Consider the following 112319-nt stretch of genomic DNA (forward strand, 5'->3'; position numbering starts at 1 on the left):
CAGCGGCCTGGACGCCGGAGGCGACCGATCCGCCGAAGGACGAGATGGTGGTGACGCCGTCCTTGGCGGCCCCTCCGTCTGCGGCCGAGCGGAGCGACAGCGACAAGGTGCCGACGGTGCGGGCAAGCGCCACTTTCTGCGCGCCTTCGGTCGTCACCTCGATGGTGACGGAATTGGCGATCTGCGGTGTGGTCTGGCGCTCGTCGGCGCCCTGCCCCACGGTCAGCACCTTGGCGTCGGAGACGACGATCTCGGAGGTAACGGTCGATCCGGCAGCGCCCTGCGCGTTCTTGGCCACTTCCTGGATTTCGCCCGCATCGCGTGTCAGCACCACGTCGACCCGGTCGCCCGGCATGACGAAGCCGCCGACACCGGCGATCTCGTCGGTGCGGATTGTCACCGCCCGCATGCCGGGCGTCATCATGTTGGATAGCGTCGCGCGGCCGTTCGGCCCCGACAATTTGCTGATCAGCACCGGCTCGTTGATCTCGATCGGCGACAATACCACGCGGCTGCCTTCGGCGAGCAATGCATTGACTGTGGTGAATGCGCCCTGCGGCACCGAATCCTCGGACCATGGGATTTCGCTGAGCTGCGCCCGGTCAAGCTCCATGCCGTAACGCAGCGGCGCGTTGGCCACCACGATGGTCTTGAAGACGACCTTGGGGACGGCGGGCGCCGGGATCGACGCCGTTTTCTCTTCGGCATCGGCCTTGGCCTGGCTTTTCACCCAGAAATCCGCGGCAAAGATTGAAATCGCGCCGAAGACGGCAGCGATGCCAATCATCGTTATGGCCTTGCCCCTCACAACCAACCCCTGACATTCGTGGTCTTTTGTTTTGTTGAGGCGACGCTAGGCCGCTTTGTTAAAGATTCAGGAATCGCGCCCGCTCCGCACGGACCTATTTCCGCCAGCTTGGTTATCGAAAGGTTTTAGGATAAGAAGGGTTTAATCCCCGAACGTAACAGGAACTTCCGTCGCTTGGCGCCGAAAAGCGTGGCAGTATGGACGGGTGATTCGCGGCACCGGATTCTATGGTAGGCATGGACGACAACAACGATCTTTTCGGCAATCTGGAAAAGCAGCCCCAACCGGCTCGGACACCTTCGCGCCCGGCCGACCCGCTGGTGCAGGCCACGAAGCGTCCTGCCGCGACCAAGGACGGCAGCGAGGGCTATAGCGCCGCCGACATCGAGGTGCTGGAGGGGCTGGAGCCGGTGCGGCGCCGTCCCGGCATGTATATTGGCGGCACCGACGACAAGGCGATGCACCATCTGTTTGCCGAGGTCATCGATAATTCGATGGACGAGGCGGTCGCCGGCCATGCTACCTTCATCGATGTCGAGCTGTCGGCCGACGGGTTTCTGACCGTTACCGACAATGGCCGCGGCATTCCGGTCGATCCGCATCCGAAATTCAAGAAGCCGGCGCTCGAAGTCATCATGACGACGCTGCATTCGGGCGGCAAGTTCGATAGCAAGGTCTATGAGACCTCCGGCGGTCTGCACGGTGTTGGCGTCTCGGTCGTAAATGCGCTGTCGGACCATCTCGAAGTCGAAGTCGCGCGCGGTCGCCAGCTTTACCGCCAAAGGTTCTCGCGCGGCGTTCCGGTGAGCGGGCTGGAGCAGCTCGGCGAAGTGCACAACCGGCGCGGCACCAAAATCCGCTTCCATCCCGACGAGCAGATTTTCGGCAAGGGCGCCGCCTTCGAGCCGGCGCGGCTCTATCGCATGACCCGCTCGAAAGCCTATCTGTTCGGCGGCGTCGAGATCCGCTGGAGCTGCGACCCATCGCTGATCAAGGAAAAGGACCAGACGCCCGCCAAGGCGGAGTTCCATTTCCCCGGCGGCTTGAAGGACTATCTCAAGGCATCGCTTGGCGACGACTTCCAGGTGACCCGCGAGATCTTCGCCGGCAAGAGCGAAAAACAGGGCGGCCACGGCTCGCTGGAATGGGCGGTGACCTGGTTCGGCGGTGACGGCTTCGTCAACTCCTACTGCAACACAATCCCGACCGGCGAAGGCGGCACGCATGAGGCCGGCTTTCGCAATGTGCTGACGCGCGGGCTTCGGGCCTATGCCGACCTGGTCGGCAACAAGCGCGCCTCGATCGTCACCTCCGAAGACGTGATGATCTCGGCGGCAGGCATGCTATCGGTGTTTATTCGCGAGCCGGAATTCGTCGGCCAGACCAAGGACAGGCTGGCAACGATCGAAGCCATTCGCATTGTCGAGACCGCCATCCGCGATCCCTTCGACCACTGGCTGGCCGACAATCCGCAGGAAGCCTCCAAGCTGCTGGAATGGGTGATTGCGCGCGCCGACGAGCGGGTGCGCCGGCGCCAGGAAAAGGAAGTGTCGCGCAAGAGCGCGGTGCGCAAGCTGCGCCTTCCCGGCAAGCTCGCCGACTGCACGCAGAATGCCGCCGCGGGCGCCGAACTGTTCATCGTCGAAGGCGACTCGGCCGGCGGCTCGGCCAAGCAGGCGCGCGACCGCGCCAGCCAGGCGGTGCTGCCGCTGCGCGGAAAAATCCTCAACGTCGCCAGCGCCGGCAACGACAAGCTAGCCGCCAACCAGCAGATTTCGGACCTGATTCAGGCGCTCGGCTGCGGCACGCGCTCGAAATACCGCGACGAGGATTTGCGCTACGACCGCGTGATCATCATGACCGACGCCGACGTCGACGGCGCTCACATAGCCTCGCTGCTGATCACCTTCTTCTACCAGGAAATGCCGAACCTGGTGAATGGCGGCCATCTGTATCTGGCGGTGCCGCCGCTCTATTCGATCCGGCAAGGCGGCAAGGTTGCCTATGCCAGGGACGATGCGCACAAGGACGAGCTGTTGCGCACCGAATTCACCGGCCGCGCCAAGGTCGAGATCGGCCGTTTCAAGGGCCTGGGCGAAATGATGGCCGCGCAGTTGAAGGAAACCACCATGGACCCGAGGAAGCGCACGCTGCTCAGGGTCGATGTCATCGACGCCGTGGCGGCAACCAAGGATGCTGTCGACGCGCTGATGGGCACCAAGCCGGAAGCCCGCTTCCGCTTCATCCAGGAACGCGCCGAATTCGCCGCAACGGAAGTGCTGGATATCTGAGCGCCGGCCGACTCTTCGTTTTGACGCAGTTCCGGGCGGAAAACCGTTTCACACTTTTCCTCGAATTGCTCTAGCCTGCGCTTCCGATACGGAGACCAGCTTGTGATCTGGGCGCGGCTGAAGAGCTACTTCGAAACCAGTTTGGCGGGCCTGACGCAGCCGACGCGCTCGGATTGGATTTTCGCCCTGCGCACGGTTTCGGCCGGTCTGATCGCGCTTCTCGCTGCTTACGCGCTAAAACTCGACCGCCCGCAATGGGCGATGATGACGGTCTTCATCGTCGCCCAGCCGGTCGCCGGCATGGTGCTGGCGAAAGGTTTTTACCGGCTGCTCGGCACGCTGGCCGGTGGACTTGCGGCGATCGGCATCACCTCGGTTTTCGGCACCAATCCCTGGCTGCTGGTCACGGCGCTGTCCGTCTGGATTGGGCTGTGCACGCTGGTTTCGTCGCTGCTGCGCAATCCGGAAGCCTATGGCGCCGCACTTGCCGGCTATACCGCGATGATCATTGGGCTGCCGGCTTTCGGCCAGCCGCACGTGGTCGTCGATCTCGCTGTCGCGCGCTGCGCCGAGATCGTGCTCGGCATCGTCTGCGCCGGCCTGACCAGCCGGCTGATCCTGCCCAAGCTGGCCGCTGACGCCATCATCTCCAGGCTGAAGCGCAGCATCCTCGACCTTGCAACCTATGCAGGCGGCGCTTTTTCCGGTGGCGACCCGGCGACGCTGGCCGGCCTGCACCGCAAGCTGATCACCGACGCCCAGATGCTGGCCGAGATGCGCGCCTATGCCCGGCTCGAAGCACCGAGCTTCGCCACCCGCGCCCATCCGGTCCGCCTAACCATCGGTCAGCTGCTCTCGGCGCTGTCGGCGGCGCGCGCGCTGCATTCGCATGCCGCGCCGAAAAACGCAGCGCTCATTCCGGTACGCTCCGAACTGCAGTCGTTGGTCAGCGAGCTGGCAGCGACGCCCGAGGCGCTGGACGACACGTCGCCCTGGGTGACGCGGCTCGACGCGATTGCCGGCAAGGCCCGGCAAATGCCCGACGCCTCGACCGATCAGGGCGACGACAGGGTCGGCACCATAACCCGCCTCACCATCGCCGCCGATTTCGCCGAAGCCTTCAAGCAGGTGCTGCGCGGCCTCGACGCCCTGCGCGCACCGGTGACGGGCCCCAGCCGGAGCAACAGGCAGCCGCCTGCGCTGGTGGTGCACCGCGATTATCCCGGGGCTTCGCGCAATGCCATACGCGCCGGCCTTGCCACGTTGGCGGTCGCCGCCTTCTGGCTGACGACGAAATGGTCCGACGCGGCCGGCACTGTCATCCTCGTTGCCGTCGTCTCCAGTCTTTTCGCCTCGCGGCCTGACCCGGTGCGGGTGTCCTGGGGCTTCTTCAAGGGAACGCTGCTGGCTTTGCCCTTTGCCTTCCTTGTCGGCCAGGTCGCGCTGCCTGCTTTGCCCGGCTTCGGCTGGTTCACGCTGTTTGTCGTGCCGATCCTGGTACCGACGGCGCTGGGCATGGCCAATCCGCGCACCGTCGGCGTGGCGACGGCCTTTGCCATCAATTTCCTCGCCTTCCTCAGCCCGCATCAAGCGATGACCTATGCCCCAGGCCCGTTTTTCGCCGGCTCGGCGTCGGTGCTGGTCGGCATCCTGCTGGCGATCGGCGTCTTCATCGTGGTGCTGCCGGTGGATCCATGGCGCGCGGCCAACCGCATCGTGCGGGCCATGCGCGAGGATCTGGCGCGGCTGTGTCTGCACGAGCGGGTACCGCGGCGTTCGGCCTTCGAGAGTCTGGCCTATGACCGCATCAACCAGCTGATGCCGCTCTTGCAGAATGCCGGCAGGAAAGGCGATGCGATCCTGGGCGGCGGGGTCGCCGCCGTTACCGTCGGCCTCGAAATCCTGCGCCTGCGCGCCGCGCAGCAGAGCCCGTCCACTCCTACCGACACCGCGCTCTCGATCGCCAATTTCCTGCGCGGCCTCGCGCGTGAACTGCTCTTTCGCGCAACCGGCGATCCACAGACAGCAACTGTCACTGTGGCCCGGCAATATGCAGCCAGCCTTTCAGAGCGCAGCGGCGGTGCGGATATGCTGCAGATCGCAGCCTCGCTGCGCATCATCGCCGCCGCGATCGAGGATTTCCCGGATTTCTTCACCAGGGACCGTGGCTAGGGCGTCAGGCCGCGGCTATCGCCAGCGCATGCCCGCGCGCGTTTTCCCGCAGCGCGTCGAGATGGATCGACTTGACCAGGCCGGCGAGATCGCCCTCAGTGGATTGACCTCCGAGTTCCTTCAGCATCAGCCAGCTGACTTCCTGCACGCCGGCGAGGCGCTTGCCGTTGGCGACTTCGCGCCAGATCTTGAGCGCGCGCAGGATGATGCCATGGGTGGAAGCGGCAAGGCCGGCGCTGCGGAACAGCGCCTGCAACGCAACGTCCTGGCCGCCGGCGAGCAAGGCCCGCACCCGCTGCTCCGACTGCTGGCTGAGCGTGACCAGGGCCGAGCCGAAAAAGTCGACCTTGCCGTGGGCAATGGTGCGGATGATGAAACTTGCGGTCAGGTCGCCGCGCAGGCGCAGATGTTCGATGAGTGCCGCATGTTCCTCCGCGCGCGTGCCTTCGACCAGCCGCACCGAAGCCTTGACGCAAGCATCGCGCGTGACGCGCTCGGCTCTGGCCGCCCCCATCAGCGCCATCACCAGCGGCGAAGCCTTCAGCGTTTCGCCGAGCTTGACCAGTAGCATGTGCCGGCAGTCGGCCGGCAGCCGCACATCCGTGACCATTGCCTCGCGCAAATGAGCGATATGGCCATGCCGCTCGGCGATGCGGCGGAAGGAGAGCGAGGCTATGTCGGCGCCGTCATTGGCGAGCAGCGCCGCACACGCTTCCGGTTCGCCGATCTCGGCGATCGCCGCGGCAACCGCCATCGAAACGACCGGCCGGTCGGCGATCAGTTTTTGCGTCGCCTTGTGCCCGGCCGCGACGCGGTCGATCAGGTCGGCGTCCGTCAGCAGCGGGGAGCGCGCCAGCACCAGGGCTGCCACTTCCGGCTGATCGGAGGCAAGCGCGCTGATGATCTGCAGCGGCGCGTGATGGCTCATCGACAGCGCTTCGGCCATAGCCAGCCGCACCTTCGACGAGGCGTCGTCGAGCAGCAGCGTCAGCGCCGCTTCGGCCGCGCAACGGTCTTCGAAAGGCAGGTCGGAATTGACGTAGGCGCGGGCCAGCGCGCTCGCCGCCGCGGCGCGCTCCGAAACTCTCGCGGTGTAGATCCATTTGAGAAAATGCGAGACAACCATACTGCCTGCTACGCCCCTTGCCGGAAAGCTTCCGGCCCCAGGAATGACCCTAGGCAGAAATGGTTTACGAACGGTTCACCATGTTTATTAACTGGCTTGCGGGCGGCATGGGCAGCGCCTATCAACCGTCAGGCAGCGGAGGAGAAAAACGATGCCCGGGCTTTATCTCGAAGAGTTCGTCGTCGGACATGTCTTTCGGCACACGCTGCGCAAGACCGTCACCGAAAGCGATAACATGCTGTTCTCGGTGATGACGCTGAACCCGCAGCCGCTGCACATCGACTTCGACTTCGCCGCCAAGAGCGAATGGGGCAGACCGCTGGTCAATTCGCTGTTCACGCTCGGCCTGATGATTGGCATTTCCGTCAATGACATCACCGTCGGCACCACAATTGCCAATCTCGGCATGAAGGAGACGGTGTTTCCGCACCCGGTCTTCCACGGCGACACCATCCGTGTCGAAACGACGGTGCTCTCAGTCAGGGACTCGAATTCGAAGCCGGACCGCGGCATCGTCGAGTTCGAGCATCACGCCTACAATCAGAACGATGTGCTCGTTGCCAAATGCACGCGCCAGGCGATGATGATGAAAAAGGCGGCGTGATGCGCTCGCTGCTGTTTGTGCCCGGGGATTCCAAAAAGAAACTGGAGAAGGGTTTTGGCGCCGGCGCCGACGTGGTCATCGTCGATCTCGAGGATTCGGTGGCGCCACAAAACAAGGCGACGGCACGCGACATCGCGGCACGCTTTATCGCCGGCAACCGGCAGCAGACAAGCTCCGCCATCTATATCAGAGTCAACGACCTATCGACCGGGTTGACCGACGATGATCTGGCCGCCCTGGTTCCGGTCAAACCCGACGGCATCATGCTGCCGAAGTCGAACAGCGGCCAGGATGTCCAGCAGCTATCCGTAAAGCTCCGCGTACATGAGGCCGAAAACGGATTGCCGGATGGCGCGATCAAGATCCTGCCGATCATTACCGAGACCGCTGCTGGGTTGCTGGCCGCCGCGACCTATGCCGGGGCAAGCGCCAGGCTTGCCGGCCTCACCTGGGGTGCCGAAGATCTGTCGGCGGCGATCGGCGCGCAGGCTGCGCGCGACGACAACGGCCGCTACACCGATGTCTTCCGCCTTGCCCGCACCATGACCATCCTTGCCGCCGGCGCAGCTGAAGTCGCGGCGATCGACACGGTTTTCCCCGCCTTTCGCGACATGGCCGCCTTCGAAGCCGAATGCACGGAGGCCGAGCGTGACGGCTTTACCGGCAAGATGGCGATCCATCCGGCGCAAGTGCCGGTCATCAACGCCGCCTTCACACCGTTGGCGGAGGCAGTGCAACGCTCGCAGGCCATCGTCGCGGCCTTCGAGGCGGCCGGAAATCCTGGCGTGGTCGGCATTGACGGCAAGATGTATGACCGGCCGCATCTCAGGCTCGCCGAGCGGCTTCTGGCTCGCGCCAAGGCAGCCGGGGTTTAGTCCCGCGCCAGCACGATGACCCGGTCCTCCGGCAGGTAGGCCAGCGCTTGCGACTTCAACGGGTTGACGGTGACGCCGCCCAGAGCCCGCTCATCATTCTGCGCAGCGCGAACGCGCCTATGCCCGATGGCGATCTCGCCGCGCAGACGCGCCGATTCCGCGATCGTCCAGAACGTCACCGGATGGTCGATGGCGACATAGTCGCCGACCGGACGCATGTAGATTTCGGAGCCCTCCTCGTCGAGCAGATCATCGAAGATCGCGGCGAGATGCTGGTTCTCCGATGCCTGCGCCAGCATCAGGCTGACCAGCCGGTTGCTGACGACGAAATCATCGGCCTTAGTCACCGCCGCCAGCTCGCGGTTGCGCACGTCGATCATCTCGCTGACGATCGAGATGTGCGTGCCGGCATCGTCTGCGATTTTGCGCAGATGCAGCAGCGTCACCAGCGTGCGCGTATCGGCGGGCTGCGCTGCCATGGTCTCGCTGTAGCCAAGGACGAGCACGTGGTCGTAGGAAGGCACGTCCAGGCTTGCCAGTGCTGTGCTGCTCGACGTGTCGGTGATGCGGCAGGAAACCGACAGATTGTCGCCGACGACCGGCAGGCCGGCAACTTCCTGCTCGAGGCCAGGCGTATCGGCGGCGATGGTCAGGATTGACCCAGGTGCGACGTAGCGCGACAGTTCATAGGTTATGATCGGACCGCGCCGGTTCCAGCCAAGGATCAGCGTGCGCTCCGGCTTCGCCTCGATGGGCTGATGGCGAAGAATCGCCGCGGCATCGATCTTGGCTCCGGCGCTTCCCAGCTTGATGGCGGCATCGTCCTCGGCAATGATGATGGCGCGCATGTCCTTGCCGATTACCAGCTCCGACGGCGGGTTGAGATTGACGCGCCCCTGCTGGTCGCAGAGCCCGATCAGCGTGCAATGCTCATACGCCATCACTGCCTCGCCGAAGGTCTTGCCGGTGAGATCAGGCTGCTCGGTCGTGTAGATTTCGCAGCCGTCGAAATCGAGCAGCTCCGAATAGACGCCGCTGAGACCCGACTGCCGGCTCGAATGCACGACGATGCGCGAGATCAGCTGGTCGGCCAGGACAAGCTGTACCTCGGCCCCGCCGACGACGCGGGCGACCTCGGCGTTCTTTCCGTCGCGGATCTCGGCGGCGATGTTATAGGGCGCCGTGCGCCGGTTCGGGTCGTTGGCCAGCGCCAGCACCGTCTTGATCACCTGCGAATCCGGGTCGTCGCCGTCCGGCGACAGCACGATGATCGAGCGCGAGGTCTGCGGGTTGACGATGGCCAGATCGTAGAGGTCGGTCGGGTCGCCGCTGCGGCAGATGATGCGTGTATTGCCCAGTCTGCCGACTTTGGCGGCGATCTCGTCCTCCATCGCCACCTTGTCCATATTTGCCATGACGACAATGCGCGGATGGCGGCGGCTGGCATTGGCAATGACGAGTTCGGAGATGACGTCGAAGATCGACGGCGACCAGTTGAGGATGATGGTGTGGTCGCTCTCCAGCACCCGCGAACGGCCTTTGCGCAATTCATCGAGCTTGCTGTCGACGCCGGCGCTGAGCACGCCGATGAGGGCCGACACGACGAAGATGCCGGCGAGCGTGACAAAGAGCATGACGAGACGAAAGGCCCAGCCGGTGTCGCCGCCCATCGTGCCGGAATCGAGCGTGCGCATCAGCGATTCCCAGAACGCTTCGAAGAAGTTCAGCGGTTCGCCGCCCTCCGGCGCGATGCGGGTCACCGCAAGGAAGGCCGCGGCGGCGATGATGATCAGCAGGGAAAGGACGGCGAGCCAGCCGATCAGCGCGATCGGCCCGGCCGCCATGCTCTTGTCGAACCCATAGCGCAGCCGGGTTCCCAGCGAGTCTCGTTTCTTCATGTCGCCGGCGACCCCCAATATTCCCCATGGTCGATGCGCCGACCCCAACGCATCGCCGAAGCCGCTGTCTTAGCCTGTGTTTAAATAAAGGGGAATCGCTTTCGGGTGTCAGTCGTTCCACGGCCCCGCATAATCGGCATAGAGCTTTGCCGGATCGGGCCGCGGCCGTTCCGGCGCCGGTCCCTGATAGGAGCCAATATGGATAAACCCGACAACACGTTCCTGTGGCGCCAGTCCCAGCAGCGCCCGGCCCTCCGCCACGTCGGAATACCAGTTGCTGATCATGTTGGTGCCGTAGCCCAGCGCATTGGCTGCGATCATCAGGTTCATCGCCGCCATGCCGCCGGACAGGAACATTTCCCATTGCGGGATTTTTGGATTGTCCTTCGGAACCGACACCACGCCGATCACCAGCGGCGCGCGGGAAAACCGCGCCAGCTCCTGGTTGCGGCGGTTTTCAGGCAGCGGCCCTTCGCGCTGTTCGGCGAGCGCCGCCAGCTTCCTGCCGATCTCGAATCGCGCCTCGCCGCGATAAAGGATGAAGCGCCACGGCTCCAGTCGGCCGTGATCGGGCACACGGCTTGCAGCCGCGATCATGGTCGCGATATCGGCATCGCTGGGCGCCGGTTCCTTCAATTCAGGAATCGGTGCGGAGTTTCGGGTCAGCAGGAAGTCGATGATCGGCGACGCCATGGGGGCCAGGTCTCCTAAAGCACTCGATTTTGAGCTGAAGCGCGCCATTGCGGATCGGGGCGGCTCGGGCATTGGCGCGGGCGCGCCGGACGAAAGAACCTGTTGCCAAGGCGGATCGGACTCTTAAGCCTTGAAATTGCCACCGCCTTGGGCTTCAACGCAAGGCATGTTTGAGGGGACATCGCGCCTTTTCCTGATTTGGCTCGCCGTAGCGCTGTTTGCGCCGGCCTCGATGGCCATGGCGCAGAATGCCGACGGCATCGGCAATCTGAAACTCCCCGATATTTCGAGCTATGCACCGCCCAAGGGCGAGACGCCGCTGGCACTCGGTGGCGGCGGTGCCATAACGCTGTCGGCGCAGTTGACCGACAAGGGCGCCGACATCACGCGCGGCATCGTCTGGCGCGTCTTCAAGCCCGAGGCCGCCGGCGACGGCAAGCTGCCGATGGTGGCTTCCGCGCATGGCGGCAGCGCCGTGTTCCAGCTCGAACCCGGCAGCTATCTGGTCCACGCCGCATACGGACGCGCCGGCGCCACCAAGCGCATCACCGTCGGCAAGGACGCCAGGCGCGAAAGCCTGGTGCTCGATGCCGGCGGCCTCAAGCTCGACGCGGTGCTGTCGGGCGGCGTGCGTATTCCGCCGAAAAAACTGCGCTTCTCCATTTATGAGGGCACCGCCGAGGCCAATGGCGACCGCGCTTTGATCATTCCCGATGTCGAGCCGAACAGCGTCGTGCGGCTCAACGCCGGCGTTTATCATGTCGTCTCCACCTATGGCGCGGTCAATGCCGTTATTCGCTCCGACATCCGTGTCGAAGCCGGCAAGCTGACCGAAGCCACCGTCGAGCATCGCGCGGCGGAGGAGACCATGAAGCTGGTGCGCGAGACCGGCGGCGAGGCCATCGCCGATACATCCTGGTCGCTGCTCAACGAATCCGGCGATCCGATCAAGGAGGCCGTCGGCGCCTTCGCCTCGATGGTGCTGGCCGAAGGCCAATACACCATCATCGCCAAGAACCGCGACCGCATCTACCAGAAGGATTTCACCGTCGTTGCCGGACAGAACCAGGAGATCGAGGTGCTGGCCACTGATGCCTCTGCGATCGATCCGGAGGAAGGCGCCGACTGACCGGCGCGCCCATTGGCATCGGTTTGGCTGCTCAGTTGAAGTGGTAGTTCAGGGCTACGTCAGGCGGCCTTGCGCAGGCGGCGCGGCAGGAAGTGGACCCGGCCGCGCGGCGCGTCGGGCGCCAGATCGAAGACGCCGCGATGAAGGCGATCAAGCAAGGTCTTGCGGTCGCGCAGCGGCTCCAGCTCATCCCAGCGCAGTACGTTGCCGACGCGAACGTCGATCGCCTTGCCGGACAGCCGCGCGAATTCGCGGATGAGCATTGAAAGGCGCAACGTCAGCGACGCCTTGCCGACGAATTTCGCCAGCCTTCCTTCGCGCTCCCCCATGTTCATCGGGCCGCTGACCAGATGGAACAGCCGGCCGTTCTGCCCGGAAAATGCATCGGCACCACCGACGCCTTGGCGTCCTGCACGAGGCGCGCCGGAAACATCTTCCACGGCAGGTCGCGCGCCCGGCCAAAGCCTCTCGGCGCGGTGGCGACGCCGCCGGCCGGAAATACCACTATGGTGACGCCCTCTTTCAACAGCCGCACTGCCTCGTGGCGCACCGCCATGTTGTTCTTCACCGCGTCCTTGGTCTCGGAAAAGTCGATCGGCAGCGAGTACGGTTCCATTTCGCGGACCTTCAGCAGATCCTTGTGGATCATGACGCGGAACGGACGCCCGAGCTGCTCGACCAGCGACAGCACTGCAATGCCGTCGCCAATGCCGAACGGGTGGTTGGCTACGATCACCAGCGGTGTGTCCGGCAGCTTTGCCGGCGGCCACTGATCGGTGCTGCGGACCTCGACGTCGATCAGCTGCAGCATGCGGCTGAACACCCGCTCGCCGGTCGGCGCCACCTGGCGGCGCCAGAAATCATAGAGCGCGGCATACCGGTCGCGCCCCGACAGACCTTCAATGGAATGGATGAACCAGCGCGTCAGCGCCGGCTGGCTCGCATTGGCGTAGGAGAGTTCGGGAAACGGCCTTTCCCGTATCTTCAGCTTGAGCATGGGGGCTCGTTACAAGGTTGGCGTGACAGGCATGTGAAAATGGCGGTGGATCGCTCCACCGCCATTTCTCCGAAATATTGATTGCTCAGGCCGCGCTGCGCCTGCGGTCGGGCGAAACAGCCTCGTCGGAAAGCAGCTTCAGCGCGTCGGCCAGCTTGAGCGATTCCTGATCGCGCGAGCCGAGCCGGCGGATGTTGACCGTCTCCTCTTCCGCCTCGCGCTTGCCGCATACGAGGATCACAGGAACCTTGGCCAGCGAATGCTCACGCACCTTGTAGTTGATCTTCTCGTTGCGCAGATCCGGTTCGGCCAAAAGTCCTGCCGCCTTCAACTGTGCGACGACCTTTCGCGCATAGTCGTCAGCATCCGAGGTGATCGTCGCCACAACCACCTGCAGCGGCGCGAACCACAGCGGGAAATGACCGGAATAATGCTCGATCAGGATGCCGAGAAAGCGTTCCATCGAACCGCAGATGGCGCGATGCACCATCACCGGCTGCTTCTTTTCCGAATCCGAACCGATGTAGAAGGCGCCAAAGCGTTCCGGCAGATTGAAGTCGACCTGCGTGGTGCCGCACTGCCATTCGCGGCCGATGGCGTCCTTCAGCACATATTCGAATTTCGGCCCGTAGAAAGCGCCCTCGCCCGGATTGATCGAGGTCTTGATGCGGTTTCCCGAGCGCGTCCTGATTGTATCCAGCACGTTGCCCATGATCGCCTCGGCATGATCCCAGGCCTCGTCGGTGCCGACGCGCTTATCCGGCCGCGTCGACAGCTTCACGCTGACATCGTCGAAGCCGAAATCGGCGTACGTCGACAGGATTAGATCGTTGATGCGCAGGCATTCCGCGGCCAGCTGCTCCTCGGTGCAGAAGATGTGCGCATCGTCCTGCGTGAAGCCGCGCACGCGCATCAGCCCGTGCAAGGCGCCGGACGGTTCGTAACGATGCACATTGCCGAATTCCGCAAGCTTTACGGGAAGATCGCGATAGGATTTCAACCCATGCTTGAATATCTGCACGTGGCCCGGACAATTCATCGGCTTTAGCGCGAACACGCGGTCGTCGTCGGTGTCGTCGCCGGCCACCGTCACCTTGAACATGGCATCGCGATACCAGCCCCAGTGGCCCGACGTCTCCCACAGGCTCTTGTCGAGAACCTGCGGTGCGTTGACCTCCTGGTAGCCTTGCTCGTCGAGGCGGCGGCGCATGTAGTTGACCAGATTCTGGAACATCTTCCAGCCCTTGGCGTGCCAGAAGACGACGCCCGGCCCCTCTTCCTGGAAATGGAACAGGTCCATCTCGCGGCCGAGCTTGCGGTGGTCGCGCTTCTCGGCCTCTTCCAGCATCGTCTGGTAGGCATCGAGTTCAGCCTGCTCGGCCCATGCCGTGCCGTAGATGCGGGTCAGCATCGGGTTGTTCGAATCGCCGCGCCAATAGGCGCCGGCCACCTTCATCAGCTTGAAGGCGTTGCCGATCTGGCCGGTCGAGGCCATGTGCGGGCCGCGGCAGAGGTCGAACCATTCGCCCTGGGAATAGATCTTGAGATCCTGGTCTTCGGGAATGGTGTCGATCAGCTCGAGCTTGTAGCGCTCGCCCTTCTCGGCAAAGACCTTTTTCGCCTTGTCGCGCGACCAGACTTCCTTGGTGAACGGCTTGTTGCGCGCAATGATCTCGCGCATCTTCTTTTCGATCACCGGGAAATCGTCAGGCGTGAACGGCTCGTTGCGGGCGAAGTCGTAATAGAATCCGTTCTCGATTACCGGCCCGATGGTCACTTGCGTTCCCGGCCACAGTTCCTGCACGGCCTCCGCCAGCACGTGTGCTGCATCATGACGGATGAGCTCCAGCGCGCGCGGATCGGTGCGGGTGATGATCTCGACCTTGCCGGACTTGCCAAGCGGGTCGGAAAGATCGCGAACGGTGCCGTCGATGGCATAGGCGACGGCTTTCTTGGCCAGCGACTTCGAGATCGATTCGGCGAGGCCTGCACCGGTCATCGCCGCGTCATAGTCGCGAACGGAGCCATCGGGAAATGTCAGGGAAACGGAATTCAGCATTTGTATCTCCTATCCAGTCCCGCAAACGAGCGCGGGTGGTCGTGGTGTGAAGCCGGAGGCATCCGGCAGCGGGCGGGTTTTAGAGGCCACGCGGCATCAGGTAAAGAGCCGTCGTTGGCGCAGCTGTCAGGAAATGGCGCGACAGATGTCGCAGGCCAGTCGCACAGGCTTGCGAATCTCCCCGACACGAGGTTGGAATCCCCGGCATGGAAGACGCAAAACCCAGCCGAACCGCCTTGGGCGTCGCGCGCATGCGGGCCCTCCACCAGTTCTCGCAGCAGGCGGCGCTGTTTCGCGACCCATATGCGAGTGCGATACTGGGCGATGCCGCACCGACGGTGCAGGAGCTCGAGCAGGAAGGTGAGCGCAGCCGGCGCATGCGCCTGTTCGTGGCAGCGCGCGCCCGCCTCGCCGAGGACTGGCTGGCTGCGGCGGTGCGCCGGGGCGTCCAGCAAGTGGTGGTGCTCGGCGCCGGCCTCGACACTTTCTCGCTGCGCAATCCGTACCCTGATGTCGCGGTGTTCGAAGTCGATCACCCGGCGACACAGGCCTGGAAACGGAAATGCATTGCCGATGCTGGTCTTGCCGAACCGCGGGCCACCATGTTCGTGCCGGTCAACTTCGAGCGCCAGCGCCCCGCGGATGAACTGGCATCGGCCGGTTTGCGGCAGACCGAGCCCAGTTTCTTCATCTGGCTGGGTGTCGTTCCGTATCTGAGCCAGGACGCAATCTTCAGCACCCTGTCCTGGATTGCCGGCATGCCCGGTTCGGAGGTCGTCTTCGACTACAGCGAGCCGGCCGAGAACCGCGATGCGGCTGGACAGGCTGCCCTCTCTTTCCATGCGGCGCGCGTCGCCGCTGCCGGAGAGCCCTGGATCAGCTTCTTCGTGCCCGCGGCACTGGCGCAATCGCTGCGCGAGCTCGGCTTCGATGAGATCGAAGATCTGGAAAGCAGCGACATCGCCGCCCGCTTCTCCAGGACGCCAAAGGCGGAGACAAGGAATTCCGGCGGCCACATCCTTCGTGCCCGCCGGAGCACTTGAAGCTAAAGCAAGTTCACTTCACCAGTTGCGGCAACTCCCTCAGTAACGCCGCGCGTGTCGCCGGGCCTTTCGGCATGTCGATCGGCTTGGTGTCGACGACCAGCCGGGCGAAGACGATCGGGCGGCCGCCCTTTTCGGCCCAGCCGACGAACCAGCCCAGCGCGCGCTTGTCCTTGCTGTTTCCCAGCCTGGTGCTGCCGGTCTTGCCCCGCACCGTCCAGCCGCCGGCCTGGAAAGTCGGCAGGATGGCTCGGGTCATCTCATGCGCCTTGGCAGAAACCGGCATCTTGCCGGCGAGCAGCCGGCGCAGGAAGGCTGTCTGTTCGACCGGCGATATCTCAAGCGAGGAATTTATCCAGGACTGCGTGAGCCCGTTGTCCTTGTCGGCATCGCCCGAGACATCCATGTTGCCGTAGCCGAATTTCGAGACGTAGAGGGCAAAGCTTTTTGCGCCGAGCCGGCGCACGATCTCGCGCGAATACCAAACGATCGAGTCGCGCTCCCAGATCGTCGGGTCAACGGCCTTGTGGTCGCGCTTCACGGCGTTGAACTCAGGCTTGTAATCCCAGCTCGGTGTATGCGCGTCGCTGAGGACACCGCTGTCGTAGCCGATCAGCGCCAGCGGCACCTTGAAGGTCGACGCCGGGCTGACGCGTTGGTCGCAGACGCCGCTTTGATAGAGCGTCTCGCCGCTCGCCGCGTCCTGGATAAGCGTGCAGGCGAAATCGCCAAGCGGCGCCGATTGCGCCCGCATCGGAAATCCCAGAAACCAGGCCAGCAGGAAGAGGACCGCGGCAATGATGAAGGGATGGGTTTCGATCCGACGCATGTGGGCTCTCCTGGGAATGAACAGGAGGCGCTTAGCGAACTGTCTTGGCTCGATTTTGACTCAAATGCGCAGTCTTTGTGCAGGCCGTTGTTAACCCTACCGGATCGTAAAGAAATGCCGCCCTGGCGATCTATATCAGGGACCCAGCGCGTCCGCCGTCAGGCCTCGCCGCGCTTCCTGCCGATCTGCCAATAACGCCATGGCGTGAACCAGACGTAGCTCGGAGCGAGCACCTCCGGCACGCGGTCGACACCATGCGTTCCGAACGGCCCGCAGCGCAGCACGCGAAAAAGCCCCATCCAGCCGCCGGCCCACAGGCCATGGCGGGCGATTGCCTCATGCGCGTATTCGGAACAGGTCGGCAGATGCCGGCAGGAATTGCCGACAAAGCCGGACAGCGTCAGCTGGTACAACCGCACCAGCGACGTGCCGAAAATGCGGCCGGGTGTTTTGCGCCAGGGACCGGGCCAGTTGCGCCCGCGCCGGGTCTGTCCGGCGGCATGCACATGCCGATGCTGGTCGCCCACCGCAGTCTCTTTCCGAACGCGACCCCGAAACCGGCTTCCGGGTCAGCTTGCGTTTCCAAACCGATAGATGTGAGCTTCGGCCGGCAAACGCAATCCTCTTCACTCACTCGCCTCTTTGTCGGCTTCAGGGTCGCGAGCGGCGAAAGGGATGCCGCTCCGCTGGAGCCGCCCAGCGGGTGGCCGGCCTTTGCTCGGTGCGCTGCACATGATGCTGCCTGTCGCCACGCCATTGAAACGTCGCGATCCGCATCACATCGCCAAAGATTTCCAGAAACTGGATCATGTCCGTGTCTCCTCTAAGAGCGGATTAGACGCCCGCTGGCCTTCGCCTTCAAACGAGTATAATTTCCGGTTCGGATAACTTCGGGTTATGCGAAATGAAGCGCGGACGGTTGCCCCTGACGGCGTTGCGAAGTTTCGAGGCAGCCGGCCGGCAATTGAGCTTTAGCCGGGCCGCCGAGGAGCTGTTCGTCTCACAGGCCGCCATCAGTCGGCAGATCCGGGAACTCGAGCAGTTCCTGCACCAGCCCTTGTTCCACCGTCATCACCGCCGCGTCGAGTTGACCGAGGCCGGCCAGCGCCTGCTCGATCAGCTGGTCAGGAGTTTCGATGACATCGACAGGCTGCTTTCGGACCTGGTGGCTGTTCCGGCGCAGTCGGTGGTCCGCGTCAGTGTCGAGCCGTCGCTGGCCTCGGTATGGCTGTTGCCGCGGCTCAACCGCTTCAGCCAGTTGCGGCCCGATATCGACGTTTCCCTCGAAGTTGACCCAAGGCCGATCGAGTTCCGCAGCGATCAGCCCGAACTCGCCTTGCGCTTCAGCGCGCGCGCCACCTCATGGCCGCGCAGCGAGGCCGAATGGCTCGCCTCGACCGTCGATTCACCGGTCTTGTCGCCGGCCTTGCTGGCATCGGGCCCTGCCCTCGAAAAGCCGCTCGACCTTGCCCGCTACACGCTGTTGCACGAGGAGAATCGTCAAGGCTGGGCGCGCTGGTTCGAGGCAGCCGGCGTGGCAGCCGACACCATTCCGGCGCGCGGCCCTATGCTGGCGGATGTGTCGCTGTCGAAGCAGGCGGCCCTGCTCGGCCACGGCGTGGCGCTGGGCGACCTCTTGCAGATCGGCGAGGAGATTGCATCCGGCGCGCTGATCAAGCCGTTCGACATTGATGTCGCATCGGGCGCCTACTGGCTGGTCGGCAGGAGTTTGAAGGACCTGGCGGAGCCGGCCAAGGCCTTCGCCGACTGGGTGAGAAGCGAATTTGCCGAAAGCAGACGGGCGCAGCAAACCAAGAGCCGCCTGACCGGCCTCAGCTAATTTGGCTTCTTGCGGAATTTTTCGAGGGCTTGGTCGAGCTCCTTCGCATCGATGCCCAGAGCCCTGTCCGAAGTATCCTGTCCCGGGTCGAATGTCAGCACGACATCACGCCACAGATCATAATGGGCCGTATAGGATGTCAGCCTGGAAAATGGTGCGCAGCGCGAGATGGCCCGGACAGCGGCCTCGGCAACCTTGTCCGGCGTCGGTGGCGCAGGGCTGAGGATTTTTGGCGGACCGGCGAGCGAACCGTCCTTGTTCAGGCTGAACTGGACGCGGACTATGCTGTGGGCGTCTACAGGTATGCTCCAGCAGAGCTGGATGGCCTTCTTGAGATACTCGCCGATATCGCGCTGGACCGCCACGTCCGCCCGGCTCGCGCCGCTGCTCAACGCAACTGCGCCAGCAAGGCTCGCGGCGAACACCAGGCTTTGGCGATCAAATGGCAAGGGTCACGCCGCTTGTTCGGCGCGTTTCTTCTCGATCTGACCGATGGCATCGACGACCGCATCGAAGGTCAGCATGGTCGAGGCATGGCGCGCCTTGTAGTCGCGCACCGGCTCCAGATATCTCAGATCGGCAAAGCGGCCTTGCGGCGGCGCGCCATTTTCCTTGAGCATCTTCAGCATGGTGTCGCGCACCGCCCGCAATTCGTCGGCGCTGGCGCCGATGACATGTTGAGCCATGATCGAGGACGAGGCTTGGCCGAGGGCGCAGGCCTTCACGTCATGAGCGAAATCGGTGACGACGCCATTGTCCATCTTGAGGTCGACGGTTACCGTCGAGCCGCACAATTTGGAATGAGCCTTGGCACTCGCATCCGGATGATCGAGCCGGCCTATGCGGGCGATGTTTCCGGCAAAACCCAGAATTTTCGCATTGTAGACGTCGTCAATCATATTTTTCCAATCCGTCGCCGCCAAGCGAACAGCGATTGCCGCTGTGGCGTCTTTCATTCGCTGCGCACGACCATATATAATGCTGGCAGTCGGGTATCGACAAGGCAACGCAAAGCCATCGTCCTTGCCCATTTCGTTCACGCCGCTTGCGGGCTGGAAACCGGGCGAGTTTTCAGCACCCGAAAGGTCGTGGTCCGTTCAACTCGTTCCTCCTGAGAGAGGAACTACGGGAGACGCCTTTATGGATGCCGTCATCAAGAAAATCATGCCCCCTTCCGACTATCTGGACAAGCCGGTCACCGACAGGCCGAGCGAAGCCGAGGTCGAGGCCGCCGTGCGCACGCTGTTGCGCTGGACCGGCGACAATCCGGACCGCGAGGGCCTGATCGACACGCCCAAGCGCGTCACCAAGGCCTTTCTCGAAATGTTCAACGGCTATGACATGTGCCCGGCCGAAGAACTCGGCCGCACCTTCGAGGAAGTCGCCGGCTATGACGATCTCGTCATCGTCAGGGACATCCAGTTCCACTCGCATTGCGAGCACCACATGGTGCCGATCATCGGCAAGGCGCATGTCGGCTACCTCCCGGACGGCAAGGTCGTCGGCCTGTCCAAGATCGCGCGCGTCGTCGATATCTTCGCCCATCGCCTGCAGACTCAGGAGGCCATGACCGCACAGATCGCCGGCGTCATCCAGGACGTGCTCAATCCGCGCGGTGTCGCCGTCATGATCGAGGCCGAGCATATGTGCATGGCCATGCGCGGCATCCGCAAGCAGGGCTCCACCACGCTGACCTCGACCTTCACCGGCGTGTTCAAGGACACGCCCGAGGAACAGGTCCGTTTCGTCACCATGGTGCGCGGCCTCGGGGCGTAAGCCCCTCGCCGGCATCGCTAGATCAAGGACCGGCGATGTCGGCACTAACATTTCCCACGGCTCCATCAGACAAGAAGGCTCTCGAAGAAGGCGCGGTGTTTTCCCCGCGCTTCGATGCTGCCGGGCTGGTCACCGTCGTCGTCACCGACGCCGCTGACGGTATGCTGCTGATGGTCGCGCATATGAATGCCGAGGCGCTGGCGCTGACGCTCGAAACCGGCATCGCGCACTACTGGTCGCGCTCGCGCAGCACGCTGTGGAAGAAGGGCGAAACATCAGGCAATTTTCAGACGGTCGTCGAGATGCTCACGGATTGTGACCAGGACGCCATATGGTTGCGCGTCAAAGTGTTGGGCCACGACGCAACTTGTCACACCGGCCGGCGTTCATGTTTTTATCGGACGGTGGGGCTAATCGGCGGCAAGGCAACGCTTGCCGGCGATGGCAGCACGCCGCTGTTCGATGCGGAAAAAACGTATCGGAAGCCCGCGTGAACCATTCAACAGTCGCAAACCACTCATATTCACTATTCTCAAACGTCCTTCCTGTAGAACGGACGCGGGACAAGGGAGATCATGATGCTCGAGTGGGCGTCATTGCGTAGCAGACCAGACGTGCGGGAGGCCAATGGCCCCTCATCGTCCGGCGGCGTGCCTGACCCGCAACCCGCGGGCAAGACAGGCATTTCGCTCGCGCTGGGCGGCGGCTGCGCACGCGGCTGGGCGCACATTGGCGTGCTGCGCGCGCTCGACGAAGCCGGCATCGAAGTCTCGATGATCGCCGGCACCTCGATCGGCGCGCTGGTTGGCGGCTGCTATCTCGCCGGCAAGCTGGACGAACTCGAGGAGTTCGCCCGCAGCCTGACCAAGCGGCGCATCTTCGGCCTGCTCGATCTCAATCTGCGCGGCAGCGGCCTGTTCGGCGGCATGAAACTGGACGTCAGGCTGCGCGAGCACATGGCAGGCATCCGCTTCGAGGATCTGACGAAACCCTTCGTGGCCGTTGGCGCCGAAATTCGCACCGGCCATGAGATCTGGCTGTCCAGCGGTTCGCTGATCACCGCGATGCGGGCTTCCTATGCGCTGCCCGGCGTGTTCGAACCGGTGAATTGCAACGGCCGCATTCTGGTCGACGGCGCGCTGGTCAACCCGGTTCCGGTTTCGGTCTGCCGCGCCTACGAGCAGCCGCTGGTCGTCGCGGTCAACCTTCACTACGATCTGTTCGGCCGCGCCGCCGTCATCAAGCACAGCGCCGGCGAACTGCTCATCGAGAAGGACGCGCCCCGGCCAGGCCAGGCCAGCCCCGACCACCAGCCGCACCAGAGCCGTCTCGGCATCACCGGCGTCATGGTCGAAGCCTTCAACATCATCCAGGACCGGATTTCACGCGCGAGGCTGGCGGGCGATCCGCCCGACATGTCGCTGCAACCGAAACTCAGCCATATCGGCTTGACCGAATTCCACCGCGCGGATGAGGCGATCAGCGTCGGTTACCAGGCGACGATGGCGCAGATCAGCGAGTTGAAGCGGCTGCAGACGGTCCTCGCTTAAACCAATTAGGCAATGTCAGGCTTTGGCCGCATCGGTGATGCGGAACTGCACCGTGCGGTTGCCGTTCCAATAATTCCCCGACAGCGAGCCGGCTACATGGATCGTGTTGCCCCTGTTCTTGAACAGGAATTCGCCCAGCGCGGTATCGACGGATCGAAAGGCGATGCCCTGGATGCGGCCGCCGCTTTCCGACTGCAGATCAGCCCGGATGTGGTTGGTGCCGACAGCCCGCGCGTCGGCCAGCCGATGGCGCGGCAGCGCGAACACCGGCGCGACATGGCCGGCGCCGAAAGGCCCGGCCTTTTCCAGCGCATCGAGCAAAGCAATCGTCGCGCCCTCGGCGGCGAGCGCGCCGTCGACGGCCAGACTTTCTTCGTCCTGCAGCCGGAACACTTCGGCCGCCGCGCGCTCCTCGAAGAAAGCACGGAGTTCGCCGAGCTTGGCGCGTTCCACCGTGATGCCGGCGGCCATGCCGTGGCCGCCGCCCTTGACGATCAGCCCGGCATCGGCGGCTGCGCGCACCAGCCGTCCGAGATCGAAGCCCGACACCGAACGGCCAGAGCCGGTGCCGATGCCATTGGCGTTGAAGGCGATGGCGAAGGCCGGCCGCCGCGCATGGTCCTTCAGCCGCGAGGCGATCAAGCCGACAATGCCGGGATGCCAATTGGTGCTGGCGGTGACGATGATGGCCGGCCCGTTGCCGCCGGCAAGTTCGGCGTCAGCCTCGGCGCGCGCCGCTGCCAGCATCTCCAGCTCCATCTGCTGGCGTTCCTGGTTGAGCCGGTCGAGTGTCTCGGCAATGGTCCCGGCCTCAACCGGATCGTCGGTGGCGAGCAGCCGGCTGCCAAGTGCTGCATCGCCGATGCGGCCGCCGGCATTGATGCGCGGCCCAATCAGATAGGCGAGATGAAAGGTGCTTATCGGCTCACCGATGCGGGACACCCGCGCCAGTGCGGCGAGCCCCTCATTCTTCTGCTGCCGCGCCATCTGCAGTCCCTTGACGACGAAAGCGCGGTTCACGCCGATGAGCGGCACCACATCGCAAACCGTGGCCAGCGCCGCCAAGTCGAGCAACGACAACAGGTCCGGTGGCGCTGCGTCGGGCAATCGGCTGCGCAGGACCCTCGCCGTCTGCACCAGAGTGAGGAAGACGACACCGGCGGCGCACAGATGGCCTTGCCCGGAAAGGTCGTCCTCGCGATTGGGATTGACGACCGCGGTCGCCTCCGGCAGCGGGCCGCCGACCTGATGGTGGTCGAGCACCACCACATCGGCGCCTGCGGCCTTGACGGCATCGATGGAGACAGCGCTGTTGGTGCCGCAATCGACGGTGACGATCAGCGTCGCGCCGCGCGAGACCAGTTCGCGCATAGCCTCCGGATTGGGGCCGTAGCCCTCGAAGATGCGGTCGGGAATGTAGATCTCCGAAGGCACCGAGAAATGCGTCAGGAAGCGCTTGAGCAACGCCGAAGAGGCGGCGCCGTCGACATCGTAGTCGCCGAAGATTGCCACCTTCTCCTTGGCCATGACCGCTTCGGCGATGCGGGTCGCAGCCTTGCCCATGTCGGTCAGCGAAGCCGGATCCGGCAACAGATTGCGGATCGTCGGATCGAGGAAGCGCTCGGCCTGGTCCGCGGTGACGCCGCGCCCGGCGAGCACGCGAGCCACAATGTCGGGCACGCCGTGGCCCTGCGCTATGGCCAGCGCAGTCATGTCCTGCCGCTCGCTCAACCGGTGTTCCCAGGAAACACCGGTCGCCGACTGCCTGACATCGAGGAAGAGGCGTTTGTCGCCCGTCATAGGGAGCGTAGTCTACAGATTGTCATTTCCGGCAATATGCGACGGCTAAACAGGAAAGTCTCAAAACTTTTCCACATCCTGGTGACGCGCCTTGATCTCGCGGCTCACGCCTCCGCCAGAGCCCGATGATGATTGGTGGGTTCGACCTGAAATCTCAATCCGGCTCCAAATCAAAGAGATAGAGCATTATGGCGTCTAAACCACTTTTCAGCAGCAGCATCAATCGGTTAAAGGAGAAAAATGACTTGGCCTAGCCCGCACGCTCGATGCGGATAACCTGCGGCTTGTCTGTGAGGTGGCCGTCCTTGGTGATGCCGTCGACAGCCTTGCGCACCGCTGCTTCCGTCGTCTCGTGGGTGACCAGGATCACCGTCTTTTGCGCGTCCGTCTCGCCGCTGACGGCATGCTGGACGATCGATTCTAGCGAAATGTCGTTGTCCGCCATGCGCTTGGCGATCGCGGCGAAGACGCCGATGCGGTCGTGCACGGTCAGCCGGATGAAATAGCCGCCGGCATGGCTGCGCATCTGCGCCTTCTTGTAGGGGCGCAGTTCCTTGGCCGGCAGGCCGAACACCGGACCGTGCTGGAAGCCCGGCCGGCTCTTTGCGATGTCGGCGATATCGCCGACCACGGCGGACGCGGTGGCGTTGCCGCCGGCGCCCGGGCCGGAGAGCAGCAGTTCGCCCAGAATGTCGGTTTCGATGGCCACCGCATTGATGACGCCATGCACCTGTGCGATCACCGACGCGGTCGGCACCATGGTCGGGTGCACACGCTGCTCGATGCCGCTGTCGGTGCGCTGCGCGACGCCGAGCAATTTTATCCGGTAGCCAAGGTCGCCCGCGGCGCGGATATCGGCCTGGCTGATATTGGAAATGCCTTCCATGTAGATGTCGTTGGCGGCGATCCTGGTGCCGAAGGCCAGGCTGGTCAGGATCGACAATTTATGCGCCGTGTCATGGCCCTCGATATCGAAGGTCGGGTCGGCTTCGGCATAGCCCAGCCGTTGCGCGTCCTTCAGGCACTCGTCGAAGGAGATGCCCTCGGCCTCCATGCGGGTCAGGATGTAGTTGCAGGTGCCGTTGAGGATGCCGAAGACGCGGGTGACCGAATTGCCGGCCATCGCCTCGCGCATCGTCTTGATGACCGGAATGCCGCCGGCAACTGCCGCCTCGTAGTTGAGCAGCACGCCCTTCTTCTCGGCGATTTCGGCAAGCGCCACGCCGTGTTTGGCCAGCAGCGCCTTGTTGGCGGTGACGACATGACGTCCGGCTTCAAGTGCTGCCTTGACCGACGCGCGCGCTGCCCCTTCATCGCCGCCGATCAGTTCGACGAAGACGTCGATATCGGCGGACTGCGCCATCTTGATCGGATCGTCGAACCATTTGGCGGCGCTGAGGTCGACGCCACGGTCGCGCTTGGGATCACGCGCGGAAACGGCCGCGACGATGACATCGCGTCCGCACTGGCGCGTCAGTTCCGCTGCCTTGTCGCGCAGCACGCGCGCCACCGAGGCACCGACAGTACCCAGACCGGCAATTCCAACACGCAACGCTTCAGCCATGCCCGGCGACGCCCCTCAAAAAATCTACTCGAATAAGATGTGCGGCGACTTTAGCGATGCGCTGCGAGCGGCACCACATTGTTCGGCTGCTTGGCGCTGGACGCCAGGAAGCGCTTGATGTTGCGCGCCGCCTGCCGGATCCGGTGCTCGTTCTCGACCAGCGCGATGCGAACATGATCGTCGCCATGCTCGCCAAAGCCGATGCCCGGCGCCACCGCTACGTCGGCGTGCTCGATCAGGAGCTTGGAAAACTCAAGCGAGCCGAGATGCTTAAACGGCTCCGGGATCGGCGCCCAGGCGAACATCGAGGCAGCCGGTGCCGGAATGGTCCAGCCGGCGCGGCTGAAGGCGTCGACCATGACGTCGCGGCGCTTCAAATAGACCTCGCGCACTTCGGCGATGTCGGCGCCGTCACCATTCAGCGCATGCGCCGCCGCCACCTGGATCGGCGTGAAGGCGCCGTAGTCGAGATAGGACTTCACCCGCGTCAACGCCGAGATCAGCCGCTCATTGCCGACGGCAAAGCCCATGCGCCAGCCGGGCATGGAGAAGGTCTTCGACATCGAGGTGAACTCGACGCAGACATCGATGGCGCCCGGCACTTGCAGCACCGAAGGCGGCGGATTGCCGTCGAAATAGATCTCCGAATAGGCAAGGTCCGACAGGATGATGATGTCGTTCTTCTTGGCGAAGGCGACCACGTCCTTGTAGAAATCGAGCGAGGCGACCAGCGCCGTCGGGTTCGACGGATAGTTGAGGATCAATGCCAGTGGCTTCGGGATCGAATGACGGACACCGCGCTCGAGCGCCGGGATGAAGCCGTCATCCGGCTCGACCTGCAGCGAACGGATGACGCCGCCCGACATGATGAAGCCGAAAGCATGGATCGGATAGGTCGGGTTGGGGCACAGGATCACGTCGCCCGGCGCGGTGATCGCCTGCGCCATGTTGGCGAAGCCTTCCTTCGAACCGAGCGTCGCCACCACCTGCGTGTCGGGATTGAGCTTCACGCCGAAACGGCGCTGATAATAGGCGGCCTGGGCGCGGCGCAGACCTGGGATGCCGCGCGAGGAGGAATAGCGATGCGTGCGCGGATCGCGCACCACTTCGCACAATTTGTCGACGATCGCCTTCGGAGTCGGCAGGTCGGGATTGCCCATGCCAAGGTCGATAATGTCAGCGCCGCGCGAACGGGCGCTGGCCTTCAGCCGGTTGACCTGCTCGAACACGTAGGGCGGAAGCCGGCGGACCTTGTGAAATTCTTCCATGTCAGTTCCAGACGATTTAAGATTGGCTTCAGCACAGTTGGCTTGGCTAGGCGCCCTTGGCAAAGACCGCTTTCGGCGCGCGATATAGCCTTATTTGCAGGTAGGGTCGAGGGCGGGATCGCATTTGGCTTCGATCTGCTTCAGCGTGTCCTTGCCATGGTTCTTCGCCAGCGAATTCAGCGCCGCCGGGCTGGTGGACGGGGCACCGCCGCCGCCCTTGGCCACTTGCCCCTGCTGTTCGCCCTTCAACTGGGCAAGCTTGGCCTGCGTCTCCTCAGGGGTGAGTTGCTTTGCCGCCACCTGCGGTGGGATGTTGAGATTGGGATAAGAGCCGGTGTCCTGCGCGCCCTGGGTCAGGCCGACATTCATCCCGTTGCCGGTGTTGGCGCTCGTGCAGCCACTTGCCGCCAGCAGCCCTGGCGCCAGACAGGCGATTGCAACCGCGATGCGGCAAAAGCGGCCTGCCCCCGAAAAAATGGTCTCGCCGGTGTTAATCGTCATATTGTTTTCCTGGCAGCCGGGGTACAGCGCATTGGACCCGGTCAGATGTCCCATGATAATATGTCAAGAAAACGCCTCGGGAGGAACCCCGCGAGCCATGTCCAAAACACCTGATTCGAGCAAAGCGGAAGATGATCAATCTTCGACCGTCGAGCAATATCTGGTGAAAGACCCGGAACGCTTCGCGTTGAACATGGCGCGTATGGTCGAACAGGCCGGCAAAGCCGCCTCCGCCTGGGCCGAGCCGCGCGAAAAGAGCGAGGTGCGCGATCATGTCGCCGAACCCGTGGTCGACATGGTAAAAACCTTTTCCAAGCTCAGCGAATATTGGCTGGCCGACCCGCAACGCGCGCTGGAAGCGCAGACGCGACTGTTCGCCGGCTACATGACGGTCTGGGGCAACGCCATCCAGAAGGTTAGCCCGAATGCCGAGGCGCCCGAAGATGCGGTCAAGCCCGAGCGCGGCGACAAGCGTTTTCAAGACCCCGAATGGGGTCGCAACGCTTTCTTCGATTTCCTCAAACAGGCCTATCTCGTCACCTCGCGCTGGGCGGCCGACCTGGTCGAGCACGCCGAAGGCCTCGACGATCACACCCGCCATAAGGCCAGCTTCTACGTCAAGCAGGTGTCCAATGCCATCTCGCCGTCGAACTTCATCCTGACCAATCCGGAGCTGTTTCGAGAAACCGTCGCCTCGAATGGAGAAAACCTGGTGCGCGGCATGAAGATGCTGGCCGAAGACATCGCCGCCGGCAAGGGCGACCTGAAGCTGAGACAAGCTGACTATTCGCCCTTCGAGATCGGCAAGAACGTCGCGACATCTCCCGGCAAGGTGGTCGGCCGCAGCGATGTCGCCGAAATCATCCAGTACGATCCGACGACGGAGACGGTGCTCAAGCGCCCGCTGCTGATCTGCCCGCCCTGGATCAACAAGTTCTACATCCTCGATCTCAACCCGCAAAAGTCCTTCATCCGCTGGGCGATCGAGCAAGGCCATACCGTGTTCGTCATCTCCTGGATCAATCCCGACGAGCGGCACGGCGCCAAGGGCTGGGAAGCTTACATACGGGAGGGCCTGCAATACGGCCTCGACACGATCGAGAAGGCGACCGGCGAGAAAGAGGTCAACGCCATCGGCTATTGCGTCGGCGGCACGCTGCTGGCGGCCGCACTCGCACTGCTGGCACAGGAAGGCGACAACCGCATCAAATCGGCGACCTTCTTCACCACGCAGGTCGACTTCACCCATGCCGGCGACCTGAAAGTCTTCGTCGACGAGGACCAGGTGGCAGCGGTCGAGAAATCGATGAACGAAAAGGGCTACCTCGACGGCACCAAGATGGCGACCGCCTTCAACATGCTGCGCTCGGGCGACCTGATCTGGCCTTATTTCATCAACAATTACATGCGCGGCAAGGATCCCCTTCCCTTCGACCTGCTCTACTGGAACGCCGATTCCACCCGCATGGCGGCCGCCAACCACTCCTTCTACCTGCGCAACTGTTATCTCGAGAACAATCTGACGCGTGGCGTGATGGAACTCGCCGGCCGCACTTTGTCGCTGGCCGACGTCACCATCCCGGTTTACAACCTGGCGTCGAAGGAAGATCACATCGCGCCGGCCCTTTCCGTGTTTCTCGGCTCGCAATATTTCGGCGGCGACGTCGAGTTTGTGATGGCTGGTTCCGGCCACATTGCCGGTGTCGTCAACCCGCCGGCAGCCAAGAAATACCAGTACTGGACCGGCGGCAAACCGACAGGCGATTTTGACCAGTGGCTCGCCTCCGCGGTGGAGCATCCCGGCTCCTGGTGGACGCACTGGCAGCACTGGATCGAAACCCAGGACGACACCCTCGTTCCGGCCCGCAAACCGGGCAAGCATATGAAAACCCTGGGTGATGCCCCCGGCACCTATGTGAAGGTCCGCGTGTAACGGCCGGCACCTTTTGCAGGTGCCTGTGTGTAACGGAATGTAATGTCTGGTGAGTTGACGGGCCGGCAAAACGGGGCGAAATGGTGTCGTCAACCTTCAAGAAGCCTCAATTGGCCTCCAACGAGCAAATAATTCAGAGGCTTGCAGAATTGACACAAGTCTCGTTTCCGGTTTGGGAACACAAGGTTATTGGATGTGAACGTTTCGACGCCGCACCAATAGCAGGCCGACCGGACACCGAGGGGGAATTTAGTTTTGAAATCAGTAGGATCGCGTCTCGCGGGGAGAGAAGGTCGCACTATAGCGGCAGCGCTTTTCTCCGTGCTTCTGGCGTCCTGCACCTCCGCCAGCGACCCCACAATGTCCGTCGGCATGCCTGGCTACAACGCGACCGCTTCTGACATCGCCGCGGCTTCCGGCGCCAGCCCTGCGGCGCCGGGCGATTCGACCGTGCAGGTCACATCCACCGGGCCGCAGATGATGATGACGGCAGCGGGCGATGCGACACTGCCCGAGCAGGTCGCCTATGTGCCGGTGGCCAAGCCCGGCACCGGCTTCCCGGTCAATGTTCCCGCCGGCTCCGAAACCATTGTCGGCCAGACGCCGCAGTCGCTGCAGCAGTCAGCACAGACCGCGGCCGCAACGGACGCCGTGGCGCAGAAGATCGCCGCCGCCGATGCCGGCGTGACCGCGCCGAAACCGACTGCCGCGGCACCCGCGCCCGGCGAGGTCTACGTGACCGCCGCGCCCCAGCAGATCGACACGCCGAAGAAGGGCTTCCTGGCCTCACTGTTCAGCACCACGCCAACCTCGGCGGCACCTGCTCCGCTGGTCAACTCGCGCTCGGGCGAACAGCCTGCGGTTGCTGCCCAGAAGGCCGCCCCGGCAAAGCCGATCATCACGTTGGCCTCAGCCAGTTCGGCCGACAAGCCCTTGCAGCTTGCCTCGCTTGGCAACGAGAGCAACCACATCACCGGCAGCGATGCCTTGCCCGGCGTGCGCCAGACGGCGCTGTTCGAGATCAAGCGCAAATCCGGCCTCGACGACGAAAGCGACGTCGACCTGAACGAGGACGAGGGTTCGGGCGGCGCCTATCAGGTGGCTTCCGCCGCCGGCCTCGCCCGGCTGGCGCCCAACGGCCTGTTGAAGCAAAACGAGAGCGTCGACGTCGCCTGCCTGAAGCCGTCGCTGGTGCGTGTGCTGAAGACCATCGAAGGCCATTACGGCCGCAAGATGATGGTCACATCAGGCTACCGCGACCCGGCCCGCAACCGGCGCGCCAACGGCGCCAAGAATTCGCTGCACATGTATTGCGCCGCCGCCGACATCCAGGTTCCCGGCGTCTCCAAATGGGAACTGGCGAGCTACATCCGAACCATGCCCGGCCGCGGTGGCGTCGGCACCTACTGCCATACCGAATCCGTTCACGTCGACGTCGGCCCCGAGCGCGACTGGAATTGGCGCTGCCGCCGGCGGGGGTAGCATCCCCATTCGGCAAACGGGCCGAGGGGCTGTTAGCAGCCCGCCGTTTTTTCCGATTACCTATCAGCGACGTTCGAGATTAGCCGAGGCACCCGCGACTTCGTCATCCTATGGCGAAGCAAGGAGCGCAGCGACGCAGCGCAGACGCGAGGATGACGACTGCGCGGCGCATTCGTCCAAAGATGTGCAACGACGCGAGGCCAGAAAACCTGCGCTTGCTCACCAAACTGGCCGTTTTCGCCCCTGTTGAAAAAAGTTTCCGCATCTGGCGGCTGATGGGTTGCCGGTTGGCAACAACGCAATTATAAGCCGCTTCGTCTGAGCGCGCCCATCGTCTAGCGGTTAGGACACCGCCCTTTCACGGCGGTAACAGGGGTTCGATTCCCCTTGGGCGTACCAGATCTTTCAGGAAAACAATAAGCCTCGCGGCAGCCGCCGAACTAGCAGCGGCTGGAACGGTGGCGCGGCGAATCGGTTGAAACGGCGAACAGCGGCTGCCGTGCCGAGGTTTCCCTCGGCGCCTGCTCGCCGCAATCTCCGGCCACTCACCCTTGGTCGTGCGCTACCTGCGGCCAGCGCTGTAACGCCGCGTGGCCACCCTCGGTCAGCGCGTAGACGCCGCGCTCGGCCCTGGCGAACCAGCCATAGACATTGTCCAAGAGGATGCTGGCCGCGCGCGGCGAAATCGCTTTCAGATCGCGGGGGCGTTTCGGCCCGTCGGTCATGGCTGCGGCGCAGGCCAGCGCATCCTGCCGGTAGGCGGTCATGATCGGCGCGCGCGAACCGCCGCCAACCACCGGATCGCCGCGCCGGCGCCGGTGTTCCTCCATCAGCCGCGAGCGCCGCTTTGGATCGCGACGCGGCGGCAAAGCGGCCGGGCTGAGCAGCAATTCGACCTCCCCCTTGCCGCTGACAGCCAGAAGCCCGAAGCCGAGCCGCCGGCACAGCGCGCGAAAACGGCGGTCGTGCTCGCGGCCTTTGCCACGCGCCGACATGCGCGCGGCCAGCCACACTTCGTCGCATGCCGCGGCGCGATCGACACCTTGCAGCACCAGTTCGAGGTTGAACTGCAATTTCAGTTCGCAGATGACCAGCACAGGCGGCTCGCCGTCGCGCACCGCCACGATATCGCAGTGCCCGACTTCGCCCTTGACCGTGAATTCCAGGCTCTCGAGAAACCGCTTCACCGGGATGTAGAGAGACGTTTCCTGCATCGCGCAGGCATAGCCGATTCGGATCGGGTCGGCACAGGGATCGCCGAGAGGCCGACGCCTTGCGGTAAGCCGCGTCGATCCCACCATCTGCAAAAGCCATCCGTCAGGCAGGTTCTCCGACGTGATGGTCCCGCCATAGCGCTCGACGATTTCCTTGGCGATGACCGACGTCGCCAGGGCCGAGCGCGACCAGTATTTCATCGCCTGTCTCGCGTTCAACAAGGCGCTCGCCGTGGCTGGGACGGCACGATCGACAGCGCAAGGCCCGAGATCGTCGACGCCAAGACCGGTCCACGGTTAGCCACAGTGAGCGCGTGTCGGTGCTCTGTTCGAAGCTAGAGGCGGGTGCGCGTCCGGCGCTGCCCCGGTGCGGCATCGTCCGCCTTGAAATGCATCTCGTCCTGGACCGCGGCAAAAAACCGGCGGACATCGTTGGCCGCCGAAGCCGCATCGCTGCCGGCTGCGACCGCCTTGTCGAGGAGTTCGCGCGCCGTGGCCTTCCAGAACGACGTGGCCGTGTCGCCGTGCAGTCTGCCCAGCCTTGCGGCGACCTCGCGCACCAGCACGGTCTGCCGGTCTAGCGGGAAGGCACGCACATTGGCTGAGGACATATTCTGCACCATGAGACCGACGCAACGAATCAGACGCTGCTCCATGGCCTCATGCCTAGCTGTGAAGTGGGAAACGGAACCTTAACGCCGCGGAGTCCCGCGCCGATTGGAGCGAGTCGGTTGGCCTGCCTCGAGGCCAAGCAGAACTCTAGACCCTCAGGCCCCTCGCCTCGCCGGCGCGCTTGGCCGTAACCATCATATCCCTGGCCAGCAGGCCACTGACCCGGCAAAACGCCATGAAGGCGCGCCAGGCGTCTTCTGTCCTGACTACATCCACCGTGGCCCCGAAGCAGGCATTGAACGCCGCTTCATAGACCTTGCCCTGTCGCTTCTTTGGCCAGTCATGCAGGATATCCAGCGCCTGTTCGACGCTGTATATTTCCTCTACCGGCAGCCCGGGCGCGGGCGCGATGCGCACCGGCACCTCGAATTGCAATCTGTCCATTCTATATCTCCCGAACTGGCGTCGACCACAGCAACGCCGTTCGTCGTCAAAAGTTGCTTTGGCTGCTTTTGCGCGAAAATGTGTCGTCAGTGCGATCTCGGCATTCGGAGGAGATGGCGCACCTGGATGTCATCTGAGCGGCCGCGCAAGCCAGGAATATCGCCAGTATCAGTCCATTGCCGGCAGTTCTTCCTTGAACCTTGCGGCTTGCAGTGCCAAATCTGGGGAAATTTTCTAACGGGCTGATATGCGCCGCCCGCTTACAGGCAAACGGACACTATGGTCACCTATCTCGACGCCGCCACGGCACCCCTCAGGAACACCGGCCAGATCCGCCTCTACGGCGAAGAAGGATTTGCCGGCATGCGCAAGGCCTGCGATCTCACCGCGCGCTGCCTTGATGAACTGGTGCCGATGGTCCAGCCGGGTGTCACCACCGAGACCATCGACCGTTTCGTCTTCGAATTCGGCATGGACCAAGGCGCGCTACCGGCGACGCTCAACTACCGCGGCTACACCAAATCGTCCTGCACCTCGATCAACCACGTCGTCTGCCACGGCATTCCAGACAACAAGCCGTTGAAGGATGGCGACATCGTCAACATCGACGTCACCTACATCCTCGACGGCTGGCACGGCGATTCCTCGCGCATGTATCCCGTCGGCACCATCAAGCGCGCCGCCGAACGCCTGCTTGAAGTCACTCATGAGTGCCTGATGCGCGGAATCGCGGCGGTCCGGCCCGGCGCCCGCACCGGCGCCATCGGCGCCGCCATCCAGACCTATGCCGAGGCAGAGCGCTGCTCGGTGGTGCGCGATTTCTGCGGCCACGGCGTTGGCCAGCTGTTCCACGACGCACCCAACATCCTGCACTATGGCACCGCCTCGGAAGGCGTCGAGATGCGGCCGGGCATGATCTTCACCATCGAGCCCATGATCAATCTTGGCCGGCCGCATGTGAAAGTGCTGTCGGACGGCTGGACGGCGGTGACGCGCGACCGCTCGCTGTCGGCGCAGTACGAACACACGATCGGCGTCACCGAAACTGGCTGCGAGATTTTCACCCTGTCGCCAAACAAGCTCGACCGCCCCGGCCTGCCGCCGGTCAGCTGAAAACAAGATCGCCTCAAGCCGCGGCTTTGAGGCGCCGTCGCCGAAAAAACTCGACCGCGCGCTGCTTACCGCTCTAATCTGCCGTCGAAGCCTTCGGGGAGTGTGGGGGGTCGATGGGGAACAGCGGTGACGACGAACGGGGGTTCTTCTCCGAGCGGTGGCTTGAACCACCGGCGAAGGACAAGGCACCAAGAGACAAATCGACGGACAAGCCACACTATCACGGCCATCGCGACCGCTTGCGCGAGCGCTTCGTTGCCGGCGGCGCGGACGCCCTGCCCGACTACGAACTTCTCGAACTGCTGCTGTTTCGCCTGATCCCGCGCGTCGACACCAAGCCGATCGCCAAGGCGCTTTTGGCGCGCTTCGGCACTTTTGGCGAAGTGCTTGGCGCACCGGTGGCGCTGCTGCAGGAGGTGAAGGGCATCGGCCCCGCCGTGGCGGTCGACCTGAAGGTGATTGCCGCTGCCGCGCAGCGCATGGCGCGGACCGAGGTTCGCGACCGCGAGGTGCTGTCCAACTGGACGCAGCTTCTTGCGTACTGCCGCTCGGCGATGGCGTTCGAGAACCGCGAACATTTCCGCATCCTGTTCCTCGACAAGAAGAACGTGCTGATCGCCGACGAGGTACAGCAGGTCGGCACCGTGGACCACACGCCGGTCTATCCGCGCGAAGTGATCAAGCGCGCGCTGGAACTGTCGGCCAGCGCCGTCATCCTGGTGCATAACCACCCTTCCGGCGATCCGACACCATCGCGTGCGGACATCGAAATGACCAAGCAGATCATCGACAGCGCCAAGCCGCTCGGCATCGCCGTCCACGACCACATCATCATCGGCAAGAAAGGCAATGCCTCGATGAAGGGCCTGCTGCTGATCTGAGCCCGACGCTCGCCGGCGCCGTCAACCCAAACGCCACCGCTCGCGAGCCAATCAGCAACATTCCGGCTTGGCTCAAACGCCCACGCTTGCGGTGTAGAAGTGATATTGCGACGGAAGCGCCCGCTTCGGCGACAATGTCGTAGACTCGCGAATACGAAGCAGCCAGTTCCCGTCAGCCATTGCAGGAGATCTATTCAATGACGCTCGAATGCATAAATCCAAATGATCTGCCGATTCCGGAAATGTACTCCCAGGTCGTCGTTGCGACAGGAAGCAAGCTGGTGTTCGTCTCGGGCCAGCAGCCAGAAGACATACACGGCAAGCTCGTTGGCCATGGTGATTTCGCAGTCCAGGCGCCTGGCGTTCGGGAATCTTGGCCGTGCGCTTGCTGCCGCCGGCGCTCGGCCCGAGCAAGTCTGCAAGATCACGATCTACATCGTCGATTACAAACGCGACGAACACGTGCCGATCATCGAAGCGGCCCAGATCGAGCTGTTCGGCGATCACAAGCCGGCAAACGTAGTGGTCGGGATAGCGGTGATGTCTCCCGGCTACCTGATAGAGATCGATGCGATCGCGGTCATCGACCCGTAGGCCAAGCGAGGACGCGTCAAGTCGCCCAAACCAAATCCCGGAACTCGCTGCGAGATTGCCACGACCTTGATCTCTCCATCCATCCACGATCACATCGTCATCGGCAGGAATTGCGATGTCTCGATGAAGAGCCTGCTGCTCACCTGATCAACGTCGGAAACAGGAAACACGCAATGCCCCAGCCCGGCGACGAACCATGGCCGTTCGACAAGCCACGCGCAGCCCTCCTGGTCATCGACATGCAAAGCGACTTCGTCGATGAGGGCGCCGTCATGGAAGTGGCCATGGCCCGCCATCGCATTCCGGCGATGCGGCAGGTGGTCGAGCTTTGCCGCGCGCAAGGCGTCCCGGTGATCTACACCCAGCATGTGCTCAGCGACCATTTCGATATCTCGCCGCTGGAACCAGCTATCAGCCGAAGCTGAAAACCAAAGGCATGCGGGAAGGCAGCGCCGGCGCCGAAATCGTCGCCGCGCTTGCGCCCTTGCCTGGGGATGTCGTCATCAAAAAGCACCGCTACGATGCCTTCCACAACACGCAGCTCGAGACCGTGTTGCGCAACATCCGTGGCGCAGGCCGGGTCGACACGGTGATCATCATCGGCACCGTGACCAGCGTCTGCTGCGAATCCACCGCGCGGAGCGCCTTCATGCGCGACTACAAGGTGGCTTTCATCAGCGACGCCAATGGCGGACTGGACGAGGCATCGCACAATGCAACCCTCGACATCATAGGCAAGGTGTTCGGGCGCGTGATGACGGTTGCCGAGCTTGGGAACCTCTTGCGGAGCTGAGCCCGCGCGTCAGCTGGCGTGCGTCTCAAGCTCCGGCGCCGAGTCTGCCCTCAAGAAGGTCGCGCCGCTGCTGCAATTCGCCGGAGACGAATTTGGTGAAGGCGTGGACGCGCGCCGTGCGGCGCAAATCGTCGTGCACCAGCACCCATAGCGCCGAGCCGATCTCCTCGATCAGCCCTCCGACCCTTACAAGCCCGGGCAGGCTGTCGCCGAGATAACAGGGCAGCGCCGCAACCCCGATTCCGGCGCCCGCCGCATGCGACATCGTCACCAGGGAATCGGCGCGCATGGCGATCTCGACATCGGGCAGCGACGACCGCATCCAGCGGGCGACGCCGGTGTTGGCCAGGCTGTCGTCGGGCGCGATCCAGCGCAGCGCACCCAGTCTCGGCTCCGGGGGTAGCTTTTCGGCGTAGGAACGTGTCGCGTAGGCGGCGAAGGCGACGCCCGAAATGCGCCGGCCCACCAGGATTTCCTGCGGTTGCGACACCGGCCTGATCGCCACGTCTGCATCCCTTTGCGTCAGGTTGGCGATGGAATTCTGCGTCATCGCCTCGACCCGTATGCCGGGATGGAGCTTATGAAACGCCGCCAGGATCGGCGGCAGCACCGACGCCATCAGCGTGTCGGTGGTGGTGACCCGCAACCTGCCTTCGAACCTGAGATCCTGCCCCGACAGTTTGCGCGCCAGTTCATTGACCGTCTCGGCCATTGTGCGTGCCGCGCCCAGCAGTTCCTCGCCGCCCGGGGTGAGGGCATAACCAGTCGGCAACCGATCGAAAAGGCGGATACCCAGCCGCGCCTCGAAGGCGTTGACGCGCCGCAGCACAGTCGTGTGGTTCACGCCCAGGATCCGAGCCGCCGCCGCCAGCGAAGCGCCATCGGCGACGGCCAGCACCATGCGCAGATCTTCCCAGTCGATATCGCGTGAGCTGTGCATTCTTGCAGAAAGATAAGAGAAAACGTTGCGCTCTGCGAGTCAAAATCACGCTTCACTGTGCAAAAACGCAGAGCAAGCGGGCGAATCGGCATGTCGATCTGCGCATGCGCGCACGCCATATGGAGTCCGACGACGAAAGAACGGTCGCGGAGAAGAGCCATGACGCCGATAGAACTCTACACCTGCCAGACACCCAACGGGCACAAGGCCTCGATCATGCTGGAAGAGGTCGGCCTGCCCTACTCGGTCCGCTTGGTCGACATCGAAAAGGGCGACCAGACCAAGCCTGATTTCCTGGCGCTCAATCCCAACAACAAGATCCCGGTGATCGTCGACCGGGACGCCCGCCGCACGGTCTTCGAATCCGGCGCCATCCTGCACTACCTGGCGCGACGGTCGGGCAAGCTTCAGCCGGTGGGCGCGCAGGAAGCGGACGATACGCTGACCTGGACCTTGTTCCAGGCGGCCCATGTCGGCCCGACGCTTGGCCAATTGTGGAATTACAAAGTCTTCGCGCCGGAAAAAATCCCTTACGTGATCGAGCGTTTTGAGCGCGAAACCGGACGTGTCTTCCGCGTTCTCGATAGCCGGCTAAAGCACCATGAGCACATTGTCGGCAAAAGCTACGGCATCGCCGATGTGATGACATGGCCATGGATCAACGCGGCCGTCACCAGGCTCGGCCTCAGCCTCGATGACGCGCCAGACCTGGCGCGTTGGTATGCCGCCATAGGCCGACGCTCCGCAGTTGTCAGAGGCATTGCCGTTCCCGCCCTGCCCGAAGCATCGGCTGCCGCTTAGATCATGATGAGATTTGGTTGAAATCTCATCATGACCTAACCCTTTGTTGGAGCATGATCTTTTCCAAAACCCGGCACCCACTTTTTGGGATCATGCCCTAGCCGCCGCACCCCGCATTCAAGGAAAACGATCGTGGAAATCCTCTTCATCCCTCTGGCGCTTGTCGCCGGTGGCCTGCTCGCAGTGCAGGCTGGCGCCAACGCCCAACTTTCAAAGGCGGTCGGCTCTCCCTTTGCCGCGACCACGCTTCAGCTCGCGGTCGGCGCCATCGTGCTGTTGTCGATCACGGCCCTCACCGGAACGACACCGGCTCTGCTTGCCGTTCGGCAAGCCGAATGGTGGCATGCGATCGGCGGCATTGCTTCGGCCTTCTACGTTGTTTCGACCATTCTTCTGTTCCCTCGCCTTGGCGCCGTCGTGTCCGTCGGGCTCTTCATCGCTGGGCAGATGCTTGCATCCTTCGCCCTCGACACGTTCGGCTGGCTCGGGATCCCCGACGCCGGACTGCGAGCCGGGCCTGCCTTCGGCATGCTCGTCTTGCTTGCCGGGGCTGCCCTCATCGTTCTGGGACAGAAGGGCGCGGCCGACAATACCGCATCCTCAAGACCAGGGTGGATCGGACTGGCGCTGCTGGCAGGCGCCGTGCTTCCGGTGCAAGGCGCTGTAAACGCCTTGCTTCGGCACGACCTTGGCGGCGCGCCGTTTGCGGTCGGCACCATCTCGTTCCTGGTGGCGATGCTGGCCATGGCCGCGGTGCTTCTGATCGCGCTTGCCCTGACGAAGACGCCCCGCCCTCGCCTCGCCGGCCTGTCGTCGATGCCCTGGTGGGGCTGGCTCGGAGGTTTTGCCGGCGCCACCTATGTCACGACCGTGTTCACCGCCATCCCCGTCATCGGAGCGGCAGCTGCCGTCAGCCTGACGGTGGCCGGCCAGCAGGTCGCCGGCATCTTCGTCGACACCTTCGGCTGGTTCCGCCTGCCGCAGCGGCTTGTCTCCGGCATGCGGCTCGCCGGCGTCGTGCTGCTTTTGGCCGGCTGCATCATCATCAAGGCGCTTTGATCCCGCTGGAACAAGGCAAGCCGAATCAAACCAGTCCCTGCCCTCCCTGATTTGGGGGTCAGGTGTCGCTCCGGCGTCACCAACGAAGCAAGGTCCGGGCGCCGCAGAAGCAATTTTTCGCTCCTTCCACAACCGGCTCTAGAATTTCGATCGCAAATCACGCATGATGCACTTGGTATTTTCCCGGGACGGCTTCGCGCCCCCTGAAATACCGGGAGGAACGGGACATGCCCATAGTGGTTGTACTCGTTTTGATCGTCGTGGGCTCGGTGTTGTTCCACTTCCTGAGCCCATGGTGGTGGACTCCGATTGCCTCGAATTGGGACTATATCGACAACACCATCATCATCACCTTTTGGATTACCGGCGTCGTCTTCGCCGCAGTCGTCCTATTCATGGCCTATTGCGTTTTCCGCTTCCGTCACCGCGAAGGCAACCAGGCGGCCTACGAACCGGAGAACAAGCGGCTCGAATGGTGGCTGACGATCGTCACCGGAGTGGGTGTTACCGCCATGCTGGTTCCCGGCCTGTTTGTCTGGAGCCGGTTCGTCAACGTTCCAAGCGACGCAACCGTGGTCGAAGTCGTCGGCCAGCAATGGCAGTGGAGCTTCCGCTTGCCCGGCAAGGACGGCAAACTCGGCACATCCGACACCCGCGACGTCACCGCTGAAAATCCGCTGGGCGTGATCGCCAAGGATCCCAGCGGCCAGGACGACGTCGTGGTCGAAGCGGCCGACCTGCATCTGCCGGTCGGCAAGCCGGTCAAGATGCTGCTGCGCTCGATCGATGTGTTGCACGATTTCTACGTTCCGGAATTCCGCGCCAAGATGGACATGATACCGGGCTCGGTCACCTATTTCTGGTTCACCCCCACCAAGACCGGGACCTTCCAGGTTCTGTGCGCCGAACTGTGCGGCCAGGGGCACCCGATGATGCATGGCATCGTCATGGTCGATACCGAGCAGGACTATGTGGCCTGGCTCGACCAGCAGCAGACGTTCGCGCAGTTGTCGGCGCCGCAGCAGACGGGCTCGGTGGAACAGGCGCCGGGCAACGCGACGGCGTCAGCTCTAGAAGTTGCGGCAAAACTCGAAACTGTCGGGTCCCGCTGAAGGGCACGGAGGTGCTCCGCCTATGGTCGATATCACGCCTGCAGATGCCGTCCCGCCCGCCGAAGTCGCGGAAATGGAGCTTTACCATCCGCACAGCTGGTGGACGAAGTATGTCTTCTCGCAGGACGCCAAGGTCATCGCCATCCAGTATTCGGCGACCGCAACGGCCATCGGCCTGGTCGCGCTGGTGCTGTCCTGGCTGATGCGGCTGCAGCTCGGCTTCCCCGGCACGTTCGATTTCATCACCCCCGAGGCCTACTACCAGTTCATCACCATGCACGGCATGATCATGGTGATCTACCTGCTCACGGCACTCTTCCTCGGCGGCTTCGGCAACTACCTGATCCCGCTGATGGTCGGCGCCCGCGACATGGTCTTTCCCTATGTCAACATGCTGAGCTACTGGATCTACCTCCTTGCCGTGCTGGTGCTGGTGTCGAGCTTCTTTGCGCCCGGCGGACCGACCGGCGCCGGCTGGACGCTCTATCCGCCGCAAGCCATCATGACCGGCACACCTGGCGGCCAGGAATGGGGCATCATCCTGATGCTCGTCTCGCTGATCCTGTTCATCATCGGCTTCACCATGGGCGGTCTGAACTATGTCGTGACGGTGCTGCAGGCCCGCACGCGCGGCATGACGATGATGCGCCTGCCGCTGACCGTCTGGGGCATCTTCACCGCCACCGTCATGGCGCTGCTCGCCTTTCCGGCGCTGTTCGTCGCCTGCGTGATGATGCTGCTTGACCGCGCGCTTGGAACCTCCTTTTTCATGCCCGCGGTCGTCGAGATGGGGGAACAGCTACAGCACAATGGCGGCAGCCCGATCCTGTTCCAGCATCTGTTCTGGTTCTTCGGCCACCCGGAAGTCTACATCGTGGCGCTGCCGGCCTTCGGCATCGTCTCCGATCTGATCAGCACGCATGCGCGCAAGAACATTTTTGGCTACCGGATGATGGTCTGGGCCATCGTTGGCATCGGCGCGCTGAGCTTCGTGGTCTGGGCGCACCACATGTATGTCAGCGGCATGCACCCCTATTTCGGCTTCTTCTTCGCCACCACGACATTGATCATTGCCATCCCGACAGCGATCAAGGTCTACAATTGGGTGCTGACGCTGTGGCGGGGCGACATCCACCTCACCATACCGATGCTGTTTGCCATGGCTTTCATCGTCACCTTCGTCAATGGCGGGTTGACCGGGCTGTTTCTCGGCAACGTCGTCGTCGACGTCCCGCTGTCGGACACGATGTTCGTCGTCGCTCACTTCCATATGGTCATGGGTGTTGCTCCGATCGTCGTCATCTTCGGCGCGATCTACCACTGGTACCCGAAGGTCACCGGCCGGATGCTGAACGAGACGCTCGGCCGGTTCCATTTCTGGGTCACTTTCCTCGGCGCCTACCTGATCTTCTTTCCCATGCATTACATCGGCCTGATGGGCGTGCCGCGGCGCTATGCCGAACTGACCGACGTGACGGTCATGACGGAGTCGGCGCATCACCTCAACTCGTTCATCAGCATCATGGCGTTCATCGTCGGCTTCGCCCAGATCGTGTTCCTGTTCAATCTTATCTGGAGCATCCGCCATGGGCGCGAGGCCGGTGGCAATCCATGGGGAGCCACGACACTCGAATGGCAAACACCGCAGACGCCACCGGCGCATGGCAATTTCGGCAAGGATCTGCCGATCGTCTATCGATGGGCCTATGACTACAGCGTGCCGGGCGCGAAGGAGGACTTCATTCCGCAAAACATGCCGGGCACGTTCGGCCCCTCCAGGGAGCCGGCATGAGCGTCATCCTGGTCTTCCTGCTCGTGATCGCCGGTTTTGCCGGCTGGTGGCTCTCGCATCAGCGGCTGATGGCGAAACCATGGCTCGAGCAAGGTGTGGCAGGAGATTTTGTCGCCTTCGACCGATCGAGCCTGCCCACCGCCAAGATCGGCCTCGGTGTCTTCCTCGCCGTCGTCGGCTGCCTGTTTGCGCTGTTCACCAGCGCCTACTTCATGCGTATGGCGCTGTCGGACTGGCAGCCGCTGCCCATCCCACGCCTGCTCTGGCTCAACACCGGCATGCTGGTGCTGAGCAGCGTTGCGCTGCAATGCGCCTCGATCGCGGCGCGCAAGCGCCGGATGGACACGGTCAGGCTCGGCCTTGCCGCGGCTGGGCTCACCGCGATCGCCTTCCTCATCGGGCAGCTCATGGCATGGCGGGACCTGACCGCCGATGGCTATTTTCTGGCCTCCAATCCGGCCAACAGTTTTTTCTACCTGATAACCGGGATGCACGGCCTGCATATAGTGGGAGGGCTGGTGGGCCTGGGCAGGACAACCGCCGGCGCCTGGAACGGGGCACGGCCGGAACGGCTTCGCCTCAGCGTCGAATTATGCGCCATGTACTGGCATTTCCTGCTTTTCGTCTGGCTCGCCATCTTCGCTCTTTTAGCCGGCTGGGCCGCGACGTTCATCGATATTTGCCGGCAGTTGCTGACCTAGGAGGTCGAGGAGCATGGCAGAAACGACACTGACGCATACCGGCCAAACGGAGACGCGGCCCGCAGGCTGGCAAGGCATCGCCGCCGATTGGTCCTCGGATCAGCGCGCGTTCAAGAACGTGTCTTGGGGCAAGGCCATGATGTGGATCTTCCTGCTCAGCGACACCTTCATCTTCGGCTGCTTCCTGCTCTCCTACATGACCGCGCGCGTCTCCACACGTGTGCCGTGGCCCAATCCGAGCGAGGTCTTTGCGCTTCGCATCGGCGGTTCGGACATTCCACTGATCCTGATTGCCATCATGACCTTCGTGCTGATATCGAGCAGCGGAACGATGGCCATGGCGGTCAATTTCGGCTATCGCCGCGACCGCCGCAAAACCGCAATCCTCATGCTTCTGACGGCAGCGCTAGGAGCCACCTTCGTCGGCATGCAAGCCTTCGAATGGACCAAGCTGATTACCGAAGGGGTACGGCCGTGGGGCAATCCCTGGGGCGCGGCACAATTCGGCTCGACTTTCTTCATGATCACCGGCTTCCACGGCACGCATGTGACGATCGGGGTGATCTTCCTCATCATCGTGGCGCGAAAGGTCTGGCGTGGAGACTACGACGTCGGTCGTCCCGGCTTCTTCACCAGCCGCAGGGGTCGCTACGAGAACGTCGAAATCATGGGGCTCTACTGGCATTTCGTCGACCTGGTCTGGGTGTTCATTTTCGCATTCTTCTATCTTTGGTGAGAGGCTGACATGGCTGAAGCAACCGCAAACGGCCTCGGGCAACACGCGCTGCACTCTGATCATGCGCATGAAGGGCCATCGACCGGCGTCGCGGAGGTTCATCAGGAACATCCGATCAAGCTCTATCTGGTGGTCTGGGCATGGCTGTTCATCCTCAGCGCCTGCTCCTACATGGTCGATTATCTCGGCATCCACGGCTATCTCAGATGGTCTCTGATCCTGATCTTCATGATCCTCAAGGCCGGGCTGATCGTCGCCGTGTTCATGCACATGGCCTGGGAGCGGCTGGCCCTGACCTATGCGATCATCCTGCCGCCGCTTCTGATATTTGTGTTCGTGGCGATGATGCTCTTCGAAGCGGACTACACGCTTCTCACCCGGTTGTCCTTCTTCGGACCGGGGCCCTGACGCACAGCTTCATCTCCGGTCAAAGACCGGAGATGAAGCTTCCCATCAGCTGATCTGCAGGGTCAGAGGCCGACCCGCGTCGGGGACGATGGCGGCTCCACAACCTTGCGGTAGACATGCCAGGTGGCGTGACCCAGGATCGGCAGCACGACCGCCAGCCCGGCAAACACCGGCAGCGAGCCTATGATCAGGGCGACGGCGACAATCAGTCCCCAGACAGCCATGGGGATCGGGTTCGCCAGCACCGCTCGCACCGATGTGTGGATGGCTTCGTAGGCGCCGACGTCGCGGTCGAGCAGCAATGGGAAGGCGACAACCGTCGTGCACAACACCACCGCGGCGAAGACGAAGCCGATGGCGTGCCCCAGGACAATCAGAGACCAGCCGCGTCCGGTGGCAAATATTTCATTGATGAAGCCCGAAATCGATACAGGCGGAGCCGGGCCGAAGAGATATTCGTAGAACACCTGCGCCGCCAAAAGCCAGGCGATGAAGATTGCAACCAGCATGATCCCGACTGCGGCGATGGCTGGCAGGGCCGGAGAATTCCTGACCTCGAAAGCGTGCGTCCAGGAGGTGTCGAGCCCGGCTTCTCGTCTGCGGCTGATCTCATAGAGGCCGATCGCCGCGAATGGACCTATCAGCGCAAAGCCGGACACCAGCGGAAACAACATCGGCAACGCATTGGCGCCCGAAGTCCAGGCAGCGAGCACCACGCCGACAAGCGGATAGATCAGGCAGAGAAAGACGATGTGCGACGGTTTGACCATAAAATCGTCAACACCGCGCTTGAGCGCATCGAATAGATCGGAAACGCTGATTTTTCGGATTTTGGTGTGTTCCAGCGTTTCGCTGGCGCCTGCAATCACGTGAAAACTTGTCATGCCCGTTCCTCCAGACCAGGTCCGGCAAGGTCGCGGTTTCACGGTGCTGCCGTTCTGCATGACTGGCCACGCGAACCGCGACCTGCACCGCAATCAATATACTCCATTGACTGGAGCTTGTCGCCCGTTCTTACAAAAGGCTCCCGGAAGGCGAGGTTTCCGAACACAGCGTCATGCCGTCACCCTCCGGCTGACATGAACGCGCGTATCGCGATGGTATCGGCAAGCAGCACGGCAAAGATCGCGAAAAGATAGAAGATCGAATAGGCAAACAGCGCCTTGGCCGGCTTCATCTCCTTGTCGAGGACGACCAGGGCGTTCCAGGCATGCCAGATGAAACCCGAGCCCAATGCAGCCGAAACAATCCCATAGACCCCGCTCGTGAATCCGAACGCCCAGGGCAGCACGCCGATCGGTGCCAGGAGCAGTGAATAGGCGAAGATCTGCCTTCTGGTCGAGGCCTGGCCGGCCACGTTCGGCATCATCGGGATGCCGGCAGCGGCATAGTCGCCGGCCTTGAACAGTGCGAGCGCCCAGAAATGCGGCGGCGTCCACAGGAAAATGATCAGGAACAGGATCAGGCTTTCAATGCCGATGGCGCCGGTGGCCGCTGCCCAGCCGATCATCGGAGGAAGCGCACCCGCCGCGCCGCCGATGACGATGTTCTGCGGCGTCGAGCGCTTCAGCCACATCGTATAGATGACGACGTAGAAAAAGATGGTGAAGGCCAGCAGTGACGCGGCAAGCCAGCCCACCAGCACGCCGAGCGTCATGACCGAAAGTGCGGAAAGCACCAGGCCGAAGCCGAGGGCTTCGCCCGCCGTGACGCGGCCCGACGGAACCGGCCGCTTTGACGTGCGCGACATCAGCGCGTCGATGTCGGCGTCGTACCACATGTTGAGCGCGCCGGCCGCTCCCGCTCCAACCGCAATCGCACCTATGGCGATCACGGCGATGACCGGGTTCATCGCGCCGGGCGCCACCATCAGACCGACGAAGGCGGTAAAGACGGCAAGGGCCATGACCCGAGGCTTCAAGAGCGCAAAGAAATCACTGGCCGTCGCTTCCGAGAGGCGGACGCCGGTATCCTTAAGGCTTTCCTTGACCGACATTTGAGACGACCATCGATGGAAACCGGGCAGCCTAGAGCAATTCCAGAAAGAGCGTATGCGGTTTTCCGTCCGGAATTGCGTAAGAACAAAGAGATCGAGCGGATCGCCGTTTCCGTGAGACGGTGAAACGCTCTGGCCGGCCGACGAGCCAGGTTACGGGGAAAATTGCTTCAGATAGGCGATGACGTTGGCGACGTCCTCGTCCTTCTTGAGACCGGGAAACGCCATCTTCGTCCCTTTGACCATTGCCTTGGGGTCGTGAAGATACGTCGTCAGTGTCGGTTCATCCCATTTGACGCCGGATGTGCCGGCCGCGATCATGGCTTCGGAATATTTGAAATCCGGATGCGTGCCGGCCGTCCGGCCGATAACGCCATGCAACGAAGGGCCTATCTTGTTGGTATCTTGGTCTGCGACGTGGCAGACCTTGCATTTGGTGAAGACCTTCTCGCCCGCCGCGGCGTCCTGTGCCCGCGATGGATTGGCGATGAAAGTTGCAACGGAAACGACGGCGAAAAACGCAACCAAGCGCATGGCATTCCTCCCTGATCGTCAAATTTGCCTGAGACGGTCTGCACATGCCGGTAGCACCAGCATGCGCCCTGCACGGCAGAATAGATTCTCCGCTCCTCCCCAGATGGAATTGCGGCACTTGTGTACCACAGAATCTGGCCGGTAGGTAGAACAGGTCGACCGTACAAAGGTTCAGGTGGGCTGCGGTGGCTCAAGGCACATCCGCCACAACGAAAAAGGCCGCCTCGAGGGCGGCCTTTTCTGATCTTGTCGTCAGGCGCTTATTCGGCGTCCTTGGCGGCCTTCTTCTTCGGGGCTGCCTTCTTCTTCGGCTCTTCCGCGTCGTCGGCCTTTTCAGCCTTGTCGGCCTTCTTGGCAGCGGCCTTTTTCGCCGGCTTGGCCTTGGCTGTATCCTCTTCGTCGTCAGCCATCAGCTCTTCCTTGCTGACCTTGACGTCGGTGACCGAGATCTGGCTGAGCAGATGGTCGACGACCTTCTCCTCGAACATCGGCGCGCGCAGCGTGTTCAGAGCTTCCGGATTGCTGCGATAGAACTCGAAGGCTTCCTGCTGCTGGTTGGCCGGGTAGCGGCGCACCTGCTCGAACAGGCCGCGCTGCAGTTCCTCGTCGGAAACGGTGACGCCGGCCTTCTCGCCGATCTCGGCCAAAACCAGGCCGAGACGCACGCGGCGCTCGGCAAGCCGCAGATATTCGGCGCGTGCCTCTTCTTCCGTCGTCTCCTCGTCGGCGAAGGTACGGCCGGCGGCTTCGAGATCGCGGTTGACCTGGGTCCAGATGTTGTTGAACTCGGCATCGACGAGCTTCGACGGCGCCTCGAACGAATAGGCCGCGTCAAGCTGGTCGAGCAGCTGGCGCTTGACCTTCTGGCGGGTCATCGAACCGAACTGGTTCTCGATCTGGCCGCGCACCACGTCGCGCAGGCGCTCCAGCGATTCCAGGCCGAGATTCTTGGCCATCTCGTCGTTGATTTCCAGCGCGCCGGGCTTGGACACTTCCTTGACGGTGACGTCGAAGGTGGCTTCCTTGCCGGCCAGATGCGCTGCCTGGTAGTTTTCCGGGAAAGTGACGGTGACCTGCTTCTCGTCGCCGGCCTTGGCGCCGATCAGTTGGTCCTCGAAGCCCGGAATGAATTCCTTGGACCCCAGAACCAGCGGCTGGTCGGTGCCGGCGCCGCCGGAAAAGGCCTCGCCGTCGATCTTGCCGACATAGTCGATCGAAACGCGGTCGCCTTCGGCGGCCTTGCCGGTCTTCGGCTCGAAGCTTCGCGCCGATTCGGCAACGCGCTGGACCTGTTCGTCGATCTCGCTGTCCGGCACTTCGAATACCTGGCGCGTCACCTTGATGTCGGAGAAATCCTTGATCTCGATCGCCGGGATGACCTCGTAGTTGAGGCGGAATTCGAAGTCGGCGCCGCCGGCCAGGATCTTCTCGGCCTCCTTCTCGTCTTCCGTCATGATCACTTCAGGCTGCATGGCGGCCTTTTCGCCGCGCCCCGTGATGATCGAACGGGTCGAATCGTTGAGGATCTCGTTGACCACTTCGGCCATGAACGACTTGCCGTAGACCTTGCGCAAATGCTGCACAGGCACCTTGCCGGGACGGAAGCCGTTGATGCGGACCTTGTTCCTGGCGTCGGACAGCCGCGCCATCAGCTTGGCTTCCATATCACCGGCCGGCACGGTGATCTTGATCTCGCGCTTGAGACCGGAGTTGAGCGTTTCGGTGACCTGCATCGTAAAACCTTTATCTTCACCAAAGAGGCTGCCACGGCGTCTTGCCGTTCACAGCCTGCCGGTACAATCTTGCCGGGAATGGCTTTTGGCACGGAACCTGGCGATTTGACCGAAATTACGGCTCAAATTCTTCCAAACTGCGTTCCAAGATGTGAATAAGTTCTTGTTTTTCCTACTTCTTATCACATTCTGCAGAAGCGGATCGGCGCGTCCCGTCACATTTGACACGCCTTTTGTCACAGGCGAGGCCAATTTTCAACCATCTTCGCGTTGCAGCGAATGACCGCCCCAACGGCAGACATTTTCGCCCCGACATTGACAGAATGATGGCTACATGGGATTGCCGACAAATGCGGATGTGGCGGAACTGGTAGACGCCCTGGATTTAGGTTCTGTGGGCATATTGTCCCGTAACCGGGCCAAACGGAAAACCCCTTAAAACTCAACACCATAGGGCTCGCCGCGAGGCGGGCCTGAACTTGTCCCGTAAACGCACTGGATACTGTCCCGTAACCGGGCCGTTCCAGTCCCATTAGGCCGTCTGTGCCCGAACCTGTGCCCAACCAAGGAGAAACCGTGCAAAACATGATGGAAGTTCAAGCCGATCTGGAGGCCCGCATGGCGTCTCTCGGCGTCGACCGTTTCAGGCGCAATGCGCTTGAGGCACGAGACGAAGGACAGGCCACCCGGTCCCGGTCCATGCAGCAAGTGCTGGACGTGGTGATCGATCCTACTGCCGCCGCCATCCTGAAGTTCCGTGAGGACGCGGGCTCGGGGAAGGCAGGCCGCCGGCACAGCGCCGTCCGGTTCTTCTCCGGCATGGACGCCAGCGCCCTCGCCTTCATAACCGCCAAGCTGGTCCTCGACAGCTACGCACAGGAGCAGAACCTCACCCGTATCGCGGTGCGTATCGGCTCCACGGTTGAGCTGGAAAAGCGCCTCTCCAAATTCATGGAGGAGAACAAGGGGTACATGAGGACCGTGCAGACCGACCTCGACAAACGCTCGGACCACTTCGAGCATAAGCGCCGGGTCTACATGCACCTCCTCCGGGAGAAGGGCGACGAGTGGGACGGCTGGAGCGACCGGGACCGGCTGCTGGTCGGTCTCAAGCTGATCGAGCTGCTGGCGGCCTCTACGGGACTGTTCGCGGTTGAGACGACGACGACGGCCCGCCGCCGCAGCACCGCCCTCGTACCAACGCGGCGCTTCCTTGATTGGGTCGCCACCTTGGACATGCAGTTCGAGATTATGTCGCCGGAGTTCCTGCCCTGCGTCGTTCCGCCCAAGGACTGGACCGGACTGACCGGCGGCGGATACCACACCACGGCCTTCGCCTACCCGCTGGCCCTCGTGAAGACCCGCGCCAAGGCCCACAAGAAGGCTCTCCAAGGGGCCGACCTGTCGAGGGTCATGGCCTCGGTCAACTCCATCCAGCGCACCGCATGGGCCATCGAGCCTCGCACCCTTGCCGTCCTGAACGAGCTACTCGCGGCGGGGAATGAGATAGCCGGCCTGCCTCCTCTGAATGAGGACCCGCTGCCCACCAAGCCCCTCGACATCGACACCAACGAGGAGGCACGGAAGGTCTGGAAGCGGGAGGCTGTTCAGGTCTACGCCCGCAACCGCTCGATGTTCTCGAAGAAGATGCTGGCGCTCAAGACGCAGGCCATCGCGAAGGAGTTCGCCCAGTACCCGGCGATCTACTTCCCCCATCAGCTCGACTTTCGGGGCCGCGTCTACTCCGTACCCCAGGTCCTCAACCCGCAGGGGTCGGACGTGGCGAAGGGGCTGCTGGTGTTCGCCAAGGGCGAGCCGATCCACACCAACGAGGCGCGGGACTGGTTCCTCGTCCACGGTGCCAACTCCTACGGGGTCGACAAGGTGGACTTTGACGAGCGCATCGCGTGGACCAAGGAGAACCTCCAGAACATCCTTCAGGCCGCCAAGGACCCGCTCGACTACCTCTGGTGGACCGAAGCGGACAGCCCCTTCGTGTTCCTGACGTGGTGCTTCGAGTTCGCCCAGTTCTACGCGGACCCGGTGAACTTCAAGTCGCGGGTCCCCATCGCGATGGACGGCTCCTGCAACGGGCTCCAGCACTACTCGGCCATGCTCCGCGATCCTGTCGGGGGCAAGGCTGTCAATCTGGTGCCCAGCGACAAGCCGCAGGACATTTACGCCGAGGTGGCGAAGGTGGTGAACGACGGTCTCTACCACTCAGCCATGATGGAGCACCACCCGCAGTGGGATTGGGTCTCCATGACGGACGAGGACCGGAAGGAAATCAACCTCGCCAACACTTGGGGAGCCTTCGGGATCGACCGGAGCATCACCAAGCGCCCCGTCATGGTCCTGCCCTACGGCGGCACCCTGTCGTCCTGCCAGAAGTACGTCTTGGAGGCCACCTCTAAGAAGCTCGCGGCTGGCGTTCGGGACCCCTTCGGGGACACCCTGTTCGCCTCCTGCAACTGGCTGGGGTCTCGCGTATGGTCCGCCATCGGCGAGGTCGTGGTGGCCGCAAGGTTGGCCATGGGCTGGCTACAGGACGTGACACGGCGCATCTCGGCAGAAGGTCCGATCCAGTGGACCACCCCGAGCGGCTTCGTGGTTGTGCAAGCGTACCCGGAACTGAAGTCGCATCAGATACGGACAACCCTGCTCGGCAATACCTTCAAGCCACAGATCACCGACGAGGTGCCAGACACCATCGATCGGCGACGGCAGGCCAACGGCATCGCGCCGAACTTCGTCCACGCCCTTGACGCCTCCGCACTGACCCTCACGGTCAATCTGGCGGCTGAACGGGGCTTGACCAAGTTCGCGATGATCCACGACAGCTACGGGACCACGGCGGCCAAGACACCAGCCCTCGCAAAGGCTCTCCGGGAAAGCTTCGTCAATATGTACTCTGGCGAGAACGTCCTTGAGGTCTTCGCCCGAGAAGTCGTGCCCGAACACCTGAAGCAGGACACCCCTGCTGTGCCTATGGTTGGTGGACTTGATTTGTCCGAGACCCTCAACAGCCGCTACTTCTTCGCCTAATTTGTCCCGGTAACGGGCCATTTAGGGCCTAACCTAGGATCATGTTTCCGAACGCATTGGAGTTATCATGCAGAAACCCAACATCGTCATCCGCTACGGCGCTTCCAACGACGACATCACAGTCGACGGCCACACCTTTGTCCGGCACCAACTGACCGGCAAGGAGAAGCACTTCCTCCGCAACGTCGTCATCGACAGCCTCGTCAAGTGCGGCTTCGTCCGGAGGGCCAAATAATGATCGACATGGACCGCATCAACAACGTCGACGCAGCCTCGGTCGCGGCCACCACGCTCCAGATCATTGATCGGGTGCAGGACGACCGCAAGGAGATGCAAGTCGTGGCTCTCGCCGCCGCCTTCTCCGTCTTCTGTCGCCGGCACCGCGTCGATCCCTCGGAGGTCTTCCGCGCCGCTTCCAACGTCCTCGCCTCGAAGTTCCGGGAGAACCCGGCGTTCGTCGCCCTCGACCTGTACGTGGAGAATGAACTGTGAGCCACACCGCACCGAAGCCCCCGATCTTCGAGATGGTCGCGCTGGGAGCCCTCACGCTCCTGGCCGCCCTCACGCTCTGCAGGCCCTGTCACGCCTCGGAACTGCCGCCCAAGATCGGCGACACCAGCCTCGTCTGGGTCGAAGACAACGGCGGCGGGATCGTGGACGACTTCGTGGCCCTGCGGAACCTCTGGGAGCGGGATCACACCAAGGTGGTCATTGCCGGCGAATGCTCGTCGGCCTGCACCCTCTACACCGCGCTGCCCACCATGTGCGTGAAGGAAGACGCTACGCTGAACTTCCACGCGCCGTTCATCCTGCTCGCCGATCACACCCAAGCCTACGATGACAACTACACGGCTTGGTTCACCCGGCAGTACCCCAAGGCCATTCAGGAATGGATCGCGGATCGCGGCGGGCTGACCCACGAGTGGCTGACACTCAAGGGTTCCCAGCTCAAGCGCCTTCTCCGCATCTGCGACTAATTCGTCCCGTAAACGGGCCAATCGAGGAAACATGACAGTCACTCTCTTTCAGATTTACGGCCAGACCACCGCGGCCAACCCCAACGCTCGCAGCCGCTACCGCACACCGATCATCTCCAAGAGGTTCGGCAACCGGAGCACCCGCCGCAAGCTCATGGCGCTCGCTCGCAAGGAAGGGTTCAAGGCATGAACCTCTACCTCCAGACCGCCATCATGCACTGGAAGCGCGGCATGACGCTTCCGGTCGACCTCGCCTTCAAGCTCGCGGACCTCGGCTACGACGTGCCCGCCCTTGAAGCCCGCTACTCCCGCTAACACCTCTCATTAGGAGCCACGAATGGCAAACCAGAAGAACCCAGATCGGGTTCGCATCTCGACCCCCCGCGTCACCCTGAAGTACCCGAAGCTCGACAAGATCGACTACGGCACCGAGAAGTATCCGGACAAGGACGGCAGCTACAACACCCGCTTCATCGCCGACCGCGCTGACCCGAAGGTGAGCGCCATGCTCGCCAAGGTCGACGCCGCGATGGTCCGCGCCAAGGAGCTGGCCGAAGAAAAGTTCGCCAAGATGGACATCAAGGCCCGCAAGAAGATCGAGGCCAAGACCGGCGGCATCGTCGCCGATGAGCCCTACTCGATTGTCTACGACGAGGACACCGAGGAAGACACCGGCAAGATCGACATGAAGGTGAAGATGAAGGCCGGCGGCATCCGCAAGGACAAGACCAAGTGGTCGGCCAAGCCGGACATTTTCGACGGCAAGGGCAAGCCCATGAAGAAGGGCATCCAGATTTGGGGCGGCTCGGTCGCGATCCTGAACTTCGACCTTGAGCCCTACTTCGTTGACGGCTCGGGCTCCTACGGCGTCTCCCGTCGCCTGAACGCTGCCCAGATCATCGAACTGGTCTCCGGCGGTCAGCGAGCGGCTTCGTCCTACGGCTTCGAGGCCGAGGAAGATGGTTTCGACGCGAACGATGTCGAGACCGAAGACGAAGACGACAGCGACGACGACAGCAACTCGTCGGACGATGGCGACGACGACACGGACTTCTGATGTCCGGCGCAGGGCGATCCTGCACGGTTACCGCTCGGGACTGGAAGAACGGATAGCGGAGGAGCTGGCTGCGAAGGGCATCAAGGTGACGTTTGAAGGCATGAAAGTCTTCTACACACCGCCCATCAAGGTCCGCTCCTACACTCCCGACTGGCCCCTCCCGAACGGCATCATAGTCGAAACCAAGGGCCGGTTTGTCACAGAGGACCGGCAGAAGCACAAGAACATCAAGGCCGAACACCCGGACCTCGACATTCGCTTCTTGTTCTCGAACTCCAAAGCAAAGCTCTCGAAGGGGTCGAAGACGACCTACGCCAACTGGTGCGACCAGTACGGCTTCCTCTACGCCGACAAGTCGATCCCGGACGCATGGCTCAACGAGCCCAAGTGTCCGCGCAAGCTGGCGGCAATCGAACGAGCATCCAAGAAACCCAAGGCGTGACGGTGGGGGCTTCGGCCCCTGCCTCCCATACGCATCCTCGAAAGGACAATCATGAGTTTCAAGACCCGCAACGGCCAGCCAATGAAGACGCTGGTCCTCAACCACCTCCGCAAGCACGGCAACCTCTCGCCCATCGAAGCCTCGGCCATGTGGGCCTGCCGCGACCTCCCGAAGCGCATCTCGGAACTCCGCAAGGCCGGCCACCCGATCAAGGTCGAGTACAAGCAGGACGACATGGGCCAGCGCTACGCCCGCTACACCTACGACGCCGAGGCCGTCCGGCAGGCCCAGCAGTTCCAGAACAAGGCGTTCGCATGAGGGTGAACGTCTACGACAGCATCAACCCGAAGCGCCTACTGGGGACGATCTGCACGAGCGTCCTCCCCTTCGGCAGTAACGGACACGAGCACTGCCGCATGGCGGTCTGCTCGCCTGCCCCCTACTGCTACTACCGCGACGTTCCGATCAGCTTCGACGCCACTGTCCACACTGTGACCTTCACCCGCCGCAAGGCAGCGGACGAGGTTCCGGGAACTCACGGTTGGCAGCGTCAGGACGCTGTGTCCACCGACGCACCCCTCAACCACCTCGTGACCCTTCGCTCCTTCCGCCTGCCGGACGAGAGCGATCGCCAAGCCGACATTCGCAACCGCTACCGCTAACCGGAGACAGCAGACATGAACATCATCACCACCATCCGCGCCCTCCTGGGCCTCGTTCCGTCCACCGAGAAGGCCATTGCGGGCTTCAACAAGGCCGCCGCCAAGCTGGAAGCTGTCGTCGCCCATGAGGCCACCGTGATCGACGCCCTCGCCGGCAAGATCGAGAAGCTGGAAGACAGCATCGCCTCCACCGCCGCCGCCCGTCTGGACGCCTTCGCCCGCCGCGACCGCGCCAAGACCATCGCTGATCGCGTTGCGGCGCTGATTGGCTGACGACAGCGAGTTCCTGCATCACGAGCCGTGCCCCGAGTGCGGCTCCTCTGATGCTCTGGGACGATACACGGACGGGCACGGGCATTGCTTCTCGTGCGGACACTACGAGCCCGGTGACGGGCACCCAACAACAGAACGAAAGGAACGCACCCGAGTGGAGGGATTGATCCCCTCCGGCTCCCCGCAGGCGCTCGTCAAGCGCAGCATCAGCGAGGAAACATGCCGGAAGTGGGGCTACACAACGGGCGAGTTCAAGGGCCAGACGGTCCAGATCGCCACCTACCGGGACACTTCGGGGACCGCACTGGCCCAGAAGGTCCGTTTCAAGAACAAGGACTTCAAGTTCCTCGGCGACACCAAATCCGCGGGCCTCTACGGCCAGCACCTTTGGCGCGACGGCGGTAAGCGTATCGTCGTGACCGAGGGAGAGATTGACGCCCTGTCGGTCTCCCAAGTCCAAGGCAACAAGTGGCCGGTCGTCTCTGTCCCCAACGGGGCGCAGGGGGCCAAGAAGTCCCTGCAAAAGAGCATTCAGTACCTCCTCGGCTTCGATGAAGTGGTCCTGATGTTCGATGACGACGAGCCGGGGCAGGACGCGGCGCGAGAGTGCGCCATGATCTTCCCGCCGGGTCGCTGCAAGATCGCTCGGATCGACGGCCACAAGGACGCCAACGAGGCGCTCCAAGCCGGCGACAGCGCGAAGATCGTGGATGCCATCTTTGGCGCCCGCGCTTTCCGCCCTGACGGCGTGGTGTCCATCGCGGACGTGAAGGACAAGGCCCTCATCCCTACCGAGATGGGCCTGCCGTGGTTTGGGAAGGAACTGAACTACCAGCTCTATGGCCGCCGCCTCGGCGAGATTATCGCCATTGGAGCGGGCACTGGTGTTGGCAAGACCGAGTTCCTCGCCAAGCAGATTTACTACGACCTGACCACGCTCAACGAGCCGGTCGGCGTCTTCCTGCTTGAGCAGCAGCCCCACGATACCGTCAAGCGCATCGCCAGCACCCACGCCGGCAAACAGTTCCACGTCCCCAACCGGGAAGGCGAGGAGCCGCGCTGGACCACCGCAGAGCTGACCGAAGCCATCGGCGAAATCGAGGACCGCAAGCTGTTCATGTACGACAGCTTCGGGGCCACCGACTGGGACGTGATCAAGTCCACGATCCGGTTCCTGGCCCACTCCGAAGGGGTCCGGCTGTTCTACCTCGACCACCTCACGGCGCTCGCCGCCGCTGCGGACGAGGAGGAGCGGGTCGCCCTCGAAGGCATCATGGCCGAGATGGGCTCCCTCGTTCAGGAACTCAACGTCACCATCCACATGGTCTCCCACCTCGCGACCCCTGACGGGACACCCCACGAGGAAGGCGGTCGGGTGATGATCCGGCACTTCAAAGGCTCCCGGTCCATCGGCTTTTGGTGCGTCACCATGCTCGGTCTCGAACGCGACCAGCAGCACGAAGACAAAGCGCTTCGCTGCGTCACCACAGTCCGAGTTCTCAAACACCGACCCGTAGGGGCCGCGACGGGGGAGACCATCTTCTACCGTTACGACGGTGTGAGTGGCCGCCTCCTCGAACTCGATCACAACCCATTCGAGGAAGAAAATGACACCGAAGATTTCTCCGGAGAAGACGACCTCCCCTTCTGAACTGATGGAGGCCCAGCGCCTCACCATCGGTGACCTAGTGGTGTTCCAACGCCGCGCCCGAAGGGGCGTGGTCTCCGCCCAGATGGCTCTGGCAAACATGCGCCAGAACCGCGACCGGCGGGCCGTCCAAATCAGATCCTCCTTCAAGCTGATCGAAGGGGGCAAACCATCCGCCTGATCTTCGACATCGAGACAGACGGCTTTCTGGACAAGCTCACTACCGTCCACTCACTGGTTATCAAGGACATAGACACCGGAGAGATTTGGTCCGCATCCGACCACCCTCTCCACAACACCGAGTTCGTTCCCGGCAGGGCCGTGCAGAACGTGCGGCTCCAAAAGGGGCTGGGTCTCCTGATGGAGGCCACCGAGCTGATCGGCCACAACATCATCAAGTTCGATCTGCCGGCGCTCCAGAAGGTCTACCCGTGGCTCAAGCCGACAGGCGTCGTCATCGACACCCTCGTGCTGGCGCGGCTGATCTGGCCGGAGCTGAAGGAGACCGATCCCAAGCTCATCAAGCGCGGCAAGCTGCCTCCGGGTCTCCGGGGCCGCTACAGCCTCGAAGCCTTCGGTTACCGCCTCGGCAACTGGAAGGGCGACTACTCGAAGATGATGGAGGAGAAGGGGCTCGATCCGTGGGCCTCTTGGAACCCGGAAATGCAGGACTACTGCGAGCAGGACGTGGTGGTCAACGCCGACCTCTACGGCAAGCTCTGGACCCTGTGGAAGGACCTGAAGACCGAGGAAGGCAAACGCTCGCCGTTCTCCGACAGGTCGATCCTCCTCGAAATGGACGTGGCCCGCATCGTCGCCCGTCAGGAGCGGTGGGGCTTCGCCTTCGACACCAAGAAGGCCGAGAAGCTCTACGTCAAGCTGGTCGCAGAACGTGACAAGCTCGAACGCAGCCTGAAGGAAACCTTCGGGACCTGGCTGGCCTCCAACGGGCAAGTCACGCCGAAGAAAGATCGATCGGTCCAGCAGAAGGACCTCCCCCCGATTGGCTACAAGACCAAGCGGGACGGGACACAGGTTCCGATCTACCCCAAGGCCCACTACAGCGAGGGCTGTCCCTACACCAACATCAAGACGGTCGAGTTCAACCCCGGCAGTCGGCAGCATATCGCCGAGCGCCTGAAGAAGCTCTACGGCTGGCGGCCTATGGAGTTCACCGACAGTGGTGAGCCCAAGGTGGACGAAACGGTCCTCTCGCAGCTCCCGTGGCCCGAAGCTCGCCTGCTGACGGAGTACCTGACGGTTGCCAAGCGCATCGGTCAGATCGCCGAAGGCAAGCAAGCGTGGCTCAAGCAGGAGGTGAACGGTCGAATCTTCGGCGGTGTCATCACCCTCGGTGCGGTCACGCGCCGGATGACCCACTCGAAGCCGAACATCGCACAGGTCCCGAAGGTCAAGTCCGACGACGACGGCAACGTCTTGTGGGGCTACGTCGGCGGCTACGGCGCTGACTGCCGCGAGCTGTTCACGTCCACCGCCGGCTTCGTGCTGGTCGGGTGTGACGCGGACGCTTTGGAGCTTCGTTGTCTGGCCGGCTACATGGCCCGCTACGACGGCGGGGCGTACATCGAGACCATCCTGAAGGGCAAGAAGTCCGAAGGGACGGACATGCACACCGTCAACGCGAGGGCGCTCGGGCTGGACCCGATGAAAGCCTACACCGTTGAAGGCAAGACGGTCTCGGGCCGCGAGATAGCGAAGGTCTGGTTCTACGCCTTCATCTACGGCGCAGGCGACTACAAGCTGGGCACGATCCTCGGGGTCCTCGGTTCCGAGAAGAAGATCAGGGACGCAGGAACGGCATCGAAAGACGCCTTCATGCGCAACCTCCCGGCACTCGGCGAGCTGGTCAAACAGGTCAAGAAACGCGCAGCCAAGCGCAAGTTCTTGTTCGCCCTCGACGGCGGCAAGCTGAAGGTCCGCAAGGCCCACGCAGCACTCAACACGCTGCTTCAGTCTGCCGGCGCAATCATCATGAAAGTGGCTCTCGTCATCCTCGACGCCGACCTTCAGGCCGCTGGCTTGGTGCCGGGTGTGGACTACGAGTTCTGCGCCAACGTCCACGACGAATGGCAGATCGACACGCTCCCGCAGCATGTCGAGACGGTCAAGCGTCTGGCCGAGGACAGCATCAGAAAGGCAGGAGACGACCTTGAGTTCAAGTGCCCCCTCGCGGGCAACGCCGACGCAGGGAGCAACTGGAAAGAAACGCACTGAAACACGACGGAACAAAGGAGCAGGATATGTCTACGTCATCACTAACCCGGCTTGGTCTGGGTATTGCAAAGTTGGCCGCACGACTGGTCTGGCCGAGCGACTTCGGACCTACCAAACAGCCTCGCCGCTGCGAGACTTCCGGCTTCATTACCATCGCTGGTTCGCCGATGCTTGCCTCGCCGAGCGTACGCTACGGCGGACCTTCAGTGCTGCTTCCGGAGGCGCAAAAGGGGAGTGGTATCGCATCCACCCCGACGACGCCGCCAGCCTCATCGACAAGACCCACAAACGGCTTCGATCACGATGACTGGAGCGAGAACCTGAAGGCGACCTACGGGATCGCCCTCGCCCAAGACTTTGACGACGACAACTAGGAGACAGCACATAACCACCCTACTCGTGGACGGCGACCTGTTCGCCTACCAGATGGCATGTGGAGTGGAGAAGCCCTTCGAATTTGATGGTCACTTCATCCTCTCGGCTGACGCCGACACCGGCAAAGAAAACCTCGACAGCATGTTCGCCGGCTTCATGGAGAAGCTCGATGCAGACCGCATCATCGTCTGCCTGTCGGACACGGAGAACTTCCGCAAGAAGGTGCTGCCGACCTACAAGAGCAACCGGGACGGTATCCGCCGCCCCATGATCCTCGGTGCCCTGAAGGAGCACATAGAGGCGAACTACGAGACGTTCACGCGCCCCACGCTTGAGGCCGATGACGTGCTCGGCATCCTCCTGACGAACCCCAAGGTGATCCCCGGCGAGAAGATCGTCGTCACCGAGGACAAGGACCTTCGCTCCGTACCGGGTCTCCACTGGAACCCCAAGAAGGACACCAAGCCGGTCCGCGTCAGTGTCGCCCAGGCTGACCGTGAGTTCTACGCGCAGACCCTCTCGGGGGACATGGTGGACGGCTACGGCGGTTGCCCCAACATCGGCTACGTCCGCTCGCGAGAAATCGTGGACGAGGGCCGGCTGCTGGTCCGCACCGAGGACGAAATCAAGCGCGGCAAGAACGCCGGCCAGACACGGGTCCAATGGTTGGCGCAGGCCGGCCACGGGGACCTCTGGGAGTGCATCGTCTCACACTACGAGAAGGCCGGTCTCACCGAGGCCGACGCCCTCGCCGCAGCGCGGGTCGCCCGCATTCTCCGCACCGAAGACTACGATTACAAAAAGAAGGAACCGATACTCTGGCAACCATATTCCTAGACATGGACGGGGTGCTCGCCGATTTCGATCAGCGGGCACAGATGCTCTGCGAGACCGACAACATTTACCGCTACGAGTTCAAGAACGGACCCAAGGCTTTCTGGGCCAAGCTCAACAGCGACCCCATGTTCTTCGCCAACCTTCAGCCTACCTCCGATATGGAAGTGCTGGTCGAGGCCGCTCTCGATACCGGCTTGGACATCGCTGTCCTGACGGCGCTGCCGAAGCGCGATGCCCACGACGTTGCCAGCCAGAAGACCCAGTGGGTCAGCGAGTACGTCGGCCCCGGCATCCCGGTGATCTGCTGCCTGACCACGGAGAAGCCGAGCTACTGCAAGCCCGGTGACATTCTGGTCGATGACCGCGCCCTCAACGAGGATGCGTGGGTGGCCGCTGGCGGTGTGTTCATCCATCACGTCTCGGCCCGCCGGTCGGTCGCGAGGCTGTTGGAACTCATCTGATGGACCGCGAGCAGATGATCATCGGCCTCTACTCCCCGGCTCCCCAGTCGGGCAAGAGTGAGGTGGCCCGAGAGCTGGGCAAGTACGGCTTCGTCCGCAAGGGCTTCGCCGACGCTCTCAAGGCAATGATCCGGCCACTCTTGGCGGCCTTCGGGTTCGCCGAGGTGGTGATCGAGAAGCTGGTCGCCACGGGTGACGGCAAGGAGACCCATCTGGACGCCATCGGGGCCACGCCTCGATACCTGATGCAGACTATCGGCTCCGACTGGGGCCGCCAGACGATCAACCCGGACCTCTGGATTAAGGCCGTCCTGAACGACGCCCGACCGGACATGCTGGTCATTGACGACGTGCGGTTCCCGAATGAGTACGACGCGATCCGAGCAGAGGGCGGTCAGGTCTGGAAAGTGTTCCGACCGGGCCGAGCGCCAACCAACCAGCACCCCTCCGAGGGCCTGTTGGAGGACCGCGAGTTTGACGAAGTGATCGTCAACGACGGCTCGCTGTTCACCTTGGCGACTAAGGTCAGAAATGCCCTGACGGGTCCCTTCTGATTAGGGCCTAACCTAGGAACAATTCATGAGCCAAGAACAGCAAGTTCCGCCAATCCCCGGAGACGTGATCGACTGGCTGGACCGCCTGTATCCCGAGAAGTGCGCCGACCCAAAGGACACTGAACGGGAGATTTGGATGAAATCTGGAGAGCGGCGGCTGGTCCGTCGCCTCCGGCTCGAACTCCAACGACAGGAAAACACCGTCTATGTGCGTAACACCTAAAATGGACAAGGTGGCGAACATCGCCCCGAAGCCGACCGAAGCGCCTGAAAAGGCTCCCGATCCCGTGCCGATCAACACCAACGCCGACGACAAGAAGCGCAAGGGCCGTTCGTCCCTCCGCATCGACCTCGCATCTGGCGGTCCCGCCTCTGGGGTTAACGTCTAACCCCTAATGGCAGGCGCGGCAGCATCGCGCTATGGCATTCTCGAAAGCCAGCGCAAGGCGTATCTGGACCGGGCACGGGTCTGTGCCAAGCTCACCATCCCCACGCTCCTTCCCGATGAGGGAGCCAACGGTTCCACCAGTTTCGTAACGCCAGAACAGAGCCTCGGGGCTCGTGGCATCAACAACGTCGCAGCCAAGATGCTGCTCGCCCTTTTCCCGCCGAACGCCCCCTTCTTCAAGATGGAAGTGGACGACATGACGGCGGCCGAAATCTCGGGCCAAGAAGGTGCCAAGGACGAGGTAGACAAAGCCTTCGGCCAGTTCGTTCGCCGCGTCATGACCGACGTGGAGGGACGTGCCCTTCGCTCCGACCTCTACGAAGCCCTGCGGCTCCTCGTGGTCAGCGGAAATGTCCTCCTCTACGTCACCGAGGAAGGCCGCTGCCGCGTCTACCGTATGGACAAGTACGTGGTCAAAAGGGACCCGGCAGGGAACCTACTGGAAGTCGTGATCAAGGAGAGCATTGCGCTCGCCGCGATCCCTGAAGACGTGAAGAAGCAAATCCCCACCCAAGCGCTCCCTCCGGGGTCACCGCTGGAGAACGGGGTTCAAACCGCACCGTCCGACAAGCCCTTCTTCCTGTTCACCCACGTCGTTCTGAACGATGAGGGCCAGTATCAGGTCTATCAAGAAATCGAAGGCGTTGTGGTCTCCGGATCGGAAGGCACGTATCTCCGTGAGGAGCTGCCCTTCCTGGCCCTGCGATACAACAAGGTCGACGGCGAGGACTACGGTCGTGGTCTGGTTGAGGAGTACGCGGGAGACCTCTCGCACCTCGAAAGCCTCTCCAAGTCCATCCGCGAGTTTGTCGCTATCTCGGCGCGAGTGATTCCGATGGTGAACCCGAACGGGTCGACCTCGGTTCGCGATCTGATGAACGCCGCCAACGGCGAGCCTATCATGGGCAATGCCGAGGACATCACGTTCCTCCAGATCGAGCGCTACAACGACTTCCGCGTAGCCAAGGAAATGATCACCACGCTCGAACAGCGCATGGCGTTCGCCTTCCTGCTCAACACCGCAATCCAGCGACCGGGTGAGCGCGTCACTGCGGAGGAAATCCGCTACATGGCCCGCGAACTCGAAGACACCCTCGGCGGCACCTACTCCGTCCAAGCGGTCGATCTTCAGCTCCCGCTCGCTACCGTCCTGATCAAAGCTCTCGAACGCCGTGGCTCCCTCCCGGAGCTGCCACACGGGATCGTCTTCCCGAAGGTGGTCACCGGCATGGATGCGCTGGGCCGAGGCAATGACCTCTCCAACCTCATCCAGTTCAAGGCAATCGTTCAGGAAACCCCAGCAGTCAACACGATCAAGTGGGACGGCTTTGCTCAACGAGTGGCTAACAGCCTGAACGTCGAGACCGCCGGCCTGATCATGACCGCCGAAGAAAGCCAAGCCGCGCAGCAGCAAGCCATGATGCAACAGCTCGTGGACAAGCTCGGCCCGAACGCCGTCAACCAGATTGGCGGCATGGCCCAGAAGTCAATGGAGACACCGACAGCATGACCAAAATCAATACCGGAAACCGCACCAAGACCGAGGACGAAAAAGCCCTCGCCGACCTGAAGACCAACATCGCCCACGATCAGGAAGTCGTGGTCGAAGGTGACGCCACGTTCATCGTCACGAAGTCCGCTTTTGGCGTGACCATCAAGACGCGGATCGCCTAATGGGTGGTGCCGTCGAACTGAACATCACCTCGGAAGCCACAGGCCCCGAAGCCCCCGTCCAGACCGACCGCCCGGATCACATTCCGGAGAAGTTCTGGGACGCCGAAACCAAGTCCATCCGCACCGAAGCCCTCCTCCAGTCGTATGGCGAATTGGAGAAGAAGGTAGGAGCGCCGAAGGAGGCCGCCCATGCGCAAGAGAGCGCGGCTCCCGAGGCCGAAGCTGAAGCCGAACAGGAAGAAGACGCCGACCAGAAGGCCGCAAAGGCCGCCGCTGATGCCGCTGGCATTGGCATGGACGCCCTTCAGGCCGAGTTCGACGCGGACGGCAAGCTGTCGGACGCCTCGTATGAGAAGCTCGACAAGGCCGGCTTCCCCAAGGAAACGGTTGACGACTTCATCGAGTACCGCAAGTCGAAGGCTGACGGGTATGTTGCTCACGCTCACGCCGCCGCTGGTGGTGCTGACGAGCTGACCAAGATGACCGCTTGGGCTGCGCAGGGCTACGACGCCGCCAAGGTCAAGGTGTTCAACGACGCCGTGAACTCGGGCGACAAGAACCGCGCCGAGCAGGCCATCAAGGCTCTGAAGGCCGACTACGTGAAAGCGAAGGGCTCCCCGGCCAAACTGATCAATCAGGGCAACGCCCCGCAGGCCGGCGGCGATGTCTACACGAGCCTCCAGCAGATGCTCGCCGATCAGGCCAAGCCCCAGTACCGCGCCGACCCGGCGTTCCGTGAAGCGGTCAAGCAGAAGCTCGCTCGCTCCTCGATCTAACTGACACGGCCCCCACCTCTGCACGTCAAGTGGGGGCCATCTCATCAAAGGAAATCATGGCCTACGTGTTAGGCCCGAAGTCGCTCGCGCACTTGCAGGGCGTCCATCCCGACCTCGTGAAGGTTGTGAAACGGGCCATCGAAATCACCCCCCAAGACTTCCAAGTCGGAGAAGGTCTCCGCTCCAAGGCCCAACAGGTCGCGAACGTCAAGAAAGGCGTCTCCACGACCATGCACTCCCGGCACCTCGACGGCCACGCTGTCGACCTCCTGCCGGTCGTGAACGGAGCCCCGACCTACGACTGGAAATACTACTACCCGATGGCGAAAGCCGTGAAGCAGGCCGCGAAGGAAGTTGGCGTTCCCATTGAATGGGGCGGCGACTGGAAAACCTTCAAGGACGGTCCCCACTTCCAGCTCCCTTGGAAGACCCACCCGTGATCGCCAAGACCTCCAAGCGGCGCACCTCGAAGATCGCGCTCGCGGTCAACACGGTGCTCGCATGGGGCCTTGCCTTCTACGGCGTAGGCACCGGCCAGGGCGCTGCTGTCGTCGCCGGCTGTCTCGCCCTCATCGGTTCCCTCTATGGGGCCTACGTCGGGGTCGGACACTTCGACTTCAAGCGAGCGCTGGAAACCTTCACCAACATACAAGGAACCGCCGCCGATGCTGTGGGTACTCAAGAACTGGAAATTAGTGATCCTGATTGTGAGCCTGCTGGCTTTGTCAATCACGGGCGTCGCACTCTACCAGAAGGGCAAGAGTGAGGCTCGCCAAGAGGCGGCCATCATCTCCCTGAAGGAAGACCTTGCGGCCTCCGAACGTGCCCGAGAGCTGGCCGATGCCGCCCTCAAGGCCGACCAGCAGAAAGCTGCACAGGACGCCATCGCCTACACCGAACTCTCGAAACGGAAGGCCGCGCTCAATGACTATGCGGACAGCCTTGCGGACGGTCTGCACCAGTGCCTTAGTGGCGCTGACGTTGACCGGCTGCGTGACCTTTGGAAATAAGCCAAAGCCGATAACGCTTCCCCCGATCCCGGCAGACGTTCGCCTCTGCTTCGACCAGATCGTGGCGGCTCCCAAGAAGGGGGCCATGACCAAGAAACAGGTGCTCGACCTCATCGCATCCTTGAAGCTCTCCGAGGCCCAAAAGGTGGCCTGCGGGAAGCGCCTCATCGCCTTCTACGAGGCATTTTCTCACAAGGATAAATGATGGACATCACCGCCCAAAACACATTCACTCCCGCCGTCTTCATTCAGGCCGGCGACGAGTTCGACATCAGCATCTCCGGCACCTTCGTCGCCACGGTCTTCGTGCAGCGCTCGAAGGACGGCATCACATGGGCCGACGTTGACAGCTACACCGCTCCCGCCGAGAAGACGGGCCGCGCAGGCTCCGGCTGGCACTTCCGCGTAGGCGTCAAGATCGGCGGCTACACGTCAGGCACCGTCACGGTCAACCTGTACGTCTAATGGCGCACATAAAGGGGGTCATGAAGGGCGTCGTCCTCGGCGTCCTGACTGGCGTCATGCTGTCCTCGACGGCAGCAGTGGTGGCACCTCCAGCCACCCCGACGTTCCTCCCTACCGTCTCGGCACCCCCCGCCGTCGTTTACGGCACGACCAAGCTTGTCTCGGCCTACTCCGGCCCCGCCCTCCGCGTCCAACGCGCAAGCGATGACGTTGAGCAAGACATAGCCTTCGGCTCCAAATACTTCGACACTGACGCCGCCTCCGCATTCCGTGGTGCCAGCTCTCTCGGCCTCCGCAAGTGGTACGATCAGAGCGGTAACGGGTTCCATCAGGACCAAGCGACCAAGGTCAACCAGCCAGGCGTCTACGCCGAGGCCAGCTACAACGCCGCTCCGTCCATCTCGTTCGACAGCAGCCCCCTCGCGGTTGGCGTTAGGTCCAAGTTCACGGCCTGCACCACCGGTCCGGTCATCGAGAAATCGGCGTTCACGGAGTTCTATCTCCTCGCTCCGTCCTTCTCGTTCAACGACAACTACTACGGCTCGATGCCTGCCGATCTGACGACTGTTTCGCTGTTCACGCGAACCACGAACGTCGGCCTTCTGGGCAACAACACGTCGCCTTACGTGAGTACGGCAACGCCCAAGCAAATCCCCCCGATCCACCCCTGCGTCATGCGGTGGCGTGGCGGCCCGACCGGCAAGCAGTTCGGCCTCAACAAAGCTACCTTCAACGTCGCCACGGCACCCGCCGCCGGCACCGTCACGGGTAAGGGATTAGGCCGATGGAACGGCACGATCCCAAGCAGCTACGACGGCGAGTTCGACATCATCGCCTACGTCGCCTACAACGCCGCGCTCTCCGACGCCGACTGTCTTCTGGTCGAAACTGCCCTGATGGCGCAGTGCTCGGTTCTGACGCCGGCTCTGGCTTCTGCCAAGATCGTCTTCGACGGCGACAGCCGCACCGAAGGCTCTGGCAACACCAAGAACCAGACATGGCCCAAGAAGGTCCTCTCCTCGATCTCCACGCCGCTGTACGCGACGAACATGGGTGTCGGCGGCCAGACCCTCCAGACTATGGCAGGCGCGGTCGCTGCACGTATAGCGAGCCAGTACGACGCGGCGTTCACCAAGAACATCGTGGTCATGGGCGGCGCGGGCATCAACGATCTGACGGCGAACAGGACGGACGCACAGCTCATCGCTGACTTCCAGACCTACGCCAACGGCATCCACGCCAGTCAGCTCCTCGTGGCCGCTACGATCCCCCTGCGGGACACCTCCACGACTGCGCAGAACAACTACCGCATCGCCTTCAACACTTGGCTCCGTGCCAACTGGGCGACCTACGCGGAAGCTCTCGTGGACCTCGACGCGATCCCAGAGTTCGCGACGTACAGCACCAATTACTGGATCGACATTGTTCACTTCAACGATGCCGGCCAGACGCTTTGGGCGACAGCCTTTAAGCCAGCGATATTGGCCCTTCTGGGCTGATAATAGAACCTCCCCCGCCTCTCGTAGAAGCGCACCGGGGAGGTCGTCTTTGGAGTGTAGCTCAATCGGTAGAGCACCCGGCTGTTAACCGGGCGGTTGAAGGTTCGATCCCTTCCACTCCAGCCAATTCCTGAAATGCGATGGACCATAGTCGTGCTGCCCACTCGGCGGCGACTTCGGGGCTCCGGCCCCTACAGGTTCCCAAGAAACACCAAACAGAACCTTGACCCGCCAACAGCTCCCCGAGGGGGGCCTTGAGCGGACAATCTCGTGTTCCTGCGGGGCGCTTCTGGTCGGACCGATCATCCCTCCAATCGCACACAGGAAAACACTAAAATGGCAGACCTTTCCGTCTCTCGCATCGGCCAAGTTAACCTCGCCGGTGACGTTGACGCCCTCAACCTGAAAATCTTTTCGGGCGAAGTCCTCACGGCCTTCAACATGAACTGCGTGTATCAGGACAAGCACCTGATCCGCGAAATCGCTTCCGGCAAGTCGGCCCAGTTCCCGGCCACCGGTCGCATCACGGCGGCTTACCACACGCCGGGCACCCAGCTCGTCGGTACGCCGATCGCTCACAACGAGCGCGTGATCACCATTGACGATCTGCTCCTGGCTAACGTCATGATCGCGGACATTGACGAGGCCAAGTCGCACTACGACGTGCGCTCCGAGTACACCAAGCAGCTCGGCGAAGCCCTCGCTCTGGCGTTCGACACGAACGTCGCCCGCACTGCGGTCCTCGCGGCCCGCGCTTCGGCCACCATCACGGGTGAGCCGGGTGGTTCGGTCATCGTCGGCGGTGCCAACGTCCGCACGGACGGCAACCTCATCAAGGCGGCCCTGTTCGCAGCGGCCCAGAAGTTCGATGAGAACAACATCGTGGACAGCGACCGCAATGCGTTCGTGAAGCCGGTCACCTTCTACGCGGCTGCGGCCAACACCGATCTGGTCAACAAGGACTGGGGCGGCAAGGGCGGCATCGCCGAAGGCAAGATCGAAAGCCTCGCTGGCATCAACATCGTGAAGTCGAACAACGTCCCGAACTCGAACGTGGCCACCGGCCCCGCCAAGTATCAGGGCAACTTCGCCAACACCGCGATGTCGATCTTCCACCGCTCGGCAGTCGGTACGTGCCGTCTGATGAGCCTCTCCATGCAGTCCGAGTACCTGACCCTCTGGCAGGCTACCGCTCTGGTTGCCCGCTTCGCGGTCGGCCACGGCATTCTGCGTCCGGAGTGCGCCATCGAAGTCGTCACGGCGTAAGCCTGACCAACTCAAATCGCCGGGGTCCCTTCGGGGGCCTCGGCTATTTTTTTGTGAGGTATCATGGAAACTCTCGGACCTGCTTCCGAACTCGACGCCGTGAACGAGCTACTGGCATCCATCGGCGAGGACCCTGTTCTCGATCTGGATGACCTTCCGCCCTCCGGCAACACCGCCCTGTCGGTGATCCACACCCAGTCCCGCGATGTCCAAGAGGAGCCCCGGTGGTTCAACTTCGAGACCGACGTGATGCTCTCCCCAAACGTGGACGGCTTCGTGATCGTTCCGGGCAACGTGCTCGATATCGACAGCACTGACGGCGACATCATCCAAGTCGGCAATCGGCTCTACAACCGCGAGAGCAAGACCTACGTCTTCGCGTCTCCCGTGAGCTGCGAAATTCTCTGGCACCGCCCGTGGGACGAACTCCCCAGTGTGGCCCGCCGGTACATCACCGCCCTCGCCATCGAACGGTTCATTGAAGGCTTCCCCGGAGCCGAGGCTACGACGCCCTCGCGTCAACGCAACCTCGCCCGAGCATCCAACGCCTTCTTCCGTGCCGAGCTAAGGGCCGGCGATTTCAACCTCCTCAACAACGCCTCAATCCAGACCATCGCTAGGAGAAGCTAATGAGAGCTGAAGGCGGCTCACCCAACCTCATCAACGGCGTCAGCCGCCAAGCTCCAGAAGTCCGTCTCCCGTCGCAGCTTGAAGAAAGCGTCAACCAGTTCCCCACGGTGACCCGGAACCTCGTCCCGAGGAACCCGGCGATCCTGAAGGGGCGGACCCTTGGTGCCCCTGCGGCCAACACGAAATTCCATATCATCGACCGTGACGAGACCGAGCGCTACGTGGTTCGCATGAGCCCAAGCGGCATCGTGGTCCACGACTTCGCCGGCTTCGCCAAGACGGTCAACTCCCCGAACGGGATTGGCTATCTGTCGGGCGTCACAGACTTCGCGGACTACGAGGCCATGACGGTCGCCGACTACACGTTCATCGTGAACAAGAAGAAGGTCGTCGCCCAGGCCGCCGCCACCGCTCCAGCCCTTGAGAAATCGGCGCTGCTGCACGTCGCGTCCGGAGAGTACCACACCAAATACAGCATCGTCCTGAACGGCACCGAGGTCGCCACCTACACGACCAACGGTGGACCGCAGGGGTCCGAGGATGAAATCCGCAGGGCCGAACGACAGGTCACCCCGGCGGCCATCGCCCAGTGCCTCGCGACGGGGACGCTGGCGTATCCAAACTTCAGCACTCCGGCTGATGAGTTTCGAGGAGATGCCGTCTTCACGGGCGGCCTTCAAACTCTCAATCCTGCGGTCTGGCAAGTCACGCTGATCGACAACGTGATCTACCTGAAGAACCTCACAGGGGCCGACTTCACAATCACGGTGGCGGCAGAGGGCCGCGAGACGGCGTTCCGGTGCCACAAGGGCTTCGTGAAGGACTTCGCCGATCTGCCCAGAAAGGCTCCTGTTGGTTTCACCCTCAAGGTGGCCGGCAGCGACGACACGAGCTGGGACGACTACTGGGTCCAGTTCCAACAGGGCACCAATGACGGCCTCGGGCGCTGGAAGGAATGCGTGGGTGCCGGCGAGAAGCTCGGCATGGATAAGTCCACGATGCCCCACGTTCTCGTGCGCGAGAGCGACGGGACCTTCACGTTCCGACAGGGCACATGGGACAACCGTGCGGTGGGCGACAGCTTCACCAACGACTGGCCGTCCTTCGTCGGGCAGACCATCAACAACGTGGCCTTCTCAAAGAACCGCCTCGGAATCCTCTCTGGCGAGAACGTCGTGTTCTCCCGCGTCGGGGAGTTCTTCAACTTCTTCCGCGAGACGATCCTAACGTCGCTCGACACCGACCCGATTGATGAGGCCATCTCCTACGAGGACACGTCCTACGCCTACCACTCGGCGTCTCTGGCCGGCGAGCTGATCGTCTTCACGTCGTCCATCCCGTTCCGCATGAAGGGCGGTGAGGTGTTCTCGCAGAAGTCGGCGAGCTTCGTCCCCACGCTCTCGAACAAGTCGAGCCCCAAGGTGCGCCCCATCGCCTGCGGCAACCGAATGTTCTTCGTCAATGACACCGACAGCGGCGCGTTCGTCCACGAGTTCGTCAACATTCAGGACGAGACCCTTCAGGAGGCTCCCTCGATCAACGAGCACTGCTACGGCTATGTGCCGACCGGCGTGTTCATGATGGACGGAGACGAGGACCTCAAGCTCCTAGCGATGGTGTCCAGCGCCGACCCCGCGACGATCTACACCTACAAGTGGCTCTGGATCGGCCAGAACAAGGCCCAGTCTGCGTGGCAGAAATGGGTCCTGCCGGCCAACGTCAAGGCGATGAAGTTCGTCGGCGAGGAGCTGGTGGTCATTGTGTCTGACGGGGCCTCCGTCGAGCACCTCGGCATCAACTGCCACGAGGCATGGTCGGACAACAAACCCGCCGTGCTCCTTCTGGACCGTCGCGTCACCGTGTCCGGCACCTACAACGCCGGCACCGACCGAACCACCTTCGCCCTGCCTTACTCGGCAGCGGGCGCTGTAGCGATGCTGACCACCGGCAACACCTTCGGCACCCAGCTCGACGTGGTTTCCTCCACAGGGACCTCTCTGGTGGTCTCGGGCAACTACAGCGGCCAGTCGGTCTACGTGGGGTTCCCCTACCAAGCCTACGGCATCATGTCGCCGTTCATCGTCCGGGAGAAAACCCGCGACGGTACGGGCGGCAATGCGGTTCCCGGCGTGGAGCTGAAGGTGGCCTCCATGCGCTTCGACACAGGGCCTAGCGTGGGCCTGAACGTCACCCTGACGCGCAGCTACCGCCCCGCCTTCGTGCATCGCCTCTCGGCGGCCATTGTGGGCACCAAGACGAGCACTCTCGGCTCCCTCATCGTGGGGAAGCTGGCGAAGGCTTTGTCCATCATGGCACCGGCTGACGACGTGTCGATCCGCTTCGAGAACTCCGGCCCCTACCCCTACGCGATCCTCTCCTACAAGTGGACCGGCGGGGCTTACCCAAAAGGATACTGATGACGATAACACCTCATGGCCTGGTTACGGCCTCGACTGCCGCCGATGCGCGGGAACTCGACCGTTTGCTTCGGCCAGAGGATCGCCGTGAAGTGGAGGAGCTGGGCGGTCGCCCTGCCCTCCAACACTTCCTTCTAGGGGTCCTGATGTCGGAGCCCGCGCTCACCCTTCGGGACCATGACGGCTCCCTAGTGGGGGTCGCTGGCGTGGTGCCTGACCTACGCGGCAACGGCGTGATCTGGATGAGCGGGACTATCCTCGTGGAGAGCCATAAGACGGCCTTCCTGCGAGGCTCCCGCGATGTCCTCGCAGAGTTCCACCGCCGCTACGACACGCTCTACAACATCTGTGACGCCCGCAACGAGGTCCACGTCAAGTGGCTCCGCTGGCTGGGCTTCACCCTCCTCCACAAATACGAGTGCGGACCCAATGCGGTCCCCGTCTATGAATTTGCAAGGATCGCCTAATGTGCGACTTCATCACAATCGCTTCCATCGGCCTTGGCATCGCCCAAGCCGGTATGGGCTACGCCGCCTCCAGCGCACAGTACGACCAGCGCATGGAGGAGGTGAAGCAGAACGCAATCAATGCGTCCAAGGCCACTGAAAACCAGTACGCCAACCTCAATATCCGCGCCCAGCAAGAAGACGCTGCGGTGGTCCAACAGAAGACCGAAACCAACATCGAGGCGGCCCAAGCGGCTGCGTCAGTGGAGGCTGCGGCTGCTGAAGGGAACGTCGGGGGCCTGTCGGTCTCTGCCGTGCTCGGCGATATGTACGCCCAGAAGGGCCGCAGTGAAGCTGCCCTCGACAGCAACCAACAGATGAACCGTGGGTTCCTCAAAGGCGAGAAGATCGCTGCCGAGGCCGGCGGTCAAAACCAGATCAACTCCATGCCTCTGCCGGAGAAGCCCAGCTTCGCTCCGTACCTCCTCAATGCGTTCAGCTCCGGCTTGAGCGCCTACAGCAATTCCAAGACAAGGGTATAAGATGGCAGACGGACTATTTGGCACTGGCGTGGCGGCACCGAGCATTCGGCCCGTCGCCATCGCCCCCACCGGGCTCCCCGGCAGCACCTACGTGCGTCCCCAGCAGAAGCAAGTCGGGGGCAACCTACAGGCCCTCGCAGACAGCCTCGGCGGCCTCAACAACGCGCTTCAGCAGTTCGGTGCAGTATCGGCGCGGGCCGACAAGGACCCCGACAGTGAGGCCAACAGGGCCTTCGCTGACAGCATTCAGGGCAAGTCGCTGGATGAAGTGATCAAGACAATGCCCGAGGCCAGGAACCGCATCCAGAAGGATGGCGTCCTGTCTCTGGTCGGCTCCAAGGCGGCCTACGAGTTCCGCCAGCATATCACCGAGCAGTACAATAACGGTGGCTTCGATCAGGCTCACGGGGACTTCAACTCGTGGGTCGAGGGCGAGCGCCAGAAGTACGCCAAGGGTCTTCAGGACCCGGCCATGCAGGCGGCCTTCTTCCGAGGCACCAACGACTGGACCCAGCAGTTCGGCGAGCAGGACCTCAAGCGGAAGATGGAAAACACTATGGCCGAGCGGGACACCGCCGTCGTGGATGAGTTCCGGATGATCGCTGACGACGGTATCGCGGCCAACAAGGACCCGAACGAAATCGCCGACGCGATTATCAAGCAGTCGGGCGAGAACCGCACATTCCGCGGCCTTGACGGGAAGTCGCAAAACGACACCCTGTTCCGCCTCGCCGAGGAGTACGCGCTGAAGGGCCGCCCCGAGCTGGTCAAGGCGCTGCTCAACAACAAGCGCGGCGGGATCGGTCCCCTCATGGAAGTCTCCGGCTACACGGACAAGGCCCTCGGGCTCATCCAGCGGGCCGAGACGGAGCAGCAGCAGGCCGCGAACGCCACCAGCTTCAAGACCCGCTCGCAGCTCGATGAGGACGCCATGTATGGCCGCCTGACCGAGGAGGGGATCAAGAAGGCCCAGCAGACACCGGGCAACGAGTGGCTCACCGATCCGATGGCCGCCCAGTACCTCGAAAGCTCCAAGCGGGCCAAGGCACAGCTCCTCGCGGGGCAGGCTAGGGAGGAGGAGAAGCGCCGCACGGCCTTCCAGTCCACCGGACAGCGCACACAGGCTGTAGCCAACGCCTACGCCAAGCTGGAGACCCTCGGCGGTGCCCAAGAGTTGCAGGACGTGGAGTACATGGGGCCTGACGGCAACATGAAGACCCTGACGGCCAAGGACCAGCAGGACGAAGTGGTCAAGCGGAAGCTCTCCCAGTTCCAAGAGCTGGAGGACAACCTCAAGGCCAACAACGTCGACCCGAAGCAGGCTCACGCGGAGGTGCTGAAGAAGCGCATCGCATGGTTCGACGGCAACGGGATCGTTGACGAGGAACTCTCCAAGAAGTTCAACTCCCTTCAGGTGCAGTCGTCCATCTCGCGGACGCTGGAGAAGGGCGAGGTCTCGAAGTTCCTCGGCGGGATCGCGGAGGACTACCGGCAGCTCGAAGACATCAACCCGGCCTACGCCGACAGGATGGTCTCGGACAGCAAGTCGGCAGAGTTCCTCCAGAACTACTCCGTCGCCCGCAACGACCTCATGGGACCCGAAGACGCCCTGATCTACGCCGCGCAGCAGGCCAACAGGACGCCCACACAACGGGCTCTCGGCAAGCTGTCACCGGACGACCTGGCTGACGATACCAAGAAGGTTCTCAACAGCCTCGACTACGACGCCGGCCCCAGCCGAGACAACGAGGCATGGGTGCAGGATCAGCTCAACAACTACACCGCTCGGGGCCTCGACAGGGACACCGCTCGGAAGAAGGTGATGGACAAGCTCCAGAACCACTCGTTCGAGCTGAACGGCAAGATCGTGATCGATGAGGACGGCCTCCCGAAGGACGCCCCCGAGTTGTTCCAGCGGGCACTGAAGGACGCCTTCACGGTGTTCGGCAAGGCCGAGGGCATCCCGGACGAAAGCGACCTCTACATCGACAAGTACGCCTCCGGCCAGTGGATCGTCATGAGCAAGACGAAAGGCGGCCCACTGAACTACGGGTCCCGCATCGGGCTCAACGATCTGGCGAAGAAGCGGTCCGAGATGCAGCGCGAGCTGACGGCCCAGCACGAGGCCACTCGTGTCGCTGACGTGAACGCCCGCAAGGCCGCCCGTGACAAGCTCTGGTCCGCAATGGAAGACCGCCGCCGCACCGTCGAAGCGTGGGAAAAGAAGGACGCCAGACGAGGCAACTTTGTCTCCCGCTACGTCGCGAAGCGCCTGCGCCAGAACTACGAGAAAGAGCTGTCCGATTACAACCAGCCCTTCAAGCCGCTGCCGCCCAAGAAGCCCATCAAGGGTCCAAGGGGCATCGGGCGGTCCACCCAAGACTAACCCCTCAAGGCCCCGGCTAACCACCGGGGTCTTTTCTTTTCAGGAGAACACATGAGCGCCAGCCTCGCCGAGGCCATCAAGAACGAAGCTCTGCGGATCGGCGCTGACCCGCAAGACTTTGCCACCGTCATCTCCTATGAGACCGGCGGTACTTTCGATATCTGGCAGAAAGGCCCAGTCACAAAGCACGGGCAGCATCGCGGCCTCATCCAGATGGGCGAGCCGCAGCGCCAGAAGTACGGCTACTACAAAGGCATGTCTATCGAGGACGCCGTACATTCCTCGGCCAACTACATGGTCGACAATGGCTTCAAGCGCGGTATGCGCCTGCTCGATATGTACTCCATCGTAAACGCCGGAGCCCCCGGCCTCTACAACCGATCCGACGCTGCCGCTGGTGGCGCACCGGGCACCGTTAGGGACAAGGTGGAGCAGCAGATGGAAGGCCACAAGGCCAAGGCTGCATCCCTGCTCGGCGGCACCTACGTGCCCGAAGTGGCGAACCCCTACACCGAGAACAACGCTCCGCAGAACAACTACGGGACCTACGATCAGAGCAGGACACCGCCGGCTCCCACGCTGGTCGACGCCACGCAGGAGCAGAGGGACCGGGACGCCGCCGGCCCGCAGCCTTACACAAGCTGGAGCGACCAGATTTACGACAGCGGTGCGCAGAATTGGTACACCGCCAAGATTTACCGCTGGGCCACTCAAGGTGCCGTCGATCCCCATGACAATGGCTGGACCGAGGACCAGTGGAAACACATCACGGACACCCTGCCCGAGCAGTACCACGACTACGTGCTGACCGGCACCTCCGAGTACAACCGCAACCTTCGCCTGAAGTACGCCACGCAGATGGTCGAACGGGACGAGAAGGCGGACAAGACAGGGACCGCAAGCTCCCTGACGGCAGGGCTCGTGTCAGGCATTGCCGATCCCGTGATGCTGCCTTTGCTGGCCGGAGGCGAGGCTATCTCCCTCGGACGTGCAGGCTTGGGCTTCGTCGGCAAGATGCTGGGTGGCGCTGTCATCGGCGGCACGAGCAACGCCGCGCTGGAGCTGGGAGCCAAGTACGGTCTCGATGACCCGCACACCGACGCTCTCGCAGCGTTTGGCGTAGGGGCGCTGCTTGGGGGCCTCACGGGTCCGCTGGCTCGCAACCCGGCCACCACGGTCGAACGGGACCTGATGACCAAGACCGGCATGGACGCAATCGAGCAGGCCAAGGGTCGAGCCCTCCAGGCTAACATGCCCTCCGTCGTGAGCGATGTCGGCTCTGCCGGCGCTGCCCGCAACGTGGACAGGATCGTGCCGTTCGATCCCACCGACTGGGGGATTGACGACGCGGCGGTGGATCGCGGCTTCGGCGGCAAGCTCCGCTTCGACGTGGCCGGACAGCTCACCACGAGCGAGAACCCCCGCGCCCGTCTGGCCGGCTTCGCCATGTTCGAGGAGAGCGCCGGCACCAAGGGCCACGCCGTTCTGGACGCCCCTACCTCGGTCCGCGCCGTGGCGCTGGAGCGCAAGCTCATGGGCAACCGCAACTCGGTCTATCAGGTCGCGCTGCGGGACTACGTGTCCGAAGGCTCCTCGCTCCTCAACCCACTCTCTCGCGCCCGCAAGGCCGACGAGTTCCACCGGGCGGTCAACGCCTACATGGTGGACGAGCACCCCTCGCCCGACGTGAGCCCGCATATCGTCAAGGCGGCCAGCGCCCGTCAGCAGTTCTACGACGCTTGGGCCGGTGAGCTGGAGAGAGCCTTCCCCGGCCTGACGGTCAAGCAGAAGGGCTTCTACTCGCCGAAGGTAGCGGATCACAACCGCATCTCCGAACTCGACCGTCTGGTGGACGAGGAGACGATGCACAAGTTCATCGCAGAGAGCATCCGCCGCGCCCACGGGGAGATTGAGGACAGCCTCCTCAAGAAGATGGCGAAGGGCTACTGGGCCAATATCCGCAAGGCCGGCTACGGCGTTGAGGACAGCATCGCGGGGGCTCTCGGGCTCGGCGACAAGCAGGGCTTCAAGGACGCCTTCAGGAACGCCCTTCAGGACAGCGAGGGGCTCGCCGATGAGGACCTGGACAAGGTTTACGACCTGTTCTCCGGCGTCGTGGACGAGACCAAGAAGACCACTGACGGGGACAAGGGTGTCGGCTACCTCAAGCGCCGCACGGTCATGAAATACGACTACACCGCCAACGTCAGGGACAAGAGCGGCAACATGATTCCGCTGAAGATGGACGACCTGTTCATTCAGGACGCCGAGTTCCTCGACCACCGCTACGCCCGCACCATGTCGGGCCGGGTGGCGTTCGCGGACATGAAGGTGCGCGATCCGGTCACGGACGAGCTGATCTTCGACGGCATCCGTTCCGAGGCCGACCTGACCAAGCTCAAGAACTGGGTCCGGGAAGGCTTCCGCCAGCTAGGCAAGCCGCTCTCCGAGGTGCAGTCCAAGATGGAAAACGCAATCGAGAACATCGACTTCGGCTGGAAGCGGATCAACGGCATCCCGGTCTACGGACAGGAGAAGGCTTACGCCCAGTGGGTTCGCCGCTTCAAGGCCCTCCAGTTCATCCGCCTCATGGCGAACATGGGCCTCAATCAGGTGCAGGAAAGCTGGAAGGTCGCGTCGATGACGGGCTTCCGCGCTTCGATGCAGCAGCTCCCCGCAATCCGCCGCATGGTGGACGAGACGGGCCGATCGATCCCCAAGCGGGACGCTCTGCTCGGCGAGCTGGAGCATATGTCCGGCATCGGTCTGGACGGCCTCGTCGGCAAGTTCGACTTCCGCTTCGCGGACGACCGGATCGGCGCTGGGGCCTCCTCGCGGCTGGCTAACGGCTTCGACATGGCGGCTGACTGGGGGCAGCGAATGACTGCCGAAGTGTCCCTGATGCGCGGCATCCACGACTACCAGCAGAAGTGGGCGGCCAAGGCCGTGGCGCAGCACCTCTTTGACATCGCTCGCAAGACCTCGACGGAGACAGGCGGCTTCGACCTGACCAAGCTCTCCGGCAAGGGCAAGGAGCGGCTGGCAGCGGCGGGCCTCGGCGACAAGAACTCCGAGCTGGTCCTCGGGAACCTCCTGAAACACGCCGAGAAAGACGGGCGCAAGCTCGTGTCGCTCGGGTCGAACAAGTGGGACCCCAAGGCTGTGACCGAGTTCGCCTACCTCCTCAACCGCTACACCGACCGCCTCGTTCAGACGAACGACGTGGGCGGCCTCTCCAAGTGGATGAGCAGCCCGGTCCTGTCCATGTTCACCCAGTTCCGCAGCTTCGTGCTCGGCGCTTGGTCGAAATCCACCCTCTACGCGATCAACCATATGGACCCCCGCATGGCTGTCGCGCTGATCGGTGAGATGGCATTCGGCACGGCAACCTACGCGGTCCGTCAGGCTCCCCAGTTGGCGACCGACGAGAGCTACGACAAGTACTTCGAGGAGACCCTTGACCCGTTGAACCTCGCCAAGAACGGCTTTGCCCGTACGGCGACCTCCTCGATCCTCCCGATGCTGATGGACAGCGCCCTAATGTGGACCCCAGCAGGGGCGCAGTTCGGCTCTGCTCGCGCCAGCGGTTCCCCGCAGGACGCCATCTTCGGTGCTCCCGCAGGCAACCAGATCGCTGACGCCGCCCGGTTCACGAAGGGCGTCATCCGCAGCACGACGGAGGGCCGTGACATGGCACAGTCCGAGATGCGGGCAGGCTGGAACGCCTTCGTCCCGCTGGGCAACTTCCTGCCCTTCTCGGCGATCTTCTCCCACATGATCGAGGACCGTCGCAAGACGCCCCCTCGCGACCGTTAACCCAAGGGCCTCCGGATGACCTCCGGGGGCCTTCCTCCTTTTTGAAGGAACCAATGGCATACACACCTAATCTCACCGCCGGCAACGGCTCGGTGACCGACTTTCAGGTGACCTTCCCCTACCTTCGACAGGCCCATGTTGGCGTCAAGGTGAACGGGGTAGTGGTCTCAAAGACTTGGGTCAACGCAGGCATGATCCGCGTGTCCCCCGCTCCGGGTTCTGGGGTCTCCGTCGAGGTCTACCGCGACACCCCTTCAGTCCCCCTCTCCACCCTTCAGGACAACAAGCCGATCCCGGCGTCGACCTACAACGACCTCGTGAAGCAGACGATCTACTTCGCCGAGGAGCAAGCCTACCTCACGGCCAAGGGCACGGCAGGCGACCGCGTACAGACGGGTCTCGACCGCGTGGCTGTAGCTGCCGACCGGGCGACCGTCGCTGCTGACAAGGCCACTGTGGCGGCTGACAAGGCCACCGTAGCTGCCGACAAGGGCACCGTCGCGGCTGATAAGGCGTCTAGTGGGACGAATGCGACGAACGCTGCCAACTCGGCCACCGCTGCGGCGGCTTCGGCCACCTCGGCAAGCAACTGGGAGGGCCTGTCCTACCTCTACGCCAACCAGTCGGAGGACGTGTTCGTCACCGGCACGACCAACTACTCCGCGTACCACTGGGCGCGTAAGGCCCTTGGCTACGTCACCGGCGGTATCGCCAGCGCCATCCACGGATCGACCGCCAAGACCACTCCGGTGGCCGCTGACGAGTTCCTAATCCTCGATAGCGCCGCGACCTTCGGCCTGCGGAAGATCGACTGGAATGCGCTCGCGGTGCGTATCCAGCAATACGTCGCGTCAGCCACACTAGCCATCTCGGGGAGCCTTTCGGCTACCGGAAACTTCACTCTCGGCACCGCGAATGGCACCGGCCAGATTACCGCTAATGGTGGCTCAATCGAACTCGCGGCCAACCGCACGGCTGACGGTGTTGCGTACATCGACTTCCACGGTGCAATTGGCACGGACTTCGACGCCCGCATCATCCGCAGCGCTGGCGCCAACGGCGGCTTCCTCATTCAGAACTTGGGAACCGGAGATACAGCCATCTACGCGGGCGGTAACCTGGCCCTGAATGGCAATGCGGCCGGGCTCTACTACAACGGCGTTCGCGTCTACACCCTGACCGAGAACGACGCTCGCTACCTCCAGATCACCAACGCGAAGCTCCAGAAGGCGTATGACAGCGGACAGCAGACCATCACTGCTGGCGGGCTCCTGACGCTGGCCCACGGTCTTGGAGCGAAGCCGCCCCTCTACGCCGCTTTCATCCAATGCACCACGGCCAACGCCGGCTACGCAGTCGGTGACGAGATTATGGTCAACCCAGGTCTCAACACGACCGACGCCACCGTACAGGCCATCAGCATCATCCCCGATGCGACCAACCTCACTGTTCGTCTCGGCAACGCTTTTGGCTCTCTCAAAGTCATGAACAAAGCAGGGACCGGCTTCAGTGACATCACCAACACCTCTTGGAAACTCGTTGTGAGGGCATGGGCATGACCCAGTATTTCGTAGACGGCACCGGAGCCTACCTCGGTGGCTTCGACGGCGCAGAGCCGCCCGAGGGAGCCCTTGAGGTTCCTTCGGCACCGGACGACGCCCGACAGGTGTGGGACGGCTCCCAGTGGGGGCCTGTGGTCCTCGCACCGGCAGACTTCCCTTCTCTCTCACCCCGCCAAATCCGCCTCGCCCTGAACGACATAGGGATCACGAGCGCCGACGTGGCGACCAAGCTGGCCGGCAACGAGGCAGGCACCATCGAGTGGAACTACGCGACCTACTTCAAGCGTACCCACCCGCTGATCGCCTCCCTCACCCCGGCCTTCGCTCTCACAGAGGCGCAAGTGGACAGCCTGTGGCTGTACGCGGCGGAAATCAAATGACCCCTTTCACTCTAATCGCAGGAACTACGACCGTGGACAACACCACCTCGGCGGTCGCGGTCTCCGCAGTAACAAGCACAGTGTGGCTCCCGTGGCTCCATCTGGCCTCTGACGGTGCTGCCCTGATCGCACCCCTCCTCGGCACCGTCTGGCTGATCGTTCAGATCGTCGCCAAGGTCCGGGAACTTCTCCGGAAGGACAAAGACAAATGAGCAAGGCCAACTCCTCGCTCCTCGAAACCATCCACGGCCTCATCGCCGAGGACATGCGCAAGCGGCTCGAAGCCGGCGAATGCGAAGCCAAGGACTGGGCGGTCATCGTCAAGTTCCTGAAGGACAACAACATCGACGCCGACATCGAGGCGAACAAGGGCGCAGAGGACAGCTTCAACCAGCTCGTCCGCGCCGCCCAAGATCGCATCCGTCAGTCAGCATCAGACCTCCAATAGGAGCCCCGTCAGGCGGCGTTCGGGCGGCTGGGTAGGTTCACACCTCCCGGCCTCTCGGCGCTCGTCCTGCGCCACCCCTGAAGGGAACAGTGACCAAACAAGCCCTGAACTCCTCGACCCACCTCTCGACGCAAGTGCGCCTTGAGGACGACTTCAAGACCTTCCTCTACCTCCTCTGGAAACACCTGAAGCTCCCCGAGCCCACCCGGTCGCAGTACGCGATGGCCGAGTGGCTCCAGAACGGCCCCAGCAAGCTGGTCATCATGGCCTTCCGGGGCATCGGCAAGAGCTGGGTCACGGCGGCCTACGTCTGCTGGCTCCTGTTCCGCGATCCTCAACTGAAGATCATGGTGGTGTCAGCGTCCAAGACCCGCGCCGACAACTTCTCCACCTTCACCCTGCGCCTCATCAACGAGGTGCCCTTCCTCAAGCACCTGAAGCCGACCGGCGACCAGCGCAACTCGAAGATCGCCTTCGACGTGGGTCCGGCCTCGGCTGACGACAGCCCCTCCGTCAAGTCGGTCGGCATCACCGGCCAGCTCACCGGCTCCCGCGCTGACGTGATCATCGCCGACGACATCGAGGTCACCAACAACTCTGCCACGCAGGCCATGCGCGACAAGCTCAAGGAGTTGACCAAGGAGTTCGCCGCTATCCTGAAGCCGTTCGACGCGGCCTTCATGAAGCACGATCCCAAGATCATCTACCTCGGCACCCCGCAGACCGAGCAGTCGATCTACAACGCTCTGCCTGATCGCGGCTACGAGATACGCATCATCCCCTCCCGTTACCCCACAGCGACCCAGCAGGCGCGTTACGGCAACCGTCTGGCCTCCTACCTCCTCCGGGACCTGAAGGGCTCCAAGGACCTCGTAGGCAAGCCTGTGTGTACGCGCTTCAACGAGGAGAAGCTGATGGAGAACTTCGCGGAGTACGGCGCTGCCGGCTTCGCCCTCCAGTTCATGCTCGACACCTCGCTGGCCGACGCGGACCGCTACCCGCTGAAGCTCCGGGACCTGATGGTCATGGACCTCGACCACGAGAGGGCACCTATGCAGCTCGCTTGGGGCATCGACAGCGCCAACGTGGTCAACGACGTGCCCACCGTAGGGTTCGACGGGGATCGCTTCTACAGGCCCTTCATGGTCTCCAAGGACGACTGGAAGCCCTACACCGGCATCGTCATGGCTATCGATCCCAGCGGTCGTGGTGGCGACGAGACCGGCTACGCCATCGTTGCCACCCTCATGGGCCGGCTGTTCCTTCTGGACGCTGGCGGCTTCACTGGCGGCTACGAGGACAGCACCCTCGAAGCTCTGGCGAACAAGGCCAAGGAGTACGGCGTCAACGAAGTGGTCATCGAGCCCAACTTCGGCGACGGCATGTTCAACAAGATTTTGGCGCCTGTGATGGCCCGCATCCACCCCTGCAAGATCAGCGAGACCGAGAGGTCGAAGGGTCAGAAGGAACAGCGGATCGTGGACACCCTTGAGCCGGTCCTGAACGGCCACCGCCTCGTGGTCGACCGCAAGCTCATCGAGAGGGACTACCAGTCCACCGAGAGCCTCCAGCCCGAGCACAGGAACCGCTACAGGCTGTTCTACCAGATGACCCGCATCACCCGTGATCGCGGTGCCATCGTGAAGGACGACAGGCTCGACGCCCTCGCCCTTGCCGTCCACTACTGGACTGCCGTCATGTCCCGCGACGTGGAGAAGGCAGCAGAGCAGGCCAAGCAGGAAGCCCTCGACCGAGAGCTGAAGGTCTTCATGGCCCACGTCCTCGGTGGCGCACCAGGCGGCTACTCGAAGGCCGGCCCCGCTCGGAAGGGACCGAGCGCTGCTGACAGGGAGAGAGCAGAGGCTAGGGCCATGTTCTACGGCATGGGTTCCAATTAGAGCCTAACTTAGGATAGGCTCCTCCGGTCACCTATAGGGTTATAGACCTATCCCTGCATGTCTCCTCCAGTCACTAGGGGGTCCCTCATAAGGGGACCCTTTAGGGGCGTTGAATGTAGCCCTTTAGGGGCGTTTGATGTGACCCCTTACGGGGCGTTCAATGTGGCCCAGTAGCCACCCAAGGTCACCGATAGGTGCCTGTAGGGATCGAGCATAGCTCTCCCTCCCTCCCTCCTCCCAATCAAGTAGACCGATAGGTGCCCTGAAGTGGTCCTAACGTGGCCTGAAGGGGCCGTTTCAAACTGACGCAAAAATCCGTGGGGTCGAACTCGACGGTTGATGATTCGCGCATCCCCCCGCGCCCCTCGCGCATCACGCTCGGGCGCTCGTGCTTGTTCCGGCCCAAACACCGCATGGCACACATTCGGGCACACATGGGGCTCAAAGCCTTGTGGCGCATGGCATTGCACCGGATATGGTAACCAATGGCACACCGCACGGGCACCGCATGGCGGCCTAACGGGCACCAATGGCACCGCATGGCGCTATCTGTCGTTATGTTATTACATGTCTGTCAGAGACTATCTGTATCGTACAGCGTACGAACTGCCATACAGCGTACGCCAGCTCCCACGGCACCGCACGGGCACCGCTCGGCAACCATAGGGCACCGCACGGGCACCGCTCGGCAACCATAGGGCACCGCACGGGCACCGCTCGGCACGGGCATGGGGATTGATCCGGCATCGCAAATAATATCCCGGCAACGGGCACAATCGGCACCGCACGGGCACCTAACGGGCACCGCATGGGCAAATCAGGCTGCAAATCAGCTTTGACCTATGATAACCCATTGATTTATCTATCTATATTTTGTCACGGCAACGGGCCAATCGGGCATAAATGGCACTAAAAGCCCAGGCATCACCAATCTTTTATCGTAACAAAATCAAGCACTTATCATTTTCTCAAATTTCACTTGTTTTGTCCCGTCAACGGGCACATATTGAAGCCACAAGAGACGAACACGAAACGAGAGGAGAGAGACAAACGAGAACGGATCGGGGCGCGGCTTCCGCCCGATAAGTGAGCCAAGGGTGACACCCTGATACAAGTCCGGCCATAGTATCCAGAGCCACGGTGTCAGAGACCGTGTGGGGCCGATAGCGAGGGGAAGGCGATATGCCTCGCACCATACCAAACGCTGGAGTGGGTCCAATACACGGGACTTGCGTGAGAGATAGCCACAGCCGCTTTAGGGCGGTGTTTCCGGGAACGGATACAGGCGAAGGGTAACGTGAGACGTAGTGGGTGCCACGTAGCCGCTCAAATGCGTATAGCGCAAATGGGCTTAGGATCACGGTAAGTGCCTCACAAACACTCCAGAGAAACACCTAAGACTTGCATCTCCCACTAGAGACAAGCGGCACAACAAAAGCAAACTAGGCAAACAATAACGGGCCGGGGAGCAATAACGCTTCCCGGTCCGACCATTTGTTCTGTCACTGGCAATCAAATGCCACTGTCACAACCAATGGGAAAGCAACCATGAAGACCATAATCTTCTACACATGGCCGCTCATCGCACTTGTCGCAATGGTCGGCGGCGTGGCCGCAGTTGATCCCGGCATAACGGGCAAGCTCTTGCGGGCTCTCATCGACATCGCGTTGGCATAGGAGAACGCCATGAACGACACAATCGCCTTGAACAAGCTACGTAGAGAATGGGAGGCGGACCGCCTGCCTCTGCCGCAATACCTTGCCGGTGTCCAGCGCCTCGTGGCGGTGGAGATTGAGCGCAAGCAGCGGGCAGAGCGGGCCGCCAAGGCACGGCGCAAGGCCGACGACGCAATCCTGCTCATCATGCCGGGTGCTGGCATCCTGTTCATCGTCCTCACCGTCTTCACTCTTTTGACCAGATAGTCCCGGCAACGGGACATAGGAGCAACCAATGGCAGACCGGATCACACTTTTCATCAGCCGCGACGGTGCCCAGCGGGCCGCCCACGCCGCCACGCTAGGCGGCAACCTGTCCGACTACAGGATCACACCGGCCACGCTGAAGGATGAGGACACGGGCCACATTGATCGCGGCTTCAAGGTCACCTTGCTCAACACCGCCGGCCACCCGGTCGCATCGCTTTGACCATATCAACCCGTTAACGGGACAATCGGAGAAACTGGAATGTGCAAGAAATGTGCTGACGGGGCTCCTGAAGCCCACGAGAGAGAACCGAAGCTGCCGAAGGGTGTCGTGCGGGTCCACGAACGGATCACCAAGACGGACCCGGAAGCTGGCCTCACGCCGTGGGATTTTACGGACTATGCCGGCGACATGCGGCGGCGCTACGTCGTGATCCACACCGAAGGCGTCTACAAAGGCGCTACCGACACTTGGAACGCCACGATGCGTGATGGGGTCGAGGACTTCGCGGACCTCCTCCGCGCCTACAGAGACACCTCTCATTTCCACCTGATCGCCTACGAGGAAGGCACCGAGCCCTACTCGGACCTGTTGCCTCACATTCAGGCCGACTTCTCGCCGTGGCATAAGCAGGAATGGTTCCGCGCTCACATTGCCCGCTGGGCCGAGCACATGCCGCGCTTCTCGACCAAGTTTCCCGGTCTCCTCGCCTACTATCAGACACCGCAGAAGCGGAAGGCCGGTGTGCTCACGCCGATCAAGGCCGGCAAGTACCTGAAGAAGTATCTCGGCGACGTGCTGACCGAGGAGTTCATTCAGGAGCAGGGCCTAGCGTGGCAGTCTTTCTTCGCTCCGGTGGAACTGAAGGTGACCCAGGATGCCGACGAGGTGCAGGAGGTCTACGAGAACGGGCCTAACTCCTGCATGTCCAAGGAAGCCAGCATGTTCCAGAGCGACGAGCACCCTGCCCGCGTCTACGCTGGGCCGGACCTCGGCATTGCCTACATCGGCACCACTGACGATCCTGCTGCCCGCTGCGTGGTCTGGCCGGAGAAGAAAATCTACGGTCGGGTCTACGGCGACTATCACCGCATGGGCGTGGCCTTGGAAACCGCTGGCTACAAGGAAGGCGACGACGACGACTTCGCCGGAGCCCGCATCCGTCGCATCTACAACGGTGCCTTCTACACGGTGCCATACTGCGACATGGGCAACTACGCCCACGACGACGGCACCTATCTGATCATCGGTCGCGGCGACATTTACATGCAGTACACCAACGGCACCAACATGGATAACCCGGAACGCTGCATATGTGCCGACTGCGATGAGGCGATGGACGACGACTACTCCTACTATGTCGAGGACGTGGGGAGCATCTGCGAGAGCTGCTTCGGCTCCAACTACTTCACCTGCGACATCACTGGCGAGAGCTACCCTGACAGCGAACAGGTCGCCTCACCGGACGACATTCGCATCAGCCGCGCCGCCACCCGGCGATACTCCGGCCAACTGTTCCACTGCGACGGCACCAACAAGTGGTATCCGACAGCCAGCTACGACTACGTGACGCTCGCAGACGGTGACACCTACGAGTTGAGCTACGCCGAGGAGAACGCCTTCCACTGCGACTTCTCCGAGGAGTGGTACGACAACGCCGAGCACTGCGAGCTTGACGATGGTCGGGTCTTCGCTTGGGAAGCCACGCGCTACCTGACCGAGCAGTTCTGGGACTGGAAGGACGGCGCGGTCGAGATTGGCCGCATCGACCACCCGCAGCAGCTCGAACTCGACCTGGCCCTCGCCGCCTAACCCACCTTCAACGCACCTATAGGAGACCTAACGATGACCCATCGGGCCAGCGACATACAGACTATTTTGCAGATGTTCTCCTATATGCGGCCCTCCGGGTCGGCTGCGGAGACTGCCTTTGTCGAGCGGTATTTGACGCCGCTCGGCTTCCAACGGGACGAGTTCAAGAACCTCTACCTCCAGATCGGGGCCAGCCCCTCGATCCTTTGGTCCTCGCATATGGACACCGTGCATTCGGTCTCCGGGACGCAGACGCTCTCGCTGAAGGACGGCATCCTAAGCCTGTCCCGCAAGGCGAAAAAGGGTGCCTCCTCATGTCTCGGGGCCGACGACACTGCCGGTGTCTGGCTCATGACCGAGATGGTCAAGGCCGGGATCGAGGGGCTGTATGTGATCCACCACGCCGAGGAGCGCGGCTGTATCGGGTCATCCAATCTGGTCCAGCACAACTCCAAGTTCGTGGCCGGGATACAGGCCGCCATTGCCTTCGACAGGCGCGGCTACGACAGTGTGATCACTCACCAGTCGTGGGGCCGGACGGCCTCCGACGCCTTCGCCCACTCGCTCGCGGCGATCCTCGGTGGCGACTACAAGCCCGACGACACCGGCACCTACACGGACACCAACGAGTACGCCGGCATCATCCCGGAATGCACCAACATTTCGGTCGGCTACTACGACCAGCACACACGCCGAGAAACGCAGAACGTGGAGTTCCTTCTGGACCTCCGCGACACCCTGCTGGCCGCCGATTGGTCGCAACTGGTGATCGAACGGGACCCGCAGTCTGACCCCTACGAGGACGCAGGCTGGGACAGCGTGGACTACGGCTACTCCAGCCGGACCCGTGGCTACTCGTCCTCCACCTCGCTCTCCAGCAAGGGGCTGACGGTCGAGTACCTCGTCAAGCAGTACCCGGACATCGTGGCCGACATTCTCGAAGGCCAAGGCTGGGACGCAGAGCACCTCCACGCAGAAATCGGCGCCTACTACGGCGGCCACTTCGATGACGATCAGAACGAAAGGAACGCGGCATGACCCGCTGGATTATCAGAGACACTCGCAGCGGCATGTTTGCGTCGGTGACCGACAGGTCCTCCGGCGTGAAGGGCCTCCACGTCAACAGCCACATGGGGCGAGCCTTCAACAGCCGCGCCGACGCCTTGTCCCGTTGTCGGGAGGGCGAGCGCCCGTTCCCCTACTTCATCCCGCGCACCTACGCCGAGATGAGGAGGGCCGCATGAGCAAGCCGGTCGCCAAGTCGCTCCACACCGTCACAGTGATCGTTCAGGTCGCTCGCCGCGTCCTCGACACCAGCGGCTACTCCACAGATGAGGCTCTCGACATCGCGATGGACTGCCTCGGGCTCGCCGGTCGGCCAGACCCGTATGGGCTCGGCGCTGCTGCCCTCAAGCAACTGATCAAAGGGGAAAACGATGCGGCAGACTGACAGACCTCTCCGCGTCCTCATCGGCTGCGAGTTCTCCGGCACCGTTCGCCGCGCCTTCGCTGCCCGTGGGCACGACGCTTGGTCCTGCGATCTGTTGCCGTCAGCCGACCGCTCGAACAAGCACCTGATCGGCGACGTTCGCGAGTTCCTGCATGATGGGTGGGACCTCCTCATGGTCGCTCACCCGCCCTGCACTCGCCTCTGCAACTCCGGTGTCCGCTGGCTGTCGGCACCGCCCGGTCGCCTGACCGCCGAGCACTACACGCCCCTCGAAATCGCCGCCTACGCCACCATGAGCGAGCCCGAGCGGCTGGCCTTCATGTGGCGGAAGCTGGACGAAGGCGCGGCGCTGTTCTCGGACCTCTGGAACGCTCCCATCGAGCGCGTCTGCCTTGAGAACCCCGTGATGCACACCCACGGCAAGCAGCGCATCCGCAACTACCGCGAGTTCGCCCAGTCGGTCCAGCCGTGGCACTTCGGGGAGCCGGAGAGCAAGCGGACATGCCTGTGGCTCCGTGGTCTGCCGACCCTGACGCCGACCTACAGGACGTGGGACGAGTGCCGCGAGGCTCTCGGTCTGCCCGACGACGCCAAGCCCGACCAGCGCGTCCACAGCGCCTCTCCTGGCCCCGCTAGGTGGGCCGAGCGGTCCAAGTTCTTCGACGGTATCGCCAACGCAATGGCTGACCAGTGGGGCGACCTACCGGCGGCTCCGGTCACCTACAGGGAGGCCGCGTAATGATGCCATCGTACAAAACGTACTTGACCTCAAGCGCAAATCAGGAGTATATTCCTATCACCTTAGCAGCCCGCCGAGTGGGGGACGAAGATGGATAAATCCACGGTCCTCATACTTGGCTACGGCTTCCTTAGCGCCACAGGCGTGGCGGGCATCGGTGCCCTCCTGTGGAACTGGTTCTTCCGGTGGCTTTTCGTGCGGGAAAAGCGGTAACGCACCTTGGGGGTGCGACAAATTGGGCTCATGTTTAAAACATGCATACAAATGTTGTAGACATGAGGAGAACTTGGGATTAAGGGAAGGGACGATCCCGTTGACGGGACAAAATCCCTCTCTTGCAAAACACGAGGAACTAAAGGAAATGAGACTGGAAGTTGTAGCCGCGCAGATCGCCACACTCGACCGTGAGACAATACGTGACGTGACGCTGGCAGTGGAGTTCCTTACAACAGCGTTGAGAGCGATGGTCGACGGCCACCCGGTCGCCAGCCACATGGTGCAGCAACCCTTCCTGTTCGCCCACGGGAAGATTAACGATCTGGCAACAATAGTCTATCAGAAGGCAGCATAACCAATCCCTCTGCTGCGTTCCGAGAAAAAAGAAGTGTTCGTGATGAGCTGGGAGGGACAGTAATTCACGCGCAGCAGATGGGGATGCATAATGTACACAGACGGCGACAGCTACAAGAAGGACATCAGGTGCTTGATCAAGGTCATTGAGGAGTTCCGAGCATTCGACGCTCAAATGGAACTTTCTCAACTCTTGGTTTACCTGCTCGTCACGGCGACACCGGGGAAGAAAGTGGCGGATTTACTCCCGGCCACGGGACTTTCCCGGTCAGCTCTTTCAAGGAATATACTCGCCCTGTCCAAGGGCGACTACCGCGCAGACCACCGCGCAAAGCCGAAGCCCGGTCTCGACTTGATCACGACGGTGACTGACCCGTTCGACGGTCGAGCCCAGCTCGCGGCTCCTACCCGGCGCGGTGTCGGGCTGGCAGAGAAAATTTCACGCTACTTCCACATGGAGACCAACGACAATGGCGAGGAAGCGAGGCAATAAATGGCAGGCTAGCGTCACCGACGCGAACGGCAAACGACACCGGCCAGCCTTCGATACAGAGGCCCAGGCAGTGGCTTGGGAGGGCGCGGCCAACCTAGCTGTTGACGAGGGGCGGGCACTGCCGCCTATCTCGACCGGCAAGGCCGGCAACCGCGACCTCGCCCTGCTTGGGTCTCTGTTTGAGCACGTCAAACGCACCCACTGGGCCGGCATGAAGTCGGCCTCCACCGCCAACCTCAACGCCAAGACCGTGGTCGAGTACTTCGGTGAGAAGAAGCCGGTGGCTGACATCGGCTCCGCTGACATCGCAGAGATGCGGGCCGATCTGGCTGACCGGGGGCTGACGCACTCGACCATCAACCGCAAGTGCGCGGCGCTGTCGAAGATGCTCCACGTCGCTCTCGATGCCGGGGTCATCAACAAGATGCCGCGCATCCGGTTCTCGAAGGAGGAGCAGACCAAGTTCCGCTACGTGGACGAGCTGGAGGAGCGGGCGATCCTCGCCTACTGGCTGGCTTCGGGCGACCAAGACCTCCACGACCTGTCGGAGTTCCTGATCGACACCGGGGCTCGCTGCTACTCGGAAGCGATGGACGCCAAGTGGGACGCCTTCGCCAAGGGGTTCACGTCGGTCACCTTCTGGCACACCAAGACCAGCAAGCCGCGCACCGTGCCGCTCACCCGGCGGGTCCGCGATACTCTGGCTCGGCGGTGGAAGACCCACCAGAACCGCGCCGGTCCCTTCACCGGGGGCTCGAAGGACACCATGCGGGGCCGCTGGTCGAAGATGAGGTCCGGCACCGGGCTCCATGACGTGACGCCCCACACTCTGCGCCATACGTGCTGCACCCGGCTGATCAATGCCGGCGTGGACATCAAGCGCGTCATGACGTGGATGGGGCACACCGAGCTGACGACCACGCTCCGCTACATGCAGATACGGCCCAACGGTCTTGACGACATCGTGACCCTGCTGGAGCGCCCTCACGAAGCGACTGGAACATCAGTTCAGTCAACCCAAAGGCGGACGCCTCGGCTGAAAAAGCGAGTGCTAACGCCTCCCCCGCCGTTCGAGCCCTCGTGGAAGACGCGGCAGGCGTGAGGCGATACCTCCTCTACCTCGGGGCCGTCTCACTCGGCGGCCTCGTGTGGTTCTATCTTGTCACCCACCTCGCCTCGCGCTAATTGGGTCGCTTCCACACACGGGAGTGACCCATGAAAGCCATACTCATCGGCCTCGCCGCCGGTCTCGTATCCATCCTCGGCCTCACCCTCCTATGGGTGCCGGGGGCTGACCTTTGGGGTGCCCTCGTGGGCATCGCCGTGGGTGTGGCCTCCCGGATCAAACTCACGGCCTAACACCTACCTTCCACCTTCTGTCCAACTTTGCCCTGGCTGACCGCCGGGGCTTTTTTTTTGTCCCGAGAAAGGAACCAGACATGAAACGCATCCTCCACAGCCTCCTCGCGGTCTGGCCCCCGCTCGCCCTCGCCGGCATCTCTTTCGGCCTCGCCGCCTCCACCTCGCCGGGTCTCATCGACATGGGCATCTACGACAACATCGCCGCAGGCTTGGCCGGGGCCGTGTTCATGTCGGACGTGGGCGCTCGCTACGCCGAGTTCCGCAAGGCCCGAGCCAAGATCGCAGAGTTCGAGGGCAGTCCCGCGCTCGGCACCGTCTTCTACCAGCTCGGCACCTTCCACAAACGCTCGTGGTGCCAGAGAACGGCGCTCTACTGGGCGGCCACCGATGTCCTCGGCCCGAACGGCGGGATGATCGTCAAGCTCTGGTACAAGGCGCTCGGCTACAAGTGGTGGCACCTCACACCGGACGGCACCTTCAGCCGCCAATCGCCGTTCCTGAAGCTGGGCTTCTGGTCGAGCTTGGTGGGAGTGAAGGCATGAAGCTCTGCAAGGACTGCACCTTCTTCCGCAGCGACGACGGCACCGCCTGCCGCAACCCCGCCGTGATGGAGACCGACCCTGTGTGGGGTCCCAAGGCCGCCCACCCGTCTGCGGAGCGCAAGTACGGGGATCGATGCGGGCCGGACGGCAAGCTGTGGGAGGCGAGGACCAAGCGGCAACTGTTCCGATGGCTCCACACCGGGGTCCATGAGGCATGAAGGTCTACATCACCGGCACACCACTGGAGGCCCTGCTTTGGAAGCGAGCCATCCGCAAGGTGCGGGTGGTCTTCCGACCGGGCACCGATCCTGACACCGAGCGGGCATTCCTGCTCGACCTCAAACAAGCAATCGAGGAGAAACTGAATGACGAAACGAGGACCGGGAGCCCACGTCCTAGCCCGTAAGGGCACCCACGAGAAGCTCGAAGGCCAGCTTGAGATGAGCTTCAGGCCATCGACGGAGGAGCTGATGCTGGCCTGCTATGGTGGCAAGTCGTCGTCATGGAGCCGCGACTTCCTCCAGCAGATCACGACCTACGAGAGCGCCTTCTTCACCGATATGTTCCGCGAGCGCGTGACTGCCACCGAGGTCGCCCGCAGGGAGCAGGACTGGGAGCGGGGCATTCGCATGGTCGACTTCCGTGGCCGCGTCTACTCCGAGCTGACCGAGGCATACTACAGCCCAATCCAGGGCCACCCTGACATTCTGGTGCTCGATGATGTCGGTTGATTTGGTGCGGGTGGAGGGATTTGAACCCCCATGCCTCTCGGCGCTTGGACCTAAACCAAGTGCGTCTGCCAGTTCCGCCACACCCGCTCCCGCGCCTCCTCTACAGGGGCCGGGACACGCTGGCAAGACTGTGCCCGAAAGTGTGCCCGGTGTGCCCACGCTGTGCCCGAGCTGTTGGTCCCCGTGGGGAAATTTCCCAATAAAATCAGCACCACGTCACGTCCGTCATCTGATTTAGGTTCCAGTGCCGAAAGGCGTGGGGGTTCGAGTCCCTTCATCCGCACCACCCTTCGCTCTATCGAGCTTCGGGTGGCAGGCCACCCAGGAGCTTGATAAAGCGAAGGGTGTCCTCCGAAGCCGTGGCGTAGGAGGACTGGCGGCGACGGCCTACACTTCAAACACTTGACCGGTAAACCACTCCGCCAATTTCGCCAGCTCCGGCCCCAGCACCCGGTCGGCGTCGACCGGCGGCACGATCTTCCTGATATCCGCGACAAAATCCTGCAATGCCGGCGGCGCGGCGCGTTCAGTGACGTGCAGCGCCTGCGAGGCGATCATCGCCAGCATCGCCATTGCCGCATCGAGGCAGCGGCCGGCCGTCGCTTCCTTGGTCCAGGCGAAGAATGCGGTGGTGGCGACGTCGTCCTGGCCGGCGCCGGCCGATTCGGTGCCCGGAATGAAGGTGCGCTTCGCCGCGAGCTTGGCCTGCTCGAGATAGCCGGTGATCGCCATCGGGACATAGCCGACATTGCCGTGGCCGTCGCTGTCGGCCCAATGCCGCCCGGTCATCAACAGGTCGGGCAGCAGCGAGACCTTGCCGTTCAGCAGCTTTGAGGCGTGGCGGTCGCAGAGCAGGCAGAGATCGGCCCAGATCGCCGCCAGATCGTCGAGCGCCGGCGTCGCCATGGCATTGTGATAGCCGCCGGTCGAGATGCAGCGCCCCAGCGGGTGCGCCGCGTCGGGCGGGATATAGACTGGATTGTCCGAGATCGAGGCCAGCGATACGGTCGCCGCCTGCTCGGCGCCGGCCAGCGTCCTATGCGCATGGCCGAGCACGCGCGGCACGATGCGGTAGCTGACCGGCGCCTGATAGTTGCGCCGGCCGTCGCCGGCGCCAACCACGTATTGCCGCAACCCTTGCAAGGCGGCCGCTTCGTGCGCGTCGCCCCAGAGCCCGTCGAGAGCTGCATCATAATGCTCGAGCGGCGCGCGAAACGCTTCGATCGACAGCGCGAACACCTTGTGCGCCATGGCGAGGCGACGACGCGCGGCAAGTGCTGCGTCCGCCACCAGTGCCGCCGCGCAAGGCGAGCCGTTGATCAGCGATCCCCGCTCCTTCACCTCAAGCTCAAGGCTGGCGGTAAGCGCAGCAAACAGCGGATAGAGCGCCAGGATCTCGCCGGCGCCACCCTGCCCTTGCGACGGCACCACCGGCATCGGGCCGCCGTCGAGCATCGCCGCAACGGCTAGCGCGATGCGCGGCGTGGTGGCGGCATTGCCTTCGATGAAATTGGTCAGCCGTGCCAGCACGATCGCCCGGACCACGCGGTCGGGCAACGGCTCCCCGAAGGATGTGGCGGCGGCATACGCTTTGATGCGCGCATGGCGGTCGCGCTCGTCAAGTTCGAGCTTGCGGCTTGCCAGCTCGCCCATGGCGGTGGTGACGCCGTAGATGACCGGCGGCGGATCGGACTCAATGAGTTTCAGGAACGAGGCGCGGCATTCGGCAATGCGTTGCAAGGCCTTGTCGCCGATTTCGACCGTGTCGTTTCTCCAGGCGACGCGCAAAACGGCATCGAGATTGATATCTCCGCGCGTCGTCACCGTAATCGGCATTGTCTTCGCCCGTCTGGTTTGCATGAGGGCGAAGCGATCGATCGTTGCCGAAATCCATGCCCTGGGTAATGTCTTCTAGTAGAGCGGTTCCTCAAACAATGTCTTGTCGCCGTCCATCAGCCCCTTGATCTGCGCCTCGCCACTGGCGGCGAGCGCGATGCGCACGCCGAATGGCCGCACCCGCATGTCGTCCTGGATCGCAATGCCCTGGCCCTCAGGAAGGTAGAAGCGGTCGATGCCGTATTGCGGTGCGATCGTGGATTCAGGATCAAGCGTCCAGCCCGGCGCGACCTGGCCGACAATATCGGCTTCGTCGGCGGTCGCCGGCGTCGGAGCCTTGCCGAACCAGGCCGTGGTCGCATGCCACAATAGCCGTCGGCACCCGGCTTCAGCCGGACCACGATCGGCGTGTTCTCGCTCACGAGCTGGCCGGCCGGGATGTTGGCGATCAGCTTCACCGGCAAGCGCGATATTTCATAGCCGAGGATAATATAGTCGCCGCGCAGCAGATCGCGCGGATCGACCGGCTCGACTTTCAGCAAGACCTCCTTGCCGTTGCGCAGGATCGCCGCGCGGCCGGCGATGATCCAGCTCAGGAAGCCGATCTGGACGAGCGCCAGGACCAGCGCCGAGATGACAAGTTTCTTTCCCGACATCATGCTGCCGCTCCTTCCGGGGCCTTCATGCGTTTTTCCACACGGATGATGACGAGAGCCAGGATGCCGAACAGCACTGCGGCAGCCAGGAAGAAGCCGGCCGTGCCGAGCATCGTCTGCAAGGTCACGACGTAGATAATGGCGAGCTCGAAGGCAAAGCCGGCATAGGCAACCCAGCGCAGCCCCCTGCTCTCGCGCCCGCCCAGCATGATCGCCGCGGCAATGCCGGCCAGCGCGATGACCGACGCAATGGCAAAGCCGTTGCTGAAGGCGTTGTCATCGCCCAGTTCGATCTGCATCATCGCCAGCCCGGTGAGAAAGCCGATCAAGGCGTGCAAAGGCAACCGCCCGCCGAGCTGCAAGATCCAGTCGGCCGGCCCGGCGGCGAAGATCGAAACCGCAAACAGCAGCGCCGACACCGCGACCAGAGGAATAGCCAGGGCGACCGTGTTCTGGTCCAGGCCGCGCACCGCGATATAGAAAATGACCGAGAGAATGATCAAGTGGCGTGCCGGCTGGCTACGCGTCCAGAACGAGACGACAAAAACCACCGGCGCCATGATAAGGAAGAAATTCGGAAATACGGGGCGGTCATAAAAGTCGAACGCGCGCACGAACAGCCAGGCAATGGATATGCCGACGGCAGCGACCGTCAGCGGGTTCGAGCGCAACGCCACCGCGGCAAGTGCCGTGCCGATGCCCCAGGTGACGATGGCCGAGGCCTCGTCGCCCGTGAGATGGTACATCTGGCCGATCAGCGCGATCGATCCGCCGAAGGCCGCGGCGGCCACGATCCACAGCGCCTCGCCGATCGCCGCATGGTCGCGCATCTTCAACACCGCGCCGCCGACATAGCCGGCGAGAATGACGGCAAACAGTGCCGCGACCCGCACCAGCCGCGGGATGGCGTCCCAGTTGGCGGCGACGAAGAGCAGGATCGCGGCGCCGAACAGCAGCGCCGCCATCATGGCCAATATAGTGCCGAAGCTCAGCGATCTGCGCTCGTTTGCGTCGATGTCGCGCTTAAGCGCATCGGCCGTCTTCGCGTCGATCAGGCCAGCCTGCAGCCACCGCCCGATATCGGCCCTCGCCCGCGACGAATAGCTCGCCATGTCGCTTCTCCCCCACCTTGGTCTTTCTGACAGCCGATCCGCTCAAATCGTTGACGCAACGTCATTTTCCGATTCGGGTCTCTTCATGACGAAGCCGTGAACGCGCATTAATGTTGCATTGCACAATTTGCATTGCTGCCATGCGCCAACAGCACTTTTAAATCGATATTACCCAGCCTATTTACTGTTCGTACACAAACGGAATGATCCGAAGAAAGACGAAACGAGCACTACCATGAACCTGATCCGCAACTACCGCAACTGGCGCCGCTACCGGGACACCGTCTCCGAGCTGAGCCGCCTTTCGAACCGTGAACTGACCGACCTCGGCATCAGCCGCAGCGACATCCACTACGTCGCCCGCAAGGCGGTCTAATCCTCTTCGGATCGCAAATGGTCCGAACCAGTTTTGAAAAAGAGAACGACAATGAACCTGATCCGCAACTATCGTAACTGGCGCGTTTACCGCGACACCGTTACCGAGCTGGGTCGCCTTTCGAACCGTCAGCTCCATGATCTCGGCATCGTCCGTGACGAGATCAAGATCATCGCCCGCAGAGCGACGATCTAGCCAGAATTTCGCCAGGGTCGACCTCCTCCCCGACCCTGACGGATACGGTCAGCCTTCACCTCCTCCCGAGGGTTGACCACCAAAACGGCGCCCGCCGCACCTCCTCCCGCGGCGGGCGCTGTTTCCAAAGCGAACGCAGTTCGTCTTTCCGAAGCGAACGCTAGTTCGTCTTCAAAGTGAACGCAGTTCGTCTTCCAGGGATTTCGCCTCCCTCGATCCGGCGAAAAGAATTTCGTCAAAGCCGACCTCCTCCCCGGCGATGGCGAATACGGCCGATCCCCACCTCCTCCCGAGAATCGGCCCCAAAAACGACACCCGCCGCACCTCCTCCCGCGGCGGGTGTTGTTGTTTTTGGGCAGGCTTTTCAATTGCGCATGCAGTCGATCGAGGCGCTTTACGCCGCCATCAGACCGTCGCTGCGGACATAAGAAAGTCGAGCTCCGTCGTTGCACGACAATGACCCACGCTCGCACCGGCCAATTGCAAACGGCGCGCCAAGCGATTATTCCGGCGCTCATGAGCAAAAATCCTATCCACATCGTCGGCGGCGGCCTCGCCGGCTCCGAAGCCGCCTGGCAGGCAGCACAAGCCGGTGTTCCCGTCATTTTGCATGAGATGCGCCCGGTGCGCGGCACCGATGCGCACAAGACCGATGGGCTTGCCGAACTTGTCTGTTCCAATTCCTTCCGCTCCGACGATGCCGAGAACAACGCCGTCGGCCTGCTGCATGCCGAAATGCGGCTGGCCGGCTCGCTGATCATGAGTGCCGGCGACGCCAACCAGGTGCCGGCAGGCGGCGCGCTGGCCGTGGATCGCGACGGTTTCTCCGACGCGGTGACGAAAAAGCTTGAAGCGCACCCGCTGATCACCATCGAGCGCGAGGAAGTGCCGGGCCTGCCGCCGGCGGAGTGGGACCAGGCGATCATCGCCACGGGACCGCTGACCGCGCCGTCGCTCGCCCAGTCGATCGCCGAGGCAACCGGCGCCGATGCGCTGGCCTTCTTCGACGCGATTGCCCCGATCATCCATTTCGACACGATCGACATGGACATTTGCTGGTTCCAGTCGCGCTACGACAAGGTTGGGCCCGGCGGCACCGGCAAGGACTACATCAACTGCCCGATGGACAAGGACCAGTATCTCGCCTTCGTACAGGCGCTGGTCGACGGCCAGAAGACCGAATTCAAGCAGTGGGAAGGCACGCCCTATTTCGACGGCTGCCTGCCGATCGAGATCATGGCCGAGCGCGGCGTCGAGACGCTGCGCTACGGGCCGATGAAGCCGATCGGGCTGACCAATGCCCACAATCCGACGGTAAAAGCCTATGCCGTGGTGCAGCTGCGTCAGGACAATGCGCTGGGCACGCTCTACAACATGGTCGGTTTCCAGACCAAGCTGAAGCATGCCGAGCAGGTGCGCGTGTTCCGCACCATTCCGGGCCTGGAAAACGCCGACTTCGCGCGCCTCGGCGGCCTGCACCGCAACACCTACATCAACTCGCCGACCTTGCTCGACGCTTCCCTGCAGCTGAAGTCGCGGCCGGGCCTGCGCTTTGCCGGCCAGATCACCGGCTGCGAGGGCTATGTCGAGAGCGCGGCCATCGGCCTGCTCGCCGGCCGCTTCGCCGCCGCCGAGCGTCTCGGCCACGCGCCGTCCCTGCCGCCGCTCACCACCGCCTTCGGCGCCCTGCTCAACCACATCACCGGCGGCCACATCGTTTCCGACGACGAGCCGGGCAAACGCTCTTTCCAGCCGATGAACGTCAATTTCGGCCTGTTCCCGCCGGTGGAAGCACCGAAGACCGAAGGCAAACGCCTGCGCGGCAAGGACAAGACGGTGGCCAAGCGCCACGCGATCACCTCACGCGCGCGGGCAGATTGTCGGGAGTGGCTAGGGCTGCCGGCGCAAACAGCGGAAGCTGCTGAATAGGCAGGTTTCAGAGTCCTAAACACGATTGACGTTTATACGTTAACTCGCTGGCCAGCCCCGCGTTGCGCGCCTGAGCAACAGCCCATGCCGGCGCAGAGCCGAAAGCCGGGCTGCGCCGCCAAGCGGCGAGCGGCCATTGGCCATCTTGCCGAGATAGGCGCTGGTCAGCGCCAGCGGCAGGAACGCCGGACGCAGCGTTTCCGGAAGTGCGGACGCCCCTTGCTCGAAAGCGCGGAGATGCTCCTGCGCCAATGCAATCATCGCAGCCACCGCGCGCTGAGCGCCGGGGCCGCCGTCACCGCTGACGAACTCCTCCGGCGATGAGCCTACCGCGGCAAGGATATCCGCCGGCACGAAGCATTGCCCGCGCCGGCGATGCAGCGGCAACAGCAGCAACAGGCCGGTCATCGCCTGGGCGCAGCCGGCCCTGCCCGCCAGTTCGGCAAAGCGCGGCGCCTCATTGGGATCGAGCACCATCGCCGCCAGTTGGATCAGCGCGGCCGCCGTCTCGCCGCAATAGCCCTCGAGATCGGTGCGCGATGGCATCGGATCGTCATAGAGGTCGAAGATGCGGGCCTCCAGCATGTTGTCGAAGGCAGTTTTGGGCAGGCCATGGGCAGAAATCGTCGCCTTCAGCGCATCGGCGAGCGGGTTGCCTGTGGCCGCGGCTTCAGCAGCGATGACATCGCGCCACCATTGCAGCCTCACTTCGCCCGGCAATGCCTCGTGGATGCGGTCTCGGACAGACGCAATCTCGGCATTGAAGGCGTAAAGCGAAAACAGCGCCGCGCGCTTGTCGGCCGGTGCATAGAGTGCGCTGACATAGCGGTCATGGTCGCCGGCGCGCACCGTCTCCATGACGATGTCAGCTGCATCGGTCACGTCAGTCGACGGCGATCAGCGCCGCGGCCACGGCGCGGTCTTCGGCAAGCAGCACATTGTAGGTCCGCACCGCTGCCCCCGTCGACATCGGGTCGGAGCCAATGCCAGCCGCCTTCAGCGCCGCCCGAAGTGCTGCCGGCAAGGGCCGCAAATCCTTGCCTGTGCCGACCAGCAGGATCTCGACCTTGTCGGCCTCGGCCAGCAGCAGGTCGAAATCCGCCGCCGTCAGGGCCAGCGGATCGGCCGGCTCCCAGCCATGGATGCCGGAGGGCAGGCAAAGAAGCGAGCCGCGATGCGACATGTCGGCGAAGCGGAAGCCGCCATTGCCGTAGGCTTCGATCGGCGCCCGTCCGGGGAAATGCGCCTCGCGGATGACGATACCTTTTGCCACCAGCGCAGCCGTCAGGTCGCCATGGCCTTGCCGCCACCAACCGGCTTCTCCTCATCGGCGCTCGCTCCCTGCGGCCTGAGCCTGAACAGGATCAGCAAGGGCGCTGCGATGAAGATCGACGAATAGGTACCGAAGACGACGCCGAACAGCATCGCCATGGTGAACGAGCGGATCACCTCGCCGCCGAACAGCACCAGGGCCAGCAGCGCCAGGATGGTCGTCACCGAAGTCAGCGTCGTTCTCGACAGAGTCTCGTTGATGGCGTTGTTCAACAATTGCGGGAGCGGCATTCGTTTGTATTTTCGCAAATCTTCTCGAACACGGTCATAGACGACGATCGTGTCGTTGAGTGAATAGCCGATAATGGTCAGGATCGCCGCCAGCGAAGACTGGTTGAATTCGAGCCCGGTGATGACGAAGAAGCCCAGCGTCATCACCACATCGTGCACCGTCGCCACGATTGCGCCGACCGCGAACTGCCATTCGAAGCGGAACCAGACATAGACCAGGATGCCGATCAGCGCGATGATCATCGCAATCGTGCCTTGCTTGGCCAGCTCGCCCGAAACCGTCGGGCCCACCACCTCGACGCGGCGAAAATCGTAATTGTCCTGGAGCTCGCCGCGCACCTTGTCGATGACGGTCTGCTCGGCGTTCTCGCCGCCATCCTGGGTGCCGACGCGGATCAGCACGTCGTTCGGCGCGCCGAATTGCTGGACCTGCACTTCACCGATGTTTAGCTCCGACAGCCGGCTTCTGATATCGCCAATATCGGCGTCGCCTTGCTTGGACTGCACCTCGATGATCGAGCCGCCCTTGAAGTCGATGCCGTAGTTGATGTCGATGGTCAGGAATCCGATAACCGACGCGATCGACAGCAGGCTGGACAGTGCGAAGGTCCAGCGGCGGATGCCCATGAACGGGATTTTCGTGCCGGCCGGAACGAAGGTCACCGGCGCACGCGGCAATTCCTTCGGACGCGCACGGCGCAGCCAGATCGACACCAGCAGACGGGTGAAGGTGAAGGCGGTGAAGACCGTGGTCAAGATGCCGATGGCATAGGTGATGGCGAAGCCCTTGACCGGTCCGGTGCCGAGATAGAACAGCACGACCGTGGCAATCAGCGACGTCACGTTGGAATCCACGATGGTCGCCAACGCCTTGGTGAAACCTGTGTCGATCGATTGGATGACCGAACGGCCGGCCCGTCGCTCCTCGCGGATGCGCTCATAGATCAGCACGTTGGAATCGACCGCCATGCCGATGGTCAGCACGATACCGGCAATGCCGGGCAAGGTCAGCGTCGCGCCAAGCAGCGACAAAACCCCGACGATCATCGCCACGTGCACGGCGAGCGCAATGTTGGCGAGGAAGCCGAGAAGTCCGTACGCGACGAACATGAAGGCGACGACGAGAATGGAGCCGATGATGCCGGCGACCTTGCCGGCATGGATCGAATCCTGGCCGAGGCCCGGGCCCACCGTGCGTTCTTCGATCACGGTCAGCTTTGCCGGCAACGCACCGGCCCGCAGCAGCACGGCGAGGTCGTTGGCGCTTTCGGCGGTGAAATTGCCTGAAATCTGGCCGCTGCCGCCGAGGATCGGTTCGCGGATCACCGGCGCCGAAATCACCTGATTGTCGAGGATGATGGCGAACGGCTTGCCGACATTCTGCTGGGTCGCCTGGCCGAACCGTGTCGCACCGCGCGAGTTGAAGACGAACGAAACCACTGGCTCGTTGTTTCGGGAATCATAAGTTGCGGTGGCCTTGGCAAGATCCTCGCCGGACACGATGACGCGATTTTCCACCAGATACGGAACCGGCGGATCGTCCTGCGAATAAAGCACCGAGGAGCCTGCCGGCGGGCGGCCGTTCAGCGCATCCTGCACCGACATCGAGGTATCCACCATCTGGAAGGTCATCTTGGCGGTCTGGCCAATGATCTCCTTCAGCCTTTGCGGATCCTGCAGGCCCGGCACCTGGACGAGCACACGGTCGTCGCCCTGCCGCTGCACGATCGGCTCGGTGGTGCCGAGTTCGTTGACGCGACGCTCGACGACTTCGATCGACTGCGCCAATGCGGCTGAGGTGCGGTATTTGATGCCGGCGTCGGTGACGGTGAATTTGAGCAGCCCGGCTTCGGAATCATCCAGGGACATTTCCTGGATGGAGCCACCGGTGAACAGGCCGGCGGCGACCGGATCGGTCAGCGGCTTAAGCGCCGTCTTAGCGGCATCGATCTGGGTTGGATCGGTGATGCGCACTTGTACGGTCCTGCCGGTGCCGCCAAGGCCGGTATAGCCCACCTTGGCATCGCGCAGCAGCGTGCGGATCTCGTCGCGCGTCGTTTCCAGCTGCGCCTTGACGAGATCATTCTGGTCCATCTGCAAGAGGATGTGCGAACCGCCCTGCAGATCGAGACCAAGCGTCATCTGCCGCTTCGGCACCCAGTTGGGCAATTGCGCCAATGTGCTGGCCGGGAAGAGATTTGGCGCGGCAAGGATGAATGTGACGGCCACGGCGATCCAGATCAGGATCATCTTCAGGCGCGAAAAATACAGCATATGGCGTTGTCCGTCAGGGCGTACTGGCGGATCGTTCCGCCGACAATTCGGTTATTTCTTGGCGTTCTTATTTGCCACCGGCTCGCCCTTAACCCGCACTTCGCCGATTGTCGAGCGCGCTGAGGTCAATTTTGCGCTGCCGCCGGCAGCGGTTTCGGCGTCAATCGCCTCTGTCGGTTCCCATTCTAATTCTGATCACCGCCGGGCGCTATCGTGCGCTACTCGACTATTTTCAATTGTGCAGGCATCGGTCCGGAACGCAAAAGCAAGGCCAGATCATCGGCGTTCTCCTTGGTGAGGTTGCCCGATATCTGGCCGCGGCCGTTAAGAATTGGCTCGCGGACGACTGGCACCGAAAGCACTTGGTTGTCGAGGATCATCGCAAATAGCTTGCCGACATTCTGCGAGGTCGCCTGCGCAACGCGTGCCGTTGCCCTGGAATCGAAGGTGAACGAAACCGCCGGCTCATTTGTGACGGAGTTGGGAGTCGCCTGAGCATTGACAATGTCGTCACTGGAAACGATCGTCCGGCTCTCAACCAGATAGGGAACCGGTGGATCGTCCTTCGAATAAACCACCACCGAGCCAGCGGGCGTCCGGCCATTGATCGCATCAGCGACCGGCATCGACTCATCAACCCACTGAAAAGTCAGCATTCCGGTTCGGGTGAGAATTCTCCTCAACCTTTGCAAATCCGCAACGCCCGAGGTCCGGACCAGCATACCGTCTTGGCCCTCTGGCTGAACTACTGGGTCGGCAACACCAAGATCACGCAGGCGATTCTTAATGACCACGATCGACTGCGCAAGCGCGATCGAAATCCGATACTTGATGCCTGTGTCTGTTACCGTGAACTTGAGCAACGCTGCTCCGGTATCATCCAGGATCATTTCCTGGACCGGACCAGCGCTGCCAAGGACAGGATCAGTCACCGCCTTCAATGCCATCTTGGCCGCGCCGACCTGAGCGGGGTCGGTGATATGCACCTGAACGGCCCGACCCGACTTAGCAAGAGCAGTATAGCCGATCCTTGCATCGCGCAACAGCGTCCTGATTTCGTCACGCGTCGCCTCCAACCGGCGATCGATCACATCGGTCGCGTCCAATCGAAGCAGCACGTCCGGGCCGGCAGCGTGAAGACTGGGCGCGTCGACGAGCATTGTGGCCATAGCAAGCCAGATCAGGATCATTTTCAGGCGCGAAAAATGGACCATACGCCGTCTTTTGTCAGAGCTCTGCCCGCGGATCGCTCCGCTTGGGAAACTGGCTTACTTCTTGGCGTTCTGGTTGGCCACCGGCTCGCCCTTGACCCGCACGTCGGCGATCGTCGAGCGCAGCGCCGTCACCTTGGTGCCGCCGCCAAGGTCGATCTCAAGCTCGTGGTCGTCGATCACCTTGGTCACCTTGCCGACGAGGCCGCCGCCGGTGATGACCGTGTCGCCACGGCGCACGGCCGAGATCATCTCCTGGCGCTTCTTCAACTGGGCGCGCTGCGGCCGGATGATGAGGAAATACATGATCACGAAGATCAGAACGAACGGGAGTATCATGCCGATATCCCCGAACGGACCAAGCGGAGTTCCGGTAGCTTGGGCGTATGCCGGTGTGACGAACATCAAGAACTCCTGGTTACGAAGAAGGCCGTAGGGCGGCCTCGCCAAATTTGGCCGGAATATAGTGGGTAAAGTTACCAATGCAACTGCGCGGCCGGGCTTTCAGCTGCTTTTCCGGCCGGTTGACCCGTGTTAGAGCATGCTCCCGGAATACGGGCGTGGTTTTCGCAAAAGATCATGCCCAAACAAAAGCTTGGAACCCGTTTCTATCTCGCCCGGATCAAGACGATTTCGGCCCCTACGCACGTTCGTGCGGAAACATAAAAGACGAGACATGACCGACAGCACCATCGAAGCCCTGAACCACAAGCTCGACCGCCTGATCGAAGCGGTCACCCGCCTCGCCCCGCCGCCGGTGCCGCAAACCGATCTTGCGGTTGCCGATTGCTTCGTCTGGCAGGCCGACCCCGGCTATCTCGAGCCGGTGCGCAAGGTCAACCGCGTCGACATCGGCCTGATCCGCGGCGTTGACCGCGTGCGCGACATTCTGGTCGAAAACACGGAACGCTTCGCCGCCGGCCATGCCGCCAACAATGTGTTGTTGTGGGGTGCGCGCGGCATGGGCAAATCCTCGCTGGTCAAGGCCGTGCATGCGCAGATCAACGCCCAGGCCAAATCCGACCTGCCGCTCAAGCTGATCGAGATCCATCGCGAGGATATCGACACGCTGCCCAGGCTGATGGGCCTGCTGAAGGCGGCGCCGTTTCGCTTCATCCTGTTTTGCGACGACCTCTCCTTCGACCATGACGACACCTCCTACAAGTCGCTGAAGGCAGCCCTTGAAGGCGGCGTCGAGGGCCGCCCGGCCAATGTCATCTTCTACGCCACGTCAAACCGCCGGCACCTGTTGCCGCGGGACATGATCGACAATGAGCGCTCGACCGCGATCAACCCGTCCGAGGCGGTCGAGGAAAAGGTTTCGCTGTCCGACCGTTTCGGCCTGTGGCTCGGCTTCCACAAATGTTCGCAGGACGAATATCTCGACATGGTCAACAGCTATGCCAGCCATCACGGGCTCACTATCGACCCGGAGCAGCTGCGCGCCGACGCCCTGGAATGGGCAACGACGCGCGGCAGCCGCTCGGGCCGCGTCGCCTGGCAATTCACCCAGGATCTGGCCGGCCGGCTCGGCAAGCCGCTGAACGGCTGATTGATTTGCGTCAGGTCACTGAAAAAGCCCGCCCCTTGCGGAGCGGGCTGAGCCGGCGGGCCGGACTGGAGGTCAGACGGCCTGCAAAACGTTTATTGTTCTATTCGAGATAGCCAGAGGGGTCGACCGGGGCCGAGTTCTTGCGCACTTCGAAGTGCAGTTTCGGCGAGTCGGTGGTCCCGCTCATGCCCGACAGCGCGATTTCCTGGCCGCGCTTGACCTTCTGGCCGCGCTGCACTTCGATCGACCTGGCGTGACCATAGACGGTGACCAGCCCGTTTTCGTGGCGCACCAGAACCGTATTGCCGAATTCCTTGAGGCCGTCGCCGGCATAGATGACCACGCCGTTTTCGGCCGCCTTGACCGGCGTCCCCTCAGGCACGGCGATGTCGACACCATCCTTGCCGCCACCAAAATTGGAGATGACGCGGCCACGCACCGGCCAACGCATCTTGCCGATGCCGGTGGCATCGGGCGCAACAGCGTCGTCGTCCTCGGCCTGCTGGATAACCTTGGCGTCCTTCTTCGGCGGCGTGTAGGTGGCGAGCGTCTCCGTCGGCTTTGCCGCCGGTTGGGTGGTCGCGGTCGTCACCGGATCAACTTTGGCCGGCTTGGCGCTGGCGACCGTTGCGGTGCCACCTGCCGGAACCTTCAGCGTCTGGCCGATCTTGAGCAGGCCGTCTTGCATGCCGTTCGCCTGCTTCAGCGCCACGACGCCAACGCCGGTCTTCCTGGCGATGGAGGACAGGCTGTCGCCCGACTGGACCGTGTAGGTGCCCGCGCCGGCTTTTGGCGCGGCCGAGGCAGTCTGCGCCGGCTTGTCGGTCTTCGGCTTGTTCGCTGCCGAAGCGTCAACCTGCGCGGCGGACTTGCCGTCCTTGAGTTTCGGCTGCTGCGGCAGTACGGCGATCTTCTCCGGCGCCGGCGCCTTGGGGCTGTTTGCCGGCTTGCCGTCGGCAAGTTTCGGCTCTGTCCCCTTGCTTGAATAGGCATAGGCCGGGATGACCAGTTTCTGACCGGTCTTCAGCCCCTTGGTGGCGCTCAAGCCGTTGACCTTCATGATCACGTCGGCGGGCACATGATAGCGATGAGCGATGCCGGAAATGGTCTCGCCGTCGCTGACCACGATCTCGGTCGCATGCGGCGTACCAGCCGCAACTGGTTTCGGATCGGAGTCACCGGCATTCTTGAACGGCCTCGCCGGCTGGACGGTGCCGGTAGTCGTTCTGTCGACATGCGGTGCCGGTGCAAGCGCCGGCGCGGAAGCGGTGCGCATCGGAGCAGCTTTGGGCGCGCTCGGCGGCGGCAGCTGCTGGACGGTGACTGGCTCCAGGCTGGAGCGGCTGACCGACTGGTTATGGCTGCCATCGACAGGTGCCGCAGCGATCGGCTCGGCCGCCACATCGCCCGGATAGGGCTGCGCAGTGCTCTGCTTGTCGATGATGGCGCGCTGATTGTTGGTCGAGGAGGTGAAGACGTCGTCGACACCATTGAACCGCGAGACTTGGGAGCTACACCCCGCCGCCACTCCGGCTAGCATGAGGACAGCGCAGCCCCGCGACAGAGTACGCCCGTTTGCCTTCAAAACACTGAATTGCATCGCACTAACCCGCACAGAACCGGTACACACTGGTCATGATTAAAGCGCGTTAATGTTACTGGCGGGTTAACCCCATAGAATCAGACGCAAATTTTCTTAAAACATTTTGTAAGGCGCCTTCACCAACGTCGTCATCCCTGGGCGAAGCAGGCGCGAAGCGCCGTCGCGGAGACCCTGGGATCCATTCCGTGACATTGGCCGAAGAATGCAGCAGAGCAGAATTCTGCGCCGTAGCAACGCCTTGATGGCGCGGCATGGGTCCTCGGGTCTGCGCTGCGTCGCTACGCTCCTTGCTTCGCCCGTGGATGACGAAACGATCGGCTTCGGCTTACCTTCGAAGCGCGTGACAGGCAGAATTCAGATAACCGCCGCGACGCTGCGCAGGATCGGCTGCAGGCGCACGGTGCCGATATCCTCGCGCTCGAAGCGGCTGCCGACCTTGGTCAGCTTGGCCAGCACCTGCTCGCCCTCCTCCGGCCCGATCGGGGCAATGACGATGCCGCCGCTCGACAATTGGTCGAGCAGGAAGCGCGGCAGGCTGTCGAAAGCCGCCCAGGCTACGATGCGGTCGAACGGCGCTTCGTTGGCAAGGCCGGTGGAACCATCGGCCTGGCGCACGATGACATTGCCGATGCCGAGCGCCTCGAAGCGTTGCCTGGCCTGCTCGGCCAGCGTCTTGTAGCGGTCGACGCTGACGATGCGAGCCGCGAGCCGCGACATCACCGCTGCCGTGTAGCCCGAGCCGGTGCCGATCTCGAGCACCCGGTTGCCGGGCTCTATTGCCAGGGCCGCAATCACCGCCGCCTGCAGGTCGGCGCCCTCGATCGCCTCGCCGCACTCGATCGGCAGCATCCCGTCCGACCAGGCGATCGAATGGAACTGGCCGTTGAGGAAGCCGCGCCGCGGCGTCGCCTCGAAGGCTGCGATCAGCGCCTTCGGCACCGCGCCTTGGCCGCGCAGGCGCAGCAGGAAAGCGGCAAAACCCTCGCGATCGTCGAGCGGCATGTTCATGCAGAAACCTTGTTCATGCCAAAACCTTAATCAGACAGCGCTTTGGTCAGTTGGTCACGGATTTCATGCGCGGTGAGGTCGAGCTGCAGCGGCGTCACCGACACCAGCCGGTTGTGCAGAGCATGGAGATCGGTGCCTTGCTTGCCCTCGACCGGCTCGCGGCCGAAGCGCAGCCAGTAATAAGGCAGGCCGCGCCCATCGCGGCGCTCGTCGACCCAAAGGCTGTGCACAAGCTTGCCCTGCGACGTCACGACGGTGCCGGCAACCTCGTCAGGCAGGCAGTTGGGAAAGTTGGCGTTGAGCAGCACGCCGTCCGGCAGCGGCATGGCGACGAGCTTTTTCAGCAACGCCGGCGCCAGCGCCTCGGTGGTCTCATAGGGAACGACGCGGTCCTCGCCGACATAGGAATAACCCTGGCTGAGTGCGATCGAGCGGATGCCGAGCAGCGCGCCTTCCATGGCGCCGGCGACGGTGCCGGAATAGGTGACGTCGTCAGCGATGTTGGCGCCGGAATTGACACCGGACAGGATCAGGTCCGGCGCGCCAGGCAGGATCTTCTTGACGCCCATGATGACGCAGTCGGTCGGCGTGCCGCGCACGGCGTAGTGTTTCTCGCCGATCTTGCGCAGCCGGAGCGGCTCCGAGATCGACAGCGAGTGCGCGTAGCCGGACTGGTCCTGCTCCGGCGCCACGACCCAGACATCGTCCGACAGCGTGCGGGCGATGCGTTCGAGCGACGCCAGGCCCTCGGCATGGATGCCGTCATCATTGGTCAGAAGGATGCGCATTACTTCGATTCGATCTTCGCCAGACCGCCCATATAAGGCCGCAGCACTTCAGGAATGGTTACGCTGCCATCCTCATTCTGGTAGTTTTCGATGACGGCAATCAGCGCACGGCCGACAGCGGTGCCCGAACCGTTCAGCGTGTGCACAAAGCGGTTGCCCTTGCCATCCCGGTCCTTGTAGCGGGCATCCATGCGCCTGGCCTGGAAGTCGCCGCAGACCGAGCAGGACGAGATTTCGCGATAGGCGTTCTGGCCGGGCAGCCAGACCTCGATGTCGTAGGTCTTGCGCGCGCCAAACCCCATGTCGCCCGTGCACAGGACCATGGTGCGGAACGGCAGCTCCAGTCGCTTCAGCACCTCTTCCGCGCACTGCGTCATCCGCTCGTGCTCGGCGAGCGAAGACTCCTGGTCGGTGACCGAGACCAGCTCGACCTTGTAGAACTGGTGCTGGCGCAACATGCCGCGCGTGTCGCGGCCGGCGGAGCCCGCTTCCGAGCGGAAACACGGCGTCAGCGCCGTATAGCGCAGCGGCAGCTTTTCATGGGCCGTGATTTCTTCGCGCACCAGGTTGGTGAGCGGGACCTCGGCGGTTGGAATCAACCCGAGCCGGCCATCGCCATGCTGCACGAAGAACAGGTCGTCCTCGAATTTCGGCAGCTGGTTGGTCCCGAAAAGCACTTCGTCGCGCACCATCAGTGGCGGGATGACTTCTTCATAGCCATGCTCGGTCGTGTGCAGATCGAGCATGAACTGGCCGATGGCGCGCTCCATCCGCGCCAGCCCGCTCTTCAGCACGGTGAAGCGTGATCCCGACAGCTTTGCCGCCCGCTCGAAATCCATCATGCCGAGCGCTTCGCCGATCTCGAAATGCTCCTTCACCCAGTTCGGCCGAGTCGGCACCTCGCCGACGATATGCTTGACGACATTGTCGTGCTCGTCCTTGCCGACCGGCACGTCGTCGAGCGGCACATTCGGCAGCACCGTCAGCGCATCGTTCAGCGTCTTGTCGAGCTCGCGCTCGCGCGCCTCGCCATTCTGGATGAAGGTCTTGATATCGCCGACTTCGGCCTTGAGCTTTTCGGCAAGTGCCGTGTCGCCCGAACGCATGGCGTTGCCGATCTCCTTCGAGGCGGCGTTGCGGCGTTCCTGCTTGGTCTGCAGCTCGGTGACGTGCTCGCGCCGCGCTTCGTCCTTCTTGATCAGCTCATCGACCGTGGACTGCGCCTCGTCAGCCGACCACGAGCGCTTGGCCAGCGCCTCGACAAGGGCCTTCGGGTTGTCGCGAATCCATTTGATATCAAGCATGGTTGGTTCGTCCTCAGAATAAGGCTGAGGGGGTAAACCGCATCCTTCATCGATGCAAGATGAGGGTCAGCGGCTGTCGCGTTTTTCCGCTAACGCGGATACCCGAACGCGACAGCCTATGAACGAGCCTGCTTTGAGGACGCGTCCGCCGCCTTTTCGGCCACGGCTTCGGCGGCTTCCTGCTTCTCGCGCGCCAGCTTCTGCTTGACCTGATCGCGCTCGATCAGCCGGGCCGCCCAGATCGACACCTCGTAGAGCAGGATGGTCGGGATGGCCAAACCGATCTGGCTCATCGGATCAGGCGGCGTCAGCACCGCCGCGACGACGAAGGCGATGACGATCGCCCATTTGCGCTTCTCGGCCAGCGCCTTCGACGACAGCATGCCGACGCGCGTCATCAGGCTGGTCACCACCGGCAGCTGGAACACCAGGCCGAAAGAGAAGATCAGCGTCATGATCAGGCTGAGATATTCCGACACTTTCGGCAGCAGCGAAATCTGCACCTGGTCGTCGGTGCCGGCCTGCTGCATGGCGAGGAAGAACCACATCACCATCGGCGTGAAGAAGAAATAGACCAGCGACGCTCCCATCAGGAACAGGATCGGCGATGCGATCAGGAACGGCAGGAAGGCGTTGCGTTCGTTCTTGTAGAGGCCTGGCGCGATGAATTTGTAGATCTGCGTGGCGATCAGCGGAAAGGCGATGACCATGCCGCCGAACATGGCGAGCTTGACTTGGGTGAAGAAGAATTCCTGCGGCGCCGTATAGATCAGCTCGACCTTGTGCGGATCGAGCCCGGCCCACTGCGTGGCCCATTTGAACGGAACGACCAAAAGATTGAACAGCTTCTTGGCAAAGAAGAAGCAGACGAGGAAGGCGACGAAGAAACCGCCGATCGACCAGATCAGCCGCCGGCGCAGTTCGATCAGATGCTCCATCAGCGGAGCCGACGACTTCTCGATCTCGTCCTTTTCGCTGTCCGTAATGCTCACTTGGCGGCCCCCGCCGTCTTCTTGGACGCGGGCTTCGTGGCCGGCGCAGGCTTCGGCTCAGCCTTTGTGACTGCCTTCGGTGCAGCAGCGGGCTTGGTGGCGGCTTTTCCAGGTGCAGCCTTGGCGGGCGCCGCTGACTGCTTGGCCGCAACCTTCGCCGCAGGCGCCGGCTTTGCCGGTGCTGCCTTGGCTGCCGCTGTTTTGGTTGCCGGGGCCTTTGATATCGCGGCCCCCTTGGCGCGCGCGTTTCGTGGCGCTGCTGTTGCTGCAGCCGGTGTCACCACCGCCTCGTCGGTCATCGCCGGAAGGATCGGCGCCGCCGGCGCTGTTTCCGGTCCGTTGACGCCGGGCATCACCGTCGCGCCGTTCTTGAGCGGCTCGGCCGCCTGTGGTGTTTCTGCCGCCGGCGTTGCGGGGTCGACGGCGGGCTTCGGCTTCATCACCGCATCGACGCCGGAGCGAACCTCTGCTGCCGCCTGTTCGAACGGATTGAGCTGCTTGCGGATCTCGGCCGCCGGATTGAGGCCGCGCAGCGTATCGACCGACTTCTTGACGTCGTCGAGCTCGGCTTCCTTCAATGCCTCGTTGAACTGCTTCTGGAAGTCAGAGGCCATGGCACGCAGCTTCGCCGTCGTGCGGCCGAAGGTGCGCAGCATATTGGGCAAATCCTTGGGTCCGACGACCACGATCATGACGATCGCGATCACCAGCATTTCGGTCCAGCCGACTTCAAACATGGCAATCAGTTCCGACTAGTGCTTGTCGCCCAAAAGTGCGAAGCGGTTTTGGGACAACGACTTGCACAAAAGCAACAACCTTGGGCTCAGCTCTTGCTGGCCTTTTCCTTCACTGCCGAAACGGTCTCGTCCGGGCGGTGCTCGACGGTGCGCTTGTCTTCGGCGGTATCGTCGTCGGCCATGCCCTTCTTGAAGCTCTTGATGCCCTTGGCCATGTCACCCATCAGCTCGGGAATCTTGCCGCGGCCGAACACCAGCAGCACGATCACCAGCACGATCATCCAGTGCCAAATCGAAAATGAACCCATTGTAACTCTCTCTCGAATGTTTTCCCTGGCGATGATCTATGCGTTTTCGCGTTGGGATTCAAACACAACAGCGACAAAGTTTATGAAGGCGCGGTCTATGTCACGCATTTTCGGCAAAGCTGCCCGCTACCAATCGGCGCATCTACCGCAGCAATGCAGCTTTTTGACAGCGGCTTGCGGTCAATCTTCCGTGACGCGCGGCGTCAGCAGGCCGAGTTCCTCGAGATCGATGTCGGTCAACGCATCCTCGTCCTCGGTCAGCGCGTCCGGATCGGCCGGCGGCAACGGGATGGCGAAATTCGACGGCATGCGGCCGGAGAGCAGCCCTGCCCCCTTCAGTTCGTCCATCCCGGGAAGATCGCGGATCTCCTCCAGTGCGAAATGGTCGAGGAAAGTGTCTGTCGTGCCGTAGGTGACGGGACGGCCGGGCGTGCGGCGGCGGCCGCGCATGCGCACCCATTCCGTTTCGAGCAGCGTATCCAGCGTGCCCTTCGAGGTCTCGACGCCTCTGATGTCCTCGATCTCGGCGCGCGTCACCGGCTGGTGGTAGGCGATGATCGCCAGCACTTCGAGCGCGGCGCGCGACAGCTTGCGCTGCTGCACCGTGTCGCGGCTCATCAGGAAGGCGAGATCGCCGGCGGTACGGAACGCCCAGGCATCGCCGACCCGAACCAGATTGACGCCGCGCCGCGCATAGATCTGCTGCAGCTCAGCCATGGCAGCGGCAATGCTGATGCCATCGGGCAATCTGGCTGCGAGCTGCTTTTCGCTGACCGGCTCGGCGCTGGCGAACACGATCGCCTCGGCCATGCGTATGGCTTCGGCCATATGCAGCCGTTCGCCAGGATTCAGAAGCAGGGTATCAGTCGGGTCCTGGGCGATAGTGCCCTCCTCGGTCTCTTCTTCGACCTTGAACGGAATGACCGAAGCGTTGGCGCGTTCGCTCATGATGCCACCTCGACTGCCTTGATTGGTTGCGCGCGGCCGCGCAGATAGAGCGGCGCGAACACCTGGTCCTGTCGCATCTCGATGCTGCCTTCGCGCACCAGTTCCAGCGACGCCGCGAACGAGCTGGCAATCGCGGTACGCCGTTCGTCCGGGCTGGTCAGGTAATTGATCAGATAGCTGTCCAGCGCCGTCCAGTCGCGCAGCGAGCCGATCAGCCGGGTCAGGATATCGCGCGCATCCTTGAGCGACCACACGCCACGCCGGGCAATTGTCACATTGGTGATCGCCTGTTTCTGGCGCTGCTGCGCATAGGCGGTGAGCAAATCGTAGAGCGAGGCCGAATAGGCGTTACGCTTCTCGACGATGACCATTTC

At 62.7% G+C, this 112319-nt stretch carries 122 protein-coding genes, 3 tRNA genes and 2 pseudogenes (2 of these 127 cut by a window edge); 86 read left to right on the forward strand and 41 right to left on the reverse strand.

Annotated elements, in window-relative coordinates:
* On the reverse strand, nt 1-787 hold the 5' portion of the coding sequence (cpaB, locus tag X756_RS151660; protein WP_023681601.1) for a Flp pilus assembly protein CpaB. Its footprint begins 119 nt before the window's first position; the window shows 787 of its 906 coding nt (coding positions 1-787); the start codon lies at nt 785-787; the stop codon falls past the left edge of the window.
* 257 nt (nt 788-1044) lie between these two features.
* On the opposite strand from cpaB, the gene parE reads away from it, so the two are divergent.
* Nucleotides 1045-3099 carry a DNA topoisomerase IV subunit B gene (gene parE / locus X756_RS151655; RefSeq protein WP_023691142.1) on the forward strand — a complete coding sequence of 685 codons (2055 nt, stop codon included), beginning with the start codon at nt 1045-1047 and terminating at the stop codon, nt 3097-3099.
* Nucleotides 3100-3201: 102 nt separating this feature from the next.
* Complete coding sequence (locus X756_RS151650; protein WP_023729871.1) at nt 3202-5271, forward strand: FUSC family protein; 2070 nt, start codon at nt 3202-3204, stop codon at nt 5269-5271.
* Nucleotides 5272-5275: 4 nt separating this feature from the next.
* On the opposite strand, the gene X756_RS151645 is transcribed toward X756_RS151650, so the two are convergent.
* Complete coding sequence (locus tag X756_RS151645; protein ID WP_023729872.1) at nt 5276-6397, reverse strand: DUF2336 domain-containing protein; 1122 nt, start codon at nt 6395-6397, stop codon at nt 5276-5278.
* 151 nt (nt 6398-6548) lie between these two features.
* On the opposite strand from X756_RS151645, the gene X756_RS151640 reads away from it, so the two are divergent.
* Together X756_RS151640 and X756_RS151635 are read left to right on the forward strand one after the other, a co-directional pair.
* The gene (locus X756_RS151640; RefSeq protein ID WP_023729873.1) at nt 6549-7001 is read left to right on the forward strand and encodes a MaoC family dehydratase; all 453 of its coding nucleotides are present in this window, start codon (nt 6549-6551) and stop codon (nt 6999-7001) included.
* Entirely contained in the window at nt 7001-7876 is an 876-nt protein-coding gene (locus X756_RS151635; RefSeq protein WP_023729874.1) for a CoA ester lyase, read from the forward strand. Before X756_RS151640 ends, X756_RS151635 begins: the two co-directional genes overlap by 1 nt.
* Here X756_RS151635 and X756_RS151630 read toward each other — a convergent pair.
* Nucleotides 7873-9774 (reverse strand): hypothetical protein, encoded by a 1902-nt coding sequence (locus X756_RS151630; protein WP_023729875.1) that lies wholly within the window; start codon nt 9772-9774, stop codon nt 7873-7875. The two genes, X756_RS151635 and X756_RS151630, sit on opposite strands and share 4 nt — an antisense overlap.
* Before the next feature lie 108 nt (nt 9775-9882).
* Nucleotides 9883-10467, reverse strand: a complete 585-nt coding sequence (locus X756_RS151625) for a nitroreductase (RefSeq protein WP_023729876.1) — start codon at nt 10465-10467, stop codon at nt 9883-9885.
* A 166-nt stretch (nt 10468-10633) separates the two neighbouring features.
* Between X756_RS151625 and X756_RS151620 the strand changes: the two genes are divergently transcribed.
* Nucleotides 10634-11596 (forward strand): hypothetical protein, encoded by a 963-nt coding sequence (locus tag X756_RS151620; RefSeq protein WP_023729877.1) that lies wholly within the window; start codon nt 10634-10636, stop codon nt 11594-11596.
* Between the two features lie 59 nt (nt 11597-11655).
* Here the strand turns inward: X756_RS151620 and X756_RS01000000165480 are convergent.
* Together X756_RS01000000165480 and thrS are read right to left on the reverse strand one after the other, a co-directional pair.
* Nucleotides 11656-12593: pseudogene (locus X756_RS01000000165480) on the reverse strand (GNAT family N-acetyltransferase).
* A gap of 85 nt (nt 12594-12678) precedes the next feature.
* The gene (thrS, locus tag X756_RS151615; RefSeq protein ID WP_023688279.1) at nt 12679-14652 is read right to left on the reverse strand and encodes a threonine--tRNA ligase; all 1974 of its coding nucleotides are present in this window, start codon (nt 14650-14652) and stop codon (nt 12679-12681) included.
* Nucleotides 14653-14858: 206 nt separating this feature from the next.
* Between thrS and X756_RS151610 the strand changes: the two genes are divergently transcribed.
* Complete coding sequence (locus X756_RS151610) at nt 14859-15695, forward strand: SAM-dependent methyltransferase (protein WP_023729878.1); 837 nt, start codon at nt 14859-14861, stop codon at nt 15693-15695.
* A 13-nt stretch (nt 15696-15708) separates the two neighbouring features.
* Here X756_RS151610 and blaOXA read toward each other — a convergent pair whose 3' ends face one another.
* The 3 genes from blaOXA to X756_RS1000000169340 all read right to left on the reverse strand — a co-directional run bounded on the left by blaOXA (nt 15709) and on the right by X756_RS1000000169340 (nt 17334).
* The gene (blaOXA, locus tag X756_RS151605) at nt 15709-16524 is read right to left on the reverse strand and encodes a class D beta-lactamase (RefSeq protein WP_023729879.1); all 816 of its coding nucleotides are present in this window, start codon (nt 16522-16524) and stop codon (nt 15709-15711) included.
* A 158-nt stretch (nt 16525-16682) separates the two neighbouring features.
* Nucleotides 16683-17051, reverse strand: coding sequence for a membrane protein insertion efficiency factor YidD (yidD, locus tag X756_RS151600; RefSeq protein ID WP_023695455.1), 369 nt, complete (start codon nt 17049-17051; stop codon nt 16683-16685).
* Nucleotides 17052-17175: 124 nt separating this feature from the next.
* The gene (locus tag X756_RS1000000169340; RefSeq protein ID WP_023667618.1) at nt 17176-17334 is read right to left on the reverse strand and encodes a hypothetical protein; all 159 of its coding nucleotides are present in this window, start codon (nt 17332-17334) and stop codon (nt 17176-17178) included.
* 94 nt (nt 17335-17428) lie between these two features.
* On the opposite strand from X756_RS1000000169340, the gene X756_RS151595 reads away from it, so the two are divergent.
* Nucleotides 17429-18364 carry a LysR substrate-binding domain-containing protein gene (locus tag X756_RS151595; RefSeq protein ID WP_023729880.1) on the forward strand — a complete coding sequence of 312 codons (936 nt, stop codon included), beginning with the start codon at nt 17429-17431 and terminating at the stop codon, nt 18362-18364.
* Here the strand turns inward: X756_RS151595 and X756_RS151590 are convergent.
* Nucleotides 18361-18756, reverse strand: a complete 396-nt coding sequence (locus tag X756_RS151590) for a hypothetical protein (protein WP_156933737.1) — start codon at nt 18754-18756, stop codon at nt 18361-18363. The genes X756_RS151595 and X756_RS151590 overlap by 4 nt on opposite strands.
* A 60-nt stretch (nt 18757-18816) precedes the next feature.
* Nucleotides 18817-19263: an iron-sulfur cluster assembly scaffold protein gene (locus tag X756_RS151585; protein ID WP_023701218.1), complete on the reverse strand. Its 447-nt coding sequence runs from the start codon at nt 19261-19263 to the stop codon at nt 18817-18819.
* Nucleotides 19264-19504: 241 nt separating this feature from the next.
* Between X756_RS151585 and folE the strand changes: the two genes are divergently transcribed.
* The 3 genes from folE (at nt 19505) to X756_RS151570 (ending at nt 21690) form a co-directional block, all read left to right on the forward strand.
* A complete protein-coding gene (gene folE, locus X756_RS151580; protein WP_023667622.1) occupies nt 19505-20140 on the forward strand; it encodes a GTP cyclohydrolase I FolE in 636 nt (211 codons plus the stop codon).
* Nucleotides 20141-20175: 35 nt separating this feature from the next.
* Nucleotides 20176-20634 carry a phosphoribosyl-AMP cyclohydrolase gene (gene hisI / locus X756_RS151575; protein ID WP_023729882.1) on the forward strand — a complete coding sequence of 153 codons (459 nt, stop codon included), beginning with the start codon at nt 20176-20178 and terminating at the stop codon, nt 20632-20634.
* Between the two features lie 84 nt (nt 20635-20718).
* Nucleotides 20719-21690, forward strand: a complete 972-nt coding sequence (locus X756_RS151570) for a patatin family protein (protein ID WP_023667624.1) — start codon at nt 20719-20721, stop codon at nt 21688-21690.
* Between the two features lie 15 nt (nt 21691-21705).
* Here the strand turns inward: X756_RS151570 and recJ are convergent, their stop codons facing one another.
* The 4 genes from recJ to X756_RS151550 form a co-directional block, all read right to left on the reverse strand.
* On the reverse strand, nt 21706-23490 hold the full coding sequence (gene recJ / locus X756_RS151565; RefSeq protein ID WP_023729883.1) for a single-stranded-DNA-specific exonuclease RecJ: 1785 nt from the start codon (nt 23488-23490) through the stop codon (nt 21706-21708).
* 250 nt (nt 23491-23740) lie between these two features.
* Nucleotides 23741-25054, reverse strand: a complete 1314-nt coding sequence (locus tag X756_RS151560) for a homoserine dehydrogenase (RefSeq protein WP_023729884.1) — start codon at nt 25052-25054, stop codon at nt 23741-23743.
* 50 nt (nt 25055-25104) lie between these two features.
* Nucleotides 25105-26322 carry an LL-diaminopimelate aminotransferase gene (locus X756_RS151555; protein WP_023681615.1) on the reverse strand — a complete coding sequence of 406 codons (1218 nt, stop codon included), beginning with the start codon at nt 26320-26322 and terminating at the stop codon, nt 25105-25107.
* A gap of 90 nt (nt 26323-26412) precedes the next feature.
* The gene (locus X756_RS151550; protein WP_023667627.1) at nt 26413-26823 is read right to left on the reverse strand and encodes a hypothetical protein; all 411 of its coding nucleotides are present in this window, start codon (nt 26821-26823) and stop codon (nt 26413-26415) included.
* Between the two features lie 97 nt (nt 26824-26920).
* On the opposite strand from X756_RS151550, the gene phaC reads away from it, so the two are divergent.
* The 3 genes from phaC (at nt 26921) to X756_RS151535 (ending at nt 30637) form a co-directional block, all read left to right on the forward strand.
* The gene (gene phaC, locus X756_RS151545) at nt 26921-28756 is read left to right on the forward strand and encodes a class I poly(R)-hydroxyalkanoic acid synthase (protein ID WP_023729885.1); all 1836 of its coding nucleotides are present in this window, start codon (nt 26921-26923) and stop codon (nt 28754-28756) included.
* Nucleotides 28757-29116: 360 nt separating this feature from the next.
* A complete protein-coding gene (locus X756_RS151540; protein ID WP_023691126.1) occupies nt 29117-30238 on the forward strand; it encodes a YcbK family protein in 1122 nt (373 codons plus the stop codon).
* 324 nt (nt 30239-30562) lie between these two features.
* A tRNA-Glu gene (locus X756_RS151535) sits at nt 30563-30637 on the forward strand.
* 146 nt (nt 30638-30783) lie between these two features.
* On the opposite strand, the gene X756_RS151530 is transcribed toward X756_RS151535, so the two are convergent.
* The 3 genes from X756_RS151530 to X756_RS151520 form a co-directional block, all read right to left on the reverse strand.
* Entirely contained in the window at nt 30784-31452 is a 669-nt protein-coding gene (locus tag X756_RS151530) for a DUF2161 family putative PD-(D/E)XK-type phosphodiesterase (RefSeq protein WP_023688243.1), read from the reverse strand.
* Nucleotides 31453-31787: 335 nt separating this feature from the next.
* Nucleotides 31788-32063 (reverse strand): DUF6074 family protein, encoded by a 276-nt coding sequence (locus X756_RS151525; RefSeq protein ID WP_023729887.1) that lies wholly within the window; start codon nt 32061-32063, stop codon nt 31788-31790.
* A gap of 148 nt (nt 32064-32211) precedes the next feature.
* A complete protein-coding gene (locus X756_RS151520; protein WP_023688240.1) occupies nt 32212-32508 on the reverse strand; it encodes a DUF982 domain-containing protein in 297 nt (98 codons plus the stop codon).
* 279 nt (nt 32509-32787) lie between these two features.
* On the opposite strand from X756_RS151520, the gene map reads away from it, so the two are divergent.
* From map to X756_RS1000000166660, 5 genes are all read left to right on the forward strand, one after another.
* Complete coding sequence (gene map / locus X756_RS151515) at nt 32788-33621, forward strand: type I methionyl aminopeptidase (protein WP_023681623.1); 834 nt, start codon at nt 32788-32790, stop codon at nt 33619-33621.
* 113 nt (nt 33622-33734) lie between these two features.
* Nucleotides 33735-34502, forward strand: a complete 768-nt coding sequence (gene radC, locus X756_RS151510; RefSeq protein ID WP_023705983.1) for a DNA repair protein RadC — start codon at nt 33735-33737, stop codon at nt 34500-34502.
* A gap of 333 nt (nt 34503-34835) precedes the next feature.
* Nucleotides 34836-35096, forward strand: a complete 261-nt coding sequence (locus X756_RS1000000166650; protein ID WP_245264509.1) for a RidA family protein — start codon at nt 34836-34838, stop codon at nt 35094-35096.
* 173 nt (nt 35097-35269) lie between these two features.
* Nucleotides 35270-35521 carry an isochorismatase family protein gene (locus X756_RS1000000170385; RefSeq protein ID WP_023729888.1) on the forward strand — a complete coding sequence of 84 codons (252 nt, stop codon included), beginning with the start codon at nt 35270-35272 and terminating at the stop codon, nt 35519-35521.
* 11 nt (nt 35522-35532) lie between these two features.
* Entirely contained in the window at nt 35533-35889 is a 357-nt protein-coding gene (locus X756_RS1000000166660) for an isochorismatase family cysteine hydrolase (RefSeq protein ID WP_023729889.1), read from the forward strand.
* Between the two features lie 25 nt (nt 35890-35914).
* On the opposite strand, the gene X756_RS151505 is transcribed toward X756_RS1000000166660, so the two are convergent.
* Complete coding sequence (locus X756_RS151505; protein ID WP_023729890.1) at nt 35915-36829, reverse strand: LysR family transcriptional regulator; 915 nt, start codon at nt 36827-36829, stop codon at nt 35915-35917.
* A gap of 159 nt (nt 36830-36988) precedes the next feature.
* Between X756_RS151505 and X756_RS151500 the strand changes: the two genes are divergently transcribed.
* The 7 genes from X756_RS151500 to X756_RS151470 all read left to right on the forward strand — a co-directional run bounded on the left by X756_RS151500 (nt 36989) and on the right by X756_RS151470 (nt 43438).
* Nucleotides 36989-37630: a glutathione S-transferase N-terminal domain-containing protein gene (locus X756_RS151500; protein WP_031203521.1), complete on the forward strand. Its 642-nt coding sequence runs from the start codon at nt 36989-36991 to the stop codon at nt 37628-37630.
* Between the two features lie 132 nt (nt 37631-37762).
* A complete protein-coding gene (locus X756_RS151495; protein ID WP_023729892.1) occupies nt 37763-38689 on the forward strand; it encodes a DMT family transporter in 927 nt (308 codons plus the stop codon).
* Nucleotides 38690-38916: 227 nt separating this feature from the next.
* Complete coding sequence (locus tag X756_RS151490; protein WP_023667661.1) at nt 38917-39801, forward strand: cytochrome c oxidase subunit II; 885 nt, start codon at nt 38917-38919, stop codon at nt 39799-39801.
* Between the two features lie 22 nt (nt 39802-39823).
* Nucleotides 39824-41593, forward strand: a complete 1770-nt coding sequence (ctaD, locus tag X756_RS151485; RefSeq protein ID WP_023729893.1) for a cytochrome c oxidase subunit I — start codon at nt 39824-39826, stop codon at nt 41591-41593.
* Nucleotides 41590-42294 (forward strand): cytochrome c oxidase subunit 3, encoded by a 705-nt coding sequence (locus tag X756_RS151480; protein ID WP_023667663.1) that lies wholly within the window; start codon nt 41590-41592, stop codon nt 42292-42294. The genes ctaD and X756_RS151480 overlap by 4 nt, the downstream gene beginning before the upstream one ends.
* 13 nt (nt 42295-42307) lie before the next feature.
* Nucleotides 42308-43030, forward strand: a complete 723-nt coding sequence (locus X756_RS151475) for a heme-copper oxidase subunit III family protein (protein ID WP_023667664.1) — start codon at nt 42308-42310, stop codon at nt 43028-43030.
* Between the two features lie 9 nt (nt 43031-43039).
* A complete protein-coding gene (locus tag X756_RS151470; RefSeq protein WP_023729894.1) occupies nt 43040-43438 on the forward strand; it encodes a cytochrome C oxidase subunit IV family protein in 399 nt (132 codons plus the stop codon).
* A 62-nt stretch (nt 43439-43500) separates the two neighbouring features.
* On the opposite strand, the gene X756_RS151465 is transcribed toward X756_RS151470, so the two are convergent.
* From X756_RS151465 to tig, 4 genes are all read right to left on the reverse strand, one after another.
* Nucleotides 43501-44322: a DUF2189 domain-containing protein gene (locus X756_RS151465; RefSeq protein ID WP_023667666.1), complete on the reverse strand. Its 822-nt coding sequence runs from the start codon at nt 44320-44322 to the stop codon at nt 43501-43503.
* A gap of 179 nt (nt 44323-44501) precedes the next feature.
* Complete coding sequence (locus tag X756_RS151460; protein WP_023667667.1) at nt 44502-45434, reverse strand: heme o synthase; 933 nt, start codon at nt 45432-45434, stop codon at nt 44502-44504.
* Between the two features lie 153 nt (nt 45435-45587).
* Nucleotides 45588-45968, reverse strand: coding sequence for a cytochrome c family protein (locus tag X756_RS151455; protein ID WP_023667668.1), 381 nt, complete (start codon nt 45966-45968; stop codon nt 45588-45590).
* A 260-nt stretch (nt 45969-46228) separates the two neighbouring features.
* Entirely contained in the window at nt 46229-47701 is a 1473-nt protein-coding gene (gene tig, locus X756_RS151450; RefSeq protein ID WP_023667669.1) for a trigger factor, read from the reverse strand.
* Between the two features lie 585 nt (nt 47702-48286).
* Here tig and X756_RS0134300 point away from each other — a divergent pair.
* The 57 genes from X756_RS0134300 to X756_RS0134345 all read left to right on the forward strand — a co-directional run bounded on the left by X756_RS0134300 (nt 48287) and on the right by X756_RS0134345 (nt 91553).
* Nucleotides 48287-50746 (forward strand): DNA-directed RNA polymerase, encoded by a 2460-nt coding sequence (locus X756_RS0134300; RefSeq protein ID WP_023729895.1) that lies wholly within the window; start codon nt 48287-48289, stop codon nt 50744-50746.
* A gap of 67 nt (nt 50747-50813) precedes the next feature.
* Nucleotides 50814-50981 (forward strand): hypothetical protein, encoded by a 168-nt coding sequence (locus X756_RS1000000168745; RefSeq protein WP_023729896.1) that lies wholly within the window; start codon nt 50814-50816, stop codon nt 50979-50981.
* The gene (locus X756_RS151445; RefSeq protein ID WP_023729897.1) at nt 50981-51238 is read left to right on the forward strand and encodes a hypothetical protein; all 258 of its coding nucleotides are present in this window, start codon (nt 50981-50983) and stop codon (nt 51236-51238) included. Before X756_RS1000000168745 ends, X756_RS151445 begins: the two co-directional genes overlap by 1 nt.
* Nucleotides 51235-51723: a hypothetical protein gene (locus X756_RS151440; RefSeq protein WP_023729898.1), complete on the forward strand. Its 489-nt coding sequence runs from the start codon at nt 51235-51237 to the stop codon at nt 51721-51723. The genes X756_RS151445 and X756_RS151440 overlap by 4 nt, the downstream gene beginning before the upstream one ends.
* 31 nt (nt 51724-51754) lie before the next feature.
* Nucleotides 51755-51913, forward strand: a complete 159-nt coding sequence (locus X756_RS1000000168750; RefSeq protein ID WP_023729899.1) for a hypothetical protein — start codon at nt 51755-51757, stop codon at nt 51911-51913.
* Nucleotides 51910-52038, forward strand: coding sequence for a hypothetical protein (locus tag X756_RS1000000170390; protein WP_023729900.1), 129 nt, complete (start codon nt 51910-51912; stop codon nt 52036-52038). Before X756_RS1000000168750 ends, X756_RS1000000170390 begins: the two co-directional genes overlap by 4 nt.
* 22 nt (nt 52039-52060) lie before the next feature.
* Nucleotides 52061-52780, forward strand: coding sequence for a hypothetical protein (locus X756_RS1000000166665; RefSeq protein ID WP_023729901.1), 720 nt, complete (start codon nt 52061-52063; stop codon nt 52778-52780).
* Nucleotides 52755-53222 carry an endodeoxyribonuclease gene (locus tag X756_RS151435; protein ID WP_023729902.1) on the forward strand — a complete coding sequence of 156 codons (468 nt, stop codon included), beginning with the start codon at nt 52755-52757 and terminating at the stop codon, nt 53220-53222. Before X756_RS1000000166665 ends, X756_RS151435 begins: the two co-directional genes overlap by 26 nt.
* Nucleotides 53223-53273: 51 nt before the next feature.
* Nucleotides 53274-53540: a helix-turn-helix domain-containing protein gene (locus X756_RS151430; protein ID WP_023729903.1), complete on the forward strand. Its 267-nt coding sequence runs from the start codon at nt 53274-53276 to the stop codon at nt 53538-53540.
* Nucleotides 53537-53884 carry a hypothetical protein gene (locus tag X756_RS151425; protein WP_023729904.1) on the forward strand — a complete coding sequence of 116 codons (348 nt, stop codon included), beginning with the start codon at nt 53537-53539 and terminating at the stop codon, nt 53882-53884. The genes X756_RS151430 and X756_RS151425 overlap by 4 nt, the downstream gene beginning before the upstream one ends.
* 15 nt (nt 53885-53899) lie before the next feature.
* Nucleotides 53900-54157, forward strand: a complete 258-nt coding sequence (locus tag X756_RS151420) for a hypothetical protein (protein WP_023729905.1) — start codon at nt 53900-53902, stop codon at nt 54155-54157.
* 154 nt (nt 54158-54311) lie between these two features.
* Nucleotides 54312-55808, forward strand: coding sequence for a DnaB-like helicase C-terminal domain-containing protein (locus X756_RS151415; protein ID WP_023729906.1), 1497 nt, complete (start codon nt 54312-54314; stop codon nt 55806-55808).
* Entirely contained in the window at nt 55765-55986 is a 222-nt protein-coding gene (locus X756_RS1000000168755) for a hypothetical protein (protein WP_156936490.1), read from the forward strand. The genes X756_RS151415 and X756_RS1000000168755 overlap by 44 nt, the downstream gene beginning before the upstream one ends.
* A 179-nt stretch (nt 55987-56165) precedes the next feature.
* A complete protein-coding gene (locus tag X756_RS151410; RefSeq protein ID WP_050589257.1) occupies nt 56166-58040 on the forward strand; it encodes a DNA polymerase in 1875 nt (624 codons plus the stop codon).
* A gap of 26 nt (nt 58041-58066) precedes the next feature.
* Entirely contained in the window at nt 58067-58414 is a 348-nt protein-coding gene (locus tag X756_RS1000000167430; RefSeq protein ID WP_245264505.1) for a hypothetical protein, read from the forward strand.
* Nucleotides 58415-58439: 25 nt separating this feature from the next.
* Nucleotides 58440-59252 (forward strand): hypothetical protein, encoded by an 813-nt coding sequence (locus tag X756_RS151405; protein WP_050589258.1) that lies wholly within the window; start codon nt 58440-58442, stop codon nt 59250-59252.
* A gap of 2 nt (nt 59253-59254) precedes the next feature.
* Complete coding sequence (locus X756_RS151400) at nt 59255-59713, forward strand: hypothetical protein (protein WP_023729910.1); 459 nt, start codon at nt 59255-59257, stop codon at nt 59711-59713.
* Complete coding sequence (locus X756_RS0134315; protein WP_023729911.1) at nt 59713-60267, forward strand: hypothetical protein; 555 nt, start codon at nt 59713-59715, stop codon at nt 60265-60267. Before X756_RS151400 ends, X756_RS0134315 begins: the two co-directional genes overlap by 1 nt.
* Nucleotides 60268-60292: 25 nt before the next feature.
* The gene (locus tag X756_RS151395; protein WP_023729912.1) at nt 60293-60490 is read left to right on the forward strand and encodes a hypothetical protein; all 198 of its coding nucleotides are present in this window, start codon (nt 60293-60295) and stop codon (nt 60488-60490) included.
* A gap of 1 nt (nt 60491) precedes the next feature.
* Nucleotides 60492-60656, forward strand: coding sequence for a hypothetical protein (locus X756_RS1000000168760; protein WP_023729913.1), 165 nt, complete (start codon nt 60492-60494; stop codon nt 60654-60656).
* A gap of 6 nt (nt 60657-60662) precedes the next feature.
* Nucleotides 60663-62225: a portal protein gene (locus tag X756_RS151390; protein WP_023729914.1), complete on the forward strand. Its 1563-nt coding sequence runs from the start codon at nt 60663-60665 to the stop codon at nt 62223-62225.
* Nucleotides 62222-62389: a hypothetical protein gene (locus X756_RS1000000168765; RefSeq protein ID WP_023729915.1), complete on the forward strand. Its 168-nt coding sequence runs from the start codon at nt 62222-62224 to the stop codon at nt 62387-62389. Before X756_RS151390 ends, X756_RS1000000168765 begins: the two co-directional genes overlap by 4 nt.
* Entirely contained in the window at nt 62389-63165 is a 777-nt protein-coding gene (locus X756_RS151385; protein WP_023729916.1) for a hypothetical protein, read from the forward strand. Before X756_RS1000000168765 ends, X756_RS151385 begins: the two co-directional genes overlap by 1 nt.
* Before the next feature lie 56 nt (nt 63166-63221).
* Nucleotides 63222-63605: a M15 family metallopeptidase gene (locus X756_RS151380; protein ID WP_023729917.1), complete on the forward strand. Its 384-nt coding sequence runs from the start codon at nt 63222-63224 to the stop codon at nt 63603-63605.
* Complete coding sequence (locus tag X756_RS1000000168770; RefSeq protein WP_156941370.1) at nt 63602-63931, forward strand: hypothetical protein; 330 nt, start codon at nt 63602-63604, stop codon at nt 63929-63931. Before X756_RS151380 ends, X756_RS1000000168770 begins: the two co-directional genes overlap by 4 nt.
* Complete coding sequence (locus X756_RS151375) at nt 63831-64175, forward strand: hypothetical protein (protein WP_023729918.1); 345 nt, start codon at nt 63831-63833, stop codon at nt 64173-64175. The genes X756_RS1000000168770 and X756_RS151375 overlap by 101 nt, the downstream gene beginning before the upstream one ends.
* Nucleotides 64176-64379: 204 nt before the next feature.
* Nucleotides 64380-64640: a hypothetical protein gene (locus X756_RS151370; protein ID WP_023729920.1), complete on the forward strand. Its 261-nt coding sequence runs from the start codon at nt 64380-64382 to the stop codon at nt 64638-64640.
* Between the two features lie 20 nt (nt 64641-64660).
* Nucleotides 64661-66139 carry an SGNH/GDSL hydrolase family protein gene (locus X756_RS151365; protein ID WP_198020020.1) on the forward strand — a complete coding sequence of 493 codons (1479 nt, stop codon included), beginning with the start codon at nt 64661-64663 and terminating at the stop codon, nt 66137-66139.
* 50 nt (nt 66140-66189) lie between these two features.
* Nucleotides 66190-66265 (forward strand) — tRNA-Asn (locus X756_RS151360).
* Between the two features lie 210 nt (nt 66266-66475).
* A complete protein-coding gene (locus X756_RS151355; RefSeq protein ID WP_023729922.1) occupies nt 66476-67405 on the forward strand; it encodes a phage capsid protein in 930 nt (309 codons plus the stop codon).
* Nucleotides 67406-67468: 63 nt separating this feature from the next.
* Nucleotides 67469-68035: a hypothetical protein gene (locus X756_RS151350; protein WP_023729923.1), complete on the forward strand. Its 567-nt coding sequence runs from the start codon at nt 67469-67471 to the stop codon at nt 68033-68035.
* A complete protein-coding gene (locus X756_RS151345) occupies nt 68035-70452 on the forward strand; it encodes a hypothetical protein (RefSeq protein ID WP_023729924.1) in 2418 nt (805 codons plus the stop codon). Before X756_RS151350 ends, X756_RS151345 begins: the two co-directional genes overlap by 1 nt.
* On the forward strand, nt 70452-70919 hold the full coding sequence (locus X756_RS151340; protein ID WP_023729925.1) for a hypothetical protein: 468 nt from the start codon (nt 70452-70454) through the stop codon (nt 70917-70919). Before X756_RS151345 ends, X756_RS151340 begins: the two co-directional genes overlap by 1 nt.
* On the forward strand, nt 70919-71440 hold the full coding sequence (locus X756_RS151335) for a hypothetical protein (protein WP_023729926.1): 522 nt from the start codon (nt 70919-70921) through the stop codon (nt 71438-71440). Before X756_RS151340 ends, X756_RS151335 begins: the two co-directional genes overlap by 1 nt.
* 1 nt (nt 71441) lies before the next feature.
* On the forward strand, nt 71442-73826 hold the full coding sequence (locus X756_RS151330) for a hypothetical protein (protein ID WP_023729927.1): 2385 nt from the start codon (nt 71442-71444) through the stop codon (nt 73824-73826).
* 51 nt (nt 73827-73877) lie between these two features.
* The gene (locus X756_RS1000000166670; protein ID WP_023729928.1) at nt 73878-77642 is read left to right on the forward strand and encodes a hypothetical protein; all 3765 of its coding nucleotides are present in this window, start codon (nt 73878-73880) and stop codon (nt 77640-77642) included.
* Between the two features lie 53 nt (nt 77643-77695).
* Entirely contained in the window at nt 77696-79201 is a 1506-nt protein-coding gene (locus tag X756_RS15200; RefSeq protein ID WP_023729929.1) for a phage tail fiber protein, read from the forward strand.
* Nucleotides 79198-79584 carry a hypothetical protein gene (locus tag X756_RS1000000166675; RefSeq protein ID WP_156941371.1) on the forward strand — a complete coding sequence of 129 codons (387 nt, stop codon included), beginning with the start codon at nt 79198-79200 and terminating at the stop codon, nt 79582-79584. Before X756_RS15200 ends, X756_RS1000000166675 begins: the two co-directional genes overlap by 4 nt.
* Before the next feature lie 32 nt (nt 79585-79616).
* Nucleotides 79617-79796 (forward strand): hypothetical protein, encoded by a 180-nt coding sequence (locus tag X756_RS151325; protein WP_031238587.1) that lies wholly within the window; start codon nt 79617-79619, stop codon nt 79794-79796.
* Nucleotides 79793-80032 carry a hypothetical protein gene (locus X756_RS151320; protein ID WP_023729932.1) on the forward strand — a complete coding sequence of 80 codons (240 nt, stop codon included), beginning with the start codon at nt 79793-79795 and terminating at the stop codon, nt 80030-80032. Before X756_RS151325 ends, X756_RS151320 begins: the two co-directional genes overlap by 4 nt.
* Nucleotides 80033-80121: 89 nt before the next feature.
* Entirely contained in the window at nt 80122-81930 is a 1809-nt protein-coding gene (terL, locus tag X756_RS151315; protein ID WP_023729933.1) for a phage terminase large subunit, read from the forward strand.
* Between the two features lie 1548 nt (nt 81931-83478).
* The gene (locus X756_RS1000000170395; RefSeq protein WP_023729934.1) at nt 83479-83607 is read left to right on the forward strand and encodes a hypothetical protein; all 129 of its coding nucleotides are present in this window, start codon (nt 83479-83481) and stop codon (nt 83605-83607) included.
* A 9-nt stretch (nt 83608-83616) separates the two neighbouring features.
* On the forward strand, nt 83617-83853 hold the full coding sequence (locus tag X756_RS151310) for a hypothetical protein (protein ID WP_023729935.1): 237 nt from the start codon (nt 83617-83619) through the stop codon (nt 83851-83853).
* A gap of 28 nt (nt 83854-83881) precedes the next feature.
* The gene (locus tag X756_RS151305) at nt 83882-84076 is read left to right on the forward strand and encodes a hypothetical protein (protein ID WP_023729936.1); all 195 of its coding nucleotides are present in this window, start codon (nt 83882-83884) and stop codon (nt 84074-84076) included.
* A 39-nt stretch (nt 84077-84115) separates the two neighbouring features.
* Entirely contained in the window at nt 84116-85666 is a 1551-nt protein-coding gene (locus tag X756_RS151300) for a hypothetical protein (protein WP_023729937.1), read from the forward strand.
* Between the two features lie 33 nt (nt 85667-85699).
* The gene (locus tag X756_RS151295; protein ID WP_023729938.1) at nt 85700-86704 is read left to right on the forward strand and encodes a M28 family peptidase; all 1005 of its coding nucleotides are present in this window, start codon (nt 85700-85702) and stop codon (nt 86702-86704) included.
* Entirely contained in the window at nt 86701-86910 is a 210-nt protein-coding gene (locus X756_RS151290) for a hypothetical protein (protein WP_023729939.1), read from the forward strand. The genes X756_RS151295 and X756_RS151290 overlap by 4 nt, the downstream gene beginning before the upstream one ends.
* Complete coding sequence (locus X756_RS151285; RefSeq protein WP_023729940.1) at nt 86907-87116, forward strand: hypothetical protein; 210 nt, start codon at nt 86907-86909, stop codon at nt 87114-87116. Before X756_RS151290 ends, X756_RS151285 begins: the two co-directional genes overlap by 4 nt.
* Nucleotides 87103-87855: a hypothetical protein gene (locus tag X756_RS151280; RefSeq protein WP_023729941.1), complete on the forward strand. Its 753-nt coding sequence runs from the start codon at nt 87103-87105 to the stop codon at nt 87853-87855. Before X756_RS151285 ends, X756_RS151280 begins: the two co-directional genes overlap by 14 nt.
* A 361-nt stretch (nt 87856-88216) precedes the next feature.
* The gene (locus X756_RS151275) at nt 88217-88426 is read left to right on the forward strand and encodes a hypothetical protein (protein ID WP_023729943.1); all 210 of its coding nucleotides are present in this window, start codon (nt 88217-88219) and stop codon (nt 88424-88426) included.
* A gap of 90 nt (nt 88427-88516) precedes the next feature.
* On the forward strand, nt 88517-88918 hold the full coding sequence (locus X756_RS151270; protein ID WP_023729944.1) for a hypothetical protein: 402 nt from the start codon (nt 88517-88519) through the stop codon (nt 88916-88918).
* Nucleotides 88896-90020: a site-specific integrase gene (locus X756_RS1000000166680; protein ID WP_023729945.1), complete on the forward strand. Its 1125-nt coding sequence runs from the start codon at nt 88896-88898 to the stop codon at nt 90018-90020. Before X756_RS151270 ends, X756_RS1000000166680 begins: the two co-directional genes overlap by 23 nt.
* A gap of 113 nt (nt 90021-90133) precedes the next feature.
* On the forward strand, nt 90134-90277 hold the full coding sequence (locus X756_RS1000000168775) for a hypothetical protein (protein ID WP_023729946.1): 144 nt from the start codon (nt 90134-90136) through the stop codon (nt 90275-90277).
* Between the two features lie 80 nt (nt 90278-90357).
* Nucleotides 90358-90822 (forward strand): hypothetical protein, encoded by a 465-nt coding sequence (locus X756_RS151265; RefSeq protein WP_023729947.1) that lies wholly within the window; start codon nt 90358-90360, stop codon nt 90820-90822.
* Complete coding sequence (locus X756_RS151260) at nt 90819-91040, forward strand: hypothetical protein (RefSeq protein ID WP_023729948.1); 222 nt, start codon at nt 90819-90821, stop codon at nt 91038-91040. Before X756_RS151265 ends, X756_RS151260 begins: the two co-directional genes overlap by 4 nt.
* Complete coding sequence (locus X756_RS0134340; protein ID WP_031238595.1) at nt 91037-91228, forward strand: hypothetical protein; 192 nt, start codon at nt 91037-91039, stop codon at nt 91226-91228. The genes X756_RS151260 and X756_RS0134340 overlap by 4 nt, the downstream gene beginning before the upstream one ends.
* A complete protein-coding gene (locus X756_RS0134345; protein WP_023729949.1) occupies nt 91188-91553 on the forward strand; it encodes a hypothetical protein in 366 nt (121 codons plus the stop codon). The genes X756_RS0134340 and X756_RS0134345 overlap by 41 nt, the downstream gene beginning before the upstream one ends.
* A gap of 2 nt (nt 91554-91555) precedes the next feature.
* On the opposite strand, the gene X756_RS151255 is transcribed toward X756_RS0134345, so the two are convergent.
* The 4 genes and pseudogenes from X756_RS151255 to X756_RS151245 all read right to left on the reverse strand — a co-directional run bounded on the left by X756_RS151255 (nt 91556) and on the right by X756_RS151245 (nt 95157).
* A tRNA-Leu gene (locus X756_RS151255) sits at nt 91556-91640 on the reverse strand.
* 300 nt (nt 91641-91940) lie between these two features.
* Entirely contained in the window at nt 91941-93389 is a 1449-nt protein-coding gene (locus X756_RS151250; protein ID WP_023729950.1) for an aromatic amino acid lyase, read from the reverse strand.
* Nucleotides 93390-93464: 75 nt separating this feature from the next.
* Nucleotides 93465-94048, reverse strand: a pseudogene (locus tag X756_RS01000000165500) (GDYXXLXY domain-containing protein).
* On the reverse strand, nt 94045-95157 hold the full coding sequence (locus tag X756_RS151245; RefSeq protein ID WP_023729951.1) for a DUF2157 domain-containing protein: 1113 nt from the start codon (nt 95155-95157) through the stop codon (nt 94045-94047). The pseudogene X756_RS01000000165500 and the gene X756_RS151245 overlap by 4 nt, the downstream one beginning before the upstream one ends.
* A gap of 235 nt (nt 95158-95392) precedes the next feature.
* Here X756_RS151245 and X756_RS1000000167435 point away from each other — a divergent pair, with 235 nt between their 5' ends.
* The 3 genes from X756_RS1000000167435 to trmFO all read left to right on the forward strand — a co-directional run bounded on the left by X756_RS1000000167435 (nt 95393) and on the right by trmFO (nt 97657).
* Nucleotides 95393-95533, forward strand: a complete 141-nt coding sequence (locus tag X756_RS1000000167435) for a DUF1127 domain-containing protein (protein ID WP_006335194.1) — start codon at nt 95393-95395, stop codon at nt 95531-95533.
* A gap of 51 nt (nt 95534-95584) precedes the next feature.
* On the forward strand, nt 95585-95728 hold the full coding sequence (locus tag X756_RS1000000167440; RefSeq protein WP_023667673.1) for a DUF1127 domain-containing protein: 144 nt from the start codon (nt 95585-95587) through the stop codon (nt 95726-95728).
* Nucleotides 95729-96244: 516 nt separating this feature from the next.
* Nucleotides 96245-97657: a methylenetetrahydrofolate--tRNA-(uracil(54)-C(5))-methyltransferase (FADH(2)-oxidizing) TrmFO gene (gene trmFO / locus X756_RS151240; RefSeq protein ID WP_023729952.1), complete on the forward strand. Its 1413-nt coding sequence runs from the start codon at nt 96245-96247 to the stop codon at nt 97655-97657.
* Nucleotides 97658-97696: 39 nt separating this feature from the next.
* Here the strand turns inward: trmFO and X756_RS151235 are convergent, their stop codons facing one another.
* The 5 genes from X756_RS151235 to yajC all read right to left on the reverse strand — a co-directional run bounded on the left by X756_RS151235 (nt 97697) and on the right by yajC (nt 103110).
* Nucleotides 97697-98539: a phytoene/squalene synthase family protein gene (locus X756_RS151235; protein ID WP_031238598.1), complete on the reverse strand. Its 843-nt coding sequence runs from the start codon at nt 98537-98539 to the stop codon at nt 97697-97699.
* 1 nt (nt 98540) lies between these two features.
* Nucleotides 98541-98930: an Mth938-like domain-containing protein gene (locus X756_RS151230; protein WP_023667676.1), complete on the reverse strand. Its 390-nt coding sequence runs from the start codon at nt 98928-98930 to the stop codon at nt 98541-98543.
* A gap of 11 nt (nt 98931-98941) precedes the next feature.
* On the reverse strand, nt 98942-101494 hold the full coding sequence (gene secDF, locus X756_RS151225; RefSeq protein ID WP_023729954.1) for a protein translocase subunit SecDF: 2553 nt from the start codon (nt 101492-101494) through the stop codon (nt 98942-98944).
* Nucleotides 101495-101712: 218 nt separating this feature from the next.
* Nucleotides 101713-102708, reverse strand: coding sequence for a hypothetical protein (locus X756_RS151220; protein ID WP_023729955.1), 996 nt, complete (start codon nt 102706-102708; stop codon nt 101713-101715).
* A 54-nt stretch (nt 102709-102762) separates the two neighbouring features.
* Nucleotides 102763-103110 carry a preprotein translocase subunit YajC gene (gene yajC / locus X756_RS151215; RefSeq protein ID WP_023729956.1) on the reverse strand — a complete coding sequence of 116 codons (348 nt, stop codon included), beginning with the start codon at nt 103108-103110 and terminating at the stop codon, nt 102763-102765.
* A 271-nt stretch (nt 103111-103381) separates the two neighbouring features.
* Here yajC and X756_RS151210 point away from each other — a divergent pair, with 271 nt between their 5' ends.
* The gene (locus X756_RS151210) at nt 103382-104257 is read left to right on the forward strand and encodes an ATP-binding protein (protein WP_023729957.1); all 876 of its coding nucleotides are present in this window, start codon (nt 103382-103384) and stop codon (nt 104255-104257) included.
* Between the two features lie 100 nt (nt 104258-104357).
* On the opposite strand, the gene X756_RS151205 is transcribed toward X756_RS151210, so the two are convergent.
* From X756_RS151205 to X756_RS151165, 9 genes are all read right to left on the reverse strand, one after another.
* The gene (locus X756_RS151205; RefSeq protein ID WP_023729958.1) at nt 104358-105857 is read right to left on the reverse strand and encodes a peptidoglycan DD-metalloendopeptidase family protein; all 1500 of its coding nucleotides are present in this window, start codon (nt 105855-105857) and stop codon (nt 104358-104360) included.
* 357 nt (nt 105858-106214) lie between these two features.
* The gene (locus X756_RS151200) at nt 106215-106868 is read right to left on the reverse strand and encodes a protein-L-isoaspartate(D-aspartate) O-methyltransferase (RefSeq protein WP_023697616.1); all 654 of its coding nucleotides are present in this window, start codon (nt 106866-106868) and stop codon (nt 106215-106217) included.
* Between the two features lie 26 nt (nt 106869-106894).
* Nucleotides 106895-107656, reverse strand: a complete 762-nt coding sequence (gene surE, locus X756_RS151195; protein ID WP_023688221.1) for a 5'/3'-nucleotidase SurE — start codon at nt 107654-107656, stop codon at nt 106895-106897.
* Entirely contained in the window at nt 107656-108960 is a 1305-nt protein-coding gene (gene serS / locus X756_RS151190; protein ID WP_023729959.1) for a serine--tRNA ligase, read from the reverse strand. Before serS ends, surE begins: the two co-directional genes overlap by 1 nt.
* A gap of 116 nt (nt 108961-109076) precedes the next feature.
* Nucleotides 109077-109952 carry a twin-arginine translocase subunit TatC gene (gene tatC, locus X756_RS151185; protein ID WP_023667686.1) on the reverse strand — a complete coding sequence of 292 codons (876 nt, stop codon included), beginning with the start codon at nt 109950-109952 and terminating at the stop codon, nt 109077-109079.
* Nucleotides 109949-110689: a Sec-independent protein translocase protein TatB gene (gene tatB / locus X756_RS151180; protein WP_023729960.1), complete on the reverse strand. Its 741-nt coding sequence runs from the start codon at nt 110687-110689 to the stop codon at nt 109949-109951. The genes tatC and tatB overlap by 4 nt, the downstream gene beginning before the upstream one ends.
* Nucleotides 110690-110775: 86 nt before the next feature.
* Nucleotides 110776-110997, reverse strand: a complete 222-nt coding sequence (locus tag X756_RS151175; RefSeq protein WP_023681650.1) for a twin-arginine translocase TatA/TatE family subunit — start codon at nt 110995-110997, stop codon at nt 110776-110778.
* A 180-nt stretch (nt 110998-111177) separates the two neighbouring features.
* Nucleotides 111178-111945: an SMC-Scp complex subunit ScpB gene (gene scpB, locus X756_RS151170; RefSeq protein ID WP_023729961.1), complete on the reverse strand. Its 768-nt coding sequence runs from the start codon at nt 111943-111945 to the stop codon at nt 111178-111180.
* Nucleotides 111942-112319, reverse strand: the 3' portion of a protein-coding gene (locus tag X756_RS151165) for a ScpA family protein (RefSeq protein ID WP_023667690.1). It continues 423 nt past the right edge of the window; only the last 378 of its 801 coding nucleotides appear in the window; its start codon lies off the right edge, out of view; the stop codon is at nt 111942-111944. Before X756_RS151165 ends, scpB begins: the two co-directional genes overlap by 4 nt.

Origin of the sequence: Mesorhizobium sp. LNJC405B00 (assembly GCF_000502615.1) — a bacterium.
Classification (GTDB): domain Bacteria; phylum Pseudomonadota; class Alphaproteobacteria; order Rhizobiales; family Rhizobiaceae; genus Mesorhizobium.

Bases quoted from the DNA above. Each gene is read 5' to 3' on its own strand.
- parE (WP_023691142.1), top strand. From the start codon at position 1,045: ATGGACGACAACAACGATCTTTTCGGCAATCTGGAAAAGCAGCCCCAA.
- X756_RS151645 (WP_023729872.1), bottom strand. From the start codon at position 6,397: ATGGTTGTCTCGCATTTTCTCAAATGGATCTACACCGCGAGAGTTTCG.
- X756_RS151640 (WP_023729873.1), top strand. From the start codon at position 6,549: ATGCCCGGGCTTTATCTCGAAGAGTTCGTCGTCGGACATGTCTTTCGG.
- X756_RS151635 (WP_023729874.1), top strand. From the start codon at position 7,001: ATGCGCTCGCTGCTGTTTGTGCCCGGGGATTCCAAAAAGAAACTGGAG.
- X756_RS151630 (WP_023729875.1), bottom strand. From the start codon at position 9,774: ATGAAGAAACGAGACTCGCTGGGAACCCGGCTGCGCTATGGGTTCGAC.
- X756_RS151625 (WP_023729876.1), bottom strand. From the start codon at position 10,467: ATGGCGTCGCCGATCATCGACTTCCTGCTGACCCGAAACTCCGCACCG.
- X756_RS151620 (WP_023729877.1), top strand. From the start codon at position 10,634: ATGTTTGAGGGGACATCGCGCCTTTTCCTGATTTGGCTCGCCGTAGCG.
- thrS (WP_023688279.1), bottom strand. From the start codon at position 14,652: ATGCTGAATTCCGTTTCCCTGACATTTCCCGATGGCTCCGTTCGCGAC.
- X756_RS151610 (WP_023729878.1), top strand. From the start codon at position 14,859: ATGGAAGACGCAAAACCCAGCCGAACCGCCTTGGGCGTCGCGCGCATG.
- blaOXA (WP_023729879.1), bottom strand. From the start codon at position 16,524: ATGCGTCGGATCGAAACCCATCCCTTCATCATTGCCGCGGTCCTCTTC.
- X756_RS1000000169340 (WP_023667618.1), bottom strand. From the start codon at position 17,334: ATGATCCAGTTTCTGGAAATCTTTGGCGATGTGATGCGGATCGCGACG.
- X756_RS151595 (WP_023729880.1), top strand. From the start codon at position 17,429: ATGAAGCGCGGACGGTTGCCCCTGACGGCGTTGCGAAGTTTCGAGGCA.
- X756_RS151585 (WP_023701218.1), bottom strand. From the start codon at position 19,263: ATGATTGACGACGTCTACAATGCGAAAATTCTGGGTTTTGCCGGAAAC.
- folE (WP_023667622.1), top strand. From the start codon at position 19,505: ATGGATGCCGTCATCAAGAAAATCATGCCCCCTTCCGACTATCTGGAC.
- hisI (WP_023729882.1), top strand. From the start codon at position 20,176: ATGTCGGCACTAACATTTCCCACGGCTCCATCAGACAAGAAGGCTCTC.
- X756_RS151570 (WP_023667624.1), top strand. From the start codon at position 20,719: ATGCTCGAGTGGGCGTCATTGCGTAGCAGACCAGACGTGCGGGAGGCC.
- recJ (WP_023729883.1), bottom strand. From the start codon at position 23,490: ATGACGGGCGACAAACGCCTCTTCCTCGATGTCAGGCAGTCGGCGACC.
- X756_RS151560 (WP_023729884.1), bottom strand. From the start codon at position 25,054: ATGGCTGAAGCGTTGCGTGTTGGAATTGCCGGTCTGGGTACTGTCGGT.
- X756_RS151555 (WP_023681615.1), bottom strand. From the start codon at position 26,322: ATGGAAGAATTTCACAAGGTCCGCCGGCTTCCGCCCTACGTGTTCGAG.
- X756_RS151550 (WP_023667627.1), bottom strand. From the start codon at position 26,823: ATGACGATTAACACCGGCGAGACCATTTTTTCGGGGGCAGGCCGCTTT.
- phaC (WP_023729885.1), top strand. From the start codon at position 26,921: ATGTCCAAAACACCTGATTCGAGCAAAGCGGAAGATGATCAATCTTCG.
- X756_RS151540 (WP_023691126.1), top strand. From the start codon at position 29,117: ATGTCCGTCGGCATGCCTGGCTACAACGCGACCGCTTCTGACATCGCC.
- X756_RS151530 (WP_023688243.1), bottom strand. From the start codon at position 31,452: ATGCAGGAAACGTCTCTCTACATCCCGGTGAAGCGGTTTCTCGAGAGC.
- X756_RS151525 (WP_023729887.1), bottom strand. From the start codon at position 32,063: ATGTCCTCAGCCAATGTGCGTGCCTTCCCGCTAGACCGGCAGACCGTG.
- X756_RS151520 (WP_023688240.1), bottom strand. From the start codon at position 32,508: ATGGACAGATTGCAATTCGAGGTGCCGGTGCGCATCGCGCCCGCGCCC.
- map (WP_023681623.1), top strand. From the start codon at position 32,788: ATGGTCACCTATCTCGACGCCGCCACGGCACCCCTCAGGAACACCGGC.
- radC (WP_023705983.1), top strand. From the start codon at position 33,735: ATGGGGAACAGCGGTGACGACGAACGGGGGTTCTTCTCCGAGCGGTGG.
- X756_RS1000000166650 (WP_245264509.1), top strand. From the start codon at position 34,836: ATGGTGATTTCGCAGTCCAGGCGCCTGGCGTTCGGGAATCTTGGCCGT.
- X756_RS1000000170385 (WP_023729888.1), top strand. From the start codon at position 35,270: ATGCCCCAGCCCGGCGACGAACCATGGCCGTTCGACAAGCCACGCGCA.
- X756_RS1000000166660 (WP_023729889.1), top strand. From the start codon at position 35,533: ATGCGGGAAGGCAGCGCCGGCGCCGAAATCGTCGCCGCGCTTGCGCCC.
- X756_RS151505 (WP_023729890.1), bottom strand. From the start codon at position 36,829: ATGCACAGCTCACGCGATATCGACTGGGAAGATCTGCGCATGGTGCTG.
- X756_RS151500 (WP_031203521.1), top strand. From the start codon at position 36,989: ATGACGCCGATAGAACTCTACACCTGCCAGACACCCAACGGGCACAAG.
- X756_RS151490 (WP_023667661.1), top strand. From the start codon at position 38,917: ATGCCCATAGTGGTTGTACTCGTTTTGATCGTCGTGGGCTCGGTGTTG.
- ctaD (WP_023729893.1), top strand. From the start codon at position 39,824: ATGGTCGATATCACGCCTGCAGATGCCGTCCCGCCCGCCGAAGTCGCG.
- X756_RS151480 (WP_023667663.1), top strand. From the start codon at position 41,590: ATGAGCGTCATCCTGGTCTTCCTGCTCGTGATCGCCGGTTTTGCCGGC.
- X756_RS151475 (WP_023667664.1), top strand. From the start codon at position 42,308: ATGGCAGAAACGACACTGACGCATACCGGCCAAACGGAGACGCGGCCC.
- X756_RS151470 (WP_023729894.1), top strand. From the start codon at position 43,040: ATGGCTGAAGCAACCGCAAACGGCCTCGGGCAACACGCGCTGCACTCT.
- X756_RS151465 (WP_023667666.1), bottom strand. From the start codon at position 44,322: ATGACAAGTTTTCACGTGATTGCAGGCGCCAGCGAAACGCTGGAACAC.
- X756_RS151460 (WP_023667667.1), bottom strand. From the start codon at position 45,434: ATGTCGGTCAAGGAAAGCCTTAAGGATACCGGCGTCCGCCTCTCGGAA.
- X756_RS151455 (WP_023667668.1), bottom strand. From the start codon at position 45,968: ATGCGCTTGGTTGCGTTTTTCGCCGTCGTTTCCGTTGCAACTTTCATC.
- tig (WP_023667669.1), bottom strand. From the start codon at position 47,701: ATGCAGGTCACCGAAACGCTCAACTCCGGTCTCAAGCGCGAGATCAAG.
- X756_RS0134300 (WP_023729895.1), top strand. From the start codon at position 48,287: ATGATGGAAGTTCAAGCCGATCTGGAGGCCCGCATGGCGTCTCTCGGC.
- X756_RS1000000168745 (WP_023729896.1), top strand. From the start codon at position 50,814: ATGCAGAAACCCAACATCGTCATCCGCTACGGCGCTTCCAACGACGAC.
- X756_RS151445 (WP_023729897.1), top strand. From the start codon at position 50,981: ATGATCGACATGGACCGCATCAACAACGTCGACGCAGCCTCGGTCGCG.
- X756_RS1000000168750 (WP_023729899.1), top strand. From the start codon at position 51,755: ATGACAGTCACTCTCTTTCAGATTTACGGCCAGACCACCGCGGCCAAC.
- X756_RS1000000170390 (WP_023729900.1), top strand. From the start codon at position 51,910: ATGAACCTCTACCTCCAGACCGCCATCATGCACTGGAAGCGCGGCATG.
- X756_RS1000000166665 (WP_023729901.1), top strand. From the start codon at position 52,061: ATGGCAAACCAGAAGAACCCAGATCGGGTTCGCATCTCGACCCCCCGC.
- X756_RS151435 (WP_023729902.1), top strand. From the start codon at position 52,755: ATGGCGACGACGACACGGACTTCTGATGTCCGGCGCAGGGCGATCCTG.
- X756_RS151430 (WP_023729903.1), top strand. From the start codon at position 53,274: ATGAGTTTCAAGACCCGCAACGGCCAGCCAATGAAGACGCTGGTCCTC.
- X756_RS151425 (WP_023729904.1), top strand. From the start codon at position 53,537: ATGAGGGTGAACGTCTACGACAGCATCAACCCGAAGCGCCTACTGGGG.
- X756_RS151420 (WP_023729905.1), top strand. From the start codon at position 53,900: ATGAACATCATCACCACCATCCGCGCCCTCCTGGGCCTCGTTCCGTCC.
- X756_RS1000000168755 (WP_156936490.1), top strand. From the start codon at position 55,765: ATGACACCGAAGATTTCTCCGGAGAAGACGACCTCCCCTTCTGAACTG.
- X756_RS151410 (WP_050589257.1), top strand. From the start codon at position 56,166: ATGGAGGCCACCGAGCTGATCGGCCACAACATCATCAAGTTCGATCTG.
- X756_RS1000000167430 (WP_245264505.1), top strand. From the start codon at position 58,067: ATGTCTACGTCATCACTAACCCGGCTTGGTCTGGGTATTGCAAAGTTG.
- X756_RS151400 (WP_023729910.1), top strand. From the start codon at position 59,255: ATGGACGGGGTGCTCGCCGATTTCGATCAGCGGGCACAGATGCTCTGC.
- X756_RS0134315 (WP_023729911.1), top strand. From the start codon at position 59,713: ATGGACCGCGAGCAGATGATCATCGGCCTCTACTCCCCGGCTCCCCAG.
- X756_RS151395 (WP_023729912.1), top strand. From the start codon at position 60,293: ATGAGCCAAGAACAGCAAGTTCCGCCAATCCCCGGAGACGTGATCGAC.
- X756_RS1000000168760 (WP_023729913.1), top strand. From the start codon at position 60,492: ATGGACAAGGTGGCGAACATCGCCCCGAAGCCGACCGAAGCGCCTGAA.
- X756_RS151390 (WP_023729914.1), top strand. From the start codon at position 60,663: ATGGCAGGCGCGGCAGCATCGCGCTATGGCATTCTCGAAAGCCAGCGC.
- X756_RS1000000168765 (WP_023729915.1), top strand. From the start codon at position 62,222: ATGACCAAAATCAATACCGGAAACCGCACCAAGACCGAGGACGAAAAA.
- X756_RS151385 (WP_023729916.1), top strand. From the start codon at position 62,389: ATGGGTGGTGCCGTCGAACTGAACATCACCTCGGAAGCCACAGGCCCC.
- X756_RS151380 (WP_023729917.1), top strand. From the start codon at position 63,222: ATGGCCTACGTGTTAGGCCCGAAGTCGCTCGCGCACTTGCAGGGCGTC.
- X756_RS151375 (WP_023729918.1), top strand. From the start codon at position 63,831: ATGCTGTGGGTACTCAAGAACTGGAAATTAGTGATCCTGATTGTGAGC.
- X756_RS151370 (WP_023729920.1), top strand. From the start codon at position 64,380: ATGGACATCACCGCCCAAAACACATTCACTCCCGCCGTCTTCATTCAG.
- X756_RS151365 (WP_198020020.1), top strand. From the start codon at position 64,661: ATGAAGGGCGTCGTCCTCGGCGTCCTGACTGGCGTCATGCTGTCCTCG.
- X756_RS151355 (WP_023729922.1), top strand. From the start codon at position 66,476: ATGGCAGACCTTTCCGTCTCTCGCATCGGCCAAGTTAACCTCGCCGGT.
- X756_RS151350 (WP_023729923.1), top strand. From the start codon at position 67,469: ATGGAAACTCTCGGACCTGCTTCCGAACTCGACGCCGTGAACGAGCTA.
- X756_RS151345 (WP_023729924.1), top strand. From the start codon at position 68,035: ATGAGAGCTGAAGGCGGCTCACCCAACCTCATCAACGGCGTCAGCCGC.
- X756_RS151340 (WP_023729925.1), top strand. From the start codon at position 70,452: ATGACGATAACACCTCATGGCCTGGTTACGGCCTCGACTGCCGCCGAT.
- X756_RS151335 (WP_023729926.1), top strand. From the start codon at position 70,919: ATGTGCGACTTCATCACAATCGCTTCCATCGGCCTTGGCATCGCCCAA.
- X756_RS151330 (WP_023729927.1), top strand. From the start codon at position 71,442: ATGGCAGACGGACTATTTGGCACTGGCGTGGCGGCACCGAGCATTCGG.
- X756_RS1000000166670 (WP_023729928.1), top strand. From the start codon at position 73,878: ATGAGCGCCAGCCTCGCCGAGGCCATCAAGAACGAAGCTCTGCGGATC.
- X756_RS15200 (WP_023729929.1), top strand. From the start codon at position 77,696: ATGGCATACACACCTAATCTCACCGCCGGCAACGGCTCGGTGACCGAC.
- X756_RS1000000166675 (WP_156941371.1), top strand. From the start codon at position 79,198: ATGACCCAGTATTTCGTAGACGGCACCGGAGCCTACCTCGGTGGCTTC.
- X756_RS151320 (WP_023729932.1), top strand. From the start codon at position 79,793: ATGAGCAAGGCCAACTCCTCGCTCCTCGAAACCATCCACGGCCTCATC.
- X756_RS1000000170395 (WP_023729934.1), top strand. From the start codon at position 83,479: ATGAAGACCATAATCTTCTACACATGGCCGCTCATCGCACTTGTCGCA.
- X756_RS151310 (WP_023729935.1), top strand. From the start codon at position 83,617: ATGAACGACACAATCGCCTTGAACAAGCTACGTAGAGAATGGGAGGCG.
- X756_RS151305 (WP_023729936.1), top strand. From the start codon at position 83,882: ATGGCAGACCGGATCACACTTTTCATCAGCCGCGACGGTGCCCAGCGG.
- X756_RS151300 (WP_023729937.1), top strand. From the start codon at position 84,116: ATGTGCAAGAAATGTGCTGACGGGGCTCCTGAAGCCCACGAGAGAGAA.
- X756_RS151295 (WP_023729938.1), top strand. From the start codon at position 85,700: ATGACCCATCGGGCCAGCGACATACAGACTATTTTGCAGATGTTCTCC.
- X756_RS151290 (WP_023729939.1), top strand. From the start codon at position 86,701: ATGACCCGCTGGATTATCAGAGACACTCGCAGCGGCATGTTTGCGTCG.
- X756_RS151285 (WP_023729940.1), top strand. From the start codon at position 86,907: ATGAGCAAGCCGGTCGCCAAGTCGCTCCACACCGTCACAGTGATCGTT.
- X756_RS151280 (WP_023729941.1), top strand. From the start codon at position 87,103: ATGCGGCAGACTGACAGACCTCTCCGCGTCCTCATCGGCTGCGAGTTC.
- X756_RS151275 (WP_023729943.1), top strand. From the start codon at position 88,217: ATGAGACTGGAAGTTGTAGCCGCGCAGATCGCCACACTCGACCGTGAG.
- X756_RS151270 (WP_023729944.1), top strand. From the start codon at position 88,517: ATGTACACAGACGGCGACAGCTACAAGAAGGACATCAGGTGCTTGATC.
- X756_RS1000000166680 (WP_023729945.1), top strand. From the start codon at position 88,896: ATGGCGAGGAAGCGAGGCAATAAATGGCAGGCTAGCGTCACCGACGCG.
- X756_RS1000000168775 (WP_023729946.1), top strand. From the start codon at position 90,134: ATGAAAGCCATACTCATCGGCCTCGCCGCCGGTCTCGTATCCATCCTC.
- X756_RS151265 (WP_023729947.1), top strand. From the start codon at position 90,358: ATGAAACGCATCCTCCACAGCCTCCTCGCGGTCTGGCCCCCGCTCGCC.
- X756_RS151260 (WP_023729948.1), top strand. From the start codon at position 90,819: ATGAAGCTCTGCAAGGACTGCACCTTCTTCCGCAGCGACGACGGCACC.
- X756_RS0134340 (WP_031238595.1), top strand. From the start codon at position 91,037: ATGAAGGTCTACATCACCGGCACACCACTGGAGGCCCTGCTTTGGAAG.
- X756_RS0134345 (WP_023729949.1), top strand. From the start codon at position 91,188: ATGACGAAACGAGGACCGGGAGCCCACGTCCTAGCCCGTAAGGGCACC.
- X756_RS151250 (WP_023729950.1), bottom strand. From the start codon at position 93,389: ATGCCGATTACGGTGACGACGCGCGGAGATATCAATCTCGATGCCGTT.
- X756_RS151245 (WP_023729951.1), bottom strand. From the start codon at position 95,157: ATGGCGAGCTATTCGTCGCGGGCGAGGGCCGATATCGGGCGGTGGCTG.
- X756_RS1000000167435 (WP_006335194.1), top strand. From the start codon at position 95,393: ATGAACCTGATCCGCAACTACCGCAACTGGCGCCGCTACCGGGACACC.
- X756_RS1000000167440 (WP_023667673.1), top strand. From the start codon at position 95,585: ATGAACCTGATCCGCAACTATCGTAACTGGCGCGTTTACCGCGACACC.
- trmFO (WP_023729952.1), top strand. From the start codon at position 96,245: ATGAGCAAAAATCCTATCCACATCGTCGGCGGCGGCCTCGCCGGCTCC.
- secDF (WP_023729954.1), bottom strand. From the start codon at position 101,494: ATGCTGTATTTTTCGCGCCTGAAGATGATCCTGATCTGGATCGCCGTG.
- X756_RS151220 (WP_023729955.1), bottom strand. From the start codon at position 102,708: ATGGTCCATTTTTCGCGCCTGAAAATGATCCTGATCTGGCTTGCTATG.
- yajC (WP_023729956.1), bottom strand. From the start codon at position 103,110: ATGTTCGTCACACCGGCATACGCCCAAGCTACCGGAACTCCGCTTGGT.
- X756_RS151210 (WP_023729957.1), top strand. From the start codon at position 103,382: ATGACCGACAGCACCATCGAAGCCCTGAACCACAAGCTCGACCGCCTG.
- X756_RS151205 (WP_023729958.1), bottom strand. From the start codon at position 105,857: ATGCAATTCAGTGTTTTGAAGGCAAACGGGCGTACTCTGTCGCGGGGC.
- X756_RS151200 (WP_023697616.1), bottom strand. From the start codon at position 106,868: ATGAACATGCCGCTCGACGATCGCGAGGGTTTTGCCGCTTTCCTGCTG.
- surE (WP_023688221.1), bottom strand. From the start codon at position 107,656: ATGCGCATCCTTCTGACCAATGATGACGGCATCCATGCCGAGGGCCTG.
- serS (WP_023729959.1), bottom strand. From the start codon at position 108,960: ATGCTTGATATCAAATGGATTCGCGACAACCCGAAGGCCCTTGTCGAG.
- tatB (WP_023729960.1), bottom strand. From the start codon at position 110,689: ATGTTTGAAGTCGGCTGGACCGAAATGCTGGTGATCGCGATCGTCATG.
- X756_RS151175 (WP_023681650.1), bottom strand. From the start codon at position 110,997: ATGGGTTCATTTTCGATTTGGCACTGGATGATCGTGCTGGTGATCGTG.
- scpB (WP_023729961.1), bottom strand. From the start codon at position 111,945: ATGAGCGAACGCGCCAACGCTTCGGTCATTCCGTTCAAGGTCGAAGAA.